The 112,513-nt window shown below is 65.1% G+C and carries 105 protein-coding genes and 1 pseudogene (2 of these 106 cut by a window edge); 54 read left to right on the forward strand and 52 right to left on the reverse strand.

Annotated elements, in window-relative coordinates; all coding sequences use genetic code 11:
- The 4 genes from AB3X99_RS27840 to AB3X99_RS27855 all read left to right on the forward strand — a co-directional run.
- Nucleotides 1–952 carry the 3' end of a putative bifunctional diguanylate cyclase/phosphodiesterase gene (locus AB3X99_RS27840; RefSeq protein WP_368618737.1) on the forward strand. The gene continues 1,001 nt to the left of window position 1, outside the view, so the window shows 952 of its 1,953 coding nt (coding positions 1,002–1,953); the start codon falls outside the window, past its left edge; the stop codon is at nt 950–952.
- Between the two features lie 43 nt (nt 953–995).
- Complete coding sequence (gene motA / locus AB3X99_RS27845; RefSeq protein WP_069265888.1) at nt 996–1,865, forward strand: flagellar motor stator protein MotA; 870 nt, start codon at nt 996–998, stop codon at nt 1,863–1,865.
- A 10-nt stretch (nt 1,866–1,875) separates the two neighbouring features.
- Complete coding sequence (gene motB, locus AB3X99_RS27850; protein ID WP_368618738.1) at nt 1,876–2,814, forward strand: flagellar motor protein MotB; 939 nt, start codon at nt 1,876–1,878, stop codon at nt 2,812–2,814.
- A 235-nt stretch (nt 2,815–3,049) separates the two neighbouring features.
- Nucleotides 3,050–3,508, forward strand: a complete 459-nt coding sequence (locus tag AB3X99_RS27855) for a PRC-barrel domain-containing protein (RefSeq protein ID WP_256094804.1) — start codon at nt 3,050–3,052, stop codon at nt 3,506–3,508.
- Between the two features lie 77 nt (nt 3,509–3,585).
- On the opposite strand, the gene AB3X99_RS27860 is transcribed toward AB3X99_RS27855, so the two are convergent.
- Nucleotides 3,586–3,942 (reverse strand): hypothetical protein, encoded by a 357-nt coding sequence (locus AB3X99_RS27860; protein WP_368618739.1) that lies wholly within the window; start codon nt 3,940–3,942, stop codon nt 3,586–3,588.
- 166 nt (nt 3,943–4,108) lie between these two features.
- On the opposite strand from AB3X99_RS27860, the gene AB3X99_RS27865 reads away from it, so the two are divergent.
- The 3 genes from AB3X99_RS27865 to AB3X99_RS27875 all read left to right on the forward strand — a co-directional run bounded on the left by AB3X99_RS27865 (nt 4,109) and on the right by AB3X99_RS27875 (nt 7,318).
- On the forward strand, nt 4,109–4,960 hold the full coding sequence (locus tag AB3X99_RS27865) for an intradiol ring-cleavage dioxygenase (RefSeq protein WP_368618740.1): 852 nt from the start codon (nt 4,109–4,111) through the stop codon (nt 4,958–4,960).
- Nucleotides 4,961–5,293: 333 nt separating this feature from the next.
- Entirely contained in the window at nt 5,294–5,563 is a 270-nt protein-coding gene (locus AB3X99_RS27870) for a hypothetical protein (RefSeq protein WP_368618741.1), read from the forward strand.
- Between the two features lie 207 nt (nt 5,564–5,770).
- Nucleotides 5,771–7,318 carry a methyl-accepting chemotaxis protein gene (locus AB3X99_RS27875; RefSeq protein ID WP_342948995.1) on the forward strand — a complete coding sequence of 516 codons (1,548 nt, stop codon included), beginning with the start codon at nt 5,771–5,773 and terminating at the stop codon, nt 7,316–7,318.
- A 54-nt stretch (nt 7,319–7,372) separates the two neighbouring features.
- Here the strand turns inward: AB3X99_RS27875 and AB3X99_RS27880 are convergent, their stop codons facing one another.
- The 7 genes and pseudogenes from AB3X99_RS27880 to AB3X99_RS27910 all read right to left on the reverse strand — a co-directional run bounded on the left by AB3X99_RS27880 (nt 7,373) and on the right by AB3X99_RS27910 (nt 13,396).
- Entirely contained in the window at nt 7,373–8,920 is a 1,548-nt protein-coding gene (locus AB3X99_RS27880; protein WP_368618742.1) for a hypothetical protein, read from the reverse strand.
- 181 nt (nt 8,921–9,101) lie between these two features.
- On the reverse strand, nt 9,102–9,401 hold the full coding sequence (locus AB3X99_RS27885; protein ID WP_069265882.1) for a hypothetical protein: 300 nt from the start codon (nt 9,399–9,401) through the stop codon (nt 9,102–9,104).
- A 160-nt stretch (nt 9,402–9,561) separates the two neighbouring features.
- Nucleotides 9,562–10,590 carry a helix-turn-helix domain-containing protein gene (locus tag AB3X99_RS27890; protein ID WP_368618743.1) on the reverse strand — a complete coding sequence of 343 codons (1,029 nt, stop codon included), beginning with the start codon at nt 10,588–10,590 and terminating at the stop codon, nt 9,562–9,564.
- A 352-nt stretch (nt 10,591–10,942) separates the two neighbouring features.
- Nucleotides 10,943–11,944: an NADP-dependent oxidoreductase gene (locus AB3X99_RS27895; RefSeq protein WP_342949100.1), complete on the reverse strand. Its 1,002-nt coding sequence runs from the start codon at nt 11,942–11,944 to the stop codon at nt 10,943–10,945.
- Nucleotides 11,945–11,987: 43 nt separating this feature from the next.
- Nucleotides 11,988–12,191 (reverse strand): annotated as a pseudogene (locus AB3X99_RS27900) (short-chain dehydrogenase/reductase); the annotation flags it as partial.
- Between the two features lie 80 nt (nt 12,192–12,271).
- Complete coding sequence (locus AB3X99_RS27905; protein ID WP_368602417.1) at nt 12,272–12,880, reverse strand: TetR/AcrR family transcriptional regulator; 609 nt, start codon at nt 12,878–12,880, stop codon at nt 12,272–12,274.
- 96 nt (nt 12,881–12,976) lie between these two features.
- Complete coding sequence (locus tag AB3X99_RS27910; protein WP_368618744.1) at nt 12,977–13,396, reverse strand: winged helix-turn-helix transcriptional regulator; 420 nt, start codon at nt 13,394–13,396, stop codon at nt 12,977–12,979.
- Between the two features lie 276 nt (nt 13,397–13,672).
- Here AB3X99_RS27910 and AB3X99_RS27915 point away from each other — a divergent pair, with 276 nt between their 5' ends.
- Together AB3X99_RS27915 and AB3X99_RS27920 are read left to right on the forward strand one after the other, a co-directional pair.
- Nucleotides 13,673–14,599 (forward strand): NmrA family NAD(P)-binding protein, encoded by a 927-nt coding sequence (locus tag AB3X99_RS27915; protein WP_368618745.1) that lies wholly within the window; start codon nt 13,673–13,675, stop codon nt 14,597–14,599.
- Between the two features lie 36 nt (nt 14,600–14,635).
- Complete coding sequence (locus AB3X99_RS27920) at nt 14,636–15,007, forward strand: DoxX family protein (protein ID WP_069265877.1); 372 nt, start codon at nt 14,636–14,638, stop codon at nt 15,005–15,007.
- Nucleotides 15,008–15,077: 70 nt separating this feature from the next.
- Here the strand turns inward: AB3X99_RS27920 and AB3X99_RS27925 are convergent, their stop codons facing one another.
- Nucleotides 15,078–16,178, reverse strand: a complete 1,101-nt coding sequence (locus AB3X99_RS27925) for a YeiH family protein (RefSeq protein ID WP_368618746.1) — start codon at nt 16,176–16,178, stop codon at nt 15,078–15,080.
- A 294-nt stretch (nt 16,179–16,472) separates the two neighbouring features.
- Between AB3X99_RS27925 and AB3X99_RS27930 the strand changes: the two genes are divergently transcribed.
- The gene (locus AB3X99_RS27930) at nt 16,473–17,453 is read left to right on the forward strand and encodes a LysR family transcriptional regulator (RefSeq protein ID WP_368618747.1); all 981 of its coding nucleotides are present in this window, start codon (nt 16,473–16,475) and stop codon (nt 17,451–17,453) included.
- Here AB3X99_RS27930 and AB3X99_RS27935 read toward each other — a convergent pair.
- The gene (locus AB3X99_RS27935; protein WP_368618748.1) at nt 17,430–18,347 is read right to left on the reverse strand and encodes a LysR family transcriptional regulator; all 918 of its coding nucleotides are present in this window, start codon (nt 18,345–18,347) and stop codon (nt 17,430–17,432) included. The two genes, AB3X99_RS27930 and AB3X99_RS27935, sit on opposite strands and share 24 nt — an antisense overlap.
- Before the next feature lie 128 nt (nt 18,348–18,475).
- Here AB3X99_RS27935 and AB3X99_RS27940 point away from each other — a divergent pair, with 128 nt between their 5' ends.
- The 7 genes from AB3X99_RS27940 to AB3X99_RS27970 all read left to right on the forward strand — a co-directional run bounded on the left by AB3X99_RS27940 (nt 18,476) and on the right by AB3X99_RS27970 (nt 24,993).
- Nucleotides 18,476–19,270 carry an SDR family oxidoreductase gene (locus AB3X99_RS27940; RefSeq protein WP_368618749.1) on the forward strand — a complete coding sequence of 265 codons (795 nt, stop codon included), beginning with the start codon at nt 18,476–18,478 and terminating at the stop codon, nt 19,268–19,270.
- Between the two features lie 118 nt (nt 19,271–19,388).
- On the forward strand, nt 19,389–20,291 hold the full coding sequence (locus AB3X99_RS27945; protein ID WP_069265874.1) for a LysR substrate-binding domain-containing protein: 903 nt from the start codon (nt 19,389–19,391) through the stop codon (nt 20,289–20,291).
- Between the two features lie 164 nt (nt 20,292–20,455).
- Nucleotides 20,456–21,688 (forward strand): PLP-dependent aminotransferase family protein, encoded by a 1,233-nt coding sequence (locus AB3X99_RS27950; protein ID WP_368618750.1) that lies wholly within the window; start codon nt 20,456–20,458, stop codon nt 21,686–21,688.
- Complete coding sequence (locus tag AB3X99_RS27955) at nt 21,685–21,909, forward strand: DUF3311 domain-containing protein (protein WP_069265872.1); 225 nt, start codon at nt 21,685–21,687, stop codon at nt 21,907–21,909. The genes AB3X99_RS27950 and AB3X99_RS27955 overlap by 4 nt, the downstream gene beginning before the upstream one ends.
- Nucleotides 21,906–23,429, forward strand: coding sequence for a monocarboxylate uptake permease MctP (gene mctP / locus AB3X99_RS27960; RefSeq protein ID WP_368618751.1), 1,524 nt, complete (start codon nt 21,906–21,908; stop codon nt 23,427–23,429). The genes AB3X99_RS27955 and mctP overlap by 4 nt, the downstream gene beginning before the upstream one ends.
- Nucleotides 23,413–24,102 (forward strand): class I SAM-dependent methyltransferase, encoded by a 690-nt coding sequence (locus AB3X99_RS27965; protein WP_141710726.1) that lies wholly within the window; start codon nt 23,413–23,415, stop codon nt 24,100–24,102. The genes mctP and AB3X99_RS27965 overlap by 17 nt, the downstream gene beginning before the upstream one ends.
- 24 nt (nt 24,103–24,126) lie before the next feature.
- Nucleotides 24,127–24,993 (forward strand): MBL fold metallo-hydrolase, encoded by an 867-nt coding sequence (locus AB3X99_RS27970; RefSeq protein WP_368618752.1) that lies wholly within the window; start codon nt 24,127–24,129, stop codon nt 24,991–24,993.
- 474 nt (nt 24,994–25,467) lie between these two features.
- Here the strand turns inward: AB3X99_RS27970 and AB3X99_RS27975 are convergent, their stop codons facing one another.
- Nucleotides 25,468–26,223, reverse strand: a complete 756-nt coding sequence (locus AB3X99_RS27975; protein ID WP_368618753.1) for a DeoR/GlpR family DNA-binding transcription regulator — start codon at nt 26,221–26,223, stop codon at nt 25,468–25,470.
- Between the two features lie 103 nt (nt 26,224–26,326).
- Here AB3X99_RS27975 and AB3X99_RS27980 point away from each other — a divergent pair, with 103 nt between their 5' ends.
- Nucleotides 26,327–26,914: an NUDIX domain-containing protein gene (locus AB3X99_RS27980; protein WP_368618754.1), complete on the forward strand. Its 588-nt coding sequence runs from the start codon at nt 26,327–26,329 to the stop codon at nt 26,912–26,914.
- Between the two features lie 34 nt (nt 26,915–26,948).
- Nucleotides 26,949–27,245 carry a YciI family protein gene (locus AB3X99_RS27985; protein WP_069265868.1) on the forward strand — a complete coding sequence of 99 codons (297 nt, stop codon included), beginning with the start codon at nt 26,949–26,951 and terminating at the stop codon, nt 27,243–27,245.
- A gap of 27 nt (nt 27,246–27,272) precedes the next feature.
- Here the strand turns inward: AB3X99_RS27985 and AB3X99_RS27990 are convergent, their stop codons facing one another.
- The 7 genes from AB3X99_RS27990 to AB3X99_RS28020 form a co-directional block, all read right to left on the reverse strand.
- On the reverse strand, nt 27,273–28,076 hold the full coding sequence (locus AB3X99_RS27990) for an FRG domain-containing protein (RefSeq protein ID WP_069265867.1): 804 nt from the start codon (nt 28,074–28,076) through the stop codon (nt 27,273–27,275).
- A gap of 125 nt (nt 28,077–28,201) precedes the next feature.
- On the reverse strand, nt 28,202–28,705 hold the full coding sequence (locus AB3X99_RS27995) for a pyridoxamine 5'-phosphate oxidase family protein (RefSeq protein WP_342949008.1): 504 nt from the start codon (nt 28,703–28,705) through the stop codon (nt 28,202–28,204).
- 95 nt (nt 28,706–28,800) lie between these two features.
- Nucleotides 28,801–29,652, reverse strand: a complete 852-nt coding sequence (locus tag AB3X99_RS28000) for a carbohydrate ABC transporter permease (RefSeq protein WP_324159796.1) — start codon at nt 29,650–29,652, stop codon at nt 28,801–28,803.
- A gap of 20 nt (nt 29,653–29,672) precedes the next feature.
- Nucleotides 29,673–30,572, reverse strand: a complete 900-nt coding sequence (locus tag AB3X99_RS28005; RefSeq protein ID WP_368618811.1) for a carbohydrate ABC transporter permease — start codon at nt 30,570–30,572, stop codon at nt 29,673–29,675.
- 143 nt (nt 30,573–30,715) lie between these two features.
- Nucleotides 30,716–31,978, reverse strand: coding sequence for an extracellular solute-binding protein (locus AB3X99_RS28010; protein WP_342949009.1), 1,263 nt, complete (start codon nt 31,976–31,978; stop codon nt 30,716–30,718).
- Nucleotides 31,979–32,049: 71 nt separating this feature from the next.
- The gene (locus AB3X99_RS28015; protein ID WP_368618812.1) at nt 32,050–34,050 is read right to left on the reverse strand and encodes a beta-galactosidase; all 2,001 of its coding nucleotides are present in this window, start codon (nt 34,048–34,050) and stop codon (nt 32,050–32,052) included.
- Between the two features lie 23 nt (nt 34,051–34,073).
- Nucleotides 34,074–35,246, reverse strand: coding sequence for an ABC transporter ATP-binding protein (locus AB3X99_RS28020; RefSeq protein ID WP_368618755.1), 1,173 nt, complete (start codon nt 35,244–35,246; stop codon nt 34,074–34,076).
- Between the two features lie 202 nt (nt 35,247–35,448).
- Between AB3X99_RS28020 and AB3X99_RS28025 the strand changes: the two genes are divergently transcribed.
- Both AB3X99_RS28025 and AB3X99_RS28030 read left to right on the forward strand, forming a co-directional pair.
- Nucleotides 35,449–36,480: a LacI family DNA-binding transcriptional regulator gene (locus AB3X99_RS28025; RefSeq protein ID WP_342949011.1), complete on the forward strand. Its 1,032-nt coding sequence runs from the start codon at nt 35,449–35,451 to the stop codon at nt 36,478–36,480.
- A 165-nt stretch (nt 36,481–36,645) separates the two neighbouring features.
- Complete coding sequence (locus AB3X99_RS28030; RefSeq protein WP_368618756.1) at nt 36,646–38,412, forward strand: methyl-accepting chemotaxis protein; 1,767 nt, start codon at nt 36,646–36,648, stop codon at nt 38,410–38,412.
- A gap of 18 nt (nt 38,413–38,430) precedes the next feature.
- Here AB3X99_RS28030 and AB3X99_RS28035 read toward each other — a convergent pair whose 3' ends face one another.
- The gene (locus tag AB3X99_RS28035) at nt 38,431–39,414 is read right to left on the reverse strand and encodes a response regulator (RefSeq protein ID WP_368618757.1); all 984 of its coding nucleotides are present in this window, start codon (nt 39,412–39,414) and stop codon (nt 38,431–38,433) included.
- Nucleotides 39,415–39,710: 296 nt separating this feature from the next.
- On the opposite strand from AB3X99_RS28035, the gene AB3X99_RS28040 reads away from it, so the two are divergent.
- The gene (locus AB3X99_RS28040) at nt 39,711–40,208 is read left to right on the forward strand and encodes a thioesterase family protein (protein ID WP_069265858.1); all 498 of its coding nucleotides are present in this window, start codon (nt 39,711–39,713) and stop codon (nt 40,206–40,208) included.
- 24 nt (nt 40,209–40,232) lie between these two features.
- Here AB3X99_RS28040 and AB3X99_RS28045 read toward each other — a convergent pair whose 3' ends face one another.
- Entirely contained in the window at nt 40,233–41,720 is a 1,488-nt protein-coding gene (locus AB3X99_RS28045; RefSeq protein WP_368618758.1) for an ATP-binding protein, read from the reverse strand.
- A gap of 337 nt (nt 41,721–42,057) precedes the next feature.
- Between AB3X99_RS28045 and AB3X99_RS28050 the strand changes: the two genes are divergently transcribed.
- The 3 genes from AB3X99_RS28050 to AB3X99_RS28060 all read left to right on the forward strand — a co-directional run bounded on the left by AB3X99_RS28050 (nt 42,058) and on the right by AB3X99_RS28060 (nt 46,397).
- A complete protein-coding gene (locus AB3X99_RS28050; RefSeq protein WP_368618759.1) occupies nt 42,058–42,699 on the forward strand; it encodes an HD domain-containing protein in 642 nt (213 codons plus the stop codon).
- A 202-nt stretch (nt 42,700–42,901) separates the two neighbouring features.
- Nucleotides 42,902–44,632, forward strand: coding sequence for a diguanylate cyclase (locus tag AB3X99_RS28055; protein WP_368618760.1), 1,731 nt, complete (start codon nt 42,902–42,904; stop codon nt 44,630–44,632).
- A 193-nt stretch (nt 44,633–44,825) separates the two neighbouring features.
- Complete coding sequence (locus tag AB3X99_RS28060; RefSeq protein WP_368618761.1) at nt 44,826–46,397, forward strand: EAL domain-containing protein; 1,572 nt, start codon at nt 44,826–44,828, stop codon at nt 46,395–46,397.
- Nucleotides 46,398–46,410: 13 nt separating this feature from the next.
- On the opposite strand, the gene AB3X99_RS28065 is transcribed toward AB3X99_RS28060, so the two are convergent.
- The gene (locus tag AB3X99_RS28065; protein ID WP_368618762.1) at nt 46,411–47,052 is read right to left on the reverse strand and encodes a GNAT family N-acetyltransferase; all 642 of its coding nucleotides are present in this window, start codon (nt 47,050–47,052) and stop codon (nt 46,411–46,413) included.
- 111 nt (nt 47,053–47,163) lie between these two features.
- Nucleotides 47,164–47,817 (reverse strand): GntR family transcriptional regulator, encoded by a 654-nt coding sequence (locus tag AB3X99_RS28070; protein ID WP_176732910.1) that lies wholly within the window; start codon nt 47,815–47,817, stop codon nt 47,164–47,166.
- A gap of 119 nt (nt 47,818–47,936) precedes the next feature.
- Between AB3X99_RS28070 and AB3X99_RS28075 the strand changes: the two genes are divergently transcribed.
- From AB3X99_RS28075 to AB3X99_RS28100, 6 genes are all read left to right on the forward strand, one after another.
- Nucleotides 47,937–48,410 carry an OsmC family protein gene (locus AB3X99_RS28075; RefSeq protein WP_266229397.1) on the forward strand — a complete coding sequence of 158 codons (474 nt, stop codon included), beginning with the start codon at nt 47,937–47,939 and terminating at the stop codon, nt 48,408–48,410.
- A 269-nt stretch (nt 48,411–48,679) separates the two neighbouring features.
- Nucleotides 48,680–49,126 carry an Ohr family peroxiredoxin gene (locus AB3X99_RS28080; RefSeq protein ID WP_368618763.1) on the forward strand — a complete coding sequence of 149 codons (447 nt, stop codon included), beginning with the start codon at nt 48,680–48,682 and terminating at the stop codon, nt 49,124–49,126.
- A 68-nt stretch (nt 49,127–49,194) separates the two neighbouring features.
- Nucleotides 49,195–49,464 (forward strand): hypothetical protein, encoded by a 270-nt coding sequence (locus AB3X99_RS28085; RefSeq protein WP_368618764.1) that lies wholly within the window; start codon nt 49,195–49,197, stop codon nt 49,462–49,464.
- A 140-nt stretch (nt 49,465–49,604) separates the two neighbouring features.
- Nucleotides 49,605–50,072 carry a MarR family winged helix-turn-helix transcriptional regulator gene (locus AB3X99_RS28090; protein WP_254315907.1) on the forward strand — a complete coding sequence of 156 codons (468 nt, stop codon included), beginning with the start codon at nt 49,605–49,607 and terminating at the stop codon, nt 50,070–50,072.
- A gap of 145 nt (nt 50,073–50,217) precedes the next feature.
- Nucleotides 50,218–51,552: an epoxide hydrolase family protein gene (locus AB3X99_RS28095; protein ID WP_368618765.1), complete on the forward strand. Its 1,335-nt coding sequence runs from the start codon at nt 50,218–50,220 to the stop codon at nt 51,550–51,552.
- Between the two features lie 324 nt (nt 51,553–51,876).
- Entirely contained in the window at nt 51,877–53,118 is a 1,242-nt protein-coding gene (locus AB3X99_RS28100; RefSeq protein WP_368618766.1) for an ATP-binding protein, read from the forward strand.
- A 15-nt stretch (nt 53,119–53,133) separates the two neighbouring features.
- Here the strand turns inward: AB3X99_RS28100 and AB3X99_RS28105 are convergent, their stop codons facing one another.
- Together AB3X99_RS28105 and AB3X99_RS28110 are read right to left on the reverse strand one after the other, a co-directional pair.
- Nucleotides 53,134–54,252 (reverse strand): succinylglutamate desuccinylase/aspartoacylase family protein, encoded by a 1,119-nt coding sequence (locus AB3X99_RS28105; RefSeq protein WP_368618767.1) that lies wholly within the window; start codon nt 54,250–54,252, stop codon nt 53,134–53,136.
- Nucleotides 54,253–54,298: 46 nt separating this feature from the next.
- Nucleotides 54,299–55,069: a transporter substrate-binding domain-containing protein gene (locus AB3X99_RS28110; RefSeq protein ID WP_368618768.1), complete on the reverse strand. Its 771-nt coding sequence runs from the start codon at nt 55,067–55,069 to the stop codon at nt 54,299–54,301.
- A 121-nt stretch (nt 55,070–55,190) separates the two neighbouring features.
- On the opposite strand from AB3X99_RS28110, the gene AB3X99_RS28115 reads away from it, so the two are divergent.
- Nucleotides 55,191–56,114, forward strand: coding sequence for a LysR family transcriptional regulator (locus AB3X99_RS28115; RefSeq protein ID WP_368618813.1), 924 nt, complete (start codon nt 55,191–55,193; stop codon nt 56,112–56,114).
- Between the two features lie 8 nt (nt 56,115–56,122).
- On the opposite strand, the gene AB3X99_RS28120 is transcribed toward AB3X99_RS28115, so the two are convergent.
- The gene (locus AB3X99_RS28120) at nt 56,123–57,019 is read right to left on the reverse strand and encodes a LysR family transcriptional regulator (protein WP_368602392.1); all 897 of its coding nucleotides are present in this window, start codon (nt 57,017–57,019) and stop codon (nt 56,123–56,125) included.
- Nucleotides 57,020–57,149: 130 nt separating this feature from the next.
- Between AB3X99_RS28120 and AB3X99_RS28125 the strand changes: the two genes are divergently transcribed.
- A complete protein-coding gene (locus tag AB3X99_RS28125; RefSeq protein ID WP_368618769.1) occupies nt 57,150–58,166 on the forward strand; it encodes an NAD-dependent epimerase/dehydratase family protein in 1,017 nt (338 codons plus the stop codon).
- Between the two features lie 46 nt (nt 58,167–58,212).
- Here the strand turns inward: AB3X99_RS28125 and AB3X99_RS28130 are convergent, their stop codons facing one another.
- Nucleotides 58,213–59,955, reverse strand: a complete 1,743-nt coding sequence (locus tag AB3X99_RS28130) for an IlvD/Edd family dehydratase (protein WP_069265842.1) — start codon at nt 59,953–59,955, stop codon at nt 58,213–58,215.
- Nucleotides 59,956–60,223: 268 nt separating this feature from the next.
- Here AB3X99_RS28130 and AB3X99_RS28135 point away from each other — a divergent pair, with 268 nt between their 5' ends.
- The 8 genes from AB3X99_RS28135 (at nt 60,224) to AB3X99_RS28170 (ending at nt 68,985) form a co-directional block, all read left to right on the forward strand.
- Nucleotides 60,224–61,192, forward strand: coding sequence for an ABC transporter substrate-binding protein (locus AB3X99_RS28135; RefSeq protein ID WP_069265841.1), 969 nt, complete (start codon nt 60,224–60,226; stop codon nt 61,190–61,192).
- Nucleotides 61,193–61,287: 95 nt separating this feature from the next.
- A complete protein-coding gene (locus AB3X99_RS28140; RefSeq protein ID WP_069265840.1) occupies nt 61,288–62,811 on the forward strand; it encodes a sugar ABC transporter ATP-binding protein in 1,524 nt (507 codons plus the stop codon).
- Nucleotides 62,808–63,845: an ABC transporter permease gene (locus AB3X99_RS28145; protein ID WP_342949028.1), complete on the forward strand. Its 1,038-nt coding sequence runs from the start codon at nt 62,808–62,810 to the stop codon at nt 63,843–63,845. Before AB3X99_RS28140 ends, AB3X99_RS28145 begins: the two co-directional genes overlap by 4 nt.
- Before the next feature lie 32 nt (nt 63,846–63,877).
- Nucleotides 63,878–65,017: a galactofuranose ABC transporter, permease protein YjfF gene (yjfF, locus tag AB3X99_RS28150; RefSeq protein WP_083245333.1), complete on the forward strand. Its 1,140-nt coding sequence runs from the start codon at nt 63,878–63,880 to the stop codon at nt 65,015–65,017.
- Nucleotides 65,018–65,250: 233 nt separating this feature from the next.
- The gene (locus tag AB3X99_RS28155; RefSeq protein WP_069265838.1) at nt 65,251–66,354 is read left to right on the forward strand and encodes a sugar ABC transporter substrate-binding protein; all 1,104 of its coding nucleotides are present in this window, start codon (nt 65,251–65,253) and stop codon (nt 66,352–66,354) included.
- Nucleotides 66,355–66,381: 27 nt separating this feature from the next.
- Entirely contained in the window at nt 66,382–67,395 is a 1,014-nt protein-coding gene (locus AB3X99_RS28160) for an ABC transporter permease (protein WP_342949030.1), read from the forward strand.
- Nucleotides 67,395–68,204 (forward strand): ATP-binding cassette domain-containing protein, encoded by an 810-nt coding sequence (locus tag AB3X99_RS28165; protein WP_069265836.1) that lies wholly within the window; start codon nt 67,395–67,397, stop codon nt 68,202–68,204. The genes AB3X99_RS28160 and AB3X99_RS28165 overlap by 1 nt, the downstream gene beginning before the upstream one ends.
- A 55-nt stretch (nt 68,205–68,259) precedes the next feature.
- Complete coding sequence (locus tag AB3X99_RS28170; RefSeq protein ID WP_069265835.1) at nt 68,260–68,985, forward strand: FadR/GntR family transcriptional regulator; 726 nt, start codon at nt 68,260–68,262, stop codon at nt 68,983–68,985.
- 65 nt (nt 68,986–69,050) lie between these two features.
- On the opposite strand, the gene araH is transcribed toward AB3X99_RS28170, so the two are convergent.
- From araH to AB3X99_RS28205, 7 genes are all read right to left on the reverse strand, one after another.
- Complete coding sequence (gene araH, locus AB3X99_RS28175; RefSeq protein WP_368618770.1) at nt 69,051–70,061, reverse strand: L-arabinose ABC transporter permease AraH; 1,011 nt, start codon at nt 70,059–70,061, stop codon at nt 69,051–69,053.
- A 27-nt stretch (nt 70,062–70,088) separates the two neighbouring features.
- The gene (araG, locus tag AB3X99_RS28180; RefSeq protein ID WP_141710724.1) at nt 70,089–71,627 is read right to left on the reverse strand and encodes an L-arabinose ABC transporter ATP-binding protein AraG; all 1,539 of its coding nucleotides are present in this window, start codon (nt 71,625–71,627) and stop codon (nt 70,089–70,091) included.
- Between the two features lie 55 nt (nt 71,628–71,682).
- Entirely contained in the window at nt 71,683–72,687 is a 1,005-nt protein-coding gene (locus AB3X99_RS28185; RefSeq protein WP_069265832.1) for an arabinose ABC transporter substrate-binding protein, read from the reverse strand.
- Nucleotides 72,688–72,743: 56 nt separating this feature from the next.
- Nucleotides 72,744–73,673, reverse strand: coding sequence for a Gfo/Idh/MocA family protein (locus tag AB3X99_RS28190; protein ID WP_368618771.1), 930 nt, complete (start codon nt 73,671–73,673; stop codon nt 72,744–72,746).
- A 56-nt stretch (nt 73,674–73,729) separates the two neighbouring features.
- Nucleotides 73,730–74,659 carry a dihydrodipicolinate synthase family protein gene (locus tag AB3X99_RS28195; RefSeq protein ID WP_069265830.1) on the reverse strand — a complete coding sequence of 310 codons (930 nt, stop codon included), beginning with the start codon at nt 74,657–74,659 and terminating at the stop codon, nt 73,730–73,732.
- Between the two features lie 40 nt (nt 74,660–74,699).
- Nucleotides 74,700–76,055, reverse strand: coding sequence for an MFS transporter (locus tag AB3X99_RS28200; RefSeq protein ID WP_368618772.1), 1,356 nt, complete (start codon nt 76,053–76,055; stop codon nt 74,700–74,702).
- A gap of 75 nt (nt 76,056–76,130) precedes the next feature.
- Nucleotides 76,131–77,882: an IlvD/Edd family dehydratase gene (locus AB3X99_RS28205; RefSeq protein ID WP_368618773.1), complete on the reverse strand. Its 1,752-nt coding sequence runs from the start codon at nt 77,880–77,882 to the stop codon at nt 76,131–76,133.
- Between the two features lie 166 nt (nt 77,883–78,048).
- On the opposite strand from AB3X99_RS28205, the gene AB3X99_RS28210 reads away from it, so the two are divergent.
- Together AB3X99_RS28210 and AB3X99_RS28215 are read left to right on the forward strand one after the other, a co-directional pair.
- Nucleotides 78,049–79,032 carry a LysR substrate-binding domain-containing protein gene (locus AB3X99_RS28210; protein WP_069265827.1) on the forward strand — a complete coding sequence of 328 codons (984 nt, stop codon included), beginning with the start codon at nt 78,049–78,051 and terminating at the stop codon, nt 79,030–79,032.
- A gap of 34 nt (nt 79,033–79,066) precedes the next feature.
- Nucleotides 79,067–79,927, forward strand: a complete 861-nt coding sequence (locus AB3X99_RS28215; RefSeq protein WP_368618774.1) for a class I SAM-dependent methyltransferase — start codon at nt 79,067–79,069, stop codon at nt 79,925–79,927.
- 78 nt (nt 79,928–80,005) lie between these two features.
- Here the strand turns inward: AB3X99_RS28215 and AB3X99_RS28220 are convergent, their stop codons facing one another.
- The 7 genes from AB3X99_RS28220 to AB3X99_RS28250 all read right to left on the reverse strand — a co-directional run bounded on the left by AB3X99_RS28220 (nt 80,006) and on the right by AB3X99_RS28250 (nt 88,808).
- A complete protein-coding gene (locus AB3X99_RS28220) occupies nt 80,006–80,845 on the reverse strand; it encodes a tetratricopeptide repeat protein (protein WP_368618775.1) in 840 nt (279 codons plus the stop codon).
- Entirely contained in the window at nt 80,842–81,768 is a 927-nt protein-coding gene (locus AB3X99_RS28225; protein ID WP_368618776.1) for a Ku protein, read from the reverse strand. Before AB3X99_RS28225 ends, AB3X99_RS28220 begins: the two co-directional genes overlap by 4 nt.
- 76 nt (nt 81,769–81,844) lie before the next feature.
- Nucleotides 81,845–84,361 carry a DNA ligase D gene (gene ligD, locus AB3X99_RS28230; protein WP_368618777.1) on the reverse strand — a complete coding sequence of 839 codons (2,517 nt, stop codon included), beginning with the start codon at nt 84,359–84,361 and terminating at the stop codon, nt 81,845–81,847.
- A gap of 229 nt (nt 84,362–84,590) precedes the next feature.
- Nucleotides 84,591–85,331 (reverse strand): 3-ketoacyl-ACP reductase, encoded by a 741-nt coding sequence (locus tag AB3X99_RS28235; protein ID WP_069265823.1) that lies wholly within the window; start codon nt 85,329–85,331, stop codon nt 84,591–84,593.
- Nucleotides 85,332–85,695: 364 nt separating this feature from the next.
- Nucleotides 85,696–85,947, reverse strand: a complete 252-nt coding sequence (locus AB3X99_RS28240; protein WP_256094801.1) for a hypothetical protein — start codon at nt 85,945–85,947, stop codon at nt 85,696–85,698.
- A gap of 84 nt (nt 85,948–86,031) precedes the next feature.
- A complete protein-coding gene (locus AB3X99_RS28245) occupies nt 86,032–87,987 on the reverse strand; it encodes an AI-2E family transporter (protein ID WP_342949036.1) in 1,956 nt (651 codons plus the stop codon).
- 170 nt (nt 87,988–88,157) lie between these two features.
- Complete coding sequence (locus tag AB3X99_RS28250) at nt 88,158–88,808, reverse strand: phospholipid-binding protein MlaC (protein ID WP_069265821.1); 651 nt, start codon at nt 88,806–88,808, stop codon at nt 88,158–88,160.
- A gap of 532 nt (nt 88,809–89,340) precedes the next feature.
- Between AB3X99_RS28250 and AB3X99_RS28255 the strand changes: the two genes are divergently transcribed.
- From AB3X99_RS28255 to AB3X99_RS28295, 9 genes are all read left to right on the forward strand, one after another.
- Nucleotides 89,341–90,207, forward strand: coding sequence for an STAS domain-containing protein (locus tag AB3X99_RS28255; protein ID WP_342949037.1), 867 nt, complete (start codon nt 89,341–89,343; stop codon nt 90,205–90,207).
- Nucleotides 90,208–90,247: 40 nt separating this feature from the next.
- A complete protein-coding gene (locus tag AB3X99_RS28260; RefSeq protein ID WP_069265819.1) occupies nt 90,248–90,607 on the forward strand; it encodes an STAS domain-containing protein in 360 nt (119 codons plus the stop codon).
- Between the two features lie 42 nt (nt 90,608–90,649).
- Nucleotides 90,650–91,075: an ATP-binding protein gene (locus AB3X99_RS28265; RefSeq protein WP_069265818.1), complete on the forward strand. Its 426-nt coding sequence runs from the start codon at nt 90,650–90,652 to the stop codon at nt 91,073–91,075.
- Entirely contained in the window at nt 91,060–92,187 is a 1,128-nt protein-coding gene (locus tag AB3X99_RS28270; RefSeq protein ID WP_069265817.1) for an ATP-binding protein, read from the forward strand. The genes AB3X99_RS28265 and AB3X99_RS28270 overlap by 16 nt, the downstream gene beginning before the upstream one ends.
- Nucleotides 92,180–93,589 carry a sensor histidine kinase gene (locus AB3X99_RS28275; protein WP_368618778.1) on the forward strand — a complete coding sequence of 470 codons (1,410 nt, stop codon included), beginning with the start codon at nt 92,180–92,182 and terminating at the stop codon, nt 93,587–93,589. Before AB3X99_RS28270 ends, AB3X99_RS28275 begins: the two co-directional genes overlap by 8 nt.
- Entirely contained in the window at nt 93,586–95,109 is a 1,524-nt protein-coding gene (locus AB3X99_RS28280; RefSeq protein WP_368618779.1) for a response regulator, read from the forward strand. The genes AB3X99_RS28275 and AB3X99_RS28280 overlap by 4 nt, the downstream gene beginning before the upstream one ends.
- 154 nt (nt 95,110–95,263) lie before the next feature.
- A complete protein-coding gene (locus tag AB3X99_RS28285) occupies nt 95,264–95,641 on the forward strand; it encodes a DUF2306 domain-containing protein (protein WP_368618780.1) in 378 nt (125 codons plus the stop codon).
- The gene (locus AB3X99_RS28290; protein ID WP_368618781.1) at nt 95,638–96,774 is read left to right on the forward strand and encodes a sensor histidine kinase; all 1,137 of its coding nucleotides are present in this window, start codon (nt 95,638–95,640) and stop codon (nt 96,772–96,774) included. Before AB3X99_RS28285 ends, AB3X99_RS28290 begins: the two co-directional genes overlap by 4 nt.
- Complete coding sequence (locus tag AB3X99_RS28295; protein WP_368602382.1) at nt 96,771–97,670, forward strand: LytR/AlgR family response regulator transcription factor; 900 nt, start codon at nt 96,771–96,773, stop codon at nt 97,668–97,670. The genes AB3X99_RS28290 and AB3X99_RS28295 overlap by 4 nt, the downstream gene beginning before the upstream one ends.
- Nucleotides 97,671–97,697: 27 nt before the next feature.
- Here the strand turns inward: AB3X99_RS28295 and AB3X99_RS28300 are convergent, their stop codons facing one another.
- The 5 genes from AB3X99_RS28300 to AB3X99_RS28320 form a co-directional block, all read right to left on the reverse strand.
- Nucleotides 97,698–98,486: a helix-turn-helix domain-containing protein gene (locus tag AB3X99_RS28300; RefSeq protein ID WP_368618782.1), complete on the reverse strand. Its 789-nt coding sequence runs from the start codon at nt 98,484–98,486 to the stop codon at nt 97,698–97,700.
- Nucleotides 98,487–98,661: 175 nt separating this feature from the next.
- The gene (locus AB3X99_RS28305) at nt 98,662–99,423 is read right to left on the reverse strand and encodes an ABC transporter ATP-binding protein (protein ID WP_069265811.1); all 762 of its coding nucleotides are present in this window, start codon (nt 99,421–99,423) and stop codon (nt 98,662–98,664) included.
- Complete coding sequence (locus tag AB3X99_RS28310; RefSeq protein WP_069265810.1) at nt 99,414–101,273, reverse strand: ATP-binding cassette domain-containing protein; 1,860 nt, start codon at nt 101,271–101,273, stop codon at nt 99,414–99,416. Before AB3X99_RS28310 ends, AB3X99_RS28305 begins: the two co-directional genes overlap by 10 nt.
- A 3-nt stretch (nt 101,274–101,276) precedes the next feature.
- Nucleotides 101,277–102,176, reverse strand: coding sequence for a branched-chain amino acid ABC transporter permease (locus AB3X99_RS28315; protein WP_069265809.1), 900 nt, complete (start codon nt 102,174–102,176; stop codon nt 101,277–101,279).
- Nucleotides 102,177–102,192: 16 nt separating this feature from the next.
- On the reverse strand, nt 102,193–103,359 hold the full coding sequence (locus AB3X99_RS28320) for a branched-chain amino acid ABC transporter substrate-binding protein (protein ID WP_342949047.1): 1,167 nt from the start codon (nt 103,357–103,359) through the stop codon (nt 102,193–102,195).
- Nucleotides 103,360–103,630: 271 nt separating this feature from the next.
- Between AB3X99_RS28320 and AB3X99_RS28325 the strand changes: the two genes are divergently transcribed.
- Both AB3X99_RS28325 and AB3X99_RS28330 read left to right on the forward strand, forming a co-directional pair.
- Nucleotides 103,631–104,875 (forward strand): D-amino acid dehydrogenase, encoded by a 1,245-nt coding sequence (locus AB3X99_RS28325; RefSeq protein WP_368618783.1) that lies wholly within the window; start codon nt 103,631–103,633, stop codon nt 104,873–104,875.
- Complete coding sequence (locus AB3X99_RS28330; protein ID WP_368618784.1) at nt 104,872–105,657, forward strand: aspartate/glutamate racemase family protein; 786 nt, start codon at nt 104,872–104,874, stop codon at nt 105,655–105,657. Before AB3X99_RS28325 ends, AB3X99_RS28330 begins: the two co-directional genes overlap by 4 nt.
- A gap of 152 nt (nt 105,658–105,809) precedes the next feature.
- Here the strand turns inward: AB3X99_RS28330 and AB3X99_RS28335 are convergent, their stop codons facing one another.
- The 7 genes from AB3X99_RS28335 to AB3X99_RS28365 form a co-directional block, all read right to left on the reverse strand.
- Nucleotides 105,810–106,775, reverse strand: coding sequence for a chemotaxis protein (locus tag AB3X99_RS28335; RefSeq protein WP_368618785.1), 966 nt, complete (start codon nt 106,773–106,775; stop codon nt 105,810–105,812).
- Between the two features lie 126 nt (nt 106,776–106,901).
- Entirely contained in the window at nt 106,902–109,235 is a 2,334-nt protein-coding gene (locus AB3X99_RS28340) for a putative bifunctional diguanylate cyclase/phosphodiesterase (RefSeq protein ID WP_368618786.1), read from the reverse strand.
- A gap of 297 nt (nt 109,236–109,532) precedes the next feature.
- Complete coding sequence (locus AB3X99_RS28345) at nt 109,533–109,826, reverse strand: hypothetical protein (protein WP_028202427.1); 294 nt, start codon at nt 109,824–109,826, stop codon at nt 109,533–109,535.
- Nucleotides 109,827–109,848: 22 nt separating this feature from the next.
- On the reverse strand, nt 109,849–110,367 hold the full coding sequence (locus AB3X99_RS28350) for a hotdog family protein (RefSeq protein ID WP_368618787.1): 519 nt from the start codon (nt 110,365–110,367) through the stop codon (nt 109,849–109,851).
- Nucleotides 110,364–111,191, reverse strand: coding sequence for a beta-ketoacyl synthase chain length factor (locus AB3X99_RS28355; protein ID WP_368618788.1), 828 nt, complete (start codon nt 111,189–111,191; stop codon nt 110,364–110,366). Before AB3X99_RS28355 ends, AB3X99_RS28350 begins: the two co-directional genes overlap by 4 nt.
- A gap of 5 nt (nt 111,192–111,196) precedes the next feature.
- Nucleotides 111,197–112,402: a beta-ketoacyl-[acyl-carrier-protein] synthase family protein gene (locus AB3X99_RS28360; RefSeq protein ID WP_368618789.1), complete on the reverse strand. Its 1,206-nt coding sequence runs from the start codon at nt 112,400–112,402 to the stop codon at nt 111,197–111,199.
- Nucleotides 112,403–112,432: 30 nt separating this feature from the next.
- On the reverse strand, nt 112,433–112,513 hold the final stretch of the coding sequence (locus AB3X99_RS28365) for a polysaccharide deacetylase family protein (RefSeq protein WP_368618790.1). Its footprint extends 780 nt past the window's final position; the window shows 81 of its 861 coding nt (coding positions 781–861); the start codon falls outside the window, past its right edge; it ends in the stop codon at nt 112,433–112,435.

Genomic DNA, 112,513 nt, shown 5'->3' on the forward strand with positions numbered 1-112,513 from the left:
GGACGCGAGCATCGGCATCGCATGCTGCCCGCGCGACGGCGGCGACCCGGACGCGCTGCTGCGCGCCGCCGATATCGCCATGTACCGCGCCAAATGCGAAGGCAAGGGCACGTACCGCTTCTTCGAGCAGAAGATGGACGACGAGCTGCGCCTGCAGGCCTCGCTCGAATCGGACCTGCGACGCGCGCTCGCGGGCGGCGAAATCCGGCCGTTCTACCAGCCGCTCGTGCGCCTCGCCGACGGGCAGACCACCGGCTTCGAGATTCTCGCGCGCTGGCATCACGAGCAGCGCGGCTGGATCTCGCCCGAGGTGTTCGTGCCGCTCATCGAGCAGATGGGCATTTCGCCCGCGTTCACGGCTTCGATCCTGCGGCGCGCGTGCCGCGACGCGCTGGGCTGGCCCTCGCGCTACCACCTCGCGCTCAATCTCTCGCCCGCGCAGTTCAAGGACACGCAACTCGCGGCGCTGCTGCTCAGGATCCTCGCCGACGAGGGCATGCCGCCCGAGCGCATGGAGATCGAGATCACCGAATCGGCGCTGATGTACGACTTCGACGCGGCGCGCGCCGTGCTCGCGGACTTCCGCAACGCGGGGCTGCGCATGTCGCTCGACGACTTCGGCACCGGCTATTCGAGCCTGCAGCACCTGCGCGAGCTGAAGGTGGACAAGCTGAAGATCGACCGCTCCTTCGTGCTCTCGATGTCCTCGTGCAACGAGAGCGTCAAGATCGTCGACGCGATCATCGCGCTCTCCTCGAACCTGGGCATGAGCACCGTGGCCGAGGGCGTGGAGACCGCGGAACTCGCGCGCACGCTGGCGGCGAAGGGCTGCGACTACGCGCAGGGCTATTTCTTCGGCAAGGCGATGGCGGCGCGTGAAATCGACGCTTTGCTCAACGTGGATCGTGCGGCGAACGAGGCGCGGCCCAAGCGTCTCGTCGAGCCGGCCTGACCAGATTGACCCGTAGTACTTTGAGAAAGAAAAGGTAGACATCATGTTTGTAGCAATTGGCTGGATCGTCGTGCTCGGATCGGTGATCGGGAGCTTCGTGGGCGTGGGGGGACACCTGCCCGCGCTCGTTCAACCGTTCGAACTCCTGTGCATTTTCGGCGCGGCGCTGGGCGCGTTCGTGGTGAGCAACCCCACCGCCACGCTCGGCAAGACGCTCAAGGCGCTGCCCACCTGCTTCAAGGGCGGCGGCTACACGAAGGCGCAATACCTGGAGCTGATCGCCCTCCTCTACGAGCTGCTGCAAAAGGCGCGCAAGGAAGGCATGATGGCGCTCGAAGCCGACATCGAAGCGCCCGAGAACAGCCCGATTTTCCAGAAGTACGCACGCGTGCTCGACGACCATCATCTGCTCGACTTCATCGTCGACTATCTGCGCATGATGTCGAGCGGCAACGTCAATCCCATGGAAATGCAGGACCTCATGGACGAAGAACTCGACACGCATCACTCGGAGGTGTCGATAGCGCCCAACGCCATCCAGAAGATGGCCGACGGCCTGCCCGCCTTCGGCATCGTGGCCGCCGTGATGGGCGTGGTGCATACGATGGGCTCGGTCGGCAAGCCGCCGGCCGTGCTCGGCGAGATGATCGCGGGCGCGCTCGTGGGCACGTTCCTCGGCATTCTGCTCGCCTATGGCTTCGTCGGTCCGATCGCCGACCTGCTCAACGCCAAGGGCCGCGCCGCCAGCAAGCCGTTTCAGTGCGTGAAGGCCGTGCTGCTCGCGTCGCTCGCCGGCTACGCGCCGCCCGTGGCCGTGGAATTCGGCCGCAAGGTGCTGTTCACCGCCGACCGCCCGAGCTTCCAGGAGCTCGACGAAGCGGTGCGCGCCACCAGGACGCCGAAGGCCGCTTAGGAGTCCAGAGATGGCCGAACGTACTCCAGGCTCGCGCGCCGCGCGCGACACCGAGAGCAGCAAGACCACGCTGGTGGTGCGCCGCGTGAAGAAAGGCGGCCACGAGGGTCACCATGGCGGCGCATGGAAGATCGCCTACGCCGACTTCGTGACCGCGATGATGGCGTTTTTCCTCTTGATGTGGCTGCTTGGGTCGACGTCGCAGTACGACCGCGACGGCATCGAGAAGTATTTCAACACGCCGCTTTCGGCCATGCTCGGCAGCAAGCCCGACGCCGCGAACTCCAACCCGAGCGTGGTGCAAGGCGGCGGCCGTGACCTGTCGAGCAAGACGCCGGCCGTGGGCGGCTCGAACGCGCAGCCCACGCCGTCGCACGCCGTACCCGTGGAAGCGGTCGACAAGTCGCGCCTTTCGCAGCTCAAGGAAAAACTCTCGGCGCTCATCGAGCGCAGGCCGGAGCTGCGCGCGTACCGCGACCAGATCCGCATGTCGATCACGGACGAAGGCCTGCGCATCGAGCTGGTCGATTCGCTCAAACGCCCCATGTTCGCGACCGGCAGCGCCAGGCTCGAGGACTACGCGTACGAGATCCTCGTGCAGATCGGCAGCGCGCTGAACGACGTGGACAGCGGCGTGTCGATCGCGGGGCACACCGACTCGGTGCCCTACTCGGGCGGCCTGGCCGGCTACTCGAACTGGGAGCTTTCGAGCGAGCGCGCCAACGCCGCGCGCCGCGCACTGGTGGCCGGCCACCTGAGCGAGGAGAAACTGCTCCAGGTACGCGGCCTCGCGGACGTCCTGCCGCTCGACCACGACACGGCGGACAGCCCGCTGAACCGGCGCATCAGCATTCTGGTGATGAACAAGGCCGCCGAACGCGCGTTCTTCGAGCAGGCCAAACGCTACGACGTGGACACCCCGCAAAAGGCGGCCGCGCCGGCTTCGTAAGGCATCGACGGCGCGACCCGCAGTGGGTCTCCAGAGCGGGTCTCCAGACAGGCAGGAACGCCCCCGATGCGCCTCGCGCCGGCGCATCGAATCGAGGGGCGGGACCGCGGTACGCCGCTTGCTGCATCTCGCGACAGGCGGCCAGAACCGCCGCGGCATCGCCTGCCGCCTGATACGGGAATCGTCGGGAGTCTGGCCGGACTCAACATTGTTCCCTTCATATCTGGAGACCAGCATGCCCACCTTCATTCCTCCGCCCATGCCAACCGGCAATGGCGTGCGCATCGTCGGCAAGGGCCGCGTGAGCGCCGCGGGGCCGGGCCCCGACGTGATGGCCGCCAGCACGCTCGACAGCGACCGCGTGCTGAGCTCGGACGGCCAGGAAGTCGGCAAGATCAAGGAAATCATGCTCGACGTGCAGAGCGGCCGCGTAGCCTACGTGGTGATGTCGAGCGGCGGCTTTCTCGGCATCGGCGACAAGCTGCTCGCCATCCCCTGGAGCGCGCTCATGCTCGACACGAGCCGCAAGTGCTTCCTGCTCAACGTCTCGTCCGAGCGCGTGAAGGAAGCGCCGGGCTTCGACCGGGACAGCTGGCCCTCCATGGCCGACGCGAGCTGGGGCAGCACGCTGCACGCGTACTACGGCGCCGAGCCTTACTGGGCCGCGGTCGAGCCGGTGACGCCGCGTCACTGAGCGTAGTCGTCCAGCACACGGCTCCGAGCGGGTAAGCTGGCGTTCGGAGCCGCGCATCGCATCGAGCGCGCCGGCGTTCAGCGCGGCGTGGTCCCGGTGTTCGCGGCGATTGGCGGTGCCTCGCGGGGCTCGGCCGCCTCCAGCGCCCACGTGTTCACCGTGCGCCGCATCGGGCAGGCAATCACCGTGGCCACGCGGCTCGCCTGCGACGCCTCCGGCACGCTCCAGCCGTCCTCCGCCAGCGCCCGCGCGCGCTGCCTGAACGCGATCTGCAAGGCATCCAACTTCACCGACACCTCGTTCTGCCAAGTCGCCGGGACGCGAACCGGCCGGATGCGCCGCAGCACGGCATGGTCCTCCTCGAAAATGCGCAGATTGCGAGCGCGAAAGCGTCCATCGAACAGCGGATTGCACAGGGAACTGCGGCCCATCATGAAGGGGGCACGGCTGATCGAATCGGCTCATTGGACCAGATTTTGGTTCCCGATGGCGACAGGCGCACAATACGCGCTGTTACAGCACGACGTCGATGTCACTGCGATCAGAGAACACGAGGCAACACCAGGTAACGCCTGGCAACCCTACAGGTAACCCCGAACCATGACCCAGTTCTTCAGCGAAGCCGCCTCCGCCGAGGCCGTCAACGCGCGTATCGGCGAAAACGCCGACGAGCGTCTGCGCGAGGTGATGAGCGCGCTCGTGCGCCATCTGCACGCATTCGCGAAAGAAGTGCAGCTCACGCAGCCGGAATGGGAAACCGCCATCGACTTCCTCACTACGGCGGGCCAGCTCTGCAGCGCCGAGCGCCAGGAGTTCATCCTGCTCTCGGACACACTAGGGTTTTCCATGCTCGTGGACGCCATCAACAACCGCCGCCCGGACGCAGCCACCGAAAACACCGTGTTCGGCCCGTTCCACGTGGCCGGCGCGCCCGAGCGCGAGATGGGCGCGTGCATCACCGCCGACGGCAAGGGCGAGCGCTGCCTGTTCGAAGGCCGCGTGCTCGATCTCGAAGGCCGTCCGGTGGAGGGCGCGCGCATCGACGTGTGGTCCGACAACGCCGACGGCTACTACGACGTGCAGCAGCCCGGCGTGCAGCCCAGGTGGAACAACCGTGGCATCTTCACGACCGGCGCGGACGGCGCCTATCGCTTCGTCGGCATCAAGCCGGTCTCGTACCCGATCCCACACGACGGCCCGGTGGGCAAGATGCTCGCAAACCTCGGCCGCCACCCGTACCGTCCCGCGCACATGCATTTCCTCATCACCGCGCCGGGCTTCCAGAAGGTCGTCACGCATACCTTCGTGGGCGACGATCCCTACCTGCAGTCGGACGCTGTGTTCGGCGTGAAAGCATCGCTCGTCGCGCCGTACGAGCGGGTGGCAGACAGCGCCACGCCCTGGCGCTCCACGTTCGACTTCGTGCTCATGCCGCTCGCGGCGCCCGCCTGATCCGGCAATGCGGCGAACTGGACGCGATATCGCGCCTTGCTCGCCGCATTGTCCGCCGCTCCCGGGTCATAGACTGGTCTCGCAGTCGAACGAACAACCGGGAACACCTTTGGGGGCGGCGATGCGGGTCACGAACTGGATTCTGGTGCTGGAATGCGCGTATATGGAGTTTTCCAGCTGGCGCGGCAAGAACGTGTATCGCCGTACCGTGGCATACGACAGCGTGGTGTGGTGCTAACCCCTTCCGCAACCCGCTAGCCATCGACGCAACGGCATTCCTCTACTACAGTCGAAGACTTTACCGTCATCACTGCTGGAATCGAGGATTCGAAGATGTTTTTCCCCGCCGTTGCCACCGCCGCCCTGCTGATCGTCGTGTATGTCCACGCGAACATTCCGCGCTTCACCGAGCGCGGCCCGAAGCGCCTCATCGCCCACGCCACGCTGTTGCTGGCCGGCCTGTGCTTCGGCGTGGTCGGCGCGATGATGTCCGGCACGATCGCGCCGCCGTGGGCGGTGATTGCTTGTGGCATGGGCGTCGTGCATTTGCCGGCGCTCTGCGTGCTCGTGCTCAAGCGCCTGAGGCATTCGGGGCGCAGCTAAAATGCCGTGCCCAGGCGCCTCACTGGCTTGCAATTTTCCCCGATTGACTGGGGAAAACCACCATTGCGCAAGAGGTCCAGCGGGCTCCCGCGCCGACCTTCAGTTCCCTCGCCCAGCGCCGTAAACATGTTCAGTGCTTTGCCGTCTCACGCGCAAAGCACGATCGTTTTTCTGCTACGTAGCCCCTCGCGTTCTGGAGCCCTCTTCGTGTTTGCACGACTCTCTATCTCTGTCCGTCTGCGCATCGCGGTCGGAGTGCTGGCCTTGCTGATCGTGGCAGCCGGCGTTTCCGGCCTTGCGGGCATGTCGCGCACCAATACGGCGCTCGGCTATGCCTATTCGAACCAGTTGGTCGCCGCCATCAACATCGGCAAGGCCAACCTGAATCTGACGATCGCGCGCACGACGCTCGACCGCATCCTCCTGCACCCCGACGCGCCCGACATTCAGCCGTTGCTCGACAAGGCGCAGAACTATGTCGACACCTCGAACAAGGCTTGGGAGGTCTACCGCTCGCTGCCGCACGCTCCCGAAGAGCAGGCGCTCGCCGACGGCGTTCAAGCCGCCCTCACCGGCATGCTGGAGCAAGGCATCCAGCCGCTCATGGCCGCGATCAAGCAAGGCGACCGCCAGGCTCAGGATGACATCGCGATGAAGCAGATTCCGCCGCTCTCGGTCGCGCTCACCAAGGCCTCGACCGCGCTCGAGGCATGGCAGAAGGCGCACGGCGAGCAGGCGTTCGACCGCGCGCAGGACCGCTATTCATGGCTGCGGGCCGGCAGCCTCGCGCTGATCGTGCTCGGACTCGCGGTGGCGGGCGTATGCGCCGCGGGACTGCACCGTGCGATCGCCGCGCCGCTCGAGAACGTGCAGGGCGCGCTCCAGCGCATCGCGGACGGCGACCTGACCGCCAACCTCGAAACGCGTTCCAGCGACGAAATGGGCCGCCTCGTGGCGAGCCTCAAGGCCATGCAGGACGCGCTCGCGCACACGGTGCGCAAGGTCAGCCACAGCTCCGAGTCCATTTCCACGGCGACGCGGCAGATCGCCGCCGGCAACGACGACCTCTCGCAGCGCACCGAAGAACAGGCGGCCTCGCTGCAGGAAACGGCCGCGAGCATGGAGCAGCTCACCGCCACGGTCAAGCAGAACGCCGAAAACGCGCGTACCGCGCAGACGCTCGCCAACAGCGCGCAGGAAGTCGCCGATCGCGGCTCGCAAGTCGTGAGCAACGCTGTGCAGACGATGGAGCGCATCGACGGCAGCTCGCAGAAGATTGCCGATATCACCGGCATCATCGAAGGCATTGCTTTCCAGACCAATATCCTCGCGCTCAACGCGGCGGTGGAAGCCGCGCGCGCGGGCGAACAGGGCCGCGGCTTCGCCGTGGTCGCGAGCGAGGTGCGCTCGCTTGCACAGCGTTCGGCGGCGGCCGCCAAAGAGATCAAGACGCTGATCGCCGAATCGGTCGAGCACGTGTCGTCGGGTTCGGAATATGTGCGCTCGGCCGGCGAGACGATGAACGAGATCGGCGAGTCCATTGGCCGCGTGACGACCATCATGCACGAGATCGCGAACGCGTCCGAAGAGCAGCGCGACGGCATCGAGCAAGTGAATCTCGCGGTCTCGCAGATGGACCAGGTCTCACAGCAGAACGCGGCGCTCGTGGAAGAAGCGGCCGCGGCCGCGATGGCGCTCAGCGAGCAGGCCGACTCGCTGCGCGACGCCGTTGGTGCGTTCAGGCTCGCGCACTGAGCGCAGCGCAGGGCGATCGATCGAGGCGTTGCCGGCGAACCGGCCGCCTCGATGCTATGCGTTGTTTAACAAGATCATCGCGTGGATCTTTGAAAGCGCCTGCTGCCATGCGGCGGTGTCGCGCGTGGCGTCGCCTTTGTCGATCAGCGGTTCGAGCATTGAACGCAGGTCCGTAGAGCGCGAGGTGTCTTTCGGCGTGTTCATGTCGGAGACGAGCACACCTCGTTCGTACTTCGAATCACGCGCATCCTGCGCCGACGACTGACTCAGCGTGGCATTCAACAGTACGCCGCGCGACGTCGCTATCTGCACCGTGCTCTCGGCGCTATCGTCGATCCGCACGTAATCGTAGTTTTGCGAATCTCTCGACGATGTGAGGACAGGCGCGCCCCCACCCTGCAGCGCCTGATGGTAGCTCGCGCTCAAATGCGATTGCTGGGTCTGCGAGATCTTGCCCTCGCGCGCCGTGCCTTCGAGCTGCGTGCTCTGCGCAACCTGATACGAGAATGAATCGACTTCACCGGGGCGCATCGGATTGGGCGACGTGCTCGCGTCCGTGATCGACGCGCTGAAGTCTGCGAGACCCGTGAGCATCGCCTGATCCGACTGCTGCAGCGTCGGCGAGTACGCGGCGCCCGGCAATGTCCCGCCCGAAGGCGTGCCATAGTCCTCGTTCATTTGCGTAAAGCCGTCTTCGAACATCGACATCAGCGCGACATTGCCGTGTCCGCGCGAATTCGCATGGTCGAACTGCTGCAGATAGCTCGCTATCGAAGCCGCGCGCTGCGCGCCCGTTCCCCACAACGCGGAATGACTCGTGTCGACCTTGAGGTTCATCGTGCCTGCGGCGCTCGTGACGCTCAGGCTGCGCGCCGAGTTGTCCTGCGCGTAGCTGGCCGAAATATTCGCGTTGCCGTTGCCCGTCACGCTGTACTGAAAGTTCACCGATGCGAGCGCCGACGTGTCGAACTGCGCGAGGCCGCTCAAATCGAGTTTGGGCGGCACGGCGCCCAGGCCGTCGATGGCCTGCTGGAAACCGTCCGAGAGCTTCGCCAGCGCGTTGCGTTCGATTTCGCTCAGCGTGCCGCTGCTCTTGATACTCACCGAGAGGCCGCCGTCTTCGCTGCCCAGTTCGATTTCGACCGCCACGCCGCTCGTCGTACGAATCGTCAGACCGATCTGACCACTTGCGCCATGTGATCCTTGTCCTACTGTCGCCAGGCCGCTTGCGGACGAAACGCTCACCGACTGCGCGTAGTCGCTGCCCGTGGTCTTGAAGCGATCGAGCAGCGCACTGCCCAGTCCGGCGAAATGACCCGCCATCGTCTGCGCGGCGTAGTTGCCCATCATCCTGAGCGACACGATATCGCTGGTATCGCTCGCCCAGCTCGACACCGGCGTCGTGCCAGTGAGCGTGCCTTCGGGCGTGTAGGTCTGAAGCACGGCAATGCCATCTGCCGAAGGAATCGTGACGATGGTCGAGGGCGCGAGCGCAGCGAGACTGGACACGTCGGTGTCGGCCTCGGCGGTGGGATTCACGCTGCTCACGAGGGGCGTGAGCGCAAGGGTCGTGGCGGCATTCAAGGACGATAGCGTGGTCATGGCTCGATGCGTTCTTGTTGTTTGCCAGGCTGCACGCCTGGCCGTTCGCAAAAAGGCGCCGCGCGCCAGCATGCCGGCGCGGCCAACTGCTCTATCGCTCTATCGTCAGGTATTACGAAATCTTTAGGTTGACCTTACACCTGCCCATACGGGCACGTGTGCGTATCGAGCCGTTTGCGGCTCAGCTTGCGCAGGCCAACGCAGGCATCCGGCGGGACGCGTCGAAGTCCCGGGCCTTCATGGCAGCCGCAGCGCAGCCACGCTTGTCCAGCCGCTCGGCCAGCAGCCAGCTAAACACGTCCAGCGCGGTCCTGCCGTGCGTCGCAATGAATTCGCGCATCACTTCCTGCACGGCACCTTCCTGTGTCGCCGTCGAAAGCATGCTGGAAATATGCGACGCGCCACGCGCGAGTTCGAGCGAATACGCCGCTTCGTAGTAGTACAGGCCGCCTTGACGCGGCTTTTTGTGGGCCTTTTTCATGTTTCCCCCGTTTGCCCGTATCTGGCAGGCGCCTGCATCTTTGCAGGCGGCGCATGACGCGGCAATGAATCGGCAGTGCCTGGGGCCAAATCTGTCGCTATGTCTCAAATACTTGTTGTTTTGTCTCACATGCGGCTTGCACGACCCACGTGTTTCATGCTCAACGCATCAAGGCCATCCAGTAGCGCCAGTCGTCCGCCCCGGACTCTTTCGCCAGTTCGGTCTCGCCATTGAGCGCCAGCATGCGTACCGCGCGCGGCGAGAGACCAATCGAACGGCGAAACGCGCGCGTGAAATTCGCGGCGTCGGTGAATCCGTGTGCGGCGGCAATGTCGGCAATCGACATGCCGCGTCGCGCCGGGTCGGCGAGCATCTCGCGGCAGCGCCGCAAGCGGCGCTCGCGCACATAAGTCGCGAAACCGCCCTCCTGTTCGAATAGCCGGTAAAGCGTGGCGCGCGACATGTCGAATGCACGCGTTACGAATTCCGCGTTCAGTTGCGGATCGGTCAGGCGCTTCTCCACATAGCGGCAGATCGATACGAACACACATTCCTGAACAGCCGGCCAGTGTTCCGGGCTCACGCTCGCGTTGAGCGCGCTGGCCGCAAGTTGAAGCGTGGCGGGCATGACGGCCTGGGCGTGGGTGAGCGTCAACTGCGGGGCATGTCGGTAAAGCGCACCCAGATGCTCGCGCAGCAGCGCGACCGTGGAATCGGTGCCGCGAATCACACGCATGCTCTGCTGGTCGGGAGCAGTCAGCAAAGGGGCGAGCAAGCGCCGCGGCACCGCCAGGTTAAGGAATTCGCTCTGCGTGGTGTCGGTCGCGAGCGGTTGGGCCGCGTCCACGATGAACATGTCGCCCGGCTGCGTACACGCTTCCGGGCCGCCGTCGCGCGCCCGGCAGTGGCCACCTAGATAGAACTGCAGAACATATTGATCGTGACCGTCACGGCCGATCTTGGCGTTCGAGCGGTCGTAGCGCTGCGCGCCCGTGCGTATCGAGCCCAGCACCACGTCGCCGACCAGATAGCCGCTCACGCTGGTGCCGAATCCCGCGTCGCGCGATTCTGCGGTCTGCGTGTCGAAAATCACGCTCACTGCCTCGCGCCACGCGGAAAACTGCTGGTCGCGAGGCAGCACGCTGGTATCGAACGTGGAATGAGGCAGGGAATTCGGCGTTGGGCTCATAGGCCACCTTGGTATGCGTAATGACTACGGGATGGGCAACCTCCACTCGACTACTGGGCTATCGGTTGCGCGCGCAAATTCTTTAGAGCAGGCGGCGCAAGGAAAAACGAGTAAGGGGAATGCGCCTTGCTGCGCGCTGGACGGGCGGCCATTCGATGCCCCGGAAAGGCTGAAATGCACAACGCGCGGCGCCGTCTTCGACAAAGAGGAGGAAGGTCCGATGAGCCCGCTTCATTGCATCGGCTACCCGTGCTGCTGCGGACTGTTACAAGGTGTATTCAAGTTCACGAAGTGAATACCGCCCCAGCAAGGGCCGTTGCCTCTGCCAGGAAGCCAACACAGATCCCTCCTTTTATCGAATCTTGATAACGACCTTACCCTTAGCACGTCCGGTTTCAACATAAGCCAAAGCCTCTCGCGTTGACTCGAACGGGAATATACGATCGATCACAGGCTTTATCGCAGCAGAGTCGAAGAGCCCGGCTATCTGGCTTAGCTGATCTCCGTCGGCACGCATAAAGAGGAATGAATAGTCGACATTCCGACGTCTTGCCGCCTTTCGGATGCGATAGCTCAGAAGGTGCATCGCCGCTCTCAGGAACCAGGCGGCACCTATCTGCCTGGCAAATTCGGGATCGGGCGGACCGGCGATTCCGATCAGCTTGCCACCCGACTTGAGCACTTGCAATGATTTTTCGAGGGTCTTTCCGCCCTGCGTATCCAGCACTACGTCATAGTCTTTCAATACAGCGGCAAAGTCGTCCTTCCTGTAATCGATGACGATGTCCGCACCGAGCTGCTTCATCAATCCCGCATTCGCGGCGCTCGCTGTCGTCGCGACGGTGGCGCCAAGATGCTTCGCCAGTTGAATGGCGAAGGTGCCGACACCGCCCGAGCCAGCGTGTATGAGCACCTTCTGCCCTTTCTTCAGTTGTGCTCGTTCGACCAGCGCCTGCCACGCAGTCAGGCCCACCAACGGGATCGAAGCCGCTTCTTCCATACTCAGCGCTTTGGGCTTGAGCGCCACGGCGTCTTCCGTGATCGCGATGAATTCCGCGAAAGTGCCGATCCGGTCTTTGGGCGGTCGCGCATACACCTCATCGCCCGGTTTCAATCGCCTCACGTGTGATCCGACGCGGACAATGGTCCCAGCGAGGTCGTTGCCCAGAATCAGCGGCAAGCGGTAGGGCAAAATAAGCTTGAACTCTCCGTCCCTGATCTTCGAATCAAGCGGGTTCACGCCAGCGGCGTGAATCTGGATGAGTACGTCGTCCTCACGCAGTTCCGGATCCGGCATTTCGCCGGCTCGTATGCCATTCTCGCGTCCATATCGATCGACGACGAATGCCTTCATCATGGTTCGTTGTTCCTTGCCAGTTTCTTGTTGCGTGAATCATCTACGCTGTGAGCCGCAGGTCCTTGCGAATGCCGGCGTCCACCAGGCCCACAGGGGCAAATCTGCGTAGCAATCTGAGACGGCCGGCGAGTCAGCCCGCCGCATAGCGGAGTTTCGGGCGCGCCGCGAGAGCGGCCCGCAATACGGTTTCGGCCACAACCTCAGGACCGTCAGCGCTTTCGACTACCTCCTTCACTCGCCGATCGTGCGCGCCCGGTCGTTGGATCAAAAATATGATAGACGTCATATTTTTGATCCAACGAAAGCCGATACCGGGCACACGGATTACTCATCAGCGGGTGCGAATGTATTCAGTGCGGCTTCGAGAAGACTATCCGACAGTTTGGGGTCGTCGACGGCGCGCGCCAGCACCATGGTGCCGACCATGGTAGCAACAGTCAGAAGTGCCTGCTCATGCGCGCCCGGCTGCCCCCAGTCGGGCAATTGGCGCGCGACGACATCGATCATCTCCTTGATGCGGCGGGTGGCCGCGCGACGCACGACTGGCGCCTGACGCGGCATCTCCGAGCCAAGGGCAGAGACCGGGCAGCCCGTTTCTATGGCGTCACGGTGCTCCTTCGACAGATAGGCGCGCACCATCGACGGCAATGCCTGCTCCTGCGGCACGGAGGCGGCGATTTGCTCCGACAATGCCACGGCCTCGGCACCGGCGCGGTCGGCCGCTTCCGCAAGCAGCACTTCCCGCGATGGAAAGTGCGCGTAGAAGCCGCCATGTGTCAGGCCAGCCTCCTTCATGATGTCGGCCACTCCCGTCCCGTCGTAGCCACTGCGTCGAATCGCGCGGGCGGCAACCTCGACGATGCGCTCGTGCGTGATTTCCTTGCGGCTGGCCGGTTTTCGATTGGATGATGGTTTCTGCATGATGGTCATCATATACCACTTCAGCGCAATTTGCTGCACGAAGCAATCTCGGTTGGGATCACCCTAACGTTCGTTCTGGCACCGACGACCTCGCATCGGCTCGAGCATCTAGCGCGGGACGTCACCGGATGCGCCGTCAAAGCGCACGCGCGCGGCATGGATGTCGGGATAACGACGATCGGCCCAATCGATGAGGGCCGCCATCGGGTCCAACAGGGACTGGCCTAGCGGAGCCAGACGATATTCCACGCTTGGTGGGCTGGTGGGAAAAACATGGCGGGTGATGAGTCCGTCGCGCTCCAGATCGCGCAGTGTCTGGGTAAGCATGCGCTTGGAAATGTCAGGGATGGCCCGGTGAATCTCACTGAAGCGCCGCGATCGCGTCGCGAGCTCCATGATCATGAGCATGCTCCATTTGTCGCCGATGCGGTCGAGCACGTCGCGAATCGCGCAGTGTGCAGGCTGGGCGGCGCCCAGTTCACGTTGATAACGGCTGAATCTCTCGATCGCCTTCTGGACAGTGCTCATTCGGGTTCCCCTAAACTCCTCTGGTAACAAAAAACTGCCTCCTTCCGGCGCGAGGCATTGGTCTCTATGATAGACCTACCCTCAAACAAAGACTGCTCCACAGGGAGCTCGAATGTCAAACCCCGTTCCCGGCCGCCTTCCGTAGCTGACTCCGGCGGGCATCTGGGCCGGCGCGTCGAGTCGCAGGCGGAAGCCGAAGATTCCACCATTACCGCATCCAGCAGTAGCCGCAGAAGTGTTGGCATTTAAGGGCAATTTTAATTTCAGGAGAACTACATGATTTTGGTAATGGGAATTACCGGACGCGTAGGTGGCGCAACGGCCCAACATCTATTGGCGCAAGGCCGGCAAGTACGGGCGCTGGTCCGCAATCGCGAGAAGGCGGCGAATTGGGCGGATCGAGGCGTGGAACTCGTCGACGGCGACTGGAATGATGCGGCCACCGTGGAGAGGGCGCTCGATGGAGTCGACGGCGCATTTGTCATGTTGCCGGCTGTCTGGGCACCCTCGCCTGATTTCAGGGAAGCAAAGGGCGTGATCGCGAACTACGTCGAGGCGCTGACCAGAGCAGCGCCGCCGCGGGTGGTCGTGCTCTCGTCGATGGGGGCGAACAGAACCAGCGGCCTGGGAATGATCACGGCCCTGTCGCTTCTCGAGCAAGGACTACGCGATCTGACGTTGCCGATCGCCTATGTGCGAGCCGGCGGGTTTTTCGAAAACTTCCTTTACGGCCTGCACGTCGCCCAGAGCGGCACGCTACCTGTCTACTACAACCCGACGAGTCGGAAGTCGACCATGGTCGCGACCGATGATATCGGCGCCGAAGTGGCGGCGCTGCTGACCGGGCAGCCGTGGTCCGGGCATCGCGTCGTCGAGCTGGGCTCGATGGTCAGCGCGGACGAAGTCGCGGCCCAACTGGGCGAAGTCTTGCGGCGCGACGTCAAGGCCCTTTCCATCCCGCGTGCCGGCTGGCCAGCAGCGTTCGAACAGTTCGGCGTCCCGAGGGGACAGACCGGGCCCGCCGAAGCGATGTTCGACGCCGTCAACGCGGGCTGGATGGATCTCGGCGTCGCGGGTACGGAGCACATCGCGGGCACGACGTCTCCTCGCGATGTCTTTGCGGCGGCCTACAAGGCCAATACGGCACGAACTCGGCATGAACAACGGAGACCGGCCGTCTCGTCGAACGGGCGGCCGCACTAGTCCTCGGCTGTGCACTCAACAGAGAAGGTAGAACGAATGTCCAAGATTTCCTGGCGCCAGGTATTACCTTTGGTTCTTGCCGCTTTTTTCGTCGTCGGATCGCTCAGCAACATCGTCGCCCCGCGATCCATCTTTGAGGAGTACCTGAAGTGGGGATATCCGCACTGGTTCCATTTCGTAACCGGTTCGCTGGAACTCATGACTGCCCTTCTGCTCGCGCGACCACGGACGCGGCTGTGGGGCTCGGCGCTCGGCTGCACCGTAATGTTGGCCGCGCTGGCAACCGTCGCAGTGCACGGCGAATACGGACACGGGGTGGCGCCGCTTGTCGCGGCGACACTATCGATTGTTGTGGGCTGGATTGCCTGGCGCGAGCGGCTCACTACCGGTTCTTTGGCTCGGGCCTAAACCAGCAGGAGCAGGAGGATTCGCTCGAAGCTTCCCACATGACGTCTATCTGAGGCGTTTAACGGCAACATCACTCAATGCGCATTAGGTGGATCAGAACCAGACTCATCGCCGCCAACACCAGTATCGAAAGAATCACCGCCGACGTGACGCGCGGACCTGCCTTTGCGACGGTACGCAGATCGGTACCTACACCCAAAGCAGCCATTGAAACAACCGTGAGCGCGCTGCCTAGCTCGCTCGCCGGCTGCAAAAGCGGCATGGGAATCATCCCCGTCGCTCGAGCCGCGCACAGGAGAACGAAGCCGACGATAAACCATGGCACCAGCTTCGTCAGACGAACCTTGCCGGGCAGCATCGTCGTACCGTCGCCCGGCTCCGGCGTACCTGGGTTCGCAGCACGTACAGGCAGAAGCGTGGACAGGAGCAGCATCACCGGTCCGAGCATGAGCACACGCACCAGTTTAACCAGCGTGCCAATATGCACACTGACGGGTGAAACGGGTATGGTCGCTGCAAGCACCTGTGGCACCGCATAGACGGTCATACCTGCCAATGTCCCATACTGCACGGCGTTCAGATGAAGAGCCGCAGATATCAGCGGCAAGCCAAGCACTACCGCAACGCCAAGCACCGCGGTGAAGGCGATCGATGCAGTGACATCGTCGCGGCTGGCGCCGATCACGGGCGCAACCGCTGCGATGGCTGAATTTCCGCAGATCGAATTTCCGCACGCGATCAGGACCGCCATGCGCCGTGGCAACTTCAGTGCGCGTCCTGTTCCGTAACTCGCCAGGATGGCCGCGATGACGATCACAACGATGCCCGACAGCAGCTTGAGGCCGGTCGCCTGCAATGCGGCGGCGCTAAATGATACGCCGAGCAGCACGACGGAGATTTCCAGCAAGGCTTTGGCGCTGAACGTAATCCCGCTTGTCCAACGCTCACCCGGCGTCCATATCATACGGACCAGCGCCCCAACGACGATCGCGAGCACGAGCGATTCAAGCCACACATGACCAAATAGACGCGCTTGCAGCGTTTGCAGCAGCCATGCGATCAGGCATACGCCGGCACAGAGCGCAACACCGGGAATCAGTCCAATAAGGTAACAGGGCCCAACCGCATACTTGCTACGGGATGTTCGGCGATTCGGCGAAAGAGACGACATTTCGACACCAGACGGTTAAACGGAGTGACTAGGCTATGCGTCGTTCGGTGTCGTGAAAAATACAAAATAGGCAGCTGTTGCCTGACTTTGAGTTATGCCACCTCATTTCCAGGTTCTGGCAGCCCCCTGCAGGCTGATCACGGCGATCGTTTCCCACAGGAAACGGTGTTGCACTTGCGGCATCCTTTAATGGCGGATGAAACGGCGCTACCATCGTGGCCGTCTCGTGGGAAATCGTGGGTGCCCGGATTTCGGACCATGAGTCGGCCACGGCGATTCTCGCGGGCCTTGCCAATGAATTTCACTCATCTGTTTGCTTTCTATGAAGTTGCCCGCGCCGGCAGCTTGAGCGGCGGCGCCTTGCGTCTGCGGGTAAGCCAGCCCGCCGTTAGCCGCGAGGTCAAGGAACTGGAAGATCGCCTGGGTGTCCTACTGTTCGACAGGCTGCCCCGAGGCGTGGCGCTCACCTATGCGGGGAAACTGCTATTCGACTACGCAGAACGGATATTCACCCTCGCCGAGGCGGCCCGATCCGAATTGAAGGAAATCGCAGGTCTTGACTCAGGGCACCTTCAAATAGGCGCGAGCGCAACACTAGGTGTCTACCTCGTGCCGAAGATGATCGCCACATTCACGACGCGCTATCCAAAGATCAGCATCGAACTGACTGTCACCAATACACAGGAGGTCGTGCGCGGCCTCGGTAACGGCAACTACACGCTCGGTTTCATCGAGGGTCCATACGACGAAGCACGCCTGCACGCGCAATATGTTGGCTCCGACGAAATCGTACTCGCAGCCGCGCCGGGATTACGTCAAAGCAACGGGCAACTACTGTTGGCGCGCAATCTTGCAGAACGGAGGGTGATCCTGCGCGAACCGGGTTCGGGTACGCGCGCGGTGGTCGAATCCGCGTATCAGCGCGCCGGGTTCGAGATGGTACCTTCCATGTCGGTGAGCGATACGGAGGCCATCAAGCGCATGCTTGTTTCGCAACCGAGCATGGCCTACCTGTCCTCACTCAGTATCGAGACGGAAATCGCCCGTGGCGAAATCCGCACCCTGGAGGTGGCTGACATGCGAATAGAACGCGCGCTGAATCTGGTCTGGCTCAAGAGGCGTTCGCTTTCACCATGCGCTCGGGCCTTCTTCGAACTAGCCCTTGAGCATACCGCGCATGCGGGTGGTCCTTTTCCCATCGCTGGGGGTCACGTTTGCGACGCCCCGGCAATGCAGAGCGTCCAAGCCCGGCTAGCCCCCCGCGGCCATCCCTGACCTGGCTATGCGTGCGACTCGACCGCCCTCCCCGCTTTGAAACTGTTGAACGATCATATCGACGACGACACGCACGCGTGCCGTCCGGTGAAAATCGGCATGCATGCCGAGCCAGACATCGTAGGCACTTTCCACATCGGGCAGCACGCGCACAAGATCGGGAATGGCATCACCAATATAGGTCGGCAATTCTCCGATGCCCAGCGCGCCTTGCAAGGAGGCGACGAGCGCGAGAATCGAGTTCACCTGTACGCCCGGCACCCGCAGGCTGGTTCTCAACGCTTGCAGCGGCGGGAACCAGCGGATCCCGTCGCCCGCGACAAGCGCGACGAACTCGTGCGCAACGAGATCGCCAATATCACGCGGCGTCGGGAAGTTCGCAAGGTACGCCGGACTCGCGTACAGCGCGGTCGTCAGACCGGGAAGACGACGCACGATAGCGGACGCCTGCTGCGGTCGTACGTTGCGCGCAACGATATCGTTCTCGCGTTGTGCGAGCCTGGAAAACGCTGAAGCGATATCCACCTCGATGCGAATCTCCGGGTACTTGCGACGCACCGATGCAATGGCCGGTATGACATACCCGGTGCCCAGCACATCCGACGTGCCAACACGGACCACACCGCGCGGCGACATATCTGCACCACCCGCGCGCCGCTCGAGTTCCAGCGCACTGCGCTCCATCTGCGTCGCGACGTCGACCAGTGCTTCGGCCGTGTCTGTCGGCAAATAGCCGCGGGGCGTGCGCAGAAACAGCCTGGCCTTCAGTTCATGCTCCAGCGCGGCCAGTTGACGGCTGACCGTAGGCGGATTGCTGTTCAATTCGCGCGAAGCGCCGGCAAGCGTCCGATGCCGATAGACGGCAATGAAAAACCGCAATCTGTTCCAGTCCATAGGTTCATTTCATCAGACGAACACGTCGACCAGTCGTTTCAAGAATGGAATCCAGCATTACCGAATCGACCGTTTATGCAAGTATCGCCGGAAACTAGACTGACCGTGTTCTCGTAACGAAGAGGGAGATGATGGATCTGAAACTGTCGGGAAAAACGGCGCTCGTGCTCGGCGCGTCACGCGGGCTCGGACTGGCGAGCGCAATCGAACTGGGACGCGAGGGGGCGAACGTGATGATCGCTTCGTCGAACGGCGGCCATCATGCACACGCACTGGCGCAGCTACGCGAAGCGGGCGTGACGAACGCACACGCGATCACAGTGGACGTAAGGCGTCCAGACGACGCATCGCATGCGCTCGCCGATACCGTCGCCGAATTTGGCTCGCTCGATATTCTCGTCAACAACGCCGGAGGTCCGCCCTTCGGCTCGTTCGACACGTTTGACGACGCCGCGTGGCAAGAGGCGTTCGATCTCAGCTTCTTGAGCATCGCGCGCTTCACACGCCTGGCGCTGCCGCATCTGCGCCGCTCCGGCGAGGGCCGCGTGATCAATATCGTCAGCTTTTCGGTGCGGCACGCAATGCAGGGATCGATTCTGTCGACGAGCATGCGCCTGGGCGTAGTCGGCCTCGCCAAGCTGCTGTCACGCGAGGCGAACGGCAATGGCATCACCGTCAACAACGTGGCACCGGGATTGATACTGACCGACCGCATCCGCGAGTCGTCGCTCAAGCAGAAACTCGCGGACGGCAGAAGCGAACAACAGGGCCTCGCGGAACTGGCCGCGGAAGTCCCCTTGCGGCGCCTCGGTCGTCCGGAGGAACTCGGCGCGCTGGTCGCGTTTCTGGCGTCTCCCCGCGCGAGCTATATCAACGGCGCAACGATCCAGGTCGACGGGGGCCTCGGCACCGGCATTCTGTGATTCGCGAGGGCGGCGCGCTTCGGCTCGCGGCGCCGCTTCGTTCACCATTTCGTCAGACGAGAACCGCACTGAAAGCGGTCTAGAATGGATTCATTGTCTCAGTACGGAAACGATCGCCATGATCGACCTCAATGATCTGTATTACTTTTCGGTCGTGGTCGAGAAACGTGGCTTTTCCGCTGCGGCCGATGCAATCGGGATACCCAAGGGCACCCTTAGCAAACGCCTGCAGGCATTGGAGCAGGCGTTGGGACTGCGGCTTGCGAACCGCACGACGCGCAAGTTCTCGCTCACCGAGGCGGGCGTGGACTTCCATGCGCATTGCCTGCGCGTAATGAACGAGGTACGCGATGCCGAGCAGGCCGCACAGGCGCGCCTGACGGAGCCGGTTGGACGCGTGCGCATCACGTGTGCGGCCGGCATCGTCCGGATGGCGCTCGATAGAGTGCTGCCGCCGTTTCTCGCCGTGCATCCGAAAATCGACATCGATCTGCAGACCTCCAGCCGCTATGTCGACATCGTTGAAGAAGGGTATGACATTGCGCTGCGCAGCCATACGGAGCCGCTGCAAAGTTCGTCGCTGATCGCGCGGCCCGTTGGGCAAACGCGCGTAGTGCTCGTCGCGAGCCCCACACTCTTTGCGAATGGACCGCCCTCCGAGCCGGCTGAGCTGAACGGCGCGGACGGCATGCAGCTGGCGCGTCGCGATACCGGCTGTACCTGGTTGCTGCATGCCTCGGATGGGCGCACCGCGACCGTTTCCTACCACCCGAGGATTCGCTGCAACGACGCGCCGTTCGCGAAGTTCGCGGCCCAGGCGGGGCTAGGCGTCGTCGCCCTACCCTCGCCGATGTGCAAGGCCGAACTCGCAGACGGTCGGCTCGTGCGCGTCCTCCCGGACTGGCACATCCCACGCGGCACGTTAAGTATCGTCTTTCCGTCGCAACGCGGCATGACGCAAGCGATGCGCGCGACCGTCGACTATCTCGCCGAAGCGTTGCCCGCCTTGATGAACGACTGACTCCCTTCGCAAACAGCCATCATTCGAGCGCATGAAAAAGGGCGCAGGCCCGATTTCGTCCCCGTCCCCATCGTTTCCACGCGGAAACAGTTTTACTCCTCCAGCCGTCTTTTTCATTGTTTCCCTGCTGTCTACGATGACGCTCTTCAAGGAGGAGCAATCAGATGGCAAATACGTTGTCCCGTGCCGAGCGGCGTATCGCTCAACGCGCACAATCGCTGAACAGTTCGGCGATTCGCGAAATTCTCAAGCTTACCGAACGACCCGACATGATCTCGTTCGCGGGCGGCGTTCCGTCGCCCGCCTCGTTTCCGCTCGCCGCACTACGCGATGCATCCGCTCGGGCGACGCATGCTTCCAGTGCCGACATCTTCCAGTACAGCGCGACGGAAGGCTATGCGCCATTGCGCGAATGGATCGCGCGCGCGCACTCGACCAGCCAGCATCCCGTCACGCCGTCCAACGTCCTGATCACGAGCGGCTCCCAGCAGGCGTTCGACCTCATCGGCAAGGTGCTCGTCGATCCGCAAAGCGCGGTGCTCGTGGAGCGGCCGACGTATCTCGGCGCGTTGCAGTCGCTCTCGCTATACGAACCCGAATTCGTGAGCGTGCAGACGGACGAACACGGCATCGTGTCGAAAGCGCTCGAATACATCGAACCCGAGCGCGCCGCGCTGTTGTATCTGCAGCCGAACTTCCAGAATCCCACGGGGACGCGTCTGCCGTTCCAGCGTCGCAGGAAGATCGCGGAAATCGCCCGCCGCACCGGGCTCATCGTCGTCGAGGACGATCCCTATGCCGCGCTTGCGTTCGACGGCGGTCAGTTGCCGTCCATCCATTCGATGGCGCCCGACAACGTCATTTACCTGGGTTCGTTTTCAAAGGCCCTCGCGCCCGGATTGCGGGTCGGCTACATGATCGTGCCGGGCGCGCTGCAGCAAAAGTTCGTCCAGGTCAAGCAGGCGGCCGATCTGCATAGCTCGACGCTTTCGCAGCACATCGTCTACGAGACCGTGCGCGACGGATTGCTCGAATCTCACGTACCGCGACTTGCCAGTTTCTATCATCAGCAATGCGAAGCAATGCTATCCGCACTCGACAGGCATATGCCCGAAGGCGTGCGCTGGAACGTGCCCGAAGGCGGCATGTTCGTCTGGCTCGCTTTGCCGCCCGACATCGACAGCGCGGCACTGCTCGAAGACGCGCTTGCCGTCAATGTCGCATTCGTCCCCGGCGCGCCGTTCTTTGCACGCGATCCGCTCCACCACTTTCTGCGCCTGTCCTTCGCGACCGTATCGCCGCAGCAGATCGACCGCGGCATCGAACGGCTGGCGGCGCTCATCAACGCGCACTCGCGTGCGTTTACCCCCGTTTTCGACCTGGAACTCGACCGATGACATCCCGGCTGACTCTGCTGTTGCTTGCCTCGCCCATTGTTGCCGCGCTTAGCGTGCCGTTCTACAACCGCATGACACCCACGCTCGACGGCTGGCCATTCTTCTACTGGTGGCAAACGGGCTGCGTTCTCGCGGGCGCGCTGCTGACGGGCGCAGCTTACCTGCTCGACGCGAGCGCCGTGCGCAAGTCCGCAGCGCGATCGCAAGAAGGTGCCGCATGAACGTAATGTCGATAGGTATCTTCATCGCACTTTTTGCACTGGTGAGCGTGCTGGGGATGGCGGCGGCGCGATGGCGGCGCAGCGATCTCAGCGCCATTCACGAATGGGGACTCGCCGGTCGGCGCTTCGGCACCGTCATGAGCTGGTTCCTGATCGGCGGCGACCTTTACACCGCGTACACCTTCGTCGCCGTGCCGGCGCTTGTCTTCGCTGCGGGCGCGACGGGGTTCTTCGCGGTGCCGTACACCATCATCACGTTTCCTCTCGGCTTTCTCGTCTTGCCGCGCCTGTGGCGCGTTGCGCGCAAGCATGGCCACGTGACCCTCGCCGACTACATCGAACAGCGCTTTGGCAGCCGCCCCCTTGCGCTCGCGATCGCGTTGACAGGCATTCTCGCGACCATGCCGTATATTGCGTTGCAACTGGTGGGCATTCGGGTCACGCTCGGCGCGCTCGGCCTTCCGACGCATGGCTGGCTCGGCGAAACGCCGCTTTTCGTCGCGTTCGGCGTACTCGCGGTCTATACGTGGTCGAGCGGATTACGCGCGCCGGCAATGATCGCTGTCGTCAAGGACTTGCTGATCTACGCGACGATCATCGGGGCACTGATCGTGATCCCGGCGCGGCTTGGCGGCTTCGGTCACATGTTCGCGGCGTTGCCGCCAGCGAAGCTGCTGCTGAAAGCGCCGGACGCCACGAGCCTCAACGCGTACTCGTCGTATGCAACACTCGCGCTCGGCTCGGCACTTGCGTTGCTGCTCTATCCGCATTCGATGACGGCAACACTCTCCGCATCATCCGATCGCGTGATCCGACGCAACATGGCCTTGCTGCCTGCGTATTCGCTGCTGCTCGCCTTCGTCGCACTGCTTGGTGTGATGGCGCTCGCGGCGGGTGTCGGCGCGATGCCCGAGTACGCGGATCAGTTCCGGCAATTCGGCCCGAACTTCGCAGTGTTCGCACTTTTCCTGCACTACTTCCCTTCGTGGTTCGTCGGCGTCGCGTTCGCGGCGATCGGCATTGGCGCGCTGGTGCCCGCCGCGATCATGTCGATTGCCGCGGCCAATCTTTTCACGCGCAACGTGTGGCGGCCGTATTTCGCGCCGTATTGCAGCGCGGCGCGCGAGACCCGGGTAGCAAAGCAGGTCTCGCTGTTCGTCAAGTTCGGGGCGCTGGGTTTCGTGCTGTTCATGCCCGTTCAGTTTGCCATTCAGTTGCAGTTGCTCGGCGGCGTCTGGATCACGCAGACCTTGCCTGCCGTCGTGCTGGGTCTCTTCGTGCCCGCCGTGCGCGCGCGCAGTCTGATGGCGGGCTGGATATCCGGTCTGGGCACCGGCACGTGGATGGTGGCCGTGAATGGCTTCAAGACCGCTACTTACACGATTCATGTCGGCGCGCTCGCGATGCCGGTCTATGCCGCTGTGATCGCGTTGCTTGCCAACCTTGTCATCGTCCTCGCGTCGTCGGTCCTTTTCACGAAACCGCAGGAAGAAGGAGTCGAAGGTGACCTCCAGAACTGATAGCACCAACGCTGCGCTCGCGGGCATCGACATCGATACCTTGATGTCGCACCTCGCGTGCCCCACGGCCGAAACCGGCCTCGCGGTCGGCGACATGATGGAGCGCGTCAACGCCGCGTTGATCGATGCAGCGTTCACCAGACTCGATCCGCAGGCGGACGAACGCATCGTCGAGATCGGGCCAGGCAACGGCGGCCATATCCTGTCCGTGCTGACGCGTGCGCCACGGCTGACGCTCGTGGGCATCGACATATCGCCGACGATGACGTCTGCGGCTCGCGAACGCAACGCCATGTTGCTGGCGCGCGGACGCGTCGCGCTGACGACGGCGGACGTCGCCAGCATTCCCTACGCAAACGCCTCATTCGACAAGGCCATCGCGATCAACAGCGTCTACTTCTGGCCGGACCTCCTGGCAGCCCTTCGGGAAATCCGCCGTGTGCTGCGCGACGAAGGACAACTGGTGATCGCGGCGATGACACCCGAAGCGGCGCTGTCGATGCCGTTCAGCCGCCACGGTTTTCGCGTTCATGGACCGACCGCTTTTCGCGAAGCCTGCTTCGAAGCCGGCTTCGATCACGTACAGATCGAACGCTATGTCGATCACGGGTCCGCGGCGCCCGCGCCCGCCGCGCAACGCACGTTCTTTCTCGTGCGCGCTTCGTGCATGTAGTGGATCACGCTTCAGGAGTGTTTTATGTTTCCTCATGTTCAATCGTTTCATGATGCAGTGACGGGCACTGTCAGTCACATCGTTCATGCGGGCGCGGGTTCGACTTGCGCGGTGATCGACCCGGTACTGGACTACGACACGGCGTCCGGGCGCCCGTCGACCGCGTCACTCGATCGCATCCTCGCGTTTATCGGGGAGCAGCATCTGGTCGTCGGATGGGTTCTCGAAACGCATGCGCATGCGGATCATCTATCGGGCGCCGTCGAACTGAAACGGCGCAGGGGCGGCACCATCGCTACGAGCGCGCGTATCGCCGACGTGCGCTCGCTGTTCTCGACGACGTTCGATCTCGCCGACGAGCACGGCTTTGATTGTCTATTCGGACCCGAGGAAGCATTCACGATCGGCACCATGACGGCGCATGCGATTCCGACACCCGGACACACGCCCGCAGACACGGCCTATTTGATTGGCGATGCGCTGTTCGTCGGCGATACGCTGTTCATGCCCGACCTCGGCACGGCACGCTGCGATTTCCCCGGTGGCGATGCGAAAACGCTCTACGCGTCGGTCCGGCGGCTCCTGGCACTGCCCGAATCGACCCGCGTATTCGTCTGTCACGACTACCCGCCTGCGGGGCGTGACGTACGCTTCGAAACGACGATTGCCGAGCAGCGGCAACACAATATCCATGTGCGCGACGGCATCAGCGAAAGCGAATTCGTTGCGATGCGAACTGCGCGCGATCTCACGTTGAAGGTGCCCGCGCTGCTGTTCCCCGCGATGCAGGTGAATTTGCGCGGCGGACGTCTGCCCGCTTCCGATGACAACGGCCGTCGCTATATGCGGATTCCGATCGACGAGTCCTGTTTCGCGGCGGATCCCTCATGATCGGCGCGCCAAGACGTTTGCTTAAGCGCGCGGGTCCGGGCCGTGGCAATGCGTTTTGCGCCGCTACGGAAGCTCCGACCGGCGCGTGCATCGACGCAGATGCGCCTCCGCCGTCAATGGACGACAGCGCCGCACCGACCGCGCCGGTCGACTACGAAATCGAACTCATGCGCTACCTGCTGCTTTCGATGGCTGCTGCCTACTGAACACAGCATCGCTGTTCGTTGCCTGGAAACTTCAGCGCCGTGACGCGAGACTCCACCACCTCGCTGCGATGGGTACATCGTCGTCGCGCGCGCCGCTTTGGGAATTCTTCGAAATGAGAAAACGTGCAAGATTCAACGCGACTCCCCATTTGAGCAAGCGCGATGCTGGCTCGTTTGTCGTACGCCATTTGCCTGCGATCCTGCTGCTATTGCTTTTGGGCTTGAATGCGTTCGTTCTTGGCATCGTGGGATAGCCGTGATCACGCACTCAGGCGCGCACCACCGTCACGCCGGCCGCTTCGATCGGCTCGATCAGCTTCGCGTCCGCCGAACGCTCGACGACGATGGTCTGCGCCATACCGATTGGACCGATGCAATACGGCGACGCGGCGTTGAGCTTCTCGGCCGACGCCAGGACGACCGTTTCAGCCGCGCGCGCAGCCAGCGCGCGTTTTACATAGGATTCCTCGAAATCGCCCGTGCTCAGCCCGGCTTGCACGTGAACGCCCGTCACGCCCATGAAGTACAGGTCTGCGTGAATGTGCGCGATCGCCTCCACGGCCGCCGCGCCCACGGTGACCACCGAATGCTTGTAGAGCTTCCCGCCGATCAGCACGACTTCGATGGCGGGATGCTCCGCGAGCGCCACCGCGACGCCGGGGCTATGCGTGACGATGGTTGCCCGCAGATCGCGCGGCAGGCACTCGACCAGAAGCGCCGAGGTCGTCCCGCCATCGACGATCGCCACCTGCCCCGGCGCGATCATGTCCGCGGCCTTTTGCGCGATGCGCCGCTTCGCTGCCACCTCCATGCCGCGCCGCTCTGCGATAGGCGCCACCGCCGGCGAAGCCGGGAGCGCGCCGCCGTGCACGCGCTGCAACAGGCCCTCGGCGGCCAACTCGCGCAGGTCGCGCCGCACGGTGTCCTCGGAAACGCCGAATTGCGCGCTCAGTTCGCCGGCGAGCACCTGGCCATCGCGCTTGAGCGCCGCGAGTATCGCTTTCTTTCGTTGATCTGTGAGCATGGGAATGGCGCACACCGGGTTACACGGGATTGCACGAATTTTCTTGATTTTGCACGAAACTGCACGATACCATGAATGGCGAATGCCGACCAAGGGGAACGAGATGACTGCAACGAAAGACCGCGTGCGAATGATCGAAACCACCGTGCTGTCCGACGACTGGTATGTGCTCCGCAAGGTGACCTTCGACTTCCTGCGCAGCAACGGCGCGTGGCAGCGCCAGAGCCGCGAGACCTACGATCGCGGCAACGGCGCGACCATCCTGCTGCACGATCCGCGCAGCGGCAACGTCGTGCTCACGCGGCAATTTCGCATGCCGACGTTCGTCAACGGGCACGACGGCATGATGATCGAAGCCCCGGGCGGCCTGCTCGACGACGCCGCGCCCGACGAGCGCATTCGCGCCGAAGTCGAGGAAGAAACGGGCTACCGCGTGCGCAACCTGCGCAAGGTGTTCGAGGCGTACATGAGCCCGGGCTCCGTGACCGAGAAGCTTTACTTCTACCTGGGCGAATACGACCCCGCCGAGCGGCCCGGCGCGGGCGGCGGAGTCGAAGAGGAAGGCGAGGATCTGGAAGTGGTCGAAATGCCGCTTGGCGAGGCGCTGAGCATGATCGAGCGCGGCGAGATCGTGGACGGCAAGACGATCATGCTGTTACAACACGCGGCGTTGCGCGGTCTCGCGCGCTAACATACACACTTCGCTCGTTTTTTATCGATTGCCCATGTACATCGTTTCGCTGTTCTATACCGCTTCGCTCGAACGCATCGACGACGCCCTGCCCGCGCATCGTGCGTACCTCGACGCGCAGTTCGAAGCCGGCAATTTCATTGCCGCAGGACCGAAAATGCCGCGCGACGGCGGCGTGATCATCGCCTCGCACATGCCGCGCGAGCGGCTCGATGCGCTGCTCGCCGCCGATCCCTTCGCGCAGCAAGGCGTCGCCCACTACGAAGTGACGGAATTCAAGGCCACGCGCCTCGCGCCCGGCCTCAATCTGCCGCGGCCCGAAACGCCTTGAGTGTTGGCGCTGCGGGCTGGCGCCGGTTCAGTTCGGCGAGCCCGCAACCGGTACCACCATGCCCGACCATACGATCTCCAGCTCCACCGCAATGGATCGCGCGAGCCCGTCGAGCCCCGGAAACAGCGAGGCATTCGTGATGTTCATGCGGTAGAGCCACTTCATCGCGTCCATGCGGATGCGCTCGGGCAGCACGATCTTGTGCAGCAGTTCCTCGTGGCTCTCGTAGCCTTCCAGAATGGCCTGCAACGGCTTGTCGATCACGCCCGGCACGACGAACGTGCCCGACTGCGCGACGAGCCGGTCGTCCATCTCGGTGGGCTCGCCCGACCAGAGAATTTCGTTCGTGTTGCTAAAGAAGTAGCGCTCGAAGTTGTCGTGCGCGCGCGGGTCGATCACATCGCGCGTGAGCGTGGGATTGACCTTGGGCAGCGCGCGGCTGTTCCAGAGCGCCGGCGTGTTCAGTGCGTAGACGGCGGCGTCGCCGGTGGCGCGTTCGAGCGCGAAAAAGGCCGCGACGAACGGGCTCTTGGTGAAATCGAGCAGCCGCGTGGGTGCGCCGTGGTGCTGCATGAGCGCGAGACAGCGCAGATCGTCCTTGAGCAGGTCCGGATGCGCGAGAAAGTTGTGCGCCTTGCGGCGAAACACGCGAATCGCGCGCTCCTCGCGCTGGCGCCATTGCAGCCGGTCGCCTACGTAGTCGCGCATGTAGCGTGTGAGCGAGCTTTCGAGGTGCCACTGCGCGTTCTGCTGTCCGCGAAACGCCCAGCCGTCGAGCTGCGTCGTCAGCGCCATGAATTGCTGCCAGTCTGTGAGTACCGTGGTCTGCATCGTGGTTCCGGTAGCGTTCGTTTTTGCGTCGCGCCGGGGTCGCGCGAAGCGCGCGCCCCGCTGGACACGCTAGCACATCGACAATGACAACATCACGAAGGTTTCGCCACGCACTGTGTGCACACTCAGGCGAATGTACGCAGCATCGCGATCTGCTCGCGCCAACGCTTCAGCACCTGCGCGGGCTCGTAGAGCCGGAACGTCACGCCGCTCAGCACCTCGGCGTACTTTGCGCGATGCCCGGTTATGGATTCGATTTCCACGCGAAATACGCTCAGTTCGAGTGCCGTTTGCCGCTGCGCCACGGCGTGTGAGCGTGCGCGGATCTCCAGCAGCGCGCCGTCATGCACGAGCGAGAGCGTGAGGCGGCCGTCGCGCATAAGGTTCGCGGTGGTGCTGGACTGCGGCCAGAGCGCGATGAGCAGCGTGGTGGCGTTCACGGCCAGGATCTCGCCCGCGCTCAGTTGCGCACCGTGCGGCCAGCCGTCCTCGCTGACGGTCGAAAGGCGAACCGCATCGGCAAGACGCGCTTCGAGGTGCTCGCCGTCGAATTCTCGAACGAGCGCTGCGGGCAGTTGCGTGGGCGATGCGGGCTGCATCGCCTGTGGGGCCGGTTCGTTTTGCTCCATGGGGCGTTCCTTGCGGGTATCGCGTGCGTCGGGTCGTTTGAAATTGGACCGTAGCGCCGCGCCGAAGTCAAATCGCCCCGCCCTTCAGCAACCGTTCAGCCCTTGGTCGCGCCGAACGTGAGCCCTGCTACGAAGTGCTTCTGCATCGCGAAGAACATCATCACCGAAGGCAGCGCAGCAAGGACCGAGCCTGCGGAAACGAGGTTCCAGGCCGTCGTCCATTGCCCCTTGAGGGCCGCGACGCCCACCGTGATCGGCGCGGCGTCGTCGCCCTGGGTCAGGCACAGGGCCCAGAAGTAGTCGTTCCAGACGAACGTGAAGACGAGAATGGCGAGTGCTGCGAGCGCCGGGCGGATGAGCGGCAGCACGATGCGCACGAACACGGTCCATTCGTTCGCGCCCTCGATGCGCGCGGCCTCCACGAGTTCGAATGGCAGCTGCTTGATGAAATTACGCAGGAAGAGCGCGCAAAAACCGGTCTGAAACGACAGATGGAACAGGATCAGGCCGCCGACGGTGTTGTAGAGACCCAGCCTGAGCGTGAGGTCGCGCACCGGAATCATCAGCACCTGGATCGGCACGAAGTTGCCCGCAACGAAGGTCGCGAACAGCGCCGCATTGCCCGGAAAGCGATAGATGGCGAGCGCATAGCCCGCCAGCGCTGCGAGCGCAATCGCCCCAGCCACGGCGGGCAGCGTGATCTGCACGCTGTTCCAGAAGTAATGGAGCATGGGCGAAGTCGTGAGCGCGTCGCGATAGTTCTCGATCATCGCGAAGTGTCTCGGCCAGCCCCAGTAGTTGCCTTCGCTCAGTTCCTCGGTGGAGCGCACCGAGGTGACCAGCACGGCAATGAGCGGCAGCAGCCAGATGACGAGCGCCACGGGCAGCGAGAGCTTGTACAGGCGGCGCGACGCGGGCTTCCACTTGTCGACCGGAATCGGAAACATGGGGGCTCCTCGTAGCGGATTCAGTGCTCGCTGCGCAGCAGGCGGCGCAGGTGATAGACGATGTAGAGCAGCATGATCGCGAACAGCACGACGGCAATCGCGGCCGAATAACCGAGCCGGTAGTATTTGATCGCCTGGTCGTACATGTAGTACGCGAGCACGGTCGAGCTTTCGAACGGTCCGCCGCCCGTCATCACGGAGATGAGGTCGAAACTGCGCAGCGCGCCTATGATCGTGACCACCACGGCCATGAACGTGACGGGCCGCAGTTGCGGCAGGATCACGTGCCAGAGCATGGTCCAGCCCTTCGCGCCTTCCATGCGCGCGGCCTCGATCTGCTCGCTGTTGAGCGTGGTGAGGCCCGTGAGATAGAGGATCATGCAGTACGCGGTTTGCGGCCAGAGTGCGGCGAAGATGATGCCCGGCGTGGCGTAGTTCGGGTCGCCGAGCACGGGAATGCCGCGGCCCAGCATGAGCGCGAGCAGGCCGAACGTGGGGTCGTAGAACCACGAGTAGATGAGGCCCACCACCACGCCAGAAAGCACGAACGGCGCGAAGAACAGCGACTTGACGATGCGGATGCCGCCCACGGCCTGGTTGAGGTACAGCGCGATCGCAAGACCCATGGGCGGTGCGAGCAGGAACAGCACCAGCCAGATCACGTTGTTCCTGAGCGCCGTGTAGAACGTGGGCGAGTGGAACAGCTCGATATAGTTCGCGAAACCCACGAAGCTCGCTTCGGTCATGCCGTCCCAGTTGTAGAGCGAGAGACGCAGCGTGGAGAGAATCGGCCAGATCACGTAGACCGCGAACATGATGACCGCGGGCGCGAGAAAGAGGCACGCGGCACGGCGCTGGCGCCGCGCGGTGGGCGACGCGCGGCGGCGCGGCTGAATGCCTCGCCCGCTTGCGTGCTGCATGCCGCCGTTCTCGCCGCCTGCCGGCGCGGCGCCGTCCACGCGATGCGCAACGGTATGACTCACTGCCTGTCTCACGGCAAAAACCTCCGCTTGATTACCCGGCGGGCAGCGCCGACGCACTACCCGCCTTCGCTTCGAACACCTTACTTCTTGTAGATCCGCTGACGCGTCTGCTCGAGCTGCGCGAGAATCGAGTCGAGCTTCGTGGGATCGGACACGAACTGCTGCATGCCCTTCATGCCTTCATCAGCCATTTCCTTCGTCATGTCGCGATCATAGAACTGCGCAATGCCGCCCTTCGTGTTCGAGAGGATCTGGAAGCCGATCTTCGAAATCGGGTCTTCGGGCTCCGGCGACTTGCTGTTGGCCGAAAGCGAACCCAGCCCCTTGGCAAGCTGCGCGCCAACATCCGGCGTCTCCGCGAACGCGAGGAACGCATGCGCATCGGCCTTGTTCTTCGCCTTGCCCGGAATGTGCAGCGATTCGACCGGACCGTCTTCGGCGGTCGGCACGTTCGGGTCGATGATCGGGAACTGGAAGTAGCCCATCTGCTGCTTGACCGTCGGGCTGAAACCGCCCGTGATGAAGGTACCCATCAGCATCATCGCGGCCTTACCCTGGAACAGGAACGGCTGCGCCGCATCGAGATCGTACGAGAGCGAATTGGGAATGAAGTCGCCGTCGTCGAGCAACTGTTTCCACGTCACGTAGACCTTCTTCACACGCGGGTCGGTGTACGGCACCTCGCCTGCCATCAGCTTCTGGTGGAACGCGTTGCCGTTCAGGCGCAGATCCAGATAGTCGAACCAGCCCGCCAGTGTCCACGCGTCGCGCCCGGCCACGGCAATCGGCGCGATGCCCGCGGCCTTGAGCTTCTTGCAGGCATCGAGGAATTCATTCCACGTTTTCGGCTCGCTCTTGATGCCTACCTTGTCGAACAGGTCCTTGCGATAGAACATGCCCCACGAGTAATACACCGTGGGCGCGGCGTACTGCTTGCCCTGGTACGACGAAGCTTCCTTCGTCGAGGCGTACATGCTGTCCCAGTTGTTCTTTTTCCAGTCGTCGGAAAGATCCGCGAAAAGGCCGCGCTTCGCGTAGTAGGCCATGCGCTCGCCGTCGTGCCAGTTCACGATGTCGGGCGGCGCGGTCGTGAGCCAGTTCGGCAACTGGACCTTGTAGGCTTCCTCGTCGACGAACGACACCTTTACGTCGGTGCCGGGGTGCGTCTTCTTGAACTGTTCGATCACCTGTTCCCACACGGCGCGCTGGCTTGCGCCCTTGTAGGCAATGTTCATTTCGAGCGTGCCGGCCTGCGCCGCGCTCGCGAACGCGCCTGCAAGCGCGCCCGCCGCCAGCGTCGCAGCAACGAGCAGGGTGCGTGGTCTGAAGGTCTTGCCGATCATGCGTGTCTCCTTGGTTATACGTCGTTGTCGGTGCTGCATCGTCAGGAACTGCGCAATACGTCTATTTGCGTCTATTGCGAACGGTAGGCGCTCACGCCCTGCGGCTCTATCGTACGCGAGCCGATCACGTATGCATCGTCGGGAATATCCGCAGAAAGGGTGTGCGTGCTGGGCCCGTAGTTGAACACCCAGGTGAAGCCGCCGCGCCGGCTCACGCGGATCGCGTCGCCAAGCGGCTGCGGCGTGAGGCCCGCTTCGCGCGCCACGCGCGCAAAGAGCGCCTGCGTGCTCGCCTCGTCGAACAGGCTCGCGAGGTAGTGGACCGCGCCGCTCCTCACGTACGCGGGATGGCCGTCGCTGAACGTCGCGCGCACTTCCGGCACGGCCCATTCGTTTTCGCCGGTATCGGCGCCGAGTTCGATCAGATCGCGCCAGTGGCGCGCGTGGCCTTCGTGCGCGCCATCCATGTCGAAGCGCACCGGCTCGCTGATGTTGGGCCGCAGCGACTCCACGCGCCACACGCGCAGCGGCAGCAGCGCCGCGAGCGGCCCCGGCGGCAGGTTGGCGGGAATTTGCAGATCCGCGGTTTTCGAGCCCGTGCGCGGCCCGATCACCACTTGCGCGCCCGAACTGGCGAGGCGCTGCGCGAAGTCGTCTGGCACGACGGGCAGCGGCGGCACAACCACGAGCCGGTAGCCGTCGAGCGGCGCGTGCACCGAAACGATATCCACGTCGAAGCCGAGCGCGCGCAGCGCCGAGTAGTACTCCACAGCGAAGCGCGGATAGTGGAAATCCGCGCCCTGCGGATGAATCTCGAAGAGCCACTTCGCCTCGTAATCGAGCACGAGCGCAACCGGCGTTTTCACGTCGAAGTCGCGGCCGCCCTTGGCCACCGCGAGCACGGCCTCGATTTCCTCGGCCACGCGCGCCGCTTCCGCACTGGCGAGGTCGGGGCGGTTGTCGGGCGTATTCAGGCCCGCGTGCATCTGCTCCTGCGCGAACGGCGCCTGGCGCCAGCGGAAATACGACACGCAGCCCGCGCCGTGCGCGAACGCTTCCCAGCTCCAGAGGCGCACCATGCCGGGCAGCGGCGCGGGGTTCCAGTGGGCCCAGTTCACGGGGCCGGGCTGCTGCTCCATGACCCAGAACGGCAGCTTCGACATGCCGCGATACACGTCGTGATTGAACGAGGCGAAGTCCGGGTGCCCGGTGCGCAGATAGCGCGCCTTCACGTCGGGTGCGTACCACTGCTGGTCGAGCGCGCCGAGCGGATAGCTGTCCCACGCCGCGACGTCGAGATCGGCGGCGACCTTGTAGTGATCGAACTCCATGAAGAGCTGCATGAAGTTGTGTGCAATGGGCCGCCCCGGCGAATGCGCGCGCAGGATATCGACCTGCATGCGGTTGTAGCGCTGCACTTCATCGGAGGCGAAGCGCTGGTAGTCGAGCCGGTGCGACGGATGCGCCTCGGTCACGGTGCCAACGGGCGCCTCGATTTCGTCGAAGCTGCGGTACTCCATGCTCCAGAACACGGTGCCCCAGGCGGTGTTGAGCGCGTCGATGCTGCCGTAACGCGCCTTGAGCCATTCGCGAAAGCGCTGCACCGCCGCCGTCGAGTAGCTGACCACCGTTTGATGGCAGCCGTACTCGTTATCGGTCTGCCAGTACGCGACGGCGGGATGCTGGCCATAACGCGCGGCGACCGCCTCGCAAATGCGCCGCGAAGCCTCGTAATACGCCGGCGACGAAAAATCGTAGTGCCGCCGCGAGCCGAACCCGCGCACGCGGCCATCGGCGCCCACGGGCAGGATGTCGGGATGCTGGTCGATCAGCCACTTGGGCGGCGTGGCGGTGGGCGTGCACATCACCACTTGCAGGCCGGCGGCACCGAGCGTGTCGATCGCGCGATCGAGCCAGCCCCAGTCGAATGCGCCCGGCGAGGGCTCGATGCGGCTCCACGCGAATTCGGCGATACGCACCTGCGCGATGCCCAGCGCCTTCATGCGCGCGGCGTCGTCTTTCCACATGGCCTCCGGCCAGTGCTCCGGGTAATAGCAGACTCCAAGACGCATCCCTGTGTCCTCGGTTGTTGTTTTCATGCGGGTTGATCGGCGGTGGCGAGCGGCACAACGGCGAAGCCGTCTTCCGCGAACAGATGGCAGGCGCTCGCGCTCGCACGGAACTGCGCGGTATCGCCGCTACTGAGCCGGGCATCGCCGGGCGCCTTGGCGACGAGCACCGCCTCGCCCCGCTGATCGAGGTGCACATAGCTGTGTTCGCCAAGCTCCTCGATCAGCGTGATGGCACGCGCAATCGTCAAGGCATCCTGAGCATCGCGCGAGGTGCGCGAGGCCACACCTTCCACCACGAGTTCGAGATGCTCGGGACGCACGCCGAACGTGACCGGCGCGCCCACGGCGAGCCGCGCGCCCTGTACCGGCAGCCGCACCGTTTCGCCGCTTTCGTCGAGCGTGACGCTCACGCCGTTCGTCTCGATGGCCGCCACGCGCGCCGGCAGAAAATTCATGCGCGGCGAGCCGATGAAGCCCGCCACGAAGCGGCTCGCGGGCCGGTGATAAAGCTCGAGCGGCGCGCCAACTTGCGCGATGCTGCCGTATCGTTCGGTATCCTTACCGCTATGCAGCAGGACAATCTTGTCGGCGAGCGTCATCGCCTCGATCTGGTCGTGCGTCACGTACACCACGCTCGCCTGCTCGAACTGGCGATGCAGGCGCGCGATCTCGATACGCGTCTGGCCGCGCAACGTGGCATCGAGATTGGAAAGCGGTTCGTCGAACAGGAACACGCCGGGCTCGCGTACGATCGCCCGGCCAATCGCCACGCGCTGCCGCTGGCCGCCCGAAAGCGCCTTGGGGTGACGCTCGAGCAACGCTTCGAGCTGAAGAATGCGTGCGGCTTCGCGCACCTTGCGATCGATCTCGGCCCTCGGCGTTTTCGCGAGCTTGAGGCCGAACGCCATGTTCTCGTACACGGTCATGTGCGGGAACAGCGCGTAGCTCTGGAACACCATGGCCACGCCGCGCTGCGCGGCACTCACGTCGTTCACGAGCTTGCCGCCGATCGAAATGTCGCCGTCGGTGACGTCTTCCAGGCCCGCGATCATGCGCAGCAGCGTGGACTTGCCGCAGCCCGAAGGGCCGAGGAATACACAGAACTCGTTCCTGCCAATCTCCAGATCGACGTTGCGAATCACCGGCGCATTCTCGCCGTATGCCTTCTGAACGCCGCGCAACGAAATGCTCGCCATCGTCCCGTCTCCATGTTCTAATCAGCGCGACACGGAGATTAAGCGCTTAATCAGCAGCCCATAAAAAAGCGATCGCTTCTGCGATCTGGCTGCCTTGTCTCCGATATTCGCTTTGATTGTCGGGCCAATGTTGCAGTGCCCGTCACAATCATGCAAATGTTGAATCGCCTTCCCATATTTTGAGATGGACATGTGAGATCCCATGCCGACCCTGAACGAAGTCGCGCGCCGCGCCGGCGTCACGCCGGCCACCGTCTCGAACGTCTTGCGCGAGCGCGGGCGCGTGGGCGAAGCCACGCGCCAACGCGTGCTCGAAGCGGTCGAGGCGCTCGGCTATCGCCCGCATTTGTCGGCCCGCGCGCTCGCCGAAGGGCGGCCGCCCACCATTGCGCTGATGGTGTCGAGCATCGCGAATCCGTTCTATCCGGAGTTCGCGCTCGCCGTGGAGAATGCGCTGCGGCGCAGCGGGCGCTTTCTCATCATCTGCAATACGGATGGCGACCCGCAAACGGGCCGCGCCTACCTCGAACAGATTGCGGGCACGCTCTCGGCGGGCGTGCTCGTGATGAACGCCAATCTCGACTTTGCCGACCTGCGCGCCACCGTGCGGCGCGGCGCGCCGGTCGTGCTGTGCATGTGGGAGCGGCCGCTCGACCCGCCGGGCCTGCCGTGCGTGGCCGTGGACTTCCGGCGCGCGGGGGAGCTTGCCGCGCAGCATTTGCTGACACTCGGGCATCGGCGCATTGGGGCGATCGTCGGCAGCAAGGTTTCCGGCATTCACGCGGCACGCTATGACGGCTTCGTCGCGGCCATGCAGGCCGCCGGCCTCGACGGTGCGGGCGCGCCCGTACGCTATGCGCCGGACACGACGCAAGGCGGTTATGCGGCCACGAGCGAGTTGCTCGCGCGGCATCCCGACCTCACCGCGATCTTCGCGACCAACGACCTGCCGGCGCTAGGCGCCATGCAGGCCGCCGCCGATCTTGGGCTCGACGTGCCGCGCGAGCTTTCCGTGGTCGGCATTACCGATATTCAGCTGGCGCGCGAGTCGCGGCCCCCGCTCACGACCGTTGCGGTCGCAACGACCGAGGCGGCAGAGCTGGCCGTCGAGTTGCTGACGGAACTGGTCGAAGCGCCCGGTTCGGCCGCCGGCGCGGCGGCGCGCGTGTGCGTGGTCCCGGCGCCGCGGCTGGTCGTGCGAGCTTCGACGGCGGCGCCGGGAACGAAAGCATAACGAAAGAATTAGCATGACAAGTCCCACCCAGCGCAAAGGTCCCATACGCAAACGTTAAGGTTCCCTCCAAACCATCCGTTAAACACGTTGGCGCTGCACGTGTGCACTGCCGCGAGAATACAAATCGAAGACGGCTGGAGAAAAACGAACGTGAAGCGAACAACGTTGAATCAGAAAGCCTGGGGCATCGTCGGGCTGCTATGGATCTCGCTCGTCGTGCTGGTGGTGGCCAACGCCTTCATGACGCGCTCGGGCATGGTGACGGACCGCAAGGCCCTCGTCGAGCAGGAGACGCAAACCGCACTGGGTGTGGTCTCGTACTATCAGAAAGAAGCGGCCGCGGGCCACATGAGCGCCGACGACGCGAAGCGCCTCGCCATCGCCACGCTGCGCGGCACGCGCTACGGCGACGACCAGAGCGGCTACTTCGGCATTTACGACAGCAACGCCGTGGCGCTGCTCGTGCCGCCCAAGCCGGAGATGGAAGGCAAGAGCCAGGCGAACATGACGGACCCGCGCGGCACGCATGTGGCGCTCGAGATCGTCAAAAGCTCGTCCACGGGCGGCGACGGCTACAGCAGCTACTGGTGGCCGAAGCCCGGCAAGAGCGCGCCGGTCGAAAAGATCACGTACTCCGCCCTCGTACCGGGCTGGGACTGGCACATCTTCACCGGCATCTATACCGACGACATCGACGACGCCTTCCGCAGCGCGCTGATCAGCAACCTTTTGCTCGTGACGGTGATCGGCGCGGCCGTGACGCTCGGTCTCATGTGGCTCATCCGCACGATTCGCCGCAGCCTTGGCGGCGAGCCGGACTACGCTTCGCAGATCTGCCAGCGCATCGCCGAAGGCGATCTCACGGCCCACGTGAATCTCGCGCCCGGCGACCGGCACAGCCTGCTTCATTCGATGCAGCAGATGCAGCGCCAACTGGTCGACACCGTGCAGCGCATCCAGACCTCGGCCGAATCGATCACGACGGGCGCCAAGGAAATCGCGGCGGGCAACCTGGACCTTTCCTCGCGTACCGAAGAGCAAGCCGCGTCGCTCGAGGAAACGGCCGCCAGCATCGAAGAGCTCACGACCACGGTCAAGCACAACACCGACAACGCGCGCCAGGGCAACACGCTCGCGGTCAATGCCTCGGAAGTCGCCGCGCGCGGCGGCGAAGTCGTGCGCCGCGTGGTCGAAACGATGAACGAGATTTCGAGCAGCTCGCAGCGCGTGGAGCAGATCATCGGCGTGATCGACGGCATCGCCTTCCAGACCAACATCCTCGCGCTCAACGCGGCCGTGGAAGCGGCGCGCGCCGGCGACCAGGGCCGTGGCTTCGCCGTCGTGGCGGGCGAAGTGCGCAGCCTCGCCCAGCGCAGCGCGACGGCGGCCAAGGAGATCAAGGACCTGATCGGACAGTCGGTGGCGCAGGTGTCGGAAGGCACGAAGCTCGTCGACGAAGCCGGTAAGACCATCGACGAGGTGGTGATTTCGGCGCGCCGCGTGGCCGACCTGATGGGCGAAATCGCGGCGGCGTCCGAAGAGCAGCACACCGGCATCGAGCAGGTGAACCGCGCCGTCGCGCAGATGGACGAAGTGACGCAGCAGAACGCGGCGCTCGTGGAAGAGGCATCGGCGGCGGCGCAGTCGATGGCAGCGCAGTCGAACGGGTTGCGCGACGTCGTGACGGTATTCCGCGTTGGGGCGCAGGCCGAGTCTGCGCTTGCGTCGACGGTTGCAGCTCCGGCTCAACGCGCGCGTGCCGTGCGCCCCGCCGCACCGCTCAAGCGCCCTGCCCCCGCGCCCGCGAAGGCCACGGCAACCACGCCGGCCCGCAAGGCCGCCAACGCAGCGCCCGCGGTCACAGCAAAGGCGGCATCGGCCAGCCCCGTGGCCACCGCCGCTCACGAAGCGGCAGACTGGGAAACGTTCTAATCGTCGGTCGCGAGGTGATCACGCAAGGCGCCCGCCCTCACCGGGCGCGCCTTGCGCCGCCCGCCATGCGGCAAACGTGATCAACCCGGGCGCAAGTCCAGGATCGCCGATACGGGTCCAGCTCGTATGCGTGTCGTCGAGTCCCGCCACCGGCTGCGGCGTGGCGAACTCCACGCGCGACATGCCGGGCCGATACGCCTCGTTCGGCCAGTACACCGGCATGACGCGGCGCGCCGCCATTTCCTCGCGCAACGCTTCGGGACCGCCTTCGTCGGTCACGACATCGCATTGTGCCGCCCAGTCGTGACTGTCCCACGCGAGAAACACGCCGGCGTTGCCTTCGGCGTCGAACGTGAGCACGGCGTTCTGCTCGGGGCGCCAGTAGTACTCGACGATGCGCTTGCGCTGCGCGACTTCGTGCAGCACGTCGGCGACGCGCCGGTTCGCGTAGATCGCGCCCACGCCGTGCACGCCGATATGGCCGCGCCGTGCGCAGAACTTGCGCTTGGCGTCTTCTATCGCGCCGCGCAGCTTGCGGGTCATCGCCGGATCGGACTTCTTCACGTAAAAGTCGATCAGCCCCGCGTTGAACGCCTCCACCGCGTGTGATTCGTCGGCCGTGGCCGTGAGCAGGATGCGCGTGCACGCCACGTCCTTCGCGGCGGCCAGGAAGTCGACGCCGGTCATCTCCGGCATTTCGTAGTCCACGACGAGCGCCGCGATATCGCCGAAGCGCGCCGCGTCGGTCATTACGTCCTCACCGAGCGCGTTGCCGCCGCGCTTCTCGAACTCCGACCATGCCGCGCCCGCAGCGGGGTTGCGCGCACTCTGCCGCGCCTCGTGCGAAGCGACGAAGGCCAGCGCTTCTCTTGCGCTCGTGAAGTAGCGATCCGTGCCCGCGCCCGGAAAGAGCCCGCGCAGCGCGTAGATGAAGTCGGGGCTGTCGTCGAGGAAAACGACGGAGACGGGATGGTAAACCGGCTGTCTGACGATGGAACTCATGCTGGATCTCGGTAAACGCGCTGCGCCTCATGCGGCGCGCCCGACACCTGGAGCGGCACCGCGCGGAAAACATGTCGATTATGCGGCGTCTCGCCTGGACACAGCAACCCGAAGCCGCAGGTGCGCGCTCAATCGAACGCGCGCAAACGTTATCGCACCCAGCGAGCATGAAGCGGTTTGCGTATGTGGGGAGCACGGTATTGGATGAAGAGGAACGCGAAGAGAATGGTGCATGCCTCCGTTTCTCCGGAGGCACGCGCGGCTGCCGCCTGCAGTCCCTATCTGGAGTCACTCTGATGTACGCACGCGAATCCATTCCCGCCGTCCTGTCCCGTGGCACCGCCGGATTCTCCGACGAAATCATGGAAGCTACGCCGACCAAAACGTTTCATCACGTCATCGACATCTACCTCAAGGACTCGAACGCATTCATGAACACGTATTTCGCCCGTTATTTCGAATGGCAGGGCATTTGCCGCGAACGCTGGTTTCACGAGTGCATTCACAACAATCTGCTCGCCTCGGGCGGCGTGTTCGTCACCAAGCGCGCACACCAGGAATACGTGCAGGAAACCTTTCCGTTCCAGCGCGTGGATTGCTACCTCAACACCTTCCAGGTGCGTCAGTGCTCCGCGTATCTCGTGTTCCGCTTTTGCGTGGACGGGCGGCCCGTTTCGCTCGGCTATCAGCAGATCCTCTTTGCCGGCACCGATAAGCGCATTCGCCGCTTTCCGCCCGGCATCATCGAGCGCGTGAAGGAATACGAGCTGGTCCTGCCTTCGGGTTCGAACTGAGCGGATTGAACCCGGCTACCTGAACTAGCCCGCGAAATCCTGCCCCGCCGGAAAGCGGCGGGGTTTCGCCGGCGCATCGTGCAGCGCGCGGTCGGCGCTCGTGCCGGGCTCGGGCAGGCGGATCGTGAAGGTGGTGTACACGTGCGGCTCGGACTCGCAGGCGATCGTGCCGCCCAGCGCCTCCGCCACGCGGCGGCAGAATGTGAGGCCCATGCCGGCCCCGCGCCCGTGCGCCTTGGTCGAATAAAACGGATCGAACACGCGCGGCAGGATATCGGCGGGAATGCCGCAACCGTTGTCGGTAAAGCGCAGCACGCAAAAGCCCGCTTCGCTCGTTGCACTGATCTCCACGCGGCCCACGTAATCGCTCACCCTGTCGCTTCGTTCGGCCATTTCCGCGTGAATCGCGAAGAGCGCGTTCTTGAGCAGATTGAACAGCACGAACACGACGAGCGAATCCGAGCCCGAGAAACTCAGTTGTGCGTCGATGGGTGCCACCTCGACCATGTCGCGCTCGCCAGTGCGGAATGGAAAGCGCTCGAGCGCCGCATTCACGCAGGAGCGCACCGGGTAGGTCTCGAAGCTGCGGCGGTCGAGCCGGTCGAGCGTGAACGAAGCCAGCGACATTTCGACCACGGTGCTCGTGCTGTCCACCTGGCGGCGTATCGAGGTGGCGAGCGAGGAAAGGCGCTCCGACTGACCGGGGTAGAGTCCGTCCACGCACAACTGGTGCTGCACGGCCAGCTGATAACCGCGCATGAGTTCGGGCAACACGTTGCCGATTTCCTCCGCATGCATGCCGATGGCCGCGAGCGGCGTGGCGACTTCGTGCGCCACCGTAGCCGCGATGAGGTACGGGCGCATGAGGCCGAAACGCACGATCGTGACCGCGAGAATGCCAAGGCTGATCGCGATGAACACCGCGCCCGCGGGATAGAACGCGAGCCCGTAGTTGACGGCGTAATCGGTGGCGGCGAGTGTGTACAGGCCGAGGCTCACGAAGCACAGGTCGAGCAGCTTGCGGCGATCGTGCGCGTGCGTCTGACCGCGCGCGGCGTACAGCAGCCAGGCGCTGCGGCACGCGAGCAGCACGGTCTGCGCCACGTGCACGGGATGCAGCATGCCCGCCTTCGGATACTTGCCGAAGAAGAACGTGCCGTAGCCGTCCACGACGGAATCGCTTAACAGCAGCAGCGCCGCGAGCAGCACGCTGAGCAGATACGAGGCGATGAGGAGCGGGCGTTCGCCGCGCCGGGCGCTCACTTCCGTCACGAAGTGATAGAACGTGGTAGGCAGAAAGAGGATGAAAAAGTATCCGACCTTCACGAGCACGCCGGACAGTTCGGGGTCGGACGTCTGGAACAGAAAGGCCCAGGTGCCCTGCCAGAAGAACGTGGTCGCGCACATCAGGGCGAACGGCACCGAGAGGCGCGTGAAGCCCTCGGTCAGGAGCACGTAGACGCCGAATCCGAGAAATAGCGCGGACACGAACGCTGGCAGGATCGAGTACATAGTCTGTCGCGTGGGTTCTTGTTCTTACCGACCTGGTTGACGCGGCGCGTTCCCTGCAGCGTTCCCCGTGCGCCCAATGTGCGATTCGCGGGCCGGATCTCGCCGCCCGATGCAAGGCGCATGAAATGCGCGCCGATCGAATCGATTTTGCCGATTATCGCCGCTAATCCCGGATTGCGGCGAAATTTTGCCGCTATCGGCACCGCCGCTATGCGCCGCGAATCCGCGATGGCCCAATTTCGGTCGAATTGGCAGAAAACCACGGCATCCGTCGATTGAGGACAACCCTGGCGCCGCCCAGAATAGCGCTAATCACCCACCCCGACGGAGCATCCAGATGACCCCGACCCTCGCCGATGTCGCCATCCCCGACAGCCAGCTCGCCCGCGAAATCACCGAACTCGTGCGCGACACCGAATCGCCGCTGCTGTTCCATCATTCGAGCCGCGTCTATTACTTCGGCGCGCTGGCCGGCCGCCGGCTCGGCCTGAAGTTCGATCGCGAACTGCTGTACGCCGGCGCAATGTTTCATGACATGGGCCTCACGCACGCGCACAGCAGCGAGCACGAGCGCTTCGAAGTAGACGGCGCGAATGCCGCGCGCGACTTCCTGCGCGGCCATGGCATCTCGCAGCAGGACATCGACCTCGTGTGGACCGCCATCGCGCTGCATACGACGCCGGGCATCCCGCAGCACATGCATCCGGTGATCGCGCTCGTGACGGCCGGCGTCGAGATGGACGTGCTCGGCATTGCCTACGACCGCTTCAGCGACACCGAACGCGAGGCCGTGGTGCACGCGCACCCGCGCAGCGAACACTTCAAGGAGGACATCATCCAGACCTTCTATGACGGCATCAAGCACAAGCCCGCCACGACGTTCGGCAACGTCAAGGCCGACGTGCTCGCCGACAAGGACCCGCACTTCCATGCCGGCAACTTCTGCAGCGTGATCCGCCATTCGGCCTGGCGCGGTTGACTGACACCCGGAGCGATCCGGGACGTCTGAGGCGGCATGCGCCGCGGTTCTGACAGGCGATGCTATGCTCATCGCGATGTCCGCAAACGCGCTGCCGGGCCACGCTGCAATGCGATGCGCGCGCGTCCAGTCACAGTCCGCCGAGGGCTTCATGCAGCACACGCCAGGCCGCACGCGGCCGCACGGCTTCTCCAGCATAGTCATGAAACGCCCGCATCTCGTGGTGACGGTGTGCTTTCTTGCGGCCATGGCGCTGGTGAGCGGCGTCGGCCTGCGCCAGCTCTACCAGATGACGCGCTACGACCTCCATAGCCGCCAGCGCGACCTGGAGGTGCGCGCCGTAGGCGTGGACGCGCTGATTTCCGCAGAGCGCCGGCGCCTGCTGTTCCTGCGCGACTATGCGGAACATCTGCTCGCTTCGCCGAGCCAGCAGCGCGCCGGCTTGCAGAATCCGAAGGTGCAGGCCGCGCTGCGCGACAGCGGCCGGCCGCAATGGGAGGCTCCCGGCGCGATGGATGGACCGCGCGTTTTCGGCACCAATGCGCAAGGGCTCACGGGAATCGAGGGGTTTGACCGCGACGCCGCCGCACTGCCCGCCGACATCGTGCTCGCGCGTTCGATCAGCCCGCTGCTCGCGATCAGCCAGCACGCCGACGCGGTGCAAAGCACGGTCGCGTATATCTCGGCCAACGGCCTGTACGTGCTCTCGCCCGAGCGCCCGGACGCGCACGCGCCCGACCTGTTGCGGCGCTTCAGCACCATGCCCTACTACCGCCTGCATGCCACCGGACAGAATGCGGGACGCGACATCGTCTGGACTCCGATCTATACGGAATCGAAAAAAGGCGAAGCGATCGCCACGCTCAGCGCGCCCGTCTACACGAACGGACAGTTTCGCGGCGCCGTGGTGATGGACGTCGCACCCTCGCGCCTGCTCGCGCTTCAGCTCGCCACCTCGAACCTGACCGACGACGAGGCGCCTGCCGAGTTCGGCCTGCTGAACAGTAACGGCGACCTTGTCTACTTCGTCAATGGCGAGATCACGGCGCAGCGTCCCGCGCGCTTCGATCCGTATCTGCTCGACGTCGCGCGAGCGTCGGCGGCGGCCTGGTTAAAGCGCGGCAAGGGCTACGCCGTTCACTCGGGCCGGTATCTGCTGTTCCAGCACGTGGGCGATACGCAATGGATCCTGCTCACGGACACGGACGACTCAGAACTCACGCTCGCAGCAGCGCGCCGCGTGTTCAACAGCCCGCTGATCGTCGCCTGGCTGGCGATCGCGGTGCTGCTCGTCGGCACGCTGCGCATCGTCAAGCACATATTCGGCCAGTACGTCGAAGCGAGTACGCGGCTTGAAACGCTCGCGCGCAGCGATCCGCTCACCGGCCTCGCGAACCGCCGGCGCTTCCAGGAAGTATTCGACGAAACACTGGAACGCGCCGCCCGCGAGGGCGCTGAAACGGCGGCGCCCGCCGTGGCGATGCTGATGCTCGATATCGACTACTTCAAGCGCGTGAACGACCGCTTCGGCCACGCGGCGGGGGACCGCGTGCTGGTGATCTTCGCGGACATCCTGCGCAACAACCTGCGCAGCGCGGAAATGCCTGCGCGCGTGGGCGGCGAGGAATTCGCGGCGCTGCTTCCCGGCGCCGATCTCACGGCGGCCGCGAGCGTTGCCGAGCGCATCCGCCGGGCGGTCGAAGCGCACGCGGCAGACTCGGCGCATGGCGCCAGTGTGCCGGGCGAAGCCGTGAACCCGGATGCGATTGCATTCACCGTCTCGATTGGGGTGGCGGCCAGTCCCGCCGACTGCCCCGCCCACTATGAAGCGCTCATGCAGGTCGCCGACCGGCGGCTCTATGCCGCGAAGACAGGCGGCCGCAATCGCGTCGTTGCAGAGGATTCCCGATCGATCGATCCCGCGCGTGCCTGATGTGGGTTTGCCAATCCCGGTGGCCGCATTCATGCGCCACGCATGAGCGAAAACCTCGTCGGCCACTGCGATTGCGCTTGCGCGCCGGACAGCAGCGCGTCGCCGCCAGCGGAAAGACGCTACCATCGGCAGCGGCGATCGACGAAGGCCGCGCGTCGCCTTCGTCCGCGACGCCGGAGCCCGACCGTACGCCATGAGCAGCCGACTCACCGCCCTGACGACCTATTGTGTCGTGGCGTTCGCCGTCCTGGCAACGCTCACGGCGGCAGTGTATGCGTCGGACGCCGTCAACGAACGCCAGCAGCGCCAACAGGTGGACGTCTTTTCGAATCGCGCGCTGCTGCGCGCCGAACTGGTCACCTCCGAAGCCGACTCCGCGCTGCGCCAGCTCATGTCGTACCCCGACACGCCGTGCACGAACGACCACATGCAGCGCCTGCGGCAGGTCGAGGAGCAGTTTCGATACATTCGCGAAGTCGCCTCGACCCATGACATGCGGCTGCGCTGCAGTTCGCTGCACGGCGCTGTCGACATCGCGTTGCCGCCGCCCGAATGGACCTATGCAGGCGGCTTCACCGCCTGGCATACCGAAGTCGGCAAGCGCGGCAACGAGCGGCAGATGCTCAACGTGCGCCTGGGCAACCACGTCGTGGTGATCGATCCGCGCTTCTACCTCGACATCGTGCCGCTCGACGACACCATCAAGCTCACCGTGCTCGAAACGCAGCACGGCGCCGTGATTTCAAGCTGGCCGCACACGGACGACGCCCTCGTACGCGCCGCGCTCCAGCGCACCGGCAGCCCGTATTTCGAAGGCCGCTATTACGTCGTCGAGCGCTCGAGCCGTTATCCCATTGCGGTGGTCGCATACGAGCCCGAGGACCGCATGCGCCGCGACGTGCCGGCGCAGCTCAGAACGCTGCTACCGCCCGCGGTCGTCCTGAGCGCCATCGGCACGTGGCTCGTCCTGCGCTGGCGCCGCACGCTGCGCACGCCGCGCAACGCGATGCTGCAGGGCATCCGTCGGCGCCAGTTCGTGGCGTGGCTGCAGCCGCTCGTCTCGCTGGAGAGCGGGCGCTGCGTCGGCGCCGAAGCGCTCGTGCGCTGGAAGCTCGAAGACGGCACCCTTGTCGCGCCCGACACGTTCATTCCGATGGCGGAGTCGCTCGATCTCATCGAGCCCATCACCGATCAGGTCATACGGTCCGTGTTCGAGGGCGTCGGCGCGATGCTCGCGCGTCGCCGCGATCTGCACGTCTCGCTCAATCTTGCCGGCAAGGATCTCGCCGGCACACGCGTGCTCCAAACCCTCAAGGCGAGCCTCGCGAAATATGGCGTGCGCCCCGAACAAATCTGGTTCGAAGCGATTGAGCGCACGCTCATGGATACGGCCAGCTCCGCACCCGTTCTCGAAGCGTTTCGCGCAGCCGGTCACCGCATCTTCATCGACGATTTCGGCACGGGATATTCGAGTCTCTCGTATCTGCAGGCATTGCCCGTGGATGGCATCAAGATCGACCGCTCGTTCCTCCTCTCGCTGGCGAGCGGCGAGGAAATGAACAAGATCGTGCCGCACATCATCGAAATGGCGCGCAGCCTCGACCTGCTGATGGTCGCCGAGGGGGTGGAAACCGAGGCGCAAGCGCAATATCTGCGCGAGCGCGGCGTGCAGTTCGCGCAGGGCTGGCTCTATGCGAAGGCCATGCCCGCCGACGAATTCCTGCGCTACCTGGAGCGTGAAGCGGCGCGCACGCGCGAGACGTGAGCGTGGCGCACGCTCAGGCGAACTGACCCGGCGACGCGGCGTGCGGCACCTCGCCAGGCGAATGCGGGAGTGCCACGCCGCCGCACCGTGCCGCAGCCGCCTTGCTGAGCACGGCGCTGTCGTAGCCACGGCCGGCAAAACGCACGACGTCGACGAGACTGAAGCCTTGTGCGCGATAGAACGCGATGAGGTGGTCGGCGGGAAACGGCGTGTCGAGCGCGAGCTGCGTGTAGCCGCGCGCAGCCGCCCAATGCCCCGCGAAAGCAAGCAGCGCGCGGCCGATACCGCGGCTTTGCCATTTTGGCTCGATGCCGAACTGATGGACCGAAGCCACACTGCGCTGGCGATAATGTTCGCACTGCGAATGGCTATCGTGACCTTCCACCGTGAGCGTACCGATGATCCTGCCATTGCAGACAGCGACGAAACAATCTCCAGCCAGCGCGCGTTCACGCGTGAGGCTCGCCGCCTGATCGGCACATGAGCAGTGCAATCCAAGCGACGCGAGCCGCGAAAACGCGCGATGCAGCAGACGCGTCAGCGCTTCCCATGAGTCGTGGCGTGGATCGAAGCGCCTCAGCACGAGCCGGCCGAGGCCGGGCTGCACGGAGGTGATTTGCTCTTGCGGGCGCTGGCTTGCACGCGAGATCGACATGGCGTCTCCAGTCGTTTCGATGCCCCCAGTCTAGGGTTGGCCCGTAAGGGCCACAAGAAAAAATCTCGTAAAAACCGGCGCGATGGTTGTGAATGCAGTGGTGTATGCGCGCTAGCCTTGCTCGGCCATACGCTCCACCACGGCGAGCACGATGCGTCGTGCCGAGTCGATATGCGCCACGGTCAAGGCGCGCGCGCCGCGTGCGTTGCGCGCGAGGCACGCTTCCAGGATGGCCTCGTGTTCGTGCTGAAACGAGGGGGTATCGGCAAGGAGCGTATTTTGCAGCCGCTCATAGCGCTCCACCTGCGCGCGCAGTTCGCGTATCGCCGCCAGTTGCCTGGCGTTGCCGCAGGCGCCGTAAATCAGTTCGTGAAATTCACGGTTGAGTTCGCCCTGCTTCTGCGTGGTGACTGCTTCGCCCAGCAGCCGGTGAACGAGTTCCGCGCGTGCAAGCGTTTCGTCGTCGATGCGCTTGACCCCGCGAAAGACCGCGTCGCCTTCGAGCAGCGCGCGCAGGCCGTAGATCTCCTCCACGTCCTGCACCGTGAGCATGCGCACGACCGCGCCGCGATTGCGGAAAATCTCGACGAGCCCCTCGCGCGCGAGCCGCTGGATCGCTTCGCGCAGCGGAATGCGGCTCACCTCGAAACGCTCCGCGAGATCGCGCTCGACAAGGCGCTCGCCGCTGCCCAGTTCACCGCTGACGATCAGGTCGCGCAACCCGGACGCAACCGCGTCCGCCGTGGAGTCGAATTTTGTTTCCATGCATGTCATGCCCGGTTAGTGCCCGGTTCGTTTTCGGGCCCGTTCGGCATAATGGTATACCAAAATGCCGAATGCGGTCATAATAGCGTATCCCCTTTTCGATCGAACGGAGAGTCAGCATGGCGCATGGCGAACACACCTACCGCGTTTCGGTGCAATGGACGGGCAATCGCGGCAGCGGCACCTCGGGTTATCGCGACTACGACCGCGATCACGTGATCCGCGCGAACGGCAAGCCGGACATTCCGGGCTCTTCGGATCCGGCCTTTCGTGGCGACGCCTCGCGCTGGAATCCGGAAGATCTGCTCGTGGCCTCGGCTTGCGCGTGCCACAAGCTCTGGTATCTGCACCTGTGCGCCGAGGCGGGCATCGCCGTGCTCGCCTATGAAGACGAGGCCGAAGGCACGATGGCCGATACGCCGCAGCGCGGCGCCTTCACGAAGATCGTGCTGCGCCCGCGCGTCACGATCCGCGCGAGCGACAACCGCAGCCTCGCCGAGCGGCTGCATCACGCAGCGCACGAGCAGTGCTATATCGCCAATTCGGTGAACTTCCCCATCGTATGCGAGCCGGCCATCGAACTGGCTGCGTAACGCCCGCGAACGCCCCAGGCGGCTCGGTCCGACGTCCCGGCACTCCCGCGAGTGCCGGAAACAAAAGGGCTCGATCCCAAATTCCCGCTGCAACGTTCGTGAACGTCGTCACGACTGACTGCTCCCTCCGAAACCGCCCCATATAAATCGTATGCGATTTAATCTTATGCGCTTGACACGGGGAAATTTCTTGTCCATTATGCATCGCATGCGATTCGATCTTACGCGACGCATATGACCCAAACCTGAAATCCATCAAGGAGCGCAACATGGCAACGATCGACAAAGTGCTGTTCTCGGGCAACACCCACACCACCATCAATCACGACCCCGCGGCCCAACGCGGTGAATTCGGCGTCGTCGACCTCGAACTGTCGTCTTCGAGCGGCGAAACCCTCGACATCGTCGCGACCGAACCGCACCCGCGCGCCGAGCAGCTGTTCGCCGGCGCATGGTCCGCCTGCTACATCTCCGCGCTCGCCATCGCGGCCTCGCTGAAGAAAGTCGCCCTGCCGGCGGACGCCTCGGTGGACATTCGGGTCGATGTCGGCCAGACCGGCGCCGCCTGGTTCCTGGGCGCGCACTTCACGGTCACGCTGCCGGGCATCGAGCAAAACGTGGCCGAGGCCATCGCGCGCAGCGCCCATCAGATCTGCCCGTACTCGAAGGCCGTGCACGGCAACATCGACGTGAGCCTCACCGTCGCCACCGCATAACCGGCAACCGCAATTCACGCTTTCACCCAAATTCACTGCAATTCACATTTACCTAGCGAGATCCCATCATGAAGACCCAATTCATCGCCAAGCTCCTCATCGCCCTTTCTGTCGGCGCAGCCGCCCCCGCATTCGCCAGCGGCTACGGCCCGGCCCCGTCGTACCGGCCCGAAGTCGGCGCACCGGCATCGCAACGCGGCCAGAGCGTGCAAACGCTCGCCGCCGAGCGCGCCGAAAGCGGCACCGCAGCGACGGCTTACGGCGGCATGGCCGACGCCACCACGGGCGCGGGCAGCCGCGTCTCGATGGAGCGAAACAACCTCTTCGCCCACCATTGATTGCGCCACGGCGTCGTGGCTGTTTCGCCGGGCATCGCAATGGCGATGTGCGGCGGAACCGGTTTCGGCCTACGATATAATCGCAAGCGATTTATTCAAGTTTGCGAGCCATTGAGGCCCTTTGCCCGAAAAGGATGACCATGAAATCGACGGACCACCCGGCGCAGGGCGCCACGCCCGCGCCGCTCGCAGACTACCTTTGCTTCGCGGTTTACTCGACGAATCTGGCGTTCGGCAAGGCCTACAAGCCGATCCTGGACGAACTCGGGCTGACCTATCCGCAGTACATAGCGATCATCGCGCTCTGGGAGCAGGACAACCAGACGGTGAGCGGCCTGGGCGAGAAACTCTTTCTCGAATCCAACACGCTGACGCCGATGCTAAAAAAGCTCGAAGCGATGGGGTATGTGCAACGGCGGCGCGATCCGGAAGATGAGCGCCAGGTGCGTGTGAGCCTGACCGCGAGCGGCCGGAAGCTGCGCGAAAAGAGCCTGAAAGCCGCGGATCTCACCGACGCGACCGGGCTGGGCCACGACGAATTCATGAAACTGCAAAAGGCGATCGTGAACCTGCGCGCCAATTTGATTCGTTCACTCGACACCGAATAGCCGTCGCAGCGACGCGCACAGTTTCCGCGCGCCGGCTTCGATAAGTAATAGTTAGGACTACAACCCATATCGCGGTTGGGGAAAGGCATACGCACGTCCAATGCTTCCTGCGCGCCATTATCCAACGTCACCATCAGGAATTGATATGCCAAACGATCTTCATCCCACGCCCCTTTCGCGCCGGCGCTTCATCGGGGCCGCTGCCGTGACGCTTGCAGGCGCCGCAATGAGCCGGTTCGCCTTCGCGGAATCGAAGCCGTCGGCCGGCGGACTCACGCAGATTGCCGCCGGCGATCCGTCTTCGATTCGTCCGCTGCGCGTGCATGCGCCGGAAGCGGCGCTGACCGATCTGCGGCGCCGTATTGTCGCGACGCAATGGCCCGAGCGCGAAACGGTCGACGACGCCTCGCAAGGCGTGCAGCTCGCGACCATGCAACGGCTCGCCAGCTACTGGGCCAACGACTACGACTGGCGCAAGGTGGAGGCGAGGCTCAACTCGCTGCCGCAATACGTCACGGAAATCGACGGGCTCGATATTCACTTCATCCATGTGCGCTCGAAGCACGAGAACGCGCTGCCGATCGTCGTCACGCACGGCTGGCCCGGTTCGATCATCGAGCAGCTGAAAATCATCGAACCGTTGACCAATCCAACCGCGCATGGCGGGAGCGCATCCGATGCGTTCCATGTCGTCATTCCTTCTCTTCCGGGTTACGGTTTCTCGGGTAAGCCGACGAAAACCGGTTGGGACCCCCAGCGTGTCGCTCGCGCCTGGGTCGTGCTGATGGATCGGCTCGGCTACAAGCGCTACGCCGCGCAAGGGGGCGACTGGGGCAATGCCGTGACGGAGCAGTTGGCGCTGCTCAAGCCGGCAGGACTCGTGGGCATTCACACCAACATGCCAGCGACCGTGCCCGACGCTGTCGCCAAATCGCTCAAGGACGGCACGCCGCCCCCGGCCGGGCTCTCGCCGGAAGAGCAGCACGCGTACGACCAGCTCGATTACTTTTACAAGCATGGTCTGGGCTACGCCCTCGAAATGGCGAACCGCCCGCAGACGCTCTACGCGATCCAGGATTCGCCAGTCGGCCTCGCCGCATGGATGCTCGACCACGATGCGAGCGGTCAGGCGATGATTGCGCGCGTGTTCGCAGGCCAACCCGAAGGCCTGTCGAAGGATGACGTGCTCGACAACGTCACGCTCTATTGGCTGACGAAGACCGCGGTCTCCTCCGCGCGCCTGTATTGGGAAAACAAGCTCAACTTTTTCGCGCCCAAGCATGTGGAGCTGCCGGTTGGCGTGAGTGTCTTCCCGGACGAAATTTATGCCGCACCGAAGAGCTGGACGGAGCGCGCCTACCCCAGGCTGGTTCACTACAATCGCCTTCCGAAAGGCGGCCATTTCGCAGCATGGGAACAGCCTGCCGCGTTCACGGAAGAAGTTCGCGCGACCTTCAGAACGCTGCGTCAGCCGGCCTGACGAAATGCCGCGGGCGTGAGCTTTCGGGTGTCCGACGATTTTATCAAGGACTCCGAATGCTCACGTCCACCCCCAACTACAAACGGCCCCGTGCGCCGTCCGATGGACTGCAACAACGGGTGCGCCTCCTTCCCAAATACTGCGCTGCGTGGCTGCCACGCATCGCTCAAGCGGAAAAACGGCGCAAATTCCAGTGCTTTTCCACGAATAGAAGATCGCGCACCTCGCGGACAATGCCGGTCATAGCCCGATTTGCGGCTATTTCAAACGTGCGCCGACCGGCGCAAGTCAAACTTCGACGTCAAAAAAAGAAAGGTGATTGTTGTGTTTGCCCGGATATTCCTGCTGTGGATGGCGTCGCTGATGCTGGTGCAAGTCGGTTTTCGATATCTCGATGCAGAGTCGCTGCTCGATTTCGGCGACACGGCATTCGAACCGGCTTCCGCGACGCAGGTCGCCCAGCAGCAGGACGCCGAACTGGAACTGGAACTGGCCGCACAAGGTGCGAGCGTCCGTGGGATCGCGCCGCTAGTGTCGATCAAACCGGACATCGTCAATCTCGGCGCCGAGGTAACGCCTCATCTGCGCGATGCCATCTGGGCGCCGCATGCCGGGACGGCGTCGAACGCCTCCTATCTGCGCGAAGCCTGTTCGTCTGGCTTCACGCGCCTGAAGATGGCCGCCCGCTGGTTCGATGCGCGATTCGTGGCGCTCATGCTGGCGCTCGGGGTGTTGCTGTTCGCGCTGCGCGCCTGGTGGCTGCGGACGGTGCGCCACGATCTGCTCGCCATGATCGCCACCCTGCGCGCCGCGACGAGCGCAAGCGGCCCGGCACCCGCGCTCGCGCTCGTGGACTGCCCGCGCAAGCTGCATGGGCTTGCCCGCGCGATCGGCGATCTGTTGTGCCGCCGCACCGGCGCAGTCGAAGACCAGTCGGCTACCTTCGCCGCTTTCCTGCGGCAGACTGAATCGCGAGTGGCGCGGTTGCGCGCCTATGCGATGAACGTCACGCGCTGGAACTTGCGCGTGGCCCTCGTCGAGGACATCGATCTCTTCCAGGATCTCGCGCGGCAGTTCGTCGACACGGCCGGCCAGGGCGGCGTGAATCATGCGCCCGTGACCGTGGACGCGTATCTGAAGGACCGCTTCGTCTATGGCGCGAACGCGGACGCGAGCATCGTGCTGCGACTGGAAGCCGGCGAGGCGTTTGCGCTGCCGCGCTCCGCGCTCGTGCGCCTCGTCGACAATCTCGTGGGCAACGCGCACGCGCACGGCAAACCGCCCATCGAGATCTGCACGGCGCGCGGGCCGCGCTCGTGGACCTTGAGCGTGCGGGACCACGGCGAAGGCGTAGCGGCGAGTCTGCCCGAGGGCGGCGCGCCGGCGTCGCCGCTGCCCGCCTCGCGCGCGGCGAGCCTTCGCCTCGACTCGCATTGGGGCATGGGCCTGTCGATCGTCCGGCGCCTCGCGCGCCTGTGCAACGCGAAGCTCAAGATCGGCAATCATCCCGAGGGCGGGCTCTGGGTGCGCGTGATCGTGCCGATGGACAAAGCGCGGCACGCCTGACGCGACACCCTCCCCTCAAGCCCCCAGCAGCACGCCGCTGCGTATCGGACGCGTGCCCGTCACGCGACCGAGCGGCGCGCCGGCCGTGACGAAGCGAATCGCCCTGCGCATATAGAAAACGCCTTCCGCGGTGCTCTTCACCGTCGTCGTTGCCCCCGTCATCGGATCGACGATATCGAAGAGCGGGTCGTTTTCGCGGATCCAGTCGCCGATTTTCGCGCGGTGCACGAGAATACCGCTGCACGGCGCATAGCATTGCGCGCTGCCGGCGAGCGGCGTGGCAGGCATCAGCAGCTCCGGCAGCGGCTTCACGTCGCCGCCGGTGAGCGCACCGCGCCAGCGCAGATAGTCGATCAGCGCGTCGGCGTCCTGCTGGGCGGTTTCCCACGACACGTCGCGCTGGCCGCGGCACTCGATCGTCACCGCGGTGGGTCCGGCGGGCACGGGCTGCGTGGCCGGCATCTGTTGACGCAGTTGCCACCACAGCAGGCTATGCGCCTCGTCGAACGCCTGCGCGCCCGAGTCGGTGGCGAGCAGTTGCGCGCGCGAGCCGAGGTAGCGGGCCAGCGGCTCGACATCGGGCCAGCCGGCCTCGCTCGTGTACACGTGCATGACCGCCTCGAGCGAGCAATGCAGGTCGATGATGAGATCGGCGTCGTGCGAGAGCCTGAGCAGCGCCAACTGGAGCGAATCGAATTCCGTGAGCGGCTCCTGTGCGTCGAGCGCTTCGCGCATCAGTTGCCGGATCAGCTCGCGGTTGCGGTCGACGTCCGCGCCGAGCGTCTCCTTTGCGCGCGCGAGCAGCTTCGGAAACGCGTGGAAGTGGCGGTTGAAGTTCCTGCCGCTCGCAAGATCGAACCGGCCGATGAACTGGCCGAGCACGTGCTGGTTCAGGCCCACGGGATTGGCGAGCGGTACGAGCACCACCTGCGCGGCGAGCGCGCCTTGTGCTTCGAGCTCCGCCAGTTGCGCGCGCAACAACACGGCCGTCAGCATGGCGGGCGTTTCGTCGGCGTGCAGCGACGCCTGGATATAGACCTTCTGGGGCGCGTCGGCGGGGCCGAAATGGAAGCTGGTCAGTTCGCGGTGCGTGCCCGGCGTGGCGCTCAGGAGCGGAATCGTTTGCTGGTTCATGAAGTCAATGCGGTTTCAAAAATGTGTGCAGCGGCCCAGTTGCCGCTCAGTTTCCGTACGGATCGAAGTCGAAATAGCGATGCGCGATCTGCGCGTAGGTGCCGTCCTTGAGCATGGACGCGATCGCGTCGTTCATCTGCGCCTGCAGCACCGTTTCGTCCTTGCGCATGCCGATGCCCGTGCCGCGGTCGCCCATCGAAATCGGGCCGCCGGCAAACGCGAAACCGTTGCCCTGCGGCGTGTGCAGGAAGCCGTAATCCGCTTCGACGTAGCCCAGCAGCGCGGCGTCGAGCCGCCCGTTGACGAGGTCGGCGAACACTTCGTCCTGGCTCTTGTAGGTGACGACGTGGACGCCCGCCGGCGCCCAGTTCGCGAGCGCATAGGTCTCGAACTGCGTGCCCGCCTGCACCCCGACCGACTTGCCGGCCAGCGACTGCGCGGTGGCGCCGAACGGGGCGCCCTTGCGTGCGACGAGCCGCGACTTGAACTGGAACAGCTTCGACGTGAAGAGAATTTGCTGCTCGCGCTTCGCGGTGATCGCCATCGACGACATGATCGCGTCGATCTTGCGCGCCTGCAGCGCCGGGATCATGCCCGAGAACTCCAGCTCGACCCACTGGCAATGCGCGTGAATCCGGCGGCAGATCTCGTTGCCGAGATCGACGTCGAAGCCTTTGAGCGAGCCGTCGGGTGCCTTGGCGTCCATGGGCGGATAGGTCGGATCGATGCCGAGGCGCACGATGTCGCCCTCGCGCGCAAAGGCATTGCTGCTCAGGGCCAGCGCGAGCGAAAGAAGGATCGACGGGATTTTTTTCATGATGAGCGATCAGTGAACGTGGGGGTCTCCTGCCGACCGATGGTAGGACGACGCTGCGTTCGGGAAAAGCTCGAATTCGTCTATCATGATCACACATACCGATCACAGCCAGTCGTCGCCCATGAGTCTCACGCTCTCCCAGTTGCGCGTCTTCGTCGCCGTCGCCCAGCGTGGCAGTGTGCGGGCGGCGTCGCGCGCCCTCGGCGTGGCGCAAAGCGGCGTGACGCAGCAGTTGCAGAATCTCGAAGTCGAACTAGGCGGCCCGCTGCTCACACGCACGAATCGCGGCGTGACGCTCACGGTGCTCGGCCAGCGCATGCTGGTACGAGCGGCGTCGATTCTCGGCGAGTGCGAGCGCGCGAGCGAAGAGGCGCAGCAACTGCGCGGCGATTACGCGGGCGAAGTGGCGTTCGGCCTGACGACCGATCCGCTCATGGACGCGCTCGTGCCCGTGCTCGGGCAGTACAGCAAGCGGTTTCCACGCGTGGCGCTGCGTCTGCGCACGGGCACGTCGCGCATGATGATCTCGTGGATACGCGAAGGCACACTCGATTTCGCGCTCGCCCTCGTTTCTGACCAGACCGATACGACCGATCTCTCGGTGACGGAGCTTTACCCGTCGGACCCGGTGGTCGTCTGCCGCCGCGACCACCCGAAGGCGGGGGCGCGCACGCTGCGCTCGCTCACGCACTGCGACTGGCTCGCGACGCGCTCGCCCAATATCGCGGACGCCTTCGCTTCGAGCCGGCTCACGACGTTCTTCACCGACCACGGGTTGCCGCCGCCGCGCATCGTCGCGACGGTGGAGGGGCTCTTCGAAACGCTGCATTGGGTCAGCGAAACGGATTGCCTCGCGCTGGAGTCGTCGGTGGTCGCCACGCGCGGCCCGTTTGCCGATCGGCTCACGCGCATCAGGATCGCCGAACGGCCCGCGGCGCAGCAGGTCTGTTTGCTGCAGCGCGCGGCCGTGCCGCTCACGCCTGCCGCACAGGAGCTCGCGACCATGCTCGCTTCGTATGCGCGGGCAGGCCGCGCGCCGCGCTGAGGCGATCGTTACGCGCCTTCTATGTAAGCACTAAGCCCCGACGCCAGCGCCGCAAAAGTTACCGTGCAACGCGCGCTCGTGCGCAGATCCTCATGCATGGCGACCCACGTATCCAGGCTCAGCGAGAACTCGTCGCGCAGAACGCGCACCAGCTTCGGGTCTCTTGCCGCCAACGGCGACTGGCACCCGCCGATGCCGAAACCAGCGCGTATCGCGGCCAACTGGGCAAGGTCGCTGTCGGCGCGAAATGCAAAGTTATGACGGCTGTAGGCTGCGAACCTGGGCTGAACCGAACGAATGAACGCGTTCTCGTGATCGAAGCCGATGACCGAATGGCGTGTCAGCTCTTTCATCGACTTCGGCACGCCATGAAGCGCCAAATATCGTTCGTGGGCATGCAGCCCGACGTCGATCGCGCCAATACGTTTGGCGATCAGCGCCTCCTGCACTGGCCGGAACATGCGTATCGCAATGTCCGCTTCACGACGCAGGAGGTCGTCCGCCCTGTTTGACAGCACGAGTTCGATCCTCAGCTCGGGATATTGGTGGCGCAGCGCCGCCAGGATCGGCGGCAAGACCTCGACGCCGATGACTTCGCTCGCCGTCAGCCGCACGGTCCCGCGCACGCCCGAGCCGTGACCGCTCGCCGCGCGGCGCAAGGCGGCCGTCGTCATCGCAAGGCCGACCGCGTACGGCCGCAGTTCATTGGCCGCCTCGGTTGGCGAGAACCCATCGGATGAGCGCGTAAACAGCGTGAGTCCAAGCGCCGCCTCCAGACTTTCGACGTGGCGGCCGACGGTCGGCTGCGTGATGCCCAACGCGCGGGCGGCCGCCGAGAGCGAGCCGCTTTCCAGGACCTGCAGAAAGCTCCGGTACCACTCCCAGTTCGGTTCCTTGTCGGCCATACTTCGTCCCCAATTCAGATCGCAGGCTATACATAAATGTATAGCTTATGGTCTATTTTCGCCAATTTTCTATTGACGGCAAGCGGCGCAGAATGCCCCTCATCACCGCTCACCCGTCAGGAGAACCCGCATGAACGCCACCCGCATCAATCGACAGAACCGCGCACTCGTACTCGGCGCCAGCGGCGGAATCGGCAGCGAAGTCGCGCGCCAGTTGCTCGACGCCGGCTGGCAAGTCCGCGCGCTGCGGCGCGGCGGTGCGCCGGGCACGGCTGCCGCCGGCGCCATCGACTGGGTCGACGGCGACGCGCTCTCGCGCGAAGCGGTGGTACGCGCCGCGCAGGGTTGCGCGGTGATCGTGCACGCCGTGAACCCGCCCGGATACCGGCGCTGGGCGGAAGTCGTGCTGCCGATGATCGACAACACGCTCGCCGCCGCGGCCGCCGCGGCCGCCGTGGGCGCGACCGTCGTGCTGCCGGGCACCATCTACAACTTCGGGCCCGACACCTTCCCGGTACTGCGTGAAGATTCGCCCCAGCAGCCGCTCACGCGCAAGGGCGCGATTCGCGTGGAACTGGAGCGGCGCATGCGGGCCGCGAGCGAGCATGGCGTGCGCTCGATCGTCGTGCGTGCGGGGGACTTTTTCGGGCCGCACGTGGGCAATAGCTGGTTTGCGCAAGGGATCGTGAAGCGTGACGAGCCGGTGCAGGTCGTGCGCCAGCCGGGGACGCGCGGCGTGGGCCACGCGTGGTCGTACGTGCCCGATGTCGCGCGTACGATGCTCGAGCTGATCGAGCGGCGCGACACGCTGCCCGCGTGCGCAGTGTTCCACATGGCCGGCCACTGGGACGCCGATGGCTCGCAGTTCGTCGAAGCGATCTGCCGCGTCGCCCGGCGCCACGGACTGAAGCCGCAGAGCAAGCCCTTCGCCTGGGCCTTCATGCGCGCCATCTCGCCCTTCGTGACGACGCTGCGCGAACTGATGGAGATGCGCTATTTGTGGAGCGAACCGTTGCAGCTCGACAACGCCCGCCTCGTCCGCGAACTCGGGCGCGAGCCGCATACGCCGCTCGACGAAGCCGTCGAGGCGACGCTCATGGGTCTGAATTGCCTCGGCGCCGACGAGCGCGCGCCGAAAGCGGCTTGATGGTTACGCCTTCAGGCGCTGCGCGATTTGATACGGATTCCGAATGTCAATGCGAGTGGCTCGGCACGTCCGAGCCGCGGCAACCCACCAGGAAGTCGAAATCGCAGCCCTCGTCGGCCTGCAACACGTGCTCGACATAAAGCTTGCGATAACCGCTGCGATCGGCGGGGATGGGCCGCTGGTTCGCAGCCCACTCGTCGAGCCGCGCGACGATCGCCTCGTCGCTGATATCCACGCGCAATACGCCCTCCTCGCAGTCCAGCTCGATCCAGTCGCCGTCCCGCACGATCGCGAGCGGGCCGCCCGCACGCGCTTCAGGGGCCACGTGCAGCACCACCGTGCCGTACGCCGTGCCGCTCATGCGCGCGTCCGACACGCGCACCATGTCGGTTACGCCCTGCGCAAGAAGCTTGGGCGGCAAGCCCATGTTGCCCACCTCGGCCATGCCCGGATATCCCTTGGGCCCGCAGTTCTTCAAGACGAGCACGGAATCGGCCGTGACGTCGAGATCGGGGTCGCCGATGCGCGCCTTGTAGTCGTCGAAGTTCTCGAACACCACGGCGGGCCCGCGATGCTTCAACAGCTTCTGCGTGGCCGCCGACGGCTTCAACACCGCGCCGTTCGGCGCGAGATTGCCGCGCAGCACGCACAGCGCGCCGTCTTTGACGAGCGGATTGTCGAGCGGGCGAATGACTTCGGCGTTGTGAATAGGGGCTTCGCGCACGTTTTCCCACAGCGTTTTGCCGTTGGCCGTGAGCGCATCGGGATGCGGCAGCAGGTTCGCTTCACCGAGCCGCCGCAGCACGGCGGGCAAGCCGCCCGCGTAATAGAACTCCTCCATCAGAAAGCGGCCCGAAGGCTGCAGGTCGACGAGGGTCGGCGTACCTTGCCCGATGCGCGTCCAGTCGTCGAGTTCGAGCGGCACGCCGATGCGTCCCGCAATCGCTTTCAGGTGGATCGCCGCATTGGTCGAGCCGCCGATCGCCGCGTTCGTGCGAATGGCGTTTTCGAACGCCGCGCGCGTGAGCAGCTTCGAGAGGCGCAGGTCTTCGAGCGCCATCTCCACGATACGCATGCCCGACATGTGCGCGAGCACGTAGCGGCGCGCGTCCACGGCCGGAATCGCCGCGTTGTGCGGCAGCGTGACGCCCAGCGCTTCGGCCATGCACGCCATCGTCGAAGCCGTACCCATGGTGTTGCAGGTGCCCGCCGAGCGCGACATGCCCGACTCCGCCGACATGAACTCGTGGATCGAAATCTTGCCCGCCTTCACCTGCTCGCTCAGTTGCCACACCACCGTGCCCGAACCGATATCGCGCCCTTCGTGCTTGCCGTTGAGCATCGGGCCGCCGGTCACGGCAATCGCAGGGACGTCGCAACTGGCCGCGCCCATCAGCAATGCGGGCGTGGTCTTGTCGCAACCGACCAGCAGCACGACGGCATCGACTGGATTGCCTCGTATGGATTCCTCAACATCCATCGAAGCGAGGTTGCGTGTGAACATGGCCGTGGGCCGCAGGTTCGACTCACCGTTCGAGAACACGGGAAACTCGACCGGAAATCCACCGGCTTCATAGACGCCGCGCTTGACGTGCTCTGCGAGCTTGCGAAAGTGCGCGTTACACGGCGTGAGTTCCGACCACGTATTGCAAATGCCGATAATCGGCTTGCCGGCGAACTCATGATCCGGTATTCCTTGATTCTTCATCCAGCTCCGGTACATGAAGCCGTTTTTATCCGTGGTGCCGAACCACGCGGCCGAGCGAAGCTTGGGCTTACGGGTGTTCATGGCTTTGCCCACTTAGTGAGAAAGTCCTATAAATAGCATGACTATATGGACTGCGATTATCGGGAAAACGCTAATCGAAACCGTTCTGGTCGTTGCATATAGTTTGTCTATTGTGGTCAGCAGGGGCGGCCAACGGTATACCGAGAGGATATAACCGAAGGCCAGGGATGGCGCGATACTTCTCGTGATACTGTCCGGCCGTGATGGACGCGGGTGTAGCGCCATGAATTAAAGAAATACAACGCACAGAGCTACATCGGAGACACGCATGAAACTGGCAACACGCATGGTAAGCGGGTTGGTCGCTGCGGCGGCCGCTTTCTCGTTGGCGGCGGGTGTCGCACACGCCGAAGACAAGCAGATTACGCTAGGTTTTGCGCAGGTCGGCGCGGAAAGCGCCTGGCGCACGGCAAACACGGTGTCGGTCAAACAGGCCGCCAAAGACGCCGGTATCAACCTCAAGTTCTCGGACGCCCAGCAGAAGCAGGAAAACCAGATCAAGGCGATCCGCTCGTATATCGCCCAAAAGGTGGACGTGATCGCGTTCTCGCCCGTGGTCGAATCGGGCTGGGAGCCGGTGCTGCAGGAGGCCAGGCGCGCCAAGATTCCCGTGATCCTCACGGACCGCAACATCGACGTGAAGGATCAGTCGCTCTACGTGACGATGATCGGCTCGGACTTCATGGAAGAAGGCCGCCGCGCGGGCAAGTGGCTTGAAGATCACTACAAGGACAACCCCGGCCCGATCAATATCGTCGAACTGCAAGGCACCGTGGGTTCCGCACCGGCCAACGACCGTCACTCGGGCCTCATGGAAGTGATCAAGAACGATCCGAAGTTCAAGATCATCGCGTCGCAAAGCGGCGACTTCACGCTGGCCGGCGGCAAGCAGGTCATGGAAGCATTCGCGAAGACGTATGGAAACAAGATCAACGTGGTCTACGCGCATAACGACGACATGGCGCTCGGCGCGATCCAGGCCATGGAAGAAGCCGGCATGAAGCCGGGCAAGGACATCAGCGTCGTGTCGTTCGACGCCACCAAGGGCGGCTTCCAGGCGATGATCGCCGGCAAGATGAATGTCGACGTGGAGTGCAGCCCGCTGCTCGGGCCGCAGCTCATGAGCGCCGTGAAGGACGTCGTGGCGGGCAAGCAGTTGCCCAAGCGCATCGTGACGAACGAAACGGTGTTCCCGGAGGACGTGGCGGCACAGGTGCTCCCGTCGCGCAAGTACTAAACTTCGCTGCAAGCGGCGCGGCGTGCTTCGTTGCCCTTAGTATTTAAGGAGTTGACTCAGCACACCGCGCGCTCTGGCCTCTTTCACGGTTGCTTATGAGCGTTGCCCCGATACTCGAAACCGTCGGTCTTACCCGAACCTTCCCCGGCGTGCGTGCGCTCGACCGGGTCGATTTTCGTCTGTACCCCGGCGAAATCCATACGCTGATGGGGCAGAACGGCGCCGGCAAATCCACGCTCATCAACGTGCTGACCGGCGTGCACCAGCCCGAGGCGGGCGAGATACGCCTCGCGGGCGAGGCAGTGCACTTCCCGACGCCGCAGATGGCGGAAGCCGCCGGCATCCAGACGCTCTACCAGGAGGTCAATCTCTGCCCGAACCTCTCGGTTGCGGAGAACATTTTCGCGGGCCGCCAGCCGCGCAAGCGTGGCCTCGGCCTGATCGACTGGAAAACGATTCATCGCCGCGCAGAAGAAGCGCTCGCGCAACTGAATCTCTCTCTCGACGTCACGCAGTCGCTCGACACCTACCCCATTGCGATGCAGCAGATGGTGGCGATTGCGCGCGCGGTGTCCGTCGATGCGCGCATTCTGATTCTCGACGAACCGACTTCGAGCCTCGACGAAGGCGAAGTCGCGCGCCTGTTCGACGTGCTGCGCAAGCTGAAAGCGTCGGGCATTGCGATCCTGTTCGTCACGCATTTTCTGGAGCAGACCTATGCGATCTCCGATCGCATCACGGTGATGCGCAACGGCGAGCGCGAAGGCGAATATCTCGCCGCCGACCTGCCGGTGCAAACGCTGGTCGCGAAAATGGTGGGCCTGCAGAACGCGGGCGAGCGGCTCACGCAAGCCGAAACGGTGCACGGCGAGACGGCGGCAACGAACGCCGAACCGTATCTTGCGGCGCAAGGCGTGGCGCGCCGCGGCGTGCTCAATCCGCTCGATCTGGAAGTGCAGCCGGGCCAGATTCTCGGCCTCGCTGGCCTGCTCGGCTCGGGCCGCACGGAAACCGCCCGCCTGCTGTTCGGCGCGGACAAAGCCGATGCGGGAACGCTGCATATCAACGGCAAAGCGGTGAAGCTTTCTTCGCCGCGAGACGCCGTGCGCCACGGCATGGCCTACTGTCCCGAAGACCGCAAGAAGGAAGGCATCGTCGCCGATCTGTCGATCCGCGAAAACATCGTGCTCGCGCTGCAGGCGCAACTGGGCTGGTGGCGCATGATCCGGCGCTCGCGCCAGCGCGAACTGGCCAACGAATATATCGAGCAACTCGGCATCAAGGCGCGCGACGCCGAACAGCCCATTGGCCTGCTTTCGGGCGGCAACCAGCAGAAGGTGCTGCTCGCGCGCTGGCTCGCGACCAAACCGCGGTTGCTGATACTCGACGAGCCGACGCGCGGCATCGACGTGGCCGCCAAGTTCGAAATCATGGACCGCGTGCGCGCGCTTTGCGCAAAGGGCCTCGGCATCCTGTTCATTTCGTCGGAGATCAGCGAGGTGGTACGTGTCTCCGACCGCATCGCCGTGCTGCGCGACCGGCGCAAGGTGGCCGAGCTTTCGGGCGCCGCGCGCTCGGAGCACGAAGTCTACGACCTCATTGCCGGAGACCGTCGATGACGCGCCCCGCCCTCCCCGTCTGGCTTTCGCTCGTCATCCGGCATCCGCTGGTGTGGCCCGCGGTGACGCTCATCGCGCTTTTCGTCGTCGATGTCGTGCATCGCGGCAACTTCCTCTCGATCACGATGCTGGGCGGCCACCTGTTCGGCGCGCCCATCGACATCCTCATGCGCGCCGCGCCGCTCGTCGTGGTGTCGCTCGGCATGACGCTCGTGATCGCCACGCGCGGCATCGACATTTCCGTGGGCGCAGTCGTGGCGATCGCGGGTGCGGCGGCCGCCACGGTGCTCGCCGCCGATCCTTCGCGCGTGGGCCTCGCGTTCGGCGCGGCGCTCGCGGTGGGCCTGCTCGCCGGCATCTGGAACGGGCTGCTCGTCGCGTTCGTCGGCATGCAGCCGATCATCGCCACGCTCATCCTGATGGTGGCGGGCCGCGGGGTTGCGCAGCTGCTCACGGGCGGCCAGATCATCCCCATCGGCGCGCCCGGTTATCTCTTCGCGGGCGGCGGCTATTTCGCGCTGATCCCGTGCGCCGTGTGGATCGCGATTGCCGTGACCGCGCTCACCGCGCTGATCGTCAACCGCACGGCGCTCGGCCTGTTCATCCGCTCGATCGGCGTGAATCCGGTGGCCGCGCGACTTGCGGGCCTGTCGTCGCAAGCCGTGGTGTTCGGCGCGTACGCGTTCTGCGGCGTGACCGCCGCGATCGCCGGCATTCTCATCAGTTCGAACGTGCGCAGCGCGGACGGCAACAACGCGGGCCTGCTGCTCGAACTCGACGCCATTCTCGCCGTGACGCTCGGCGGCACGTCGCTGCTGGGCGGGCGCTTCAGTCTCGCGGGCACGGTGCTCGGCGCGCTCATCATCCAGACGCTCACCTACACCACCTATTCGATCGGCGTGCCGCCCGAGGCCACGCTCGTCGTGAAGGCCGTAGTCGTGCTGCTCGTGTGCCTGATCCAGTCGCCCGCCGCGCGCACCTTCGCTTTTCAACAACTCAAACGCATCGCTCTCGCGCGCCGCGCGCGCGCCTGAGCACGAGCGCACCCATTCGGGGGAAGCCGAGCATGAACCGCCCTGCCCTGTCCTTTTCGAACACGCTCGCAGCGTGCCGGCGCGGCGCCACCCGCTTCGTCGATCCGCGCGTGCTGCCCATCGTCGTGACCGTCGTGCTGTTTGCCGTGCTGTTCGGCTTCGGCTCGGTCATGTACACCGGTTTCTTCTCGCTTCAGGTGGCCTTCGGGCTGCTGGTCGACAACGCGTTCCTGCTGATCGTCGCCATCGGCATGACATTCGTGATCATCTCGGGCGGCATCGATCTTTCGGTGGGCGCCGTGGTCGCGCTCACGACAATTCTCTGCGCCGTAGGCACCGAGAAGCTGCACTGGCCTGTGCTCGTGGTCGTGCCGCTCGTATTGCTCTGCGGCGCGCTGTACGGCGCGGCAATGGGCGCGCTGATCCACTTCTTCCGGCTGCAGCCTTTCATCATCACACTCGCGGGCATGTTCCTCGCGCGCGGCACCTGCTTTCTCATCACCACCGAATCCATCCAGATCAACGACCCCGGTTTTCACGCGCTCTCCGAATTCAACATTCCGGTGGGCAGCGGCTCGCTCACCACCGGTTCGCTCACGGCCATCGCCATGCTCGTTGCGGGCATCGTCATCGCGCACTTCACGCGCTTTGGGCGCAACGTCTACGCGATCGGCGGCAACGAGCGCTCCGCGCTGCTCATGGGCCTGCCGGTGGCGCGCACCAAGATCGGCGTGTACGCGCTCTCGGGCTTTTGCTCGGCGCTCGGCGGCGTGGTGTTTACGCTCTACGTGCTGTCGGGCTACGGGCTGCAGGCGCAAGGCATGGAACTCGACGCCATCGCCGCGACCGTGATCGGCGGCACGCTGCTCACGGGCGGCGTGGGCTATGTGATCGGCTCGGTGTTCGGCGTGGGCATTCTGGGCACGATCCAGACGCTCATTACCTTCGACGGCACGCTCAGCTCGTGGTGGACGCGCATCGTGATCGGCGCGCTGCTCTGCGCGTTCTGCCTCATGCAGCGCGCAACCGAGCGCCACGCCGCGCGCCGCAAGTCCACCGGCACAGGCCGCGGCGCCCCGCGCACCACGCGGCCGCAAGCCGCCGCGCCGATGGACCAGGCCAAGCTCGCCAGCCCGCCGCCGCACATGCAGGAGGCGAAGGGCGGTGCGTAAGCCGCTTGTCATGGACGATCGTCGCCATGGCAGCGCGTATGGAGTAGTTACGGGTATACATGGATTAGGAGGCCTCATCACGCTGCACTAAGATTTTTGCGGTACCGTCGGCGCCTGGCGAACCCATGTTCGCTGCGGATGTCTAGCGCGTTCCCCCGGTACTGGCCAGTATCTGCACGCTTTTCGACGAAAAGTCGCCTACATCGACCACGATGACAAGACCGGAGGAAAACATGGCGCAGGATCGGGATGACGCAAAAGACGGTAAGGGCTTGATCGACACGGGCCGGCGCGGCCTGATGCAGGGTGCGGGACTGGGCGCGGCGCTATCGCTGCTCGGTGCGGTTGGCGGCGGCGGATTCATTTCCACGGCGCAGGCCGCCGAATCGGGCTTCCCTTCGCACAAGAAGTGGAAGATCGTGTTCGTCAATCACGTCACCACGAATCCGTTCTTCGTGCCGACGCAATACGGCATTCAGGACGCGTGCTCGCTGCTCAACATGGACTACCAGTGGACCGGCTCGGCCACGTCCGACGCGGGCGAAATGGTGCGTGCCGTGAATTCGGCCATCGCCGCGAAGGCCGATGCGATCGCAGTGCCGATCGTCGACCCCACCGCTTTCGACAAGCCCATTCAGGCGGCGCTCGACGCGGGCATTCCGGTCTTCGCCTATAACGCCGACGCGCCGCGCGGCAAGAAGAACCCGCGGCTTGCCTATATCGGCCAGGACCTGTATCTCTCGGGCTACCAGATGGGCGAGCGTATCGTGAGCCTGATCGACAGCGGCCTCGTCGGCCTCTTCATCGCCACGCCTGGCCAGCTCAACATCCAGCCGCGTCTGGACGGCGCGAGCGACGCCATCAAGAAGTCCGGCAAGAAGATCGACATCCAGACCGTGGCCACGGGCGCGACCGTCAACGAAGAGCTTTCGAAGATCAAGTCGTTCTACCTGGGCCACCAGGACCTGAAGGGCATGTTCGCTGTCGATGCGGGCAGCACGCAGGGCGTCGCGCAGGTGATGAAGGAAAACAACCTGCCCTCGAAGGGTGTGCACGGCGGCGGCTTCGACCTGCTGCCGACCACGGTCCAGCTCATCCACGAAGGCTATCTTGACTTCACGATCGACCAGCAGCCGTACGTGCAGGGCTTCTATACGGTGATGCAGGCGTTCGTGACGCTCGCCTCGGGCGGGCTGGTCGGGCCGGCCGACACGAACACGGGTCTGAAGTTCGTGACGAAGGAAACCGTCGAGCCGTACCTCAATACCTCGACGCGTTTCGAAGGCAAGACCACCAAGCCGCAAATCGTGCCGATGAGCGGTGCGATCAAGTCGTAATGAACCCAGTGCAATGAACTACGAGTGATGAACTCTGTGAACGAAACCGGCAAGGCTGAAGTCTCCGCGCGGGCTGTTGCCCGCCCGCGCGGGCAATGGCTCTCCGCGTGGGCGCCCGAGTTGCGTATTCTGCTCGTGGCGATGATCCTCGCGGCGTACTTCGAATTTTCCAACCGGGATTTCCTGCTCACCAACGCGAGTCTCGTCAACCTCTCGCAGTTCATCGCGCCGGTGGCGATCATCGCGTTCGGCGAAATCATGCTGATGATCGGCGGCGACATCGATCTTTCAGCCGGCATGGTGTTCGCCTTCGCGCCGTTCATGATGGTGTTCGCCAACGACGCAGGCGCGCCCATGTGGCTCGCCGTGATCGCGGGGCTCGTGGCCGCGGGCATCGTCGGCTTCGTGAACGGGGCCGTGACCGTGTGGCTGCGTCTGCCCTCGTTCGTCACGACGCTCGGCACGCTCTTCCTCATCAACGGCATCACGCTCACCATTTCGCGCGGCACCCCGGTGCAGACGCCGGGTTCGCCCGAATTCGCGGCCTTCATGGGCGCGTGGGGCTATAGCGAGATCCTCTGGACTATCGTCATCGCGTTTGCCATGCACGTGCTGCTGCGCCACACGCGCTGGGGCCTGCATACGCAGGCGGCCGGCGCGAATCCGCTAGGCGCGAGCGAGGCTGGTATTCACGTGAACCGGCTGCGCCTCGGCAATTTCATCATTGCCGCCGTGCTCGCGGGCTTCACCGGCATTCTGGAAGGCTTTCGCATCACCTCGATCGACCCGCAGGCGGGCGGCAACCAGATCATGTTCCTCGCCGTGGCTTCGGCCGTGATCGGCGGCACGCCGCTCACGGGCGGCTCGGGCACGATCGTGGGCGGCCTGATCGGCGCAGCGGTGCTCGGCATTCTCAACGACGGCTTCACGCTCATCGGCATCAACGCGTTCACCTTCAACATCATCCTCGGCGCCGCGATTCTCGCCGCCATGGTCTTCAACATCCACGTTGGGCGCCTGCGCCGCAAAGGGAGCCGATGATGGACGAATCGCAAGCCTCCCCCGGCGGCGCAACCGCCACGGCCAACGCCCCGCTCGCGGTGCGCGGCGAGAACATCGTCAAGCGCTTCGGCGCGGTCACGGCGCTCGACGGCGTTTCGCTCACGCTCGGCCGCGGCGAAATCCTCGGCATTCTCGGCGACAACGGCGCGGGCAAGTCCACGCTCGTGAAAATCCTCACGGGTTTTCATCAGCAAACGAGCGGCACACTGCAGATCGACGGCAGCGAGACGCTGCTGCGCTCGGTGGACCATGCGCGCTCGCTCGGCATCGAATGTGTTTATCAGGACCTCGCGCTGGCGAATTCGCTGAGCATTTACCACAACATGTTCCTGAACCGCGAGATTGTGCGGCGCGGGCCCTTCAAATTGCTCGATCACAAGCAGATGCGCCAGCGCGCGGCGCAACTGCTCGACGACATCGGCGTGCACGTGCCCTCCGTGGACCTGCCTGTGGAGCGGCTTTCGGGTGGTCAGCGCCAGGCGATCGCGGTGGCGCGCGCCGTCCATTCGAACGCAAAAATCCTGTTGCTCGATGAGCCGCTCGCCGCGATGGGAGCGCGCGAAGCGGGTCTGATCATCGATCTCATCATGCGTTTGAAGGAAAAAGGCGGCCTATCGATTATCATGATCATGCACAACTATGCGCAGACGCTCGATATTGCGGATCGCATCATGTTGATGCAGCGAGGCCGCGTGACATACGAGCAGCACAGCGCCAATACATCGGTGGCTGAACTGATGGATATCGTGCGGCGGGAATATCGGGCCATGCGCACCACCAGCGCGTAATGGTTCCCACATACAGGGGGGACGCTCCGATCGGGTAGCCCCCGGCCGGACAATCATGGATTACCGCAATCTAGAGAAACGCAAGAGCATGCACGCGCGCATCGTGCAGGAGCTCGGCATGCAGATCGTAGGCGGCACGCTCGCCCCCGGGCAGCGCCTGCCGCCCGAACCCACGCTGTGCGAAACCTACGGCGTGAGCCGGCCCGTGCTGCGCGAGGCCACGCGCGTGCTGGTCGCCAAGGGTCTCGTGGTGTCTAAGCCGCGCGTGGGCAGTGTCGTTCGCCCGCGCGAAGAATGGCACATGCTCGACCCCGACGTGCTGTACTGGACCGTCAACAGCATTCCCGAAGGCGAGTTCTTCCGCTCGCTCATGACCGTGCGGCAGATCATCGAACCCGCCGCCGCGGCACTTGCCGCGATTTCAGCAAACGACGAAGACCGCGCCCGCATCACCGCGGCCTACGCCCGCATGGAGCAGGCGGAGACTGCCGCCGACCTGCTCGAACCCGATCTGGAATTCCACCGCGCGATCATGGCCGCCACGCATAACAACATGCTGGCGTACATCGGCAACATGCTCTCGCTCGCGCTTTCCGAGTCGATCAAGCTCACGAGCCGCCATCCCAACACACACGCCCTTTCGTTGCCGCGCCACAAGGCGATTCTCACGGCCATCGAGCACGGCGACGCGCTTGCGGCGCGGCAGGCGAGCGTCGTGCAGCTCGACAATGCGCGCGCCGACGCCAAGTCGATTCTGGGCGGGGCGGGGCTGGAAACCTGAGGCTCGCAGACTGAAGCGCCGCCGCACCTGGGCCGCATTGCGCGGCCCATCGACGCTCGCTTGCCTCACACCGCCCGCTTGCTGCGGCGGAACTGGTCGAACAGCACCGCGAGCAGCAGGATGCCGCCGCGAATCAGGTACTGATAGAACGTCGGCACGTTCATGAGGCTCATGGCGTCCTGCACCGCGCCCATGATGAGCACGCCCACCAGGACGCCCGAGATCGTCGCCACGCCGCCCGTGAGCAACACGCCGCCCAGCACGCAGGCCGAGATCACGCCGAGTTCGAGGCCCACCGAAGTCTTCGGGTCGCCGAGGCTCATGCGCGAGGCCAGCATCACGCCCGCGAAGCCCGTAATGAGCCCTTGCAGCACGAACACCGTGATCTTGATGCGCGTGACCGGCAGGCCGGCAAGCCGCGCCGCTTCGCTGTTGCCGCCCACCGCCAGCACGTTCTTGCCGAACACGGTTTTCTTGAGCAGGAAACCGAACACCACGAAGCCGATGATGTTGCTCCAGATCGGGTACGAGATGCCCAGGAACGAGCCGCCGCCCAGATCGAAGAAGCGCTCTTCCGAGATCATCACGGCGTCGCCGTTCGAGGTGAGGAAGGCGAGGCCGCGCACCGCTTCCATCATCGCGAGCGTGGCGATCAGCGAGTTGATCTTGAAGCGCGCGATCAGCACGCCGTTCACGAGCCCGACCGCGCCGCCCGCGAGCACGCCGGCCGTAATGCCGAGCAGCACGCTATGCGACTGCGTGATGACCGTGGAGGCCACCACGCCCGCGAACGCCACGATCGAGGCGACCGAAAGATCGACCTCGCCCAGCGCGAGCACGAACATCATCGTGACGGCAATCGAGCCGATCAGCGTGACGGAGAGCAGCAGGCCCTGAATGTTGCGGGTCGTGAGGAAGTCGGGCACCGTGGCGGATAGCACCGCGAACAGCACCACGAACACCACCACGATGCCCGATTTGTTGATCATGTCCCACGCCCGCGCGCGCTGGGGGGTAATCGGCGCGGCGGCTTCGTTGACGGTAGGCGTGCCCTGTGGCTGCATGGCTTCACTCATTTCTGGTTCATCGTTACAAAAAGGATTTCAGCGCGGCAGCGCCATCTTGATCAGTTCGTCGGGCGAAGCTTCGGCTTTCGGCAGGCTGCCGGCAATCCGGCCTTCGCGCATGACGATGATGCGGTCCGACACGCCGATCACTTCGGCCAGGTCGCTCGACACCATGATCACGGTCTTGCCCGCTTCGGCGAGCTCGTACAGCAGGTTGTAGATCTCGGCGCGCGCGCCCACGTCGATGCCGCGCGTGGGCTCGTCCATCAGGAACACCTCGATGCGCTCGGCGAGCCAGCGCGACAGAATCACCTTCTGCTGGTTGCCGCCCGAGAGCGTGCCGATGGCCGTGTCGCCGTTGCGCGTCTTGATCGCGAGCTTCTTGATGTAGTCCTGCGCGAGATCGCGCTCGCGCCGCGCGTCGAGGAGGAAGCGCGCGGGGCTGAAGTGGCGGCGCGCGCTGATGTTCAGGTTGTCGGCCACCGAGGCGATCGCGACGATGCCTTCCTGCTTGCGGTCCTCGGGGCATAGTGCGAGGCCCGCGCGCACGGCGTCGCGGGGGCTCGCGAAATTGACGCGCTTGCCGTCGAGTTCGACATGCCCCGCGCTGGCGCGCGTCGCGCCGTAAATCAGCTTCATGAGTTCCGAGCGCCCGGCGCCCACGAGCCCGAAGAAGCCGACGATTTCGCCGCGCCGCGCCGTAAACGATACCGGCTCGGCCAGGCCGGGACCCAACAGGCCCTTCGCTTCGATCAGCACGTCTCCCGCCTGGCGCGGACGATAGCCGTACACGTCCTCGATCGAGCGGCCCACCATCGCCGCAATGAGGCGATTGCGGTCGAGATCGGCCACCGAGTCGAACGTCTCGATGCGCTTGCCGTCGCGGAACACCGTCACGCGGTCGCAGAGCTCATAGACTTCGTCCATGCGGTGCGTGACGTAGATGATCGCGCGGCCATCCGCTCGCAGCGCGTTGATGATGCGAAAGAGGTTCTCCGTCTCGCGCGCCGAGAGCGAGCTGGTCGGTTCGTCGAAGGCGATCACGCGCGCGTCGCGCATGAGCGCCTTGCCGATCTCGATCATCTGGCGCTGGCCGATGGAGAGATTCTTCACCGGCGTGCGCGGATCGATGCGCTCGCCAAGCCGCTTGAGTTCATCCATCGCGCGCTTGACGAGCGTGCCTTCGTCGAGCACGCCGAGGCGATTGGGCAACTGCCCGAGCATCAGGTTTTCCGCCACCGTCAGCTCGGGCACGAGATGCAGTTCCTGATAGATGATCGCGATACCCGCTTCGAGCGCCGCCTTCGTGGTCGTGAAGCGGTGCTCCACGCCATTCAGCTCGAGCGTGCCTTCCTGCGGCTGGTTCACGCCCGAGAGCACCTTGAGCAGCGTGGATTTGCCCGCGCCGTTCTCGCCCATCAAGCCGTGCACTTCGCCGGCACGCACTTCCAGCGCCACGCGGTCGAGCGCGCGCACGCCCGGGAAGCTCACGGTAATGCCGTCGAGCTCCAGGTACGCGCGATTCCCCTGTTGAGCGCCCTTCACCGCGTTCGCTTGCGCGTTCGCATCAGTCATCGTTTCAGTCATTGCATCCCTGCCCTTTGCTTCGCCTCAGTCTTCTACGCAGTCCTTAGATACCCAGCTCGCTGCGCACGGCCGTCCAGTTGTCGCGCGTCATCAGCTTGCCGGTGGTCTGCGTGTCGGCGGCCGGCTGCTTGCCGTCGCGGATCCACTCGACGAGGTTCTCGGCGCTTTCCTTGCCGTGGTTCGTCGAGCTCACGGCGATCGTGCCGTAGAAGCCCGTAGGCTGCTTCTTCTGGAACTCGGCGAACGCTTCGCCTGCGCCGTTGATGCCCACGCCGATCACGTCGGCCGACGGAATGTGCAGCTGTTCGGTCGCGCGCACGGCGCCCAGCACGCTTTCCTCGTTGAGCGCGAACACCACCCACTTCTTGATGTTCGGATGCTGGGCGAGCACCGGCGACGCCGCATTGAAGCCGCCTTCGTCGTCGGTGGTCTTTTGCGGGGCGTCGAAGATGTTTTCCTTCTTGAAGCCGCCAGCCAGCAGCGATTGCGTCGCGCCGTCCGTGCGCAGCTTCGCCGTGGGCAGTTCATAGTCGGTGATACGCAGCGCACCCACTTCTTCCGGCTTCCAGCCGCGGCGCTTCATTTCGTCGGTGATCGCCTGGCCGACCTGATTGCCGATCTTGAGCGCCGACATACCGAGGTGCGGCACGCTGGCGATCGGCTTGCCCGACGAGTCGACGAGCTGGTCGTCCACCGTCACGAACTTCATGTTGTAGCGCTTGGCGCGCGCCTGGATGGCCGGTCCGAGACGCACGTCCGGCGCGCAGATCACGAAGCCTTGTGCGCCTTGCGCGCCGAGGTTGTCGATGGCGGCGAGCACCTTCTCGCCGTCCGGCGTGCCGATGTTCACCACCGAGAAGTTCTCTTTCTGGCCGAGTGCCGTAGCGGCCTTCTGCTCGTTGATGAACCATGCCTGCTCCGGCATCTTCACGAGGAAGCCGATCTTCACGGGCGAGTCGGCGTGCGCCGCCACGTTCATGCCGAGCGGGGCGATGCACATCGCCGCGAATGCGGCACGAAGGGTCAAACGGCGGATCTTGCTGGTCATGCTCCTGTCTCCTCAGGTGTGGTGTGCTGCGTGTGTAATGCTTGAAAGAAGCGTCTTTAATGCCCGAAGGCCTCGACTTCGACGTGCCTGCCGAGCAGGAACGCGTCCGCCACGAGGCGCAGCGGGCGCACGTCCACGTCGTCGGTGCCGTGGGCGATCAACCAGTGAAAACGCTCATAGAGCGCCGCATATTCCCGTTCCGCGTCGAGCGCGACCGGCTCGCCCGCAATCGCGAGGCGCTTGCCGCCTTCCGCGATCGAGAGCAGGCCGTCCGTGGTCTCCACATCGATTTCCCATTGCTCGACCGGACCGTGGCGCCAGTCGAACTCGGCGCGCACGGGCACGCCATCGGTGTCGATGCAATCGAGTTCGGCTGCGATCGGCGTCGAGCAATCGCTCGGCACATGCAGCGTCGCGCCCTGCAGCAGCACTTCGCGCGGCAGGATGCGCGTGACGATGGAAAGCGCGTTGATGCCCGGATCGAACACGCCGAGGCCGCCCGGTTCCCAGATCCACTGCTGACCCGGATGCCAGCGGCGCACGTCTTCCTTCCAGCGCACGTGCACGGCGCGAATGGTGCGCTCGGCGAGCCACGCGCGCGCGGGTTCGACGGCGCTCGCGCAGCGCGAATGCCACGTGGTGAACAGCGTGCGGCCGCGCTTTTGCGCGAGTTCGCGCAGCGCCTCGACTTCGCTCACGCTCGCGCCAGGCGGCTTTTCGAGCATGACGTGCTTGCCCGCTTCGAGCGCGGCGCGCGCCTGCGCGTAGCGCACCTGCGGCGGCGCGCACAGCGACACCGCGTCGAGATCGGACTCGGCGGCCAGCAGCGCACCGATGTCCTTGTAGTTGCGCACGTTCTCGACCTGCGCGTTGCGGCTCGCGCTCGCGACGAGTTCGAAGCCGGGATTGCCCGCGATGGCGGGCAGATGCTGGTCGCGCGCAATCTTGCCCACGCCGACGATACCCAACGTATAGGACGCTTTCATGACGTATCTCCGCCCCTTCTTTTCAGGGAGATTTTTTATTCTGCATGACGAATGATTTATTTACCCCAGCGCAACACGAGCGGATCGAGGCGGCGCGCGATGTCGATCAGTTCGGCGCGCGTCGCGGGATGCATCGCGGGCAGCGGGTGGCGCGGCAGTTCGCACTCGATTACGCCGCCTTCCTTCATCAGCGACTTGCAGGCGAGCATGCCCGCCTGGCGGTTTTCGTGATTGATGAGCGGCAGCCACTTCTGGTACAGCGCGAATGCGTCGTCGGTGCGGCCTTCGCGGTGGGCTACGATGATCGGGCGAATACCGTCCGGGAAGCCGCCGCCCGTCATCGAGCCGGTCGCGCCGGCGTTCAGGTCCGCGAGCAACGTAATGGCTTCTTCGCCGTCCCACGGGCCTTCGACGGCCTCGCCCGCCAGCTTGATCAGCTCGCGCAGCTTGTTTGCCGCGCCCGGCGTTTCGATCTTGAAGTACGAAACCTGCTCGATCTCGCGCGCCATGCGCGCGAGGAACGGGGCGGAGAGCACCGTGCCGCTCGCAGGCGCGTCCTGGATCATGATGGGAATGTCGATCGCATCGGACACGCGCGCGTAGAAGTCGTAAATCTGCTGCTCGGGCACGCGGAAGGTCGCGCCGTGGTACGGCGGCATGAGCATCACCATCGCCGCGCCCTGCTCCTGCGCGCGCTTGCTGCGTGCGGCGGCAACCGGCGTGCCGTAGTGCGTGGTCGTCACGATCACGGGCACGCGGCCTGCCACGTGCTCGAGTACGGTGCGCGTGATGACTTCGCGCTCGTCGTCGGAGAGCGAGAACTGCTCCGAGAAGTTCGCGAGAATGCACAGGCCGTCCGAGCCCGCGTCGATCATGAAATCGACGGCGCGCTTCTGGCTTGCCAGATCCAGTTCGCCCGTTTCGGTGAACGTGGTCGGCACGACGGGGAAAATGCCCCTGAATCGGGGCGTACGGCTCGTAGTCATGTCTTCAGTCCTGCTTGAGAAAGAGTGTCAGGCCGCGCCTTCACGATTCGCTCGCCAGCTCTCCCGTGCTGCGGCGAGGCGTGCGCAGCACCGCGCGCACGGCGAACGTCACGAGCACCGCGAACACCAGCGTGGCCGCGAGAAAGTAAAGCCCGGCCGCCAGGCTGCCCGTCGCGTCCTTGATGAGCCCGATGCCATAGGGGCCGAGATAGCCGCCGAGATTCGCGAGCGAGTTGATCGTCGCGATCCCCACGGCCGCGCTCGCGCCGGTGAGGAACTCGCCGGGCAGCGCCCAGACCACGGCCTGAATCGAGTAGATCGAAAAAGCGCTCAGGCAGATGAACAGCAGTTGCAGCGCCGGCGCGTGAAACCACGCGCTCGCGGCCATCGTCAGCGCCGCGACGCCCGAGACCACGACGATGTGGCCGTAGCGTTCGCGATGCTTGTCCGAATGGCGCGGCACGATCAGCAAGCCCGCTACCGCGAACAGATACGGCACCGCGGAAAGCAGGCCCGCCGTGGAATCGCTCACGCCGAACGCCTTGATAATGGTAGGCAACCAGAGCGACAAACCATAGATGCACAGCGGAAACGGCAGGAACAGCAGCGCAAGCAGCAGCACGCGGCGGTCCTTGAGCGCGCTGAATGGGTTGCGATGCGTGTCGAGGCGGTAGGTGCGCTGGTCGGCGGCGAGTTCGCGCGCGATCCAGCGGCGCTCAGTGTCGTCGAGCCAGCGTGCATGCGCGGGCGATTCGGGCAACAGACGCAGCGTGGGAATGCACAGCAGCACGGCAGGCAGGCCGCTCACGACGAAGAGCGTCTGCCAGCTCGACATGCCGAAAAAGCCGTGCGTTTCGAGCAGCGCGCCCGCGATCGGGCCCGTGACGATGCCGGCGATGGGCTGCGCGAGCACGAGCAGGCCGATCACGCGCGCGCGGTGGCGCATGGGGAACCACTGCGTGAGGAAATACAGGATGCCGGGATAGAGCCCGGCCTCCGCCGCGCCAAGTAGAAAGCGCAACGCGTAGAAGCTCTTCGGGCCGCTCACGAGCGCCATCAGCATCGTGATCACGCCCCACGTGAAGAGGATGCGCGCGAACCACACGCGCGCGCCGAAGCGCGCGAGCGCGAGATTGCTCGGCACTTCGCAGAGGAAATAACCGATGAAGAAGAGGCCCGCGCCCAGGCCGTAGGCGGCGTCGGACAGGCCCACGGCCGCGTTCATGTGCAGCTTCGCGAAGCCGACCACGGTGCGATCGACGTACGCCACCACATAGATCAGCGCGAGAAAAGGCAGCAGCCGGCGCGCGATATGGCCGACGATGTGCTTTTCCTCGCTGCTGGCGCTTACCAGTGCAGCGGGGCTTTCGTGTTGCAGCACCTGCGGGTTCGTCATCGTGTCTCCAGGCTCGTTTCTTCTCTTTTGCTGCGCTCAGGGCGCCGGCGCGCCCTGGCTCATTGCGTCAACCGCTCAGTGCGAATGCCGCGGCACCGCTGACCCGCGCTTGCCCACGAGGAAGTCGAGGTCGCAACCCTCGTCGGCCTGCAGCACGTGATCGACGTAAAGGCGCGCATAACCGCCCTTGCCCAGCTGCTCCGCCACGCCGGGCGCGGCCGCCGGATCGACATCGCTCAGACGGCGCGCGAGTTCCTCGTCGCTGATGTCCAGATGCAGGCGGCCCGATTCGCAGTCCAGCTCGATCCAGTCGCCGTTGCGCACCGCCGCGAGCGGGCCGCCCGCCGCCGCTTCGGGCGCCACGTGCAGGACCACCGTGCCGTAAGCCGTGCCGCTCATGCGCGCATCGGAAATGCGCACCATGTCCTTCACGCCCTGGCGCAGCAGCTTGGGCGGCAGGCCCATGTTGCCGACCTCGGCCATGCCGGGGTAGCCGCGCGGGCCGCAGTTCTTCATCACGAGGATGGAGTCCTTGTCGACGTCGAGCGACTCGTCGGCGATCGTCGCCTTGTAGTGGTCGAAGTTTTCGAACACCACGGCGCGGCCCCGATGCTTGAGCAGCTCGGGCGTGGCCGCCGAAGGCTTGAGCACGGCGCCGCGCGGCGCGAGATTGCCGCGCAGGATACAGATGCCGCCGTCCGCGATCAATGGGTTGTCGAGTTGACGGATCACTTCATCGTTGTAATTGGGCGCCTCGCGCACGTTGTCCCAGATGGACTTGCCGTTGACCGTGAGCGCATTGGGATGCGGCAGGAGGTTCGCTTCGCCGAGCCGGCGCAGCACCGCCGGCAGGCCGCCCGCGTAATAGAACTCTTCCATCAGGAAGCGGCCCGACGGCTGCAGATCGACGATGGTCGGCGTGTTGCGGCCAATGCGCTGCCAGTCTTCCAGTTCGAGATCGACGCCGATGCGCCCGGCAATCGCCTTCAGGTGAATCACGGCGTTGGTCGAGCCGCCAATCGCGGCGTTGGTGCGGATGGCGTTCTCGAACGCTTCACGCGTGAGGACCTTCGAGAGCTTCAGGTCTTCCAGCGCCATCTGCACGATGCGGATGCCCGACATGTGCGCGAGCACGTAGCGGCGCGAATCGACGGCGGGAATCGCGGCGTTGTGCGGCAGCGAAACGCCGAGCGATTCGGCCATGCAGGCCATCGTCGAGGCAGTGCCCATGGTGTTGCAGGTGCCCGCCGAGCGCGACATGCCCGCTTCGGCCGAAAGGAACTGATGCAGGTTGATCTCGCCCGCCTTCAGCTCCTCGTGCAGCCTCCAGACGACCGTGCCGGAGCCGATGTCACGGCCTTCGTGCTTGCCGTTGAGCATCGGGCCGCCGGTCACGACGATGGCGGGCACGTCCACGCTCGCCGCGCCCATCAGCAGCGCGGGCGTGGTCTTGTCACAGCCGCACAGCAGCACGACGGCGTCGATGGGGTTGCCGCGAATCGCCTCTTCCACGTCCATGGAGGCGAGATTGCGCGTGAGCATGGCCGAGGGACGCAGGTTCGATTCGCCGTTCGAGAACACCGGGAATTCGACCGGGAAGCCGCCCGCTTCATAAATGCCGCGCTTCACGTGCTCGGCGAGCTTGCGGAAATGCGCATTGCAGGGCGTGAGTTCCGACCAGGTGTTGCAGATGCCGATGATCGGGCGACCATCGAATTCGTGATCGGGAATGCCTTGATTCTTCATCCAGCTTCGGTACATGAAGCCGTTCTTGTCCGTGGTGCCGAACCACTGTTGGGAGCGCAGTTTGGGTTTGGTATCCGACATCGTATTCGTTGTGTAGAGCGAGTAGTTCGCCGAGTGCTTAGAGCGATGGATTCGGGACAGTCTACGGAGAAGTCTGATAACCTCCTAATGAAATAATGGACGCTTCCGATATCGAAATCGGCATTGGTATAAACACCTAAAACTATTTGGGAAATCAGGCGGAGACATGCTCGATACGAGCCCCTGGTACGTGCGCACGCGGCTGAAAACGCGGCAATTGCTCCTCGTCGTGGCGCTGGCGGAGGAAGGTAACATTCACCGCGCGGCGGCGGCGCTGAACATGACGCAGCCCGCCGCCTCGAAGCTCCTGCGCGAGCTCGAAGACATGCTCGGTGCGGTGCTGTTCGAACGCATGCCACGCGGCATGCGGCCCACGCTGTACGGCGACGCGCTGATCCGCCACGCGCGCGCCGTGCTCGGCAGCCTGGACCAGGCGCAGGAGGAGCTTAGCGCGCTCAAGGCCGGGCGCCTTGGCCACGTGGCGGTGGGCGCGATCACCTCGCCGGGCGTGCGCGTGCTGCCGGCGGCCGTTGCGGCGGTCAAGCGCACGCATGCGAACCTGCGCGTCTCCGTGGAGATCGACGCCAGCAACGTGCTGCTCGAACACCTGGCGCAAGACAAGCTCGACGTGGTGCTGGGCCGCCTGTCCGCCGAGCACGACAAGCTCCAGTTGCGTTACGAACCGCTCGCGGGCGAGCCCGTGTGCGCCGTGGTCCGGCCGGGGCACCCCATGCTCGTGGCGGCGCAGGACGAAGCCCGACCGATCGCGCTCGCCGACATCGCGCGCGCCACGTGGGTCGTGCCGCCCGTTGGCAGCGTGCTGCGCCACCGCTTCGAGCTGATGTTCCAGCGCGCGAGCCTCGCGCCTCCATCGAACGTTGTCGAGACTCCCGCGCTGCTGTTCATCACGCGCGTGCTGGAGCAAAGCGACATGATCGCCGTGCTCACCGAGGACGTGGCGCGCTACTACGCGGCGCACGGCATGGTCGCGATCCTGCCCGTGCCGATGGATTGCCAGATGGACGACTTCGGCATCATCACGCGCGCGGACGGCCTCCTCACGCCCGCGGCGAGCGTGATGATCGAGGCGTTGCGGCAGGTGAGCGCCGACATCTACGGGACACACGGCCGCGAGCCAGGCGCGCGATAATCGTGCGACGAAACCCGCGTGAGAGGACCGAACCATGCCCGCCAGCCATCCCGCCGCTCCCGACAGCACCGCCACACGCGTCGCGCTGTGGCGCGCGCTGCACGTCCAGGTCGACGATGCGCCCCACGTGCTCGAAGACGAAACCGGCATGCAGATCGCCGCGCCGGAGTCGAACTGGCGCGAGCGGCCCGATATGCACCCTGCAGGCACGCGCGGCTATCGTGCGTCGATCGTCGGGCGCGCGCGCTTTGTCGAGGACCTCGTGGCCGAGCAGACCGCGAAAGGGCTCGCGCGGCAGTACGCGATTCTCGGCGCGGGACTCGACACGTTCGCCCAGCGCCACCCCGAAATCGCCTCGCGCCTGCACGTGTACGAAGTGGACAGGCCGGGCACGCAGACATGGAAGCGTCAGCGGCTCATGGAGCTGGGGTATCGCGAGCAGGCGTGGCTGCGCTTCGTGCCGGTGGATTTCGAAGCCGGGCAGACGTGGTGGGAGCGGCTCGCCGCGGCTGGGTTCGATGCCGCGAGTCCCGCGGTGATCGCCTCGACGGGCGTTTCCATGTATCTCACGCGCGAGGCGAACCTCGCGACGCTGCGGCAGATCGCGCAACTCGCACCGGGCTCGACGCTCGTCATGACCTTCCTCCTGCCGCTCGAACTCATCGACGAGCCCGAGCGTTCGCAGCATGCCGCCGTGTATGAACGCGCGAAGGCGGCGGGTACGCCGTTCGTGAGCTTTTTCGCGCCCGATGAGATGCTTGCGCTGGCAAGCGAGGCCGGGTTGCGCAATGCGCGTCATGTTTCGACCGCGGATCTCACCGCACGTTACTTCGCAGGACGAAGCGATGGGCTGAGGCCGGCTAGCGGGGAGTCGATTCTGGTGGCGACGGTTTGAGGCGGGGTTGTCGCGGTCTGTGCGGGGAAAGCTGTGTTTTTGCGCACATGCCGGCCAACTTGCCACCTTCTGCACGGTCTAGGTAGTCAACCGTCGATACGCGCTCAAATGACGAACCAAACCCTGCGGGTCGCCACGTCTTTCGAGCAGCATGGCCAGGTTGTGGTGAGCGTCCGCGTACGTCGGGTCGAGTTCGAGGCAGCGCATATAGCTTCGCTCGGCGTCTTCGAAGCGTCCCAGCTCCTCGAACGCAATCGCGCGATTGAAGTGCAACACGGCATCGTCGGGAAAGTGAGCCAACGCCTCATCGAATACATGCAGCGCATCTTCGCACCGGGATTCGAGTTCACACAGCAGCGCGCCCAGGTCGACGTAGGCAGGATAAAAAGGTTGCGGCGATAGCGCGATAGCCTTCTTGTACGCCCGTTCAGCGCCGTTCACATCGGATGCTCTCAACTGTTCGCCGAGGTCGTACCACTCCTGCGCCTGATGCGCGAGATTCTTTTGCGCAGGCGCCGAGTCGAGAAACACGACATCGCCCTTGATCTGCGCCACTTCGAAATCCAGCAGGAACTGACCGGTGGCGGCATCCCACTGCGAAGGACCCGTTCGCACGGCCACGTTGTTGCCGACTGCCGATACGCGAATCCCCGTAAGCGGTAACTGATCGGGCAACTCGTCTCTGAGCCGCGTGAGCGCCCTGATGATCTTGCGCGGTGGAATACGCGCATCGCGCAGCTGCAACGCCGTACGCAGCAGCACGACGTCCTGGAACGTGAAGCGGTAGGCGTTTCGCGGTCCGCGTGACGGGTTCACGAATCCTGCAGCAATGAGGCCCGATACCACCCTCCGGGAAACGCCAAGCATGGCCTGCAACTCGCGCATCGAAATTTCGCGCGCGGCGACTTGTGGCGTCACTTGCGTGCCCGCACCCTGGCAGGCGCTTCGGCGGGCGCCTTGGCGGCACGCGCCGGCGGCTTGCGCGTCCTGGGCGCGACAGGCAGTTCGGTAACGGGCTCCGCGCTCTTGCTACGCTTGGGCGCCGGAGCGGTCTTCGCTTTCGCGCCACCCTTCAAACTCGCCCGCAACGCATCCATCAGGTCGATAACCTGTCCGCCACCCGCAAGCTCTTCGCGAGCCTCGTGAACGACGACCTGCTTGCCTGCGATCTTTTCGTCGATGGCTGCGAGGATGCGCTTCTTCTCTTCGTCTTCGTACGCAGTTGGGTCGTAATTGTCCTCGGAGCCCTGCTCGATAATCTGCAGCGCGAGTTTCATCTCGGTATCGGATACGTCGACATGTTCGACATGGAGATCAGCCAGCGAGCGAACCTCGTCGGCGTACAGCAATTGCTGAAAGACGAGCCCATCTTCTTCGGGGCGCACCTGCACGATCCGCGTCCGTCCTTTCGACGCCCATTTCGCCAACGCGCAGCGACCGCTCTGCACGAGCGCCTGCTGCAAGAGGCTATACGGCTTGCCGCCGCGCTTGTCGGGTGCAATGTAGTAGGCCTTGTCGTAGAAGACCGGGTTGATCGCCTCTTCCGGGATGAAGGCCATGATTTCGACGACATGGCTCGCAGCGTCTTCCAGCGCCTTTAGCTCATCGGTGGTGAAGACCACGAAGCGGTCCTTTTCGAATTCGTAGCCCTTGTTCATGCTCGAGCGCTCGACGACATCGCCCGTCTTCTCGGAGACGTATTGCTGCTTCACGCGCGAGCCGTCGGGCGCCAGCATGTGAAACCGGATGTCGGACGAACTCTCGGTAGCGGTATAGAGCTTCACCGGAATCGAAACGAGCCCGAAGGACAGCGTCAGGGAAGCAATTGAGCGGGCGGGCATGGACTTCTCCTCGCGGATTTGCAGGTTCGGCACGTCGCTCACGCAAAGCGCGTGCCGCCGCCGACCGGCGGTCGTTTCATTTTAGGCGCTTTATCGCCGGTGCCAACGATTGCGCCCCCGACCAGTAATCGGCCCACGGGTCCTGCTGCTGGAAGCTCAGATACTCGCGGGCCGTTTGTACGGTCCACTGCGCCCCGCTCTTGAGGTCATTCAACTGCTCCCAGGCGACCGGCATCGAGACGCCCATCCCGGGTCGCGCACGCGCGGAAAATGCCGCAGCGGTGGTCTGCGCCTTGCCGTTGCGCAGGTAGTCGACATAGACCTTTCCGACCCGGTTCGAAGCCCCGGCGGTCGCCGAAAAGCGCTCGGGAATCGTCTTCGCCAGATGCCGCACGAATGCCTGCGAGAACGACTTGACCGCATCGTAGTCCAGCCGCGGCGCAAGCGGCACGACGACGTGCAAGCCCTTTCCGCCGCTCGTCTTCAGCCAGGCGTGCAGCCCCAGTTCCGACAACAACGTTTGAACCAGCAGCGCCGCTTCCTGAACGCGTCCCCATTTCACGCCCTCGCCTGGGTCCAGGTCGAAGATGACCCTGTCGGGCTTGTCGAGTCGTCGAACGGTCGAATTCCAGGTGTGAAACTCGACGGCGTTCATCTGTGCCGCCGACAGCAGCGCATCGACCGTGTCGACGCTCAAGAGGGGCGGATGATTCGGCCAGAGACTGCGGTCGTGAGCCGTCAATCCGGGCATGCCTGTTCTCTCGGCATGCTTCTGAAAGAACAGGTCTTCGGCGATGCCTGCGGGCGCGCGAACCATCGCAATGGGCCGGGCTTTCAGGTGAGGCAGCATCCGCTCCGCGATGCTCGCGTAGTAGCGCACGAGGTCCGCCTTCGTGACACCCGTCGATGGGTCGACGACGCGTTCCGGATGCGTGATTTTCAGCTTCAGTTGCGGCTCCGGCGCCTGCGTCTTCCCCCCCTCCCGGACGACGCCGCCTGGCGGCTTGTCGATGCGCAGACCTCTGAACGAGGCCTGCCGGATGACGCCATCGGCAGTCCAGTCCGCGAATTCGACCTCTGCGACGAGTTCAGGGCGAACCCACCGCTCACTGCCGGCCGAGCGCCGGGCCCACCGGCGCGACCTCGCGACGTCGACTTCAAAGGGTGCTGCATCGACTTCGAGCGGCGTCAGCCGCGCCCACAGGTCCCGCGCGATCCTGGCGTCCCAGCCGGTGCCGACGCTTCCAGCGTCGCGAAGCCTGCCGTCTGCGTAATAGCCAAGCAACAGGCTGCCAATCTCCCCGTCTTTGCCGCCTCGGGCCGTGAACCCGCAGATGACCAGTTCCTGCCGGAGCCGGGATTTTGCCTTCAGCCACGTCTGGGTCCGCCCCGACTCATAAGGCGCGTCGCGGCGCTTGAGCATGAGGCCTTCCAGGCCCAGGCCCGAGGCGGCCTCGAACAGTTGGGTCGGGGGCGCCTCGAAGTCCTCGCTGAACCGGATGTGCTCACCGGCATCGTGAAGAAGCTGCGCGAGCAGCATGCGCCTCGACCACAGCGGCACCTTCCTGAGGTCTTTCCCGTCGAGGTACACCAGGTCGAACAGGAAGTAGACGATGTCTTGATTCGCGTTGCCGTCTATCGCATCTTGCAACGCAGCGAAACTGGGAAGGCCGTTTTTGAGGACGGTGATTTCGCCATCCAGCCACGCGCTGTTGAGCGCAAGCGCCTCGACCTCTGCTGCAAGCGCGGGAAACCTCGCTGTCCAGTCATGACCGCCTCGTGTGATGAGTCGCACACGGCCTTTGGCGACGCGGGACAGCATGCGATAGCCGTCGAGCTTGGCTTCCGTTACCCAATCACCGCTTGTGGGAAGTGATGGCGCCAGGGTCGCGAGTTGGGGCTCGAGCCTGGCAGGCAACGGAGCAGACACCGCCGCGCAAAGGTCGATCTCCGACGATTCGCTGCGCGCAGGCCTCGCTGCCCGCGGCGCACGTTCCTCGATGAGCCCGAGCGGCTTCGCCGTCACGCTATCCGGAAGCGCCTTGATGACATCGTATTCGGCAAGCGGCTGCGCCCAGGCATCGCGCTTCTTGAACAGCATCCACTGGTCTTGCCTGTCGCCGGGCTTCGATATGCGGACCAGCTCCCAGAGTCCGGCAAGTTTTTCGCCGTGGAGACGGAAGACCAGCTTGCCCGCAGTCATCCCCTCACGCGGATCACCGACGGGTTCCCAGGTGCCACGGTCCCAGACGATCACGTCGCCAGCGCCGTATTGCTTTGCCGGAATCGTGCCTTCAAAACCCGCGTAGTCGGCAGGATGGTCCTCCACGTGAATGGCCATCCGTTTTTCCTTCGGGTCGTAACACGGACCTTTGGGTACGGCCCATGAGAGCAATACCCCGTCGAGTTCGAGCCGGAAGTCGTAGTGCAGCCGGCTCGCCCAGTGCTTCTGCACGACGAAGCCCAGATGTCCATTTTCAACGGGCGAGCTGGCAGCCGGCGGCGCCGGTTCAGGCGTGACACTGAAATCCCGCTTTTTTCCGTAGCGGGAAAGCGGCGGTGATGACGGATTGCGGTCGCGGGTCGAGGCCATGACGATAGTCTAGGAAGAACTCTCGCCTGGTGCGTCGCAAGTGGAACGCGTGGCGCGAATGCGCGAGCGCGCTTGCCACATGTGCCCTGCGCTGCGGTCGCCGGCCGCCGCTTCCAGACCCAGCACAAAACCGGCGCCCCAAAATACGAGGCGGGAGCCGGCATTTCGCCGCTCCCGCCAGATCACTTCGTTGTGCTCACAAGCACCGCGCAAGAAGCCGCGGCAATGCTCAGCTCATGTGCAGTCCGCCGTTGAGCGAGAAGTCCGCGCCGGTCGAGAAACCTGCTTCGTCGGACGCGAGCCACGCCACGATCGAGGCAATTTCCTGCGGCTCGCCGAGGCGCCGCACCGGAATGCTGTCTACGATCTTCGAGAGCACTTCGGGCTTCACCGCCTTCACCATGTCCGTGCCGATATAGCCGGGAGAAACGGTGTTGACCGTCACGCCCTTGGTCGCCACCTCCTGCGCGAGCGCCATGGTGAAGCCGTGAATGCCGGCCTTGGCCGTAGAGTAATTCGTCTGACCGAACTGGCCTTTCTGCCCGTTCACCGACGAAATATTGATCACCCGCCCAAAGCCCCGCTCGATCATGCCGTCGATCACCTGCTTGGTCACGTTGAAGAGGCTCGTGAGATTGGTGTCGATCACCGCGATCCAGTCTTCGTGCGTCATCTTGCGGAACACGACGTCGCGCGTGATGCCGGCGTTGTTGACCAGGATGTCGATCTCGCCGACGTCCTTCTTCACCTTCTCGAACGCGGCAGCCGTGGAGTCCCAGTCGGCCACGTTGCCTTCGGACGCGACGAACTCGTAGCCCAGCGCCTTCTGCTCGTCGAGCCAGCGCGCCTTGCGCTGCGAGTTCGGGCCGCAGCCCGCGACCACCGTGTAGCCATCCTTGTGCAGACGCTGGCAGATGGCCGTTCCGATGCCGCCCATGCCGCCGGTCACGTAGGCAATACGCTTTGCCATAGATCCTCCTTTTGCTTTAGGGGGTAGGTGAGTTGGGAAAGACTCTGGAGGATGGAGTCAGTTTGACGAGCGCCACCAAGCCGGGCGATGGGGAAATACCCGTACAGGAAAACGCCTGCCGCAATCCTTCCGTAAGACAGCGTGCGCCGGCCTTCGCTCGATACCGCCGGAGAACCGACTCAGCGTAGCAGCGCCCTTTGGGGGACACAAGACGATCACGCCTGCGGGCGTGGGCAAAAGCACACAATTACCTGGCATGCCTCAGTAAATGCAAGCGGGGAAATGTGTTTTGCATAAAGATACGGCCCGGCTCCATTCGAGGCCGGGCCGCGCGCAGGCTCACTGCGGGAGAATCAGACAAGCATCAAAGGCCGGCGGCGAGGCGCTCGTTGCCATACCCCTCGGGCAAACCCGTCACGTATTCCAGCCGCCCCACGGCTTCGAGCAGCGAGCGGCCGGCAATCGTGAGCGACAGCCGGCGGTGGCCTTCCGTCCAATGCTCGAGCGCAACCAGCTGACGCTCGAGCAGCGTGTCCAGTTCCTGGCGATTCATGTCGATCTGGTCCGGCGAATGGCGGACCAGCATCAGCGTGGCGAATTCCTTAGGGCTCAGCAATGTCGTCTCCCAGTAACTTTCATGCCGCAACCAGGGGCACAGGGCCGCATATATTCGAGCCTTAATGTGACACGGGCATGACTGTCACAATTTTGCTCCCGCACTATATTGATCCTGCATATCCGGTGCTGCCGCCCTCTTTTCGCTTTGCGGCGTGTGAGCCGGCACAAGCGCCGCGCCGCATTCCTCCACGAGGTTGCGCAGCGAGGTCGGGAAGAGCGTGCCGGGGTCGTCGGCAATGCCTGCTCCGTCGTCGCGCAGCGCCGCGCCGATGCCCACCACGATGGTCGCGTCGGGCGCACGCTCGCGCAGGCGCCGCACGAGATTGCGCAGGTACGGCGCCGACTCGGGCGCATCGAGCGACACCAGGCAGATGGCCGGCGAGCGCTCGTCGATCATGGCCCCGCGCGTGGCGCGCACTTCGTCGTAGGTGGTAGCCGTGCAGGGAATGTTGCGCCGCATGAGCAACTGGCCGACGATCGCCACCGCCACGTCGTCGAACGCGCCGCGTCCGGGTACGCAGAGCACCTCGCCCGCGTCCGGCGAGAGCGTGAACTCGATTACCTTCGCGCCTTCGTCCGCGCCTTCGACGGACTTCCTGGCGCTCTCCTCCTCGGCTGCGGTGTGGCGAGAATCGTCCACGGATTCGAGATCCTCGACGATATCGAGCAGCGCCTGGTTGATGCGCGCGACCTGCTCGCCGGGCAGCACGCCGCGCAAGGCGTCGTTGCGCGCGAAGCGCAGGCCCTCGAACACCACCTGCTCGTAGTAGTCGATGAGCGGCATGCTCGTGAGCAGCCGGTCCGCCTGCAGCAGCGCTTCATGAGGATCGTCGGCGAGCAGGCGCTGGTAGCAGGTTTGCGCCGGCGTGAGCGCGGGCTGGTCGCCGAGCAGGATCGTGAGGAAGTTCAGCCGGTCCACGTAGCGGCCCAGCGTGACGATGCACAGCGTGAGCGGCGTGGAAAGCACCAGCCCCACGGGCCCCCACAGCCAGCTCCAGAAGATCGCCGCCACTACCACGGCCAGCGGCGAAAGGCCCGAGCGCTTTCCATAGACCATCGGCTCGGCGAACTGCCCCGCCACCACGTCCACGACGATGAAGAAGATCAGCGTCGTGACGCCCATGGTCCACTGCGGCTGCGTGGCCGCGGCGACGATCGTCGCCATGATCGCGGCGATCCAGATGCCGATGTACGGCACGAAGCGCATGAGCGCCGCCACCGCGCCGAACAACAGCGCGCCCGGCACGCCGATGCCCGCCAGCCCCAGCGCGATCACGCCGCCCACCGTGACGTTCACGCCGACTTGCGCGACGAAGTAGCGCGAGAGCCGCTGCGAGGCGTCGTTGATGGCGGTTGTGGTGCGGTGCAGGTCGTCTGAGCCGAACACGCTGATGAGCCGGTCGCGCAGATCCTCGCGCTGGAACAGGATGAAGATCGTCACCACCAGCACAATGAAGGTCGTCTCGAGCGGCGCGATAGCTGGGGCGAGCGCCTTTTGCGCGAGCGTAAGCGGCGTGGGGGCGGGATTATGGATCTCCACGGGCATGGGCTGCTGCGGCTGATTGCGCGCCGCGCGCCCGCGCGGCTGCGGCGGCGCGGGCGGCGGCGTGGGCGTCACACGCTGCAGCGCGGTGGCGGCTCGCGACATCAGCGAATCGGCGCGGCCTACGGTTTTTTCCTGCACCGTTTGCACTTTCTGCTCGATCTCTTCCTGGTACTGCGGCAGGGAGGCGGAAAGCTGGTAGACCTGCGCGGCGATCAGCGCGCCCACACCGGCAAGCGCGAGCACGGTGGAAAGCACCGCAACGAGGATGGCGAGGAACTGTGGCAGATGAAAGCGCCGCAGCGTGGTCACGAGCGGCGCCAGCAGAAAGCTCAGCAGCACCGAGAGCGTAATGGGAATCAGCACCGCACGCCCAAAGTACAGGCCGCACACCACGACCACGCCGGTAATGACGGAGGCGAGGCTGTGCAGCGTCGGCGGGCTTGGCGGAAACACCCGGTTGCGTCGGCCCTGCGGCGGCAGCGGGAAATTCATGTCGGATCGGATCGGCAAAAAAAGAAACATCGGGGCCGCGCGGGCTCGGGCAAGCGCACGGCCCATCTATACGCACGAGGCGCACCTGGAAATGGTACAGCGCCTCCATACGTGAGGCGCAGCCGTCCAGATTTTCGCAGGTCGCGAGAGGCGGACGCAAAAACCGCGCGTCACTGCGTCTGCGTCTTGCCCGTGACGAGCTCCTGGTTGCGCGCGGTCAGGAACTGGATGAGCCCGTCCACGCCGCCCTGCTGGATCTTCTCGTTGAACTGCTGGCGATAGGTCTGGATCAGCCACGCACCGAGCACGTTCAGGTCATAAAGGCGCCAGCCCTGCGGCGTCTTGTACAGGCGGTAATCGATTTCAACCGGATTGCTGCTGGTCTGCGCGAGCGTCCGCACGACGACGTCGGTGTCTCCCGGCGAACTGCGCATGGGCGGGTACTCGATCTTCTGGTCAGGCTTGAGTTGCGCGATGGCGCCCGAGTAGAGATGGATCAGCAGCAGCTGGAACTGCTGCTCGATCTGCGCTTGCTGCTCGGGCGTCGTGGTGCGCCAGTGCGGCCCCATGGCGAGGCGCGTGGTGCGGCGAAAATCGACGTACGGAAGAATGTCGCGGTTGACGATATCCTGGATGCGCGCGATATCGTCGGGCGCGATGGCCTTCGTGCGGACTTCGTCGAGGATCTGCTGCGTGGCGGTCTTGATGAGCGCCTGCGGGTCCGACTGGTCCACCTGGGCCGATTGAGCGAATGCCGCCGTAGCGGGCAGGAACGACAGACACCACGCAAGCAGCGCGGTCATGCGGAATAACCTGGTCATCGATATCTCTGGGCAATGGCGGGAGAGGCGAGCGGGCGCGAAATCGACAAACCGCACGCTTCGCGCAAGCGCACGCCAGCGCTCAGTCTAGCGGGTCGGGCGGGGTCCGGTCGGATCGCTGTGCGGCTCGTGCGTTCATGCCTTCACGCGCGGGGCGTGCGAGCCCGCGCATCGGCTTCCGGGGAACGCCTCCAGCCGAAAGGCGCTACGGTAAAGCAAGTTACATACCATTCCATGACATAGCGGGCCACCCGAAAACAAGGCTCACTCATCTGCACACAACGATCGCCCTGTAAAAACTACAAGCGCGTCATGGCAAAGCGGATGGTGCCGCGCGCTGCAGGCCCAGCAGTCGTTGCGCGGACCAGCGGGCACGAAAAACGCATGCAGCCCCACGCCCGCCCGTTCGCTCGCCTTGACTGACCGCGTAATCGGTTCAATCGCCATGCAATTGGGATCGAATCGATACGAGGGTGCAAGGTTCAGCGGTTCGTCCAGAAAGGAGGCGTGGCCCCATCGCTCAGGAGATCGCATGAACACACCGGAACAGGTTCGCATTGCGGACATCCTCGGCCAGCATCGCGACACGCTGCTCGCGGAATGGCTGCGCCTGCATCTGCCGATCGCGCTGCGCCGCGGCCTTGCGATGGAGGGGGAAATTCGCGAGCAGTTTTCGGCGTTCCTGAATGTCTTTCTCGACACGCTGCCAAACACCGGAACCTTCGATTCGGGCAGCCCGGACTGGGAGCCGGTGCGCGCATTCCTCGCGGACATGTCGGCGCATCGCGCACGTCAGGGCTACACGCCTGTCGAGACGGCTACTTTCGTGTTCTCGTTCAAGGAGCCGCTCTATGCGCGGCTACGCGAGGCGTATGCGAACAACGCCGCCGAGCTTGCCCATGTGAGCTGGCAGGTCAACCTGCTGCTCGATGGCTTCGGCATCTACACCACCGACATTTTCCAGAAGAGCCGAGAAGCGATCATCGCGCGCCAGCAGGAAGAACTGCTCGAGCTTTCCACGCCCGTCGTGCAGCTTTGGGAAGGCATCCTCGCGCTGCCGCTCATCGGCACACTCGATTCCGCGCGCACCCAGGTCGTCATGGAGAGCCTGCTGCAGAAGATCGTCGACACGGGCGCGGGCCTCGCGATCATCGACATCACGGGCGTGCCCACCGTCGACACGCTCGTCGCGCAGCATCTGCTCAAGACCGTGGCCGCCGCGCGTCTCATGGGCGCGGACTGCATCATCAGCGGCATCCGCCCGCAGATCGCGCAGACCATCGTGCATCTGGGCGTCGATCTCACCAACGTCACGACCAAGTCCACGCTCGCCGACGCCTTCGTCATCGCGTTGCAGCGCATCGGCGCGACCATCATCTCGCCGAAGGCCACGACCTGAACGCCACTCAGCGCCACTGAAGCACGGGGAACCGCACACGATGGAACGCATTCCGATTCTGCGCCTCGGCGACTGCCTGATCGTCACGATCCAGGTGGACATGCACGACCGCCTCGCGATCGCACTGCAGGACGACCTTACCGAGCGCATCGTGAAAGAGTCGGCCAAGGGCGTGCTGATCGACATCTCGACGCTCGACGTGGTCGACTCGTTCATCGGCCGCATGATCAGCAACACGGCCGCCATGGCGATGGTGCTCGACGCGCAGACCGTGGTGGTCGGCATGCAGCCGTCCGTGGCGATCACGCTGGTCGAGCTCGGTCTCACGCTGTCTGGCGTGCGCACCGCGCTGAACGTCGAAAAAGGCATGGCGCTGCTCAAGCAGCGGCAGCTCCGTTGAGTCCGATGACTCCGTTAGCTAGCACGTCTCTTGCGTTCAATCATGAATAGCAACGACACGACCGGAAGGCTTGCGGCCCAGGTGAGCCTGAGATCGGACGAGGAAATCGTCCGGCTGCGACAGATCGTGCGCGACGCCGCGATCGCGCAGGGTTTCTCGCTCATCGAACAGACCAAGTTCGTGACGGCGGCGAGCGAGCTCGCACGCAACACGCTGCAGCATGGCGGCGGCGGCGATGCGCGGCTCGACGTGCTGGAAAAAGGCGTGCGCGTGGGACTGCGGCTCTCGTTCGTCGATCAGGGTCCGGGTATTGCTGATATCGGGCGCGCGCTGCAGGACGGCTTCACGAGCGGCAATGGCCTGGGACTCGGCCTCGGCGGCTCGCGGCGACTGTGCGACGAGTTCACGATCGAATCGACTCCGGGCAGCGGTACAACGGTCACCATCACGAAATGGAAAGTACGCTAGACGGCGCGGCCGGTTCTGCCGGCGGCACCCACCGCTCCTTCGAGATCGGCGACGCCAGCGGCGTCGCCTTTGCACGCCGCGGCGCCAGCGAAGCCGCGCGCTTTGCGGCGCTCAGCGAGACCGACGCCGGCCGCCTCGCGATCGTGCTCACGGAAGCGGCCACCAATATCCTCAAGCATGCCGGCCACGGCGAACTGCTCGTGCGCGCGCTGGAGGGCGCGGTGGAGCTGATCGCGCTCGACAGCGGCCCCGGCATGGCCGACGTCGGCATCGCCCTCGCCGACGGCCACTCCACGACCGGGACGCCCGGCACCGGGCTCGGCGCAATCCGGCGGCTCTCGAACCAGTTCGCCATTTACTCGCAGCCGGGCGCGGGCACGGTGTTGCGCGTGCTCGTGCAGAAAAGCGGCGTCAACGCAGCGCTCGCGGCATTCACCAGACCTGAGATCGGCGGGGTCTGCGTGCCTTACCCCGGCGAAGAAGTCTGCGGCGACGGCTGGCAGGCGCAGGCCGACCAGAGCGGCCTCACGCTCGCACTCGCCGATGGGCTCGGCCACGGTGCCGAAGCCCACGTGGCCGCAGTGGCCGCGCTCGACGTGTTGCGCCGCCGCGCCGGCCTCGCGCCCGCCGCACTCATGGAACTCTCGCACGCGGCCCTGCGCCCCACGCGCGGCGCGGCGCTCGCGCTCGTGCGCATCGATCTGGCGCGCGGCGCGCTCGCGTTTTGCGGCACGGGCAACATCTCGGCGGTCGCGTATGGCGCGGGCCGCCCCATCGATAACCGCGCTTCGACCGGCCACGCGCAGCGCTCCGCCGGCGCAGGCACACCACCCGCGCGCGAGTGCTACCAGCTCGTCTCGCGCAACGGCATCGTGGGCCACACGATGCGCGGCACCCAGGAGTTCGAGCTGACGTGGAGCGAGAACGCGCTCCTCGTCCTGCATTCGGACGGCATCGGCACCCGCTGGGACCTCGCCGCCTGGCCCGGCCTCGCCAACCAGCCCGCCGCCGTGATCGCGGCCGTCCTCTACCGAGACTTCGCGCGCCGGCGCGACGACGCCACCGTCGTCGTCGTGCGCGCCCGCCCCGGAGTACAGTTGAATCATGAATAAGCCTCTGCTGCGCATCCGGCTGCAAACCGCCCAGGACGTCGTCGCCGCGCGTCGCCGCGCGCGCGAGCTGGCCGCCGGACTCGGCTTCTCGCCGCTCGACCAGACGCGCATTGCGAGCGCCGTCTCCGAAATCGCCCGCAACGCGTTCGAATATGCGGGCGGCGGCGAAGTCGCCTTCGCGCTGGAAGGCGCGCGGCCGCGCGAAGCGCTCGCCGTGCAGGTCAGCGACCAGGGCCCCGGCGTGCGCGAACTCGAAGCCGTGCTCGACGGCACTTATCGCTCGCCGGGCGGCATGGGCCTCGGCATCACGGGCAGCCGCCGCCTCATGGACCGCTTCGAGATTCGTTCGTCGACTGGCGGCACGACCGTCACCATGGCGCGCGACTTGCCGCACGAGCGCGGCGAGGCGAGCGGCCCGGAACTCGAGCGCATCGTGCACGAACTCGCCGCACGCAGTCCGCAGGAAGGCGCGCATGGCGACTCGCTCGAAGAACTGCAGCAGCAGAACCGCGAACTCGTGACGGCGCTCGACGAACTGCGCGAACGCCAGGAAGAACTCTCGCGCCTCACGCAGGAGCTGGAGGCGACCAACCGCGGCGTGGTGGCGCTCTACGCCGAGCTCGACGAGCGCGCCGAGGAGCTGCGCCGCGCCGACATGATGAAGACGCGCTTTCTCTCTAACATGAGCCACGAATTGCGCACACCGCTCAGTTCGATCCGCGCGCTCGCCAACCTGCTGCTCAACCGGCTCGACGGCGACCTGAGCGTGGAGCAGGAACGCCAGGTCAAGCTGATTCTTTCGTCGGCGCAAAGCCTGGGCGAGACCGTGAACGACCTGCTCGACCTCGCGAAGATCGAAGCCGGCAAGACCGAAGTCGTGCCCACGTGGTTCGATGCCGCCGACCTCTTCGCCGCGCTGCGCACCATGCTCATGCCGCTGCTCGATACGCCGGAGGTCACGCTCGAGTTCGGTTCCACGGCAGGCCTGCCGCAGCTTTACACCGACGAACCCAAACTCACGCAGATCCTGCGCAATTTCGTCTCGAACGCGCTCAAGTACACCGAGCGCGGGCAGATTCGCGTGGGCGCCCAGTGCATGCCCGGCGACGGCGACGAAGCGCGCATCACCTTCTTCGTTGCGGACACGGGCATCGGAATTGCTCCCGAACACCACCAGATCATTTTCGAGGAGTTCGGCCAGGTGCAGAACCGCCTCCAGCAGCGCGTGAAGGGAACGGGTCTTGGCCTGCCGCTGTGCCGCAAGCTTGCGGCGCTGCTGGGCGGCGAAGTGGGCGTGGAAAGCGAGCCCGGCGTGGGCTCGACGTTCCGCCTGAACGTGCCGGTGTGCCTCGCGACGTCCGTCGAGGACGAACCCGAGACCTCCGGGGACGCGGCGCCATGAACGCGCAGGCCACGCTGATCCTCAACGTCGACGACAACGAAGGCGCGCGCTACGTGAAGTCGCGCGTGCTGCGCCACGCCGGCTACGCCGTGATCGAAGCCGCGACGGGCCAGGCCGCGCTCGAAGCCGTGCGCGAACAGGCGCCTGCGATCGTGCTGCTCGACGTCAAGCTGCCCGACATCAGCGGCATCGAAGTGTGCCGCCTCATCAAGGCAGACCCGGAAACGAACTCCACGCTCGTGCTGCAGACCTCCGCCGCCGCGGTGCAGACGCGCGACAAGATTCTCGCGCTCGACGGCGGCGCCGACAGCTACCTCACCGAGCCCGTCGAGCCCGCCGAGCTGGTGGCGAACGTGCGCGCGCTCCTGCGCCTCTACGCGGCCGAAAAAGCGCTGCGTGACGCCGACCGCCGCAAGGACCGCTTCCTCGCGACACTCGCGCACGAACTGCGCAATCCGCTCGCGCCGATTCGCAACGCCATCGCGCTACTCGACCCGCGCCATGGCGCGAACGATGTCATGCGCGCCGACGCGCGGCAGATCGCGAGCCGCCAGGTCGAGCATCTCGGCCGCCTCGTCGACGACCTGCTCGACGTCTCGCGCATCTCGCACGGCAAGATCGCGCTGCAGATGAGCACGCTCGACCTGCGCGAGATCGTCCAGACCGCCGTGGAAACGAGCCGGCCCTTCCTCGACGCGAAATCGCAAACGCTCACGGTCGAGATCGACTGCGAGCCGTGCCACGTGACCGGCGACGCGATACGCGTGGCGCAGATCATGAGCAACCTGCTTTCCAACGCCGCGAAGTACACGGCCGAAGGCGGCCAGATCGCGTTGCGGCTCGAACAGGACGTCTACGAGATCCTGATTCGCGTGCGCGACAACGGCATCGGCATCGCGCCCGACGAGCTGCCCTACGTGTTCGAGCTCTTCATGCAGTCGCGCGAAGCCGTGAAGCGCGCCGACGGCGGCCTCGGCATCGGCCTCGCACTCGTGCGCGAACTCGCGGAACTGCATGGCGGCTCGGTGAGCGCCCACTCGGACGGGCTTGGACACGGCTCGGAATTCGTCGTGCGTCTGCCGCTCGCGCGGGCGCCGCAGTGCGAAGCGCCGCGCGACGAGGCGCCGGGCGCCGGGGAACAAATCACGCCGCCGCGCCGCCGCGTGCTGATCGCCGACGACAACGTCGATTCCGCTACTTCGCTGCTCATGCTGCTGGAACTCGAAGGCCACGAGGTGCGCGTGGCGCACGACGGACCGAGCGCACTCGCGCTCGCGCAGAGCTTCCTGCCCAACGTCGCGATTCTCGACATCGGCTTGCCCGGCATGGATGGTCACGCGCTGGCGAAGGCGCTGCGCGCCGGGCCGGCCACTGCGCACGTGCAATTGATCGCGCTGACGGGCTACGGCCAGGAGCGCGACCGCCAGGCAGCGAGCGAGGCAGGCTTCGACCGGCATCTCGTCAAGCCCGCGCCGTTCGAAGAGATTCTGCGGGAAATCGACAACGCGCCGCCGGATTGAGTGGCGCCGCGCGGCCCGCCCGCCGACCGTTCGCGCCACCCAGGCCCCGTTCGCGCCCGTTTCCCCACACTTCGTCGCATCCCCCTCGCCCGCCCCGCCCCCACTCACCACACTGCAGACATCGCCCCCGCTCGACCCGCCATGGAGAGCCAGCATGTCTGCCATCATTGCTGCGCACGTCGTCACCGCAACACTTTCTGTCATACTCGGAACCGCCGTCATGCTGGCCGAAAAGGGCAGCGCGCGGCACAAGTGGCTCGGCCGCCTCTGGGCGCTAACGATGTTTACCGCCGCGCTCAGCTCGTTCGATATCCGCGAGCTGCATCCGGGGCATCTGTCCTGGGTGCACGGCCTGTCGCTGCTGACGTTCGTAAGCGTCGGGCGCGCCATCTGGGCGATCCGCCACGGCAACGTCCGCGGCCATCGCCTCGCCATGCGCGGTTCGTTCTTCAGCCTCATCGCGGCCGGTCTTGCCGCCGTTGCGACGCCGCACCGGTTGCTCAACCTCATCGTCACGAGCTGGTTCGCATGATTCCTGGCATGCACGTCGAGTTTTCGAACGCCGCCGCCCGCCTCCCCGCGCCGACGGCCAATGTCCTGCTCGTCGGGTTCGCGCGCGAGGGCGTGATCGTCGTCATAGGCAATGCGCTGATTGCGGTCGCGCTCACCGCCGCGGGCGTTCACGAGCGCTTCATCGACAACCTCGTCTTCAGCCAGGCGATCGGGCTTTCGATCATGCTGCTGCTCGACGTCGCCCGCTTCTTTCTGCAACGCCACAATGCGCTCACGGGTCCGCGCCTCGCGTTGGCGATGGTGCTCGCCATCGTGCTCGGCGCGTCGCTCGGGCGCGGCATCGCGAGCGTGGTGCTCGGAATCGGCTTGCACAACGCGTTCGCGACGAAGGATCTCGCGCTCACCGGCTGGATCGCGCTGACCGCCACGCTGCTGGTCACCTGGTATGGCTGGTCGCGCACGCGCATTGCCGAGCTGAGCGAACAGGTCGCGCGCACGGCATGGCAAAAGGAAGCTGCAGAGCGCACGGCGCTCAGCGCGCGCCTGCAGGCGCTGCAGGCCCAGATCGAGCCGCACTTTCTCTTCAACACGCTGGCGACGCTCGACAGCCTGATCGCGTCCGACCCGCCGCGTGCGCGCGAACTGCTCGCAAGCCTCAACCGCTTCCTGCGCGCGACGCTCGAGGCCTCGCGCGCGCAAAGCGAAACGCTCACGGTGCAGTTCAAGGTGCTCGACTCGATGCTCGCCGTGCATGCCATGCGTATCGGCCCGCGCCTTGCCTACGCGCTCGACCTGCCGCACGATTGCGCCGACCTCCCGGTGCCGCCCATGCTGTTGCAGCCGCTCGTGGAGAACGCGCTCAAGCATGGCATCCAGGGTGCGCTCGAGGGCGGCAGAATCGACGTTGCCGCACGGCGCGACGGTGACCATGTCGAGTTGAGCGTGACCGATACGGGCCCGGGTTTTGGCGCGACGCCGGGCACCCAGGGCGCGGGCGTCGGGCTAGTGAATGTGCGCGAGCGGCTCGCGGCGCTCTATGGCGAGCAGGCGGCGCTCACGCTGATCGAGAACGTGCCGCATGGCCTCGTTGCGCGGGTGCGGCTGCCGCTGCGCGATGCTGTTGGTGCAAGCGTGCAGGAGTCCAGATCATGAAACGCCACGCGCCCGCCGATACGGCGCAACACGGCGACGCCTCGCACCGCTCGCCCGACACCCCGACCGCACTGATCGCCGAGGACGAGCCGCTGATCGCCGCCGCCCTGGAACGCGAACTGGCCGCCGCGTGGCCGGAACTGCGCATCGTGGCAACGGCCGGCAACGGCCAGGAAGCCATCGAACGCATCGGCGCGCTGACGCCCGACGTCGCGTTCCTCGACATCGCCATGCCGGGCGCGACCGGCCTCGATGTCGCGCGCGCGTGCGCGAATCTCGCCGCGCCGCCGCAAATCGTGTTCGTGACCGCCTACGACGCCTATGCCCTCGAAGCCTTCGAGGCCGCGGCCATCGACTATCTGCTCAAGCCCGTGGAGACTGCGCGGCTCGCGCGGACGGTGGAGCGCCTGCGCGCCCGGCTCGCGCGATCGGCGGCAAACGACGCCGAGGCGCCGCAGATGCAGGCCGATCTGCAACGCGTGCTGCGCCAGCTCGAAACGATCACCCAGGACGTTCGCGAAGCGCGCGCCGGTGCACGAGCGGGCAATGCGGAAAGCGCCCCGCGCGGGGCCCCGCTGCGATATCTGCGCGCCTCGAGCGGCAACGACATCCGCATGGTGCCGGTGGAAGATGTTTTGTACTTCGAAGCAGCCGACAAATATGTCGTGGTCACGACGCACAGCGGCGAATTGCTGATCCGCACGAGCCTGCGAGAGTTATCCGCGCAACTGGACCCGGCGCGCTTCTGGCAGGTTCACCGCGGCACGGTGGTCAACGTGGATCAGGTGGAATGCGCCTCGGTCAGCGCGATCGGGAAGATGACGTTGAGGCTGCGCGGCCACGCGGGCGCTCTCGATGTAAGCCGCCAGTACGCACACCTGTTCAAGCAGATGTGACGCGCGCCACGAGAACGGCAAACGCCTTCAACGCGGCTCGCTTTTCAAATACCGCTGGGGCGGCTCGCCCATCGTCTTGCGGAACATGGAGATGAACGCGCTCGAATTCGCATAGCCGAGCTCGGCCGCGATCTCCGCCACGCGCACGCCCTGGGCGAGCCTCGACACGGCCTCGACGATGCGCAGCTGCTGGCGCCAGTGGCCGAACGTCAACCCGGTCTCGTCCTTGAAGCGCCTCGCGAGCGTGCGTTCACTTGCCCCCACGCGCTCGCCCCAGGTCGCGAGCGAGTCGCCGTTGGCAGGCGCCGCCAGCAGGAAATCGCAAATCTGCCGCAAGCGCCGGTCGAGCGGCAGCGGCAACCCGCCGCCTAAGGCCTCGCGCGCATTGCGCATTTCGCTGAGCAACAGCGGCGTAATGAGCGCGTAGCGGCACTCCGGGCCGCGCTCGCGGTCTTCGACCAGCGCGGCCACCAGTTCGCGCAACAGCGGTGAAACCCGCATCGCATGGCATGCGGATTCCGGCCACGGCGACGCCTGCGGCTCGAACGACACGCTATGCAGGCTCACCGCGGTCGTCGCGATCAATTCGTGGCGCACGCGCGGCGCGATCCACAGCCCGCGCTGCGGCCCGAGCGTCCACATGCCGCTGGGCGTCGTCACACGCAGCACCCCGCTCTCCGTAAAGACGAACCGCCCCTGATCGTGCGAAAGCCACGATCCCTTATGGGCAGCGTCGTACTGGTAGCTTGCCGCCACGATTGGCCGTTCGAGCTTGCGGTGCGGGATTTCAAGCGGTCGCCGCCATATTTGATCCACGATCGAATATTCCTTCGCTCATTTTCCAGAAAAATGTCCGTTTTGCGCAATTTATGCCCGATGCGTCGGCCCGCGCTGTCTCGTATTTTGCATCGGATGATGATTAATTGCTAATGCGAACGATAATGATTCTCTATATGAATAATGAATTTTCCAGAGAACCGATCTGGTGCCCTTAGACGGCCCCGCCCTCCTGCGCCGCCGCGCTGCCGCCGAGATAGGTGGCGCGCACGCGGTTGTCGTCGGCCAGTTCATGGGCCGAACCCGCGAGCGCCACGCGGCCGCCTTCCAGCACATAGGCGCGGTTCGCGATGCGCAGCGCCTGCCGCGCATTCTGCTCCACGAGCAGCACCGCCGTGCCCGCGTGGCTGATGCGCGCGATCACTTCGAAGATCGCGCGCACGAGCTTGGGCGCGAGCCCCATGGAAGGCTCGTCGAGCAGCACGAGTTTGGGCTTGAGCATGAGCGCGCGCGCAATCGCGAGCATTTGCTGCTCGCCGCCGCTCAGCGTGCCGGCAAGCTGGTCCTTGCGCTCGCGCAGCCGGCTGAATGTTTCGTATGCCTGAGCAATGCCCTGATCGAGCGCGCCGGCATCGCGCCGCAACAGGTAGCCGCCCAGGCGCAGGTTCTCCTCGACCGTCAACCCGCCGAAGATACGGCGCCCCTCCGGCACGTGCCCGATCCCGAGCGCGACGATGCGATGCGACGGCAGCCCGACGAGCGCCTGCCCCTCGAACCCGATGCTGCCGCCGCGCGGACGCAGCAGTCCGGAGATGGTGCGCAGCGTCGTGGTCTTGCCCGCGCCGTTGGCCCCGAGCAGCGCGACGATCTCGCCCGGCTCGACATCGAGCGAAACGCCGTGCAGCGCTTCGATGTTGCCGTAGTTCACGCGCAGGTCGCGAACGTCGAGGAGTTTGTCGGACGTCTCTACCCCCATAGCGACTTCTCCCCGTCCGTGGCGTCGGGTCCGTCGTCTTCCTCCGCCGTGCCCAGGTAGGCGTCGATCACCACCGGGTCGTTCTGGATTTGCGCGGGCGTGCCCTGAGCAATGATCTCGCCATGGTCCATCACGATGATGCGGTCGGACACGCCCATCACGAGCGCCATGTCGTGTTCGATCAGCAGCACGGTCACGCCCAGGTCGCGGATGCGGCGGATCTGCGCCATCAACGCGTGCTTTTCGGTTGGGTTCATGCCGGCGGCGGGCTCGTCGAGCAGCAACAAGCGTGGCTGGCTCGCCAGCGCGCGGGCGATTTCCAGCCTGCGCTGATCGCCATAGGGAAGGTCCGAGGCATATTCGCTCGCCCGCGCGCCGAGCCCCACCAGATCGAGCCAGCGCTGCCCGAGCGCGCCGTGCTCGGCCGCCTCGGCGCGCGCGGCGCGCGTGCCCACCAGTTCCGCTACAAGGGCCGTGTGCAGGCGATGATCCATGCCGATCAGCACGTTCTCGAATGCGCTCATATGGTTAAACAGGCGAATGCCCTGAAACGTACGCGCAATGCCGCGATGCACGTTGCGATGGGGCGCGCCGCCGCCAAGCGGCTCGCCGCGCCAGACGAGGCGGCCGCCGCTCGGCCGGATTACGCCCGTCAGGCAGTTGAACACCGTGGTCTTGCCGGCGCCGTTCGGGCCGATCAACGCGAGAATTTCGCCGCTGCGCACCTGGAAGGTAATGCCGCCAATCGCGCGCACGCCGCCAAAGCGGCGCTCGAGGTCATGCACCTCGAGCAGGGTTTCGCGCGCGGCGGCGGCTTCGAGGCCGCCGCTATCGGCGAGGGAAACGGCCGCCTCGGTTTCCTTGCCCGCCGCTTCCGCGGCTTCCGCTTCGTGCGCCACCGTTTCCTCTTCGGGCCGCGGCGCGGCACGCCTCACGCGCGCCGGCCACAATCCTTGCGGACGCAACAACATGAGCACGACGAGCGCCACGGCAAAGCCGAAAATGCGCCACAGGTTCAAAAAGCGCAGCATTTCCGGCAGCCCCGCGACGATCAGCGCGCCGAGTATCACGCCGGGAATGCTGCCGCGCCCCCCCATCACGACGACGATGAGAATCGTCACCGACTGCAGATAGGTGAACGCCGTGGGGTCGATCGTGCCGAAGCGCGCGGCGAACAGACTGCCCGCGAGGCCGCCGATCAGTGCGCCGATCACGTAGGCAAGCATCTTCACGCGCAGGGTCGCGACACCCACCGCTTCGGCGGCGGCTTCGTCCTCGCGGATGCTGGTCCAAGCGCGGCCGAGGCGCGAGCGTCCGAGCCGCACGGCGAACACCAGCACGACGATGAAGAACGCCATGCCCAGCACATACACCGAGCGCGGCGAACTGAATTCGAAGCCGAACAGGCTCGGCGGCTCGATGCCGTAGATGCCGTTCGGGCCGCCGGTAATGTCGAGATTGGTGGCAACGATGCGCGTGATCTCGCCGAAGCCGAGCGTGACGATGGCGAGATAGTCGCTACGCAGGCGCAGCGTGGGGTAGCCGATCACGACGCCGGAAGCGCCCGCGAACACCAGGCTGAACGGCAGCGTCGCCCAGAACGAGAAGTGCAGCAGCGTTTCCAGCAGCGCCGTCGTATAGGCGCCGATGGCAAAAAACGCCGCGTAGCCGAGGTCGAGCAACCCGGCATAGCCCACGACGATGTTCAACCCGAGGCCCAGAATCGCGTAGGTGATGATGGTGAGCCCGACATCGACGACATAGCCGCTCGCGAACTTGGGCAGCGCGATCGCCAACGCGAGCAGCACGCCGGAAACGACCCATGAAGTGTCCGTGGCCCGCGCGCGCATGTCTCACATCCTCTCGACCACGCGTTCACCGAATAGCCCGGTGGGCTTCACCACGAGCACGGCGATCAGCACACCGAACACGAACACATCGGTCCATTGGGAGGAGACATACCCCGCGCCGAACGCCTCCAGCAAACCGATCAGGAAGCCGCCCACCATCGCCCCCGGTATATTGCCGATGCCGCCGAGCACGGCCGCCGTGAACGCGCGCAGCCCGAGCACGAAGCCCATGAAGAAGTTGATCTGCGTGTAGAAGAGCCCTTCCATCACGCCGGCGACCGCGGCGAGCGCCGAGCCGATGAAGAACGTGAGCTGGATGAGCCGCTCGACGTCGATGCCCATGAGCCGCGCCGCATCCTGGTCGATGGCGAGCGCGCGCATGGCCGTACCGACGAACGTATGGTGTACGAACAGATACAGCGCGATCATCAGCGCGAAGCTGGCCGCGATAATGCCGATCTGCGCGAACGTGATGTGCACTTGCGCAACGTCGAAGCCGGTATGCGTGAGCAGGTGCGGGTACGTACGAAAGCCCGCGCCGTAGGCAATCAGGACGCCGTTCTCCAGCAGCAGAGAAACGGCTAGCGCCGTAATGAGAATGGACAGGCGCGGCGCGCGCAGCAACGGCTGATAGGCCACGCGCGCGATCGCCACGCCGAGCACGCCGGTCGCGAGCATGGCCACCGCGAAGGCCACGAACAGCGCGAGCGCGAGCGGCAGGCGAGCGGCCGCGAGCGCGGCGAGCGCGGTCCAGCCCACGAACGCGCCCACCATGAAGAGATCCCCGTGTGCGAAGTTGATGAGCCGGATAATGCCGTAGACCATCGTGTAGCCGAGGGCGACGAGCGCGTAGAACGAGCCGATCGTCAGCCCCTCGATGACGAACTGGAAGAAGGTGCTCATGAGCGGCCCGGTACGCTTACTTCATAGCCACCCACTTGCCGCTGGCATCCTGGCGTTGGTAAGGCTCGAACTGATCGTTATGCACGACGACCGTGATGTACACGGCACGGCTGCGGTCGCCCTTCGGATTGAAGCCGATCGTTCCCGTGGCGCCCTGGTAGTCCGTGATCTTGTGCAGCGCGGCGCTGATGTCTGCGGGCTTTGCCGACTTGCCGTCGGCGATGGCCTTGGCGGTCACGCCCACGGCGTCGTACTCGTACACCGAGTACGGTCCCGGCCCCTGACCATAGCTCTTGTTGTACTGATCGAGGTAGTCGTGCGCACCAGGAAGGAACTGTGCGAGCGGCGCAGTCGTGATGATCATGCCGTCGGCGGCTGGCCCTGCCGTCTTCATGAGCGTGGGGTCATTGGTGCCGTCGCCGCCCATGAAGGTCATCTTCAGGCCCACCTGGCGCGCTTCCTTCACGAGCAGACCCGCTTCGGAGAAATAGCCCGTGTAATAGATCACGTCCGGCTTGAGCGAGGAAACCTTGGTGAGCGTCGGCGAATAATCCATCTGGCCCGGCGTGATCGAGTCGGCATAGACCACGTCCACGCCCATCTTCTTGAGCGATTCCACGGTGTTCTGCGCGAGACCCTTGGCGTAGGTCGTGTTGTCGTCGATCACTGCCGCGCGCTTCGCGTGCAGCGAATTCTTGATGAAGCTGGCCGCGAAAGGCCCTTGCTCGTCGTCACGGCCAATCGTGCGGAACACATTGTCGTAGCCCATTTCCGTGAGCTTCGGATTGGTCGAGGCATCGAGCACGTAGGGAATGCCGGCGCGATGGAATGCGGTCAACTCGGGCAGTGCCGCGCTTGAGCAGTAGCCGCCCGCCACGGCAACCACGCCCGCGTCCACGAGCTTCTGCGCGGCCTGTACCGCCGTTTGCGCGTCGCATGCGTCGTCTTCGGGCACGAGTTCGATCTGCTTGCCGAGCACGCCGCCCGCCGCGTTGATTTTGGCGGCCGCGAGCTTCGCGCCGTTCAGGATATCCGTGCCCGCTGCGGCGCTGCTGCCCGAAAGCGGCACCGGCACGCCGATCTTGATGGTCTGCGCCTGGGCGAGTCCAGGCGCCAGCGCGGCGAGCGAGAAGAGCGTGAGCGCGAGGGTTGCGTGCAGCGCGCCATTGTTCTGAGGATTCATGTGAGCGGCTCCTGAGCGTGGACCCGACCGGGCGATGCCGCAACGCAGGCGAGCCCGCGCGGTCAGTTAGCGAAACGAAATAATTCGTCCAGTGCGATGCCCTGCAGGTCTCGCGCGCTCATGGCGCGCGGCTTGCATGGGACCGGCGCATAACGACTTATCCATGATAGATGCACGTCACCGTTTAACTGCCTAGGGTATGCGCGTATACAAATTACGTGCGCTCGCGGCAGCGTGAAGGTAATTTGTATACACGCATGGAGGGGTGCGAATGAAGACCATCGTACTGGGCGGCGGCATCGCGGGCGTCACGAGCGCGTATTACCTTGCGCGCGACGGCCGCGACGTCACCGTTATCGAGCGACGCTCAGGCGTTGCGCTCGAAACCAGTTTCGCCAACGCGGGGCTCGTCGCGCCGGGGCACTCGTACACGTGGGCCTCGCCGCGTGCGCCGAAAATCCTGCTCAAATCGCTGTTCGTCGAAGGCCAGGCGCTGCGTCTGCGCCTGAAGGCCGATCCGCATATGTGGGCCTGGTGCGCGCAATTCCTGCTCAACTGCACCGAGGCGCGCTCGCGCGAGAACACCTCGCGCAAGGTCAAGTTGTGCCGCTATTCGCAGCATCAACTGCAGGAGGTGACGGCGCGCGAGCAGCTCGAATACGACCTCATCAGCCGCGGCCTGCTCTATCTCTATCGCGACGCCGCCTCGTTCGAGCGCGGCCGCGCCCACATGTCGATCCTCGTGGAAAACGGACTGCCGCTCGAAACGCTCGACGCCGCCGCCGTTGCAGCACGCGAACCGGCGCTCGCCCACGCGCGCGAGCGCATCGCGGGCGCGATCTACTGCCCCAGCGACGCAAGCGGCGACGCCCACCGCTTCACGCGCGGGCTCAAGGAAGTTTGCGAACGTATGGGTGTGCGCTTCGTGTTCGATGCCCCGATCGAGGCCATCGAAGCCACCGGCGACCGCATTGCCGGCGTGCGCACGAGCGCGGGCATGATTCAGGGCGACGACTACGTGCTCGCGCTCGGCTCCTGGTCGCCGATCCTCGCGCGGCCACTCGGCTATCGCATCGCGGTCTATCCGGTGAAGGGCTATTCGGCCACGTTCCCCTGCGGGCCCGGGCATCGGCCGCCCGAGATGGGTGGCGTCGACGAGAATCACCTCGTGGCATGGGCGCGTTTTGGCGCGCGCCTGCGCTTCACGGCCACCGCGGATTTCGCGGGCTACGACACGCGCCACACGCCCGCCGATTTCACTTCCATGATGCAGGCGGCGCGCGAACTCTTTCCCCAGGGCGCCGACTACACGCAGCCGGCGTACTGGGCCGGGCTGCGGCCGATGACGCCCGAAGGCACGCCGCTGATCGGCCGCACGCGCCATCGCAACTTCTTTCTGAACACGGGTCACGGACACATGGGCTGGACCATGTCGTGCGGCACCGCAAAACTGCTCGCCGACATCATGGCCGGGCGCGAGCCCGAACTCGACATGACGGGATTGATGCTGAGATGACCATTACCGCACCGCCGCAAGATCACAAGGATGCCTACACGAAGCTCGGCTTCGCGCTCGACGGCGGCATTGCCGGCCGCGCCGCGATCGGCCTCGTCGTGCTGGCCACCGATCATACGATCGAATACGAATGGCGCGATCTGTTGCGCCAGCCGGGCGTGGCGTTCTACGAGAGCCGGCTCGAGAATTCGCCGGACATCACGCCGCCTCGCCTCGCGGAAATCGAGGCGCGCATCGCCCCCGCCGTGAGCCTCATGCTGCCCGGCGAGCGCCTCGACGTGGTGGCGTTCGGCTGCACGTCGGCTTCGATGGTGATAGGCGAAGACAAGGTTGCGGCACGCATCCGCGAGGCGCGGCCCGATATTGCCTGCACCACGCCGATCACGGCCGCGCTCGCCGCGCTAATGGCGCTCAAGGTGCGCCGCGTGGCGCTTCTTACGCCCTACGTGCGCACCATCAACGACTTCATGCGCGATTACATCGAGGCGCGCGGCGTGGCCGTCACACGCATGGCTTCGTTCGAGCACGCGGACGACAACGAGGTGGCGCGCATCGATGCGGGTTCGATTCGCAGTGCGATAGAAACGCTGGCGCGCCACGACGATGCCGATGCGGTGTTCGTGTCGTGCACCAGCCTGCGCGTGGCCGCGCTCGTGCCTCAGATCGAGGCGCAGACCGGCAAGCCCGTGCTGTCGAGCAACTACGCGATGGCGTGGCACGCGCTGCGGCTCGCGGGGGTGCAGGATAGCGAGCCGCAGCTGGGGCGCCTGTTCGCGTGTTGATGCGCTAATGCACGACTGAGCGACGCGACGATCGATCGACTCCTTCACGACACGCGGCTCGGCCAGCGTTGAAGCGTCACCGAGGTTGCCGTAATCGCCATCGGCGATCTTGCGCAGACATTGCGCACCGGCGCGAACATCCGCTGATGAAATCAGGCGTAAATGGGCTTGCCGGCGAGCGCGCTGCGAATCGCCCCCGCGAGGTCGCCGGCGGCGAATTTCGCCACGTAGCCGCTCGCGCCTGCATTCTTCACGTGCGCCTCATTCGCCGTGCCCGTGAGCGACGAATGAATCACCACCGGAATATCCACGGTGCGCGGGTCCGCCTTGATCTTGCGCGTCAACGTGAAGCCGTCCATCTCCGGCATTTCGAGGTCGGTCAGCACGAGCGCAATGCGATCCTTCGCGCGCACGCCGTCGCGCTCCGCGTTCCTGGCAATCTCGTCGAGCTGCTTCCACGCTTCGAGTCCCGTCTTCGCCATCGTGTATTCCACGCCGAGCGCCTTGAGGCTCTGGCCGATCAGCTCGCGCGCGAAGCCCGAGTCGTCGGCGGCCAGCACCTTCGCACCCGGCGGAATCATCGCGGGCTCGCCCACGTCCTCCGGCACGACCGCGCCGTGCTGCGCCGGGAAGACGTCGCGCAGCACCTGCTCCACGTCCACCACCTGCACGAGTTTCTTGCTCTCGGGGTCGTTCTCGAGCCGCGCGATGCTCGTCACGCGGTTGCCCATCGTGACGTCGGCGGTCAGCACCTGGCTCCATTCGAGCCGCACGATCTCGTCCACGCTTTCGAGCGCGAAGCCCTGGGTGGAACGCGCGAATTCGGTCACGAGCAGGATGTTCAGGCCCGTGGCCGGCTCGCAGCCCATGAGCCGCGGCAGGTCGATCACGGGCATCACCTGGCCGCGGATGTTCGCCGCGCCCAGCACGTAGGGGGACGACGCCGCGATCGGCGTGATCGCCGGCATGCTCAGAATTTCCCGTACCTTGAAAACGTTGATGCCGAAGACTTCGCCAACGTCGCTGCCCGGCGCCGCGCCGAGACGGAAAAGCAGCAGCTCGAACTGGTTCGTGCTCGTCAGGCGGGTTCGTTCGTCGATTGCGAAGCCGCTATCCATGATTCTCTGGTGTCCTTTACGTGTGGCGCGATGCGTCCGGCATCCGCTCTCTGCCAACGTCTACGGCCTGGCGCGGGAAATCTTGAGCCTGCCGCTCCCGCACGAGCGTGCCGGATGAGGACACGCTCACACGCCCTCGCGCACGCGGCCAGCAGCATGCTCGCGCAGGAGCGCCGCGCAGCCCTGGGCGCTCACCGGCCTGCCGAACAGGTAGCCCTGCTGCCGCTCGCAGCGCAGCGAGCGCAGAAACGACGCCTGCTCGGGCGTTTCCACGCCTTCGGCGGTCACGCGCATGCCGAGCGAATGCGCCATCGCCACGACGGCCGAGGTGATCGCCACGGAGTCGCGGTTGTCGGGCAGACCCGCCACGAACGTGCGATCGACCTTCAGATGGTGCAGCGGAAAGCGCTTCAGATACGAAAGCGACGAGTAGCCGGTGCCGAAATCGTCCACTGAAATGCGCACGCCAATGGCGTTCAGCGCGTGCAGGAGAGGCAGCACACTCTGGCTGTCGCTCATCAGAATGCCTTCGGTGATCTCCACTTCGAGCGCGTCGGGCGCGAGGCCCGTGCGCGCGAGGCACCCCTCCACCTGTTCGACCAGCCCGTCCGCGATCTGGCGCGGCGAGAAGTTGACCGCCATGACGAAGTCGGGCGCGAAGAGGCGCCGCCACTGCGCGGCCTGGCGGCACGCGTGCTCGAGCACCCATTGGCCGATCGGGATGATCATGCCGGTGTCCTCGGCCACGGGGATGAACTCCACCGGCGAGACCTGGCCGAGCTCCTCGCTCTCCCAGCGCAGCAGCGCCTCGGCGCCGATCATGCGGCCGCTTTCGCCATCCACGATCGGCTGATAGACGAGGCGCAGTTCGCCCGAAGCGAGCGCGCGGCGCAGCCCCCGCTCGATCTGGAAACGGCGCTGCAGGTGCTGGCGCAACTCGTTCGTGAAGAACTGGAACTGGTTGGTGCCGCGCTGCTTGGCCGCGTACATGGCCGAGTCGGCGTTGCGCATGAGTGCGGCGGCGCTGCGGCCATCGTCGGGATACAGGCTGATGCCGATCGAGGCGCCCAGGTAGTACTCGTTGCCCGCGACCGCGAACGGCGCGGCAAGCGCGCCGAGCACGCGCTGCGCAAGCGCGACAAGGTCGTCCACGCCCTTGTAGCAGCACACCGCGATCACGAATTCGTCGCCACCCACGCGTGCGAGCGTGTCCCCCTCGCTCACGCAGCCGGTGAGGCGCCGCCCCACGTCGCGCAGCAGCGAGTCGCCGGCTTCGTGGCCGCCCGTGTCGTTGACCTTCTTGAACCCGTCGAGATCGACGAAGAGGAGCGCCGGCTTCGCCGAACACGTAGCGCGCTCCAGCATCGCGTGCATGCGATCGGCGAGGAAGGTGCGGTTGTACAGGCCTGTGAGCGCGTCGCGCGTGGCGAGGTAGCGCAATTGCTGCTGCGCCTCGCGCACGGGCCCGATATCCGTGAACGAGACCACCACGGAAATCGGCTCGCTTTCGCCGGGCCGGAAGATCGGCAGCACGTTCTCGCTCACCCAGACGATCTCGCCGTCCGCGAGTTCGAGGCCGACGGTCTCGCCGAGCACCGGCTTGCCCGTCTCGAGCGCCTTCATGCTCGGGCGCTTCGAGGTGGGCAGGGGCTTGCCGCTTTCGTCGAGCACGCGCGGAATCACCTGCATGATGCTCATGCCGACAGCGTGCTCGGGCAGGCGCAGGAGGCGCCGCGCGCTGCGATTGCAGGCGAGCACGGTGTCGTCGCGGGCCTGCATCACGATGCCTTCGTTGAGGTGGTCCACCACGAGGCGATGGTGCTCCTCGCTGAGCGCGAGACGCTCGGCCATGGTCTGCTGGTTGAGCATGGCCGCGACGCTGTGAGCGATGTCGCACAGCAGCGCCTCCTCGGCCGCGCTGGGCCGCCAGGGCCGGCTCTGGTACACGGCGAGCGCGCCCAGCACGCCGCCGTTGTCGTCGTCGAGCGGCGTCGTCCAGACCGCGCGGAGGCCGCTGTCGAGCGCGATGCGGCGGTACTCGCCCCACTCGTGCGCGAGTTCGTAGTCCTCCACGCATATCGTGCGCCGCTCGGCGATCGCCGTGCCGGACGGGCTCGTGCCGGAACCGACCGGCGTGCCGTCGAACGCGGCGTGATACTGCGCCGGCAAGTTCGGCGCACTGCCGATGCGCAGGCGCTGGCCGTCGGCATCGAGTTGCAGGACCGCACAGTTTGCGCCCGCGCCCAGCAGCCGCCCGGCGCGACAGCAGACTTCCGCCAGCAGTTCCGGCAGCGGCATGCTGCGCGACACCAGCCGCAATACGCTGCGCTCCTGTGCGAGCGCCGCATCGGTTCCGTTCGCGGCCCCGCTGGTTGCCCCGTCCGATTCTTTCGACACCTCCGACTGACCGCCCCGTGATCCCGCTGCGTCGAACGCTGCCGCCGCTTGGGAATAGACCATACCTTCTTCCCCTCTTGTTGCCGCGGTGCCTGTGGTGCAAGGTAGCGCCCGCGGCCGGCTCGATCTCTAATGTGGTGCGCGGCAAACCGCTCGCCGTCAGGCGAGCGATTGCGCCGCCCCTGCGTTAACGGCAAGGGCGGCGCGATTCTTGAAGCGTTGGGGCGAAAGGCACGGGCCGGCGGCGAGCCGGATAACAGGGCGCGGACGGGAAGGCGCGCCGGGTGGAGGGGTATGGGCGGCACGTAGGGGTTCGCGAGGGTAAACGCCTACGCGCGCCGGTGCATCGCAAAAAACGCCTTACGCCTGACTCTTCTCGCTGCTTTCGCCGCTGCCGTCCTTGTGGAACACGCGCTTGGTCGCGCGCTTGGTGGCCTCGTAACCTTCGCGCGACGCATGCGCGATGCCGTGGCCCACCGTCTTCGCCGCGTGCGCGGTGGCGTGGCCGAAGTCGCGTGCGGCGTGGCCGGTTTTCGTGGCCGCTTCCTTCGAGTCGTGCTTGATGTTCTCCTTCACTTCGTGAAGGTCGGCGTGCGCCATCGTGCTGGCCATGCCCAGCACGAGCGCGGCAAGTATGAACCGTTTGGATTTCATCATCGGGCTCCCTTTTGTATTGTCATCGAATGACTGCGGACGCGTCGAGCATGACTGCCGCGCGTCCCGTAAGCAGCACGCGGCCCTCGCCGCGCACCGTAAAACCATAGAGTACCGTGTTGCCGCTGCCGCTCACGCGTTCGGCTTCGATCGCGAGCGGCGCGGCGAGCGTGTCGAGGCGCTCGATATGCGCCACTACCGTGCGCACGCTCGCAAGAAAACCCACGCGCGGACGCTCGGCCTCTGCGCCGTCCAGTGCGCCGAGCAACGCGCCATGCACCGCCATGGCCTGCGCCGCGTACTCCACGCCGCACACCGCCGCAAGGCGGCCGCGCGAGCGCAGCGGATTGTGCGGATCGCGATGGCTGGTCGCGATGCAGCGGATACGCGTCTCATCCCATGACTGTACCGCGTCGAGCAGGCACATCGCGCCGCTATGCGGTATGCGCGCCGCGATCCATGCGCGGTCGAGCGGCGCGCCCGGCGCGGCGTTCGCGATCACGTCCGCGAGCGTAGCCGGCAGAATGGCTTGCGTCGTCATGCCCCCTCTCCAGACGCATCCACGGGCTCGACGTCGATTTGCACACGCAGCTCGGGCATGTAGTCGATGACCACGCTCGCAGGCTGGCCGGATGCATCGATGCGCGCGAGCGCTTCGAGCAGCGGCAGCACACGCGCGGCGGGATTGTTCGTGCGCAGCGCTTCGAGTTCAGGCGAGGCGAGCGGCGTCGCGAGCGCTTCGGTGAGCGTCACGTCGAGGCGCGCGAGCGTCGTCGCGCTCGCCTGCGGCGCGAGCACGAGCGCGACGCCGAATGCATCGGCCACGGGACGCAACGCGTGCAGCGGCTCGGGATAGTCGGCGTCGTAGGCGATCAGCAAGGTGGGCACGCCATCCACGGCCACCTGACACGCGCTTTCGAGCAGCCCCGCTGCGAAGCTGCCGTCGTGCGCGCACAGCACGTTCGATGCGGCCCGGTCGCGCGTCGCGATGCTCCAGTAGCCCGCGGGCGCGTTATGCACCGAGTTGTGAAAACGCGTGGGCGAAAGCAGGCGGTCGTCGCTTGCCAGCGCGTCGCAAATGATGTGGCAGTTCTGACCATCTCCACCCGAGGCCGCGAACACGGCGGCAAGCGTCGTCGCGTCGCGACCGCTCGCCGCGACCGCTTCGTGGCCCACGGCGAGCGCGGTCTTGACGACGGCCCCGGTGCGGCGGCGCTCTGCCGCCGGCAACCCCTCCGGCGGCGGCAGCACCGTGCGTGCGCTCGCGTAGGGCGCGCGCGCGGCGAGCACGTCGGCCGTCTGCGGCCAGTTGGCGAGACCCGGGCCGATCACGCCGACGCTTTCGATGAATACGGAAAGTTTCATATCGGTCATCCGTGATGTGCGCGGTCCGCGCGCCCGAACAGGAGGCTGCAGTTCGTGCCGCCAAAACCGAATGAATTGCTGAGTGCGGCGCCGATTTGCGCTTCGCGGCTTTCCAGCACGTAGTCGAGCCCGAGCGCGGCGTCCGGCTGCGTGGTGTTGACGCCGGCGGGCACGAAACGATGGCGCAGCGCGAGCGCCGCGATCACGGCTTCGAGCGCACCCGCCGCGCCGAGCGTATGCCCCGTCGCGCCCTTGGTCGAGCTGCATGGCGTGCGCTCGAACAGTGCGTTGATCGCGCGGCTTTCAGCCACGTCGTTGCTCGGCGTGGCCGTGCCATGCAGATTGATGTAACCGATTTCGTCTGGGGCCACGCCCGCGGTGGAAAGCGCCTGCGCCATCGCGGCGCGCGCGCCGAGCCCTTCGGGATGCGGCGACGACATGTGATGCGCGTCGCTCGATTCGCCCACGCCGAGGAGCAGGACGGCGTCGTCGTCCAGCGTGTCGGGCGTGCGCTCGAGGAAGGCGAACGCCGCGGCCTCGCCAATCGAAATGCCGTTGCGGTTCACGTCGAACGGGCGGCACGGATCGCGCGAAAGCAGTTCGAGCGAGTTGAAACCGTACAGCGTCGTCAGGCAGAGCGAATCGACGCCGCCCACCACGGCCGCATCGATCAGCCCCGCCTCGATCATACGGCGGGCGGAGCCAAACACCTTCGCGCCCGAGGAACAGGCGGAAGAAATCGACGTGGCCGGGCCGCGCAGGCCAAAATAGGCGCGCACGAACGAGGCCAGCGCGAACGGGTTGTGCGTCTGCGCGTAATGAAAGCCCGGCTTGAGCGCGCCGCTTTCCAGGTCCCGCTGCCGGTAGGCGTTTTCGGTTTCGAGAATGCCCGAGGTGCTGGTGCCGACGAACACGCCCACCCGCTCGGCGCCATAGCGCGCGACGGCGGCCCGAATGTGTTCGGCGAAACCGTCCTGCGTGAAGCCGATCTGCGCGAGACGGTGGTTGCGGCACGCATAGTCCGCGAGGTCGGCGCGTAGCGTCTCGCTCTCGAGGCCCGCCACTTCGCCAATCCACGTATCGAGGTCCGCGCGCGCGAAGTCGCAGCGCGCGAGGCCCCCGCGCTTGCCGCGCAGCGCGTCGAGCGTCGCGTCGAGCCCGCGCCCGAGGCAGCTGGTAGCGGTGAAATGCGAAAGGATCAGTGGTTTCACGTCAGTCGTTCCGTTTGCGCAGCGGTGGAATCAGGGTTGACCGGCTTCGCCGTCGAGGCACGCGCGCAGTGTGGTCCACTGCAGCTGGCGTTCGGCGGCGGCGCGCAGGAG

The organism is Paraburkholderia sp. BR10882 (genome assembly GCF_040948855.1).
GTDB lineage: Bacteria > Pseudomonadota > Gammaproteobacteria > Burkholderiales > Burkholderiaceae > Paraburkholderia > Paraburkholderia nodosa_A.

What these genes read in the sequence shown, in the direction of transcription:
- AB3X99_RS28010 (WP_342949009.1), bottom strand. Translation starts at nt 31,978, where the DNA reads ATGATCGGCAAGACCTTCAGACCACGCACCCTGCTCGTTGCTGCGACG.
- AB3X99_RS28145 (WP_342949028.1), top strand. Translation starts at nt 62,808, where the DNA reads ATGACGCGCCCCGCCCTCCCCGTCTGGCTTTCGCTCGTCATCCGGCAT.
- AB3X99_RS28270 (WP_069265817.1), top strand. Translation starts at nt 91,060, where the DNA reads ATGGAAAGTACGCTAGACGGCGCGGCCGGTTCTGCCGGCGGCACCCAC.
- AB3X99_RS28165 (WP_069265836.1), top strand. Translation starts at nt 67,395, where the DNA reads ATGGACGAATCGCAAGCCTCCCCCGGCGGCGCAACCGCCACGGCCAAC.
- AB3X99_RS27990 (WP_069265867.1), bottom strand. Translation starts at nt 28,076, where the DNA reads ATGCAGACCACGGTACTCACAGACTGGCAGCAATTCATGGCGCTGACG.
- yjfF (WP_083245333.1), top strand. Translation starts at nt 63,878, where the DNA reads ATGAACCGCCCTGCCCTGTCCTTTTCGAACACGCTCGCAGCGTGCCGG.
- AB3X99_RS27890 (WP_368618743.1), bottom strand. Translation starts at nt 10,590, where the DNA reads ATGAGCCCAACGCCGAATTCCCTGCCTCATTCCACGTTCGATACCAGC.
- AB3X99_RS28125 (WP_368618769.1), top strand. Translation starts at nt 57,150, where the DNA reads ATGAACGCCACCCGCATCAATCGACAGAACCGCGCACTCGTACTCGGC.
- AB3X99_RS28215 (WP_368618774.1), top strand. Translation starts at nt 79,067, where the DNA reads ATGCCCGCCAGCCATCCCGCCGCTCCCGACAGCACCGCCACACGCGTC.
- AB3X99_RS28025 (WP_342949011.1), top strand. Translation starts at nt 35,449, where the DNA reads ATGCCGACCCTGAACGAAGTCGCGCGCCGCGCCGGCGTCACGCCGGCC.
- AB3X99_RS28235 (WP_069265823.1), bottom strand. Translation starts at nt 85,331, where the DNA reads ATGGCAAAGCGTATTGCCTACGTGACCGGCGGCATGGGCGGCATCGGA.
- AB3X99_RS27865 (WP_368618740.1), top strand. Translation starts at nt 4,109, where the DNA reads ATGACCCAGTTCTTCAGCGAAGCCGCCTCCGCCGAGGCCGTCAACGCG.
- AB3X99_RS27930 (WP_368618747.1), top strand. Translation starts at nt 16,473, where the DNA reads ATGAATTTCACTCATCTGTTTGCTTTCTATGAAGTTGCCCGCGCCGGC.
- motB (WP_368618738.1), top strand. Translation starts at nt 1,876, where the DNA reads ATGGCCGAACGTACTCCAGGCTCGCGCGCCGCGCGCGACACCGAGAGC.
- motA (WP_069265888.1), top strand. Translation starts at nt 996, where the DNA reads ATGTTTGTAGCAATTGGCTGGATCGTCGTGCTCGGATCGGTGATCGGG.
- AB3X99_RS28320 (WP_342949047.1), bottom strand. Translation starts at nt 103,359, where the DNA reads ATGAATCCTCAGAACAATGGCGCGCTGCACGCAACCCTCGCGCTCACG.
- AB3X99_RS28040 (WP_069265858.1), top strand. Translation starts at nt 39,711, where the DNA reads ATGTACGCACGCGAATCCATTCCCGCCGTCCTGTCCCGTGGCACCGCC.
- mctP (WP_368618751.1), top strand. Translation starts at nt 21,906, where the DNA reads ATGAACGTAATGTCGATAGGTATCTTCATCGCACTTTTTGCACTGGTG.
- AB3X99_RS27915 (WP_368618745.1), top strand. Translation starts at nt 13,673, where the DNA reads ATGATTTTGGTAATGGGAATTACCGGACGCGTAGGTGGCGCAACGGCC.
- AB3X99_RS27940 (WP_368618749.1), top strand. Translation starts at nt 18,476, where the DNA reads ATGATGGATCTGAAACTGTCGGGAAAAACGGCGCTCGTGCTCGGCGCG.
- AB3X99_RS28310 (WP_069265810.1), bottom strand. Translation starts at nt 101,273, where the DNA reads ATGCGCGCGCGGGCCACGGACACTTCATGGGTCGTTTCCGGCGTGCTG.
- AB3X99_RS28050 (WP_368618759.1), top strand. Translation starts at nt 42,058, where the DNA reads ATGACCCCGACCCTCGCCGATGTCGCCATCCCCGACAGCCAGCTCGCC.
- AB3X99_RS28120 (WP_368602392.1), bottom strand. Translation starts at nt 57,019, where the DNA reads ATGGCCGACAAGGAACCGAACTGGGAGTGGTACCGGAGCTTTCTGCAG.
- AB3X99_RS28280 (WP_368618779.1), top strand. Translation starts at nt 93,586, where the DNA reads ATGAACGCGCAGGCCACGCTGATCCTCAACGTCGACGACAACGAAGGC.
- AB3X99_RS28200 (WP_368618772.1), bottom strand. Translation starts at nt 76,055, where the DNA reads ATGACGAACCCGCAGGTGCTGCAACACGAAAGCCCCGCTGCACTGGTA.
- AB3X99_RS28085 (WP_368618764.1), top strand. Translation starts at nt 49,195, where the DNA reads ATGAAGACCCAATTCATCGCCAAGCTCCTCATCGCCCTTTCTGTCGGC.
- AB3X99_RS27975 (WP_368618753.1), bottom strand. Translation starts at nt 26,223, where the DNA reads ATGCTCACAGATCAACGAAAGAAAGCGATACTCGCGGCGCTCAAGCGC.
- AB3X99_RS27855 (WP_256094804.1), top strand. Translation starts at nt 3,050, where the DNA reads ATGCCCACCTTCATTCCTCCGCCCATGCCAACCGGCAATGGCGTGCGC.
- AB3X99_RS28245 (WP_342949036.1), bottom strand. Translation starts at nt 87,987, where the DNA reads ATGAATTTCCCGCTGCCGCCGCAGGGCCGACGCAACCGGGTGTTTCCG.
- AB3X99_RS28350 (WP_368618787.1), bottom strand. Translation starts at nt 110,367, where the DNA reads ATGACGACGCAAGCCATTCTGCCGGCTACGCTCGCGGACGTGATCGCG.
- AB3X99_RS27995 (WP_342949008.1), bottom strand. Translation starts at nt 28,705, where the DNA reads ATGGAGCAAAACGAACCGGCCCCACAGGCGATGCAGCCCGCATCGCCC.
- AB3X99_RS28140 (WP_069265840.1), top strand. Translation starts at nt 61,288, where the DNA reads ATGAGCGTTGCCCCGATACTCGAAACCGTCGGTCTTACCCGAACCTTC.
- AB3X99_RS28205 (WP_368618773.1), bottom strand. Translation starts at nt 77,882, where the DNA reads ATGTCGGATACCAAACCCAAACTGCGCTCCCAACAGTGGTTCGGCACC.
- AB3X99_RS28080 (WP_368618763.1), top strand. Translation starts at nt 48,680, where the DNA reads ATGGCAACGATCGACAAAGTGCTGTTCTCGGGCAACACCCACACCACC.
- AB3X99_RS28055 (WP_368618760.1), top strand. Translation starts at nt 42,902, where the DNA reads ATGAAACGCCCGCATCTCGTGGTGACGGTGTGCTTTCTTGCGGCCATG.
- AB3X99_RS28210 (WP_069265827.1), top strand. Translation starts at nt 78,049, where the DNA reads ATGCTCGATACGAGCCCCTGGTACGTGCGCACGCGGCTGAAAACGCGG.
- AB3X99_RS27910 (WP_368618744.1), bottom strand. Translation starts at nt 13,396, where the DNA reads ATGAGCACTGTCCAGAAGGCGATCGAGAGATTCAGCCGTTATCAACGT.
- AB3X99_RS28265 (WP_069265818.1), top strand. Translation starts at nt 90,650, where the DNA reads ATGAATAGCAACGACACGACCGGAAGGCTTGCGGCCCAGGTGAGCCTG.
- AB3X99_RS28340 (WP_368618786.1), bottom strand. Translation starts at nt 109,235, where the DNA reads ATGGTCTATTCCCAAGCGGCGGCAGCGTTCGACGCAGCGGGATCACGG.
- AB3X99_RS28335 (WP_368618785.1), bottom strand. Translation starts at nt 106,775, where the DNA reads ATGGATAGCGGCTTCGCAATCGACGAACGAACCCGCCTGACGAGCACG.
- AB3X99_RS27860 (WP_368618739.1), bottom strand. Translation starts at nt 3,942, where the DNA reads ATGATGGGCCGCAGTTCCCTGTGCAATCCGCTGTTCGATGGACGCTTT.
- AB3X99_RS28130 (WP_069265842.1), bottom strand. Translation starts at nt 59,955, where the DNA reads ATGAACACCCGTAAGCCCAAGCTTCGCTCGGCCGCGTGGTTCGGCACC.
- AB3X99_RS27945 (WP_069265874.1), top strand. Translation starts at nt 19,389, where the DNA reads ATGATCGACCTCAATGATCTGTATTACTTTTCGGTCGTGGTCGAGAAA.
- AB3X99_RS28170 (WP_069265835.1), top strand. Translation starts at nt 68,260, where the DNA reads ATGGATTACCGCAATCTAGAGAAACGCAAGAGCATGCACGCGCGCATC.
- AB3X99_RS28160 (WP_342949030.1), top strand. Translation starts at nt 66,382, where the DNA reads ATGAACTCTGTGAACGAAACCGGCAAGGCTGAAGTCTCCGCGCGGGCT.
- AB3X99_RS27935 (WP_368618748.1), bottom strand. Translation starts at nt 18,347, where the DNA reads ATGGACTGGAACAGATTGCGGTTTTTCATTGCCGTCTATCGGCATCGG.
- AB3X99_RS28345 (WP_028202427.1), bottom strand. Translation starts at nt 109,826, where the DNA reads ATGAAATCCAAACGGTTCATACTTGCCGCGCTCGTGCTGGGCATGGCC.
- AB3X99_RS28045 (WP_368618758.1), bottom strand. Translation starts at nt 41,720, where the DNA reads ATGTACTCGATCCTGCCAGCGTTCGTGTCCGCGCTATTTCTCGGATTC.
- AB3X99_RS28255 (WP_342949037.1), top strand. Translation starts at nt 89,341, where the DNA reads ATGAACACACCGGAACAGGTTCGCATTGCGGACATCCTCGGCCAGCAT.
- AB3X99_RS28035 (WP_368618757.1), bottom strand. Translation starts at nt 39,414, where the DNA reads ATGAGTTCCATCGTCAGACAGCCGGTTTACCATCCCGTCTCCGTCGTT.
- AB3X99_RS27955 (WP_069265872.1), top strand. Translation starts at nt 21,685, where the DNA reads ATGACATCCCGGCTGACTCTGCTGTTGCTTGCCTCGCCCATTGTTGCC.
- AB3X99_RS28260 (WP_069265819.1), top strand. Translation starts at nt 90,248, where the DNA reads ATGGAACGCATTCCGATTCTGCGCCTCGGCGACTGCCTGATCGTCACG.
- AB3X99_RS28275 (WP_368618778.1), top strand. Translation starts at nt 92,180, where the DNA reads ATGAATAAGCCTCTGCTGCGCATCCGGCTGCAAACCGCCCAGGACGTC.
- AB3X99_RS27925 (WP_368618746.1), bottom strand. Translation starts at nt 16,178, where the DNA reads ATGTCGTCTCTTTCGCCGAATCGCCGAACATCCCGTAGCAAGTATGCG.
- AB3X99_RS28225 (WP_368618776.1), bottom strand. Translation starts at nt 81,768, where the DNA reads ATGCCCGCCCGCTCAATTGCTTCCCTGACGCTGTCCTTCGGGCTCGTT.
- AB3X99_RS28290 (WP_368618781.1), top strand. Translation starts at nt 95,638, where the DNA reads ATGATTCCTGGCATGCACGTCGAGTTTTCGAACGCCGCCGCCCGCCTC.
- AB3X99_RS28015 (WP_368618812.1), bottom strand. Translation starts at nt 34,050, where the DNA reads ATGCGTCTTGGAGTCTGCTATTACCCGGAGCACTGGCCGGAGGCCATG.
- AB3X99_RS27885 (WP_069265882.1), bottom strand. Translation starts at nt 9,401, where the DNA reads ATGAAAAAGGCCCACAAAAAGCCGCGTCAAGGCGGCCTGTACTACTAC.
- AB3X99_RS28090 (WP_254315907.1), top strand. Translation starts at nt 49,605, where the DNA reads ATGAAATCGACGGACCACCCGGCGCAGGGCGCCACGCCCGCGCCGCTC.
- AB3X99_RS28070 (WP_176732910.1), bottom strand. Translation starts at nt 47,817, where the DNA reads ATGGAAACAAAATTCGACTCCACGGCGGACGCGGTTGCGTCCGGGTTG.
- AB3X99_RS27870 (WP_368618741.1), top strand. Translation starts at nt 5,294, where the DNA reads ATGTTTTTCCCCGCCGTTGCCACCGCCGCCCTGCTGATCGTCGTGTAT.
- AB3X99_RS28195 (WP_069265830.1), bottom strand. Translation starts at nt 74,659, where the DNA reads ATGACTACGAGCCGTACGCCCCGATTCAGGGGCATTTTCCCCGTCGTG.
- AB3X99_RS28155 (WP_069265838.1), top strand. Translation starts at nt 65,251, where the DNA reads ATGGCGCAGGATCGGGATGACGCAAAAGACGGTAAGGGCTTGATCGAC.
- AB3X99_RS27985 (WP_069265868.1), top strand. Translation starts at nt 26,949, where the DNA reads ATGTACATCGTTTCGCTGTTCTATACCGCTTCGCTCGAACGCATCGAC.
- AB3X99_RS28000 (WP_324159796.1), bottom strand. Translation starts at nt 29,652, where the DNA reads ATGTTTCCGATTCCGGTCGACAAGTGGAAGCCCGCGTCGCGCCGCCTG.
- AB3X99_RS28295 (WP_368602382.1), top strand. Translation starts at nt 96,771, where the DNA reads ATGAAACGCCACGCGCCCGCCGATACGGCGCAACACGGCGACGCCTCG.
- AB3X99_RS27950 (WP_368618750.1), top strand. Translation starts at nt 20,456, where the DNA reads ATGGCAAATACGTTGTCCCGTGCCGAGCGGCGTATCGCTCAACGCGCA.
- AB3X99_RS28020 (WP_368618755.1), bottom strand. Translation starts at nt 35,246, where the DNA reads ATGGCGAGCATTTCGTTGCGCGGCGTTCAGAAGGCATACGGCGAGAAT.
- AB3X99_RS27920 (WP_069265877.1), top strand. Translation starts at nt 14,636, where the DNA reads ATGTCCAAGATTTCCTGGCGCCAGGTATTACCTTTGGTTCTTGCCGCT.
- AB3X99_RS28325 (WP_368618783.1), top strand. Translation starts at nt 103,631, where the DNA reads ATGAAGACCATCGTACTGGGCGGCGGCATCGCGGGCGTCACGAGCGCG.
- AB3X99_RS28315 (WP_069265809.1), bottom strand. Translation starts at nt 102,176, where the DNA reads ATGAGCACCTTCTTCCAGTTCGTCATCGAGGGGCTGACGATCGGCTCG.
- AB3X99_RS28065 (WP_368618762.1), bottom strand. Translation starts at nt 47,052, where the DNA reads ATGTCGATCTCGCGTGCAAGCCAGCGCCCGCAAGAGCAAATCACCTCC.
- AB3X99_RS28060 (WP_368618761.1), top strand. Translation starts at nt 44,826, where the DNA reads ATGAGCAGCCGACTCACCGCCCTGACGACCTATTGTGTCGTGGCGTTC.
- AB3X99_RS28305 (WP_069265811.1), bottom strand. Translation starts at nt 99,423, where the DNA reads ATGGGGGTAGAGACGTCCGACAAACTCCTCGACGTTCGCGACCTGCGC.
- AB3X99_RS27895 (WP_342949100.1), bottom strand. Translation starts at nt 11,944, where the DNA reads ATGAAGGCATTCGTCGTCGATCGATATGGACGCGAGAATGGCATACGA.
- AB3X99_RS28095 (WP_368618765.1), top strand. Translation starts at nt 50,218, where the DNA reads ATGCCAAACGATCTTCATCCCACGCCCCTTTCGCGCCGGCGCTTCATC.
- AB3X99_RS28250 (WP_069265821.1), bottom strand. Translation starts at nt 88,808, where the DNA reads ATGACCAGGTTATTCCGCATGACCGCGCTGCTTGCGTGGTGTCTGTCG.
- AB3X99_RS28185 (WP_069265832.1), bottom strand. Translation starts at nt 72,687, where the DNA reads ATGACCAGCAAGATCCGCCGTTTGACCCTTCGTGCCGCATTCGCGGCG.
- AB3X99_RS28005 (WP_368618811.1), bottom strand. Translation starts at nt 30,572, where the DNA reads ATGCAGCACGCAAGCGGGCGAGGCATTCAGCCGCGCCGCCGCGCGTCG.
- AB3X99_RS27980 (WP_368618754.1), top strand. Translation starts at nt 26,327, where the DNA reads ATGACTGCAACGAAAGACCGCGTGCGAATGATCGAAACCACCGTGCTG.
- AB3X99_RS28075 (WP_266229397.1), top strand. Translation starts at nt 47,937, where the DNA reads ATGGCGCATGGCGAACACACCTACCGCGTTTCGGTGCAATGGACGGGC.
- AB3X99_RS28105 (WP_368618767.1), bottom strand. Translation starts at nt 54,252, where the DNA reads ATGAACCAGCAAACGATTCCGCTCCTGAGCGCCACGCCGGGCACGCAC.
- AB3X99_RS27970 (WP_368618752.1), top strand. Translation starts at nt 24,127, where the DNA reads ATGTTTCCTCATGTTCAATCGTTTCATGATGCAGTGACGGGCACTGTC.
- araH (WP_368618770.1), bottom strand. Translation starts at nt 70,061, where the DNA reads ATGAGTGAAGCCATGCAGCCACAGGGCACGCCTACCGTCAACGAAGCC.
- AB3X99_RS28285 (WP_368618780.1), top strand. Translation starts at nt 95,264, where the DNA reads ATGTCTGCCATCATTGCTGCGCACGTCGTCACCGCAACACTTTCTGTC.
- AB3X99_RS27880 (WP_368618742.1), bottom strand. Translation starts at nt 8,920, where the DNA reads ATGACCACGCTATCGTCCTTGAATGCCGCCACGACCCTTGCGCTCACG.
- araG (WP_141710724.1), bottom strand. Translation starts at nt 71,627, where the DNA reads ATGACTGATGCGAACGCGCAAGCGAACGCGGTGAAGGGCGCTCAACAG.
- AB3X99_RS28330 (WP_368618784.1), top strand. Translation starts at nt 104,872, where the DNA reads ATGACCATTACCGCACCGCCGCAAGATCACAAGGATGCCTACACGAAG.
- AB3X99_RS28190 (WP_368618771.1), bottom strand. Translation starts at nt 73,673, where the DNA reads ATGAAAGCGTCCTATACGTTGGGTATCGTCGGCGTGGGCAAGATTGCG.
- AB3X99_RS28110 (WP_368618768.1), bottom strand. Translation starts at nt 55,069, where the DNA reads ATGAAAAAAATCCCGTCGATCCTTCTTTCGCTCGCGCTGGCCCTGAGC.
- AB3X99_RS27905 (WP_368602417.1), bottom strand. Translation starts at nt 12,880, where the DNA reads ATGATGACCATCATGCAGAAACCATCATCCAATCGAAAACCGGCCAGC.
- AB3X99_RS28135 (WP_069265841.1), top strand. Translation starts at nt 60,224, where the DNA reads ATGAAACTGGCAACACGCATGGTAAGCGGGTTGGTCGCTGCGGCGGCC.
- AB3X99_RS28355 (WP_368618788.1), bottom strand. Translation starts at nt 111,191, where the DNA reads ATGAAACTTTCCGTATTCATCGAAAGCGTCGGCGTGATCGGCCCGGGT.
- AB3X99_RS28115 (WP_368618813.1), top strand. Translation starts at nt 55,191, where the DNA reads ATGAGTCTCACGCTCTCCCAGTTGCGCGTCTTCGTCGCCGTCGCCCAG.
- ligD (WP_368618777.1), bottom strand. Translation starts at nt 84,361, where the DNA reads ATGGCCTCGACCCGCGACCGCAATCCGTCATCACCGCCGCTTTCCCGC.